Here is a 115343-nt window from a genome sequence, read left to right on the forward strand (position 1 = left end):
TTTAATAGCCAAACCATGCGGCTTGGCTATGCTATGAGGTATTAATCCAAATTTCTCTGGGCTATCCCTCTGTGAAAGGCAGATTGCATACGCGTTACGCACCCGTGCGCCGGTCTCAAGCACCGAAATGCCCTACCCCTCGACTTGCATGTGTTAAGCCTGCCGCTAGCGTTCATCCTGAGCCAGGATCAAACTCTTCATCGTATATTGTAATATCATATAGTCGATGCCTTTTCTATCGGTTCTTTTCGAATCTCTCGATTCCACTACTCTTATTCTATTTTGCTCTAGCATCTCTGCCAAAGCGGCTGTCAATTCAATATGTCTACGAACGTAATTTTTTGTCTTTCACTTGTGTTTCAAAGCGGGTGCAAAACTAAAACTTCTTTTTATTTCTCGCAAGAAAAACTTGAAAAATTTTTGAAGCTTTATTTTCGCCTCATCTCTCCAATTTTTTCTGCCAGTATCTCAAGGAACTTTCCGTGTTTTGCGGGGTGCAAATGTAAAAAGCTTTTTCTTCTCCCGCAAGCTTTTTCGAATCTTTTTTTTTCGGAAATCTCTTTCCTCAAATATGATAAAGCTGCCGGAATGTCTAAGAGCGTTTTTCGCTGTTGCGGGTGCAAAAGTAGAACCTTTTTCCGCTTTTCCAATGCTTTTGCCCAGCTTTTTTTGATCTTTTTTTTGATTATTTCCTAACTGTCTGGCAACGGACAGTTTACATTTCGGGATTTTTTCGTTTTGCGTGGGGTTTTTCTTAGTTTGGCTGCCGTTTCTGCCGTTCTGCCGCAAAGCCGCTAAGGCGCAAAGGCTCTTTTTCCCGATTTTTACGCTCTAAAGACGCCTGGTTTTCCCGGCCGTTCTTCTGAAAACCGATGCCATAGCCCCGATAGGAGCGGAAATCCTTCTGCTTTTTTCTTTAAAAAGCAGAAGATTGGAGCGGATAGCGGGATTTAGCTCCTAATTAATATTAAAATTCCAATCTTTCAAATTCCAAATTCCAAAACTCGGTGCGCTTCGCTCCGCTCAGACCCGCAGACTGACTCTATATATAGTGTATAATAAAAAACCCGACAGGTTTTAAAAACCTGTCGGGTTATAACCGAGACTTACTCTTATATATAATAGTATAATTTAAAAAACTATACATTATATGTATTACTCATTCAAAGCATCTATTACTTCTTTGGTAATTTTAATGCTTTTTAATTTTGCTTGGTGATCGAAGATTGGACTTGTCACCATTAGTTCATCGATTCGGGCGTAATCAATAAACTTTCTCAAATCGGTTACTAACTGCTCTTTGTTTCCTGTAAAAGTTCCCGCTGTCATTTGATTCACATGGAAACGTTCTGCTTCATTCATGATATCGTCTAGCGATGAAACTGGCGGTTGTAATCCTTTACGATCATTTCTAATTAGATTTAAAAACATTTGATACAAACTTGTCGATAGCAACTCTGCTTCTTCATTTGTATCGGCAGCAATAATATTAACACATGCCATTGTTTTCGGTTTATCTAAATACTCTGATGGCTGAAAATTTTCTCTATAAAACTCAAATGCCTGAATCATCAGTTTCGGAGCAAAGTGTCCAGCAAAAGCATAAGGCAGTCCATAAGCTGCTGCCAAAGCTGCACTATCCATACTTGAACCTAAAATCCAGATTGGCACATTCAGTCCTTCGGCTGGGAATGCGCGCACTTTTCCTGTGGCGTTTTCAGAAGAAAAATATTCTTGAAGCTTGCTTACGTTTTGCGGAAATCGCTGTGCTTGTTCGAAAAAGTCTTTTCGAATCGCTTCGGCAGTTGGCTGATCTGTTCCTGGTGCTCTTCCTAAACCTAAATCAATTCGGTTTGGATAAAGAGTTTCTAAAGTTCCGAATTGTTCTGCCACTATTAAAGGAGAATGATTTGGAAGCATGATTCCTCCAGAGCCTACACGGATATTTTCGGTCTGACTTGCCACATAACCAATTAAAACCACAGTTGCCGTACTTGCAACGTGCGCCATATTATGGTGTTCTGCCAACCAGATTCTCTTGTATCCTAGTTTGTCTGCTAATTGTGCTATATCTTTTGTTTTTTGGAATGTTTCTGTTGCGTTACTATCTTGGGTGATAATCGCAAGCTCTAATATTGAGACTGAAATCGGTTTTTTCATATAAATAAAGGCTAAAATGCAAAATTAACTCATTTATGCGAATGCCTTTTGTTTTCTAATGTTAATAGAATTATAATATTCTCAAGCTATTCAAAATATCTAATTTTTAATAATTAATTATTGTTTTACGATAATTAATTATACATTTGCAATATCAACTTAACTTTTCATTGTATGAAGACTACTCATATTGTTTCTAGAATATTATTTTATTTCACCCGATTCCTGTCTGTAGTTTATTTTTTCTTGGCTGCTTACTCGGTTTTCACTTTAGTGACAGGATTATTTCTAACATTTAAAGATAACGGAAAGTACTTTCAGGTTTGTTATCCCTTTACTTCTCATCCTTTAATGCTTGGTGATTATAACTTGCCGTATATTCTTTTTGATTTTTTGGCTCCGCTGAGTCTTTATGGACTTTTCTTTTTACTGAGCAGTAATGTCTTTAAAGTTTTCTTTCAGCCTAAATTATTTACTGCAAAGGGAATTTCTCATTTAAGGCGTTTCTATTTATCCAATTTATTTATTCCGAGTATTGTCATATTTGTGGCTTTCTTTTTTGTTCCTCTGGATAATGAAGTTTCGCTTTTTATTCTATTACACGGAATGCTGGGGGTTTTCGCTTACTTTCTAGCTGCCATTTTTAAACAAGGTTTAAACCTTCAAAACGAACAAGACTTATTTATATAGCTATGCCAATAATTGTAAATGTTGATGTAATGCTTGCCAAACGCAAGATGCAGAGTAAAGAATTGGCAGAGAAATTAGATATAACGCCTGCTAATTTATCGATTCTAAAAACTGGAAAAGCAAAAGGTATTCGATTTGATACTCTCGAAGCTATTTGCAAAATACTAGACTGCCAGCCTGGTGATATTTTAGAATATGTAAGCGAGTAGCTTTCTTTTAAATCAAATTTTCTGAACATAAAAATCGGCTCTTTGAGGCCGACTGGACTTTTATTGCCTAAAATTTTCAAATCATCACTTATATAATCATCAAAAATCAATCAAAAAATGAACAGTTTATCTATCAAAAATCTCAGCAAAACGTATGAGAACGGCACACAAGCGATTGACCATTTATCGCTTGAAATTTCAAACGGAATGTTTGGTTTATTGGGGCCAAACGGCGCGGGAAAATCGACATTAATGCGAACCATTGCTGCTTTGCAGGAACCCACTTCGGGAATTATCGAATTTAACGGAATTAATATTCTCGAAAACCCAATGTTTATTAGAGAGAATCTCGGATACCTTCCGCAGGAATTTGGCGTTTATCCAAAAATTTCTGCTTATCGTTTATTGGATCATTTGGCAATTTTGAAAGGAATTGTCAATAAGAAAGAACGTCACGATCAAATTTTATATCTGTTGCAGCAAACTAATTTATTACAGCACAAAGACAAAGCGGTTCATTCTTTTTCTGGCGGAATGCGCCAACGTTTTGGAATTGCTCAGGCTTTGTTAGGAAATCCGAAGATTATTATTGTCGATGAGCCTACTGCGGGACTTGATCCTGAGGAACGAAACCGATTTAATAATTTGCTGAGCGAAATTGGCGAAAGCATTATTGTGGTTCTATCAACACATATTGTAGAAGATGTTCGTGATTTGTGCACCAAAATGGCAATTATTTCTAACGGAAAATTGATTTTGGAAGGAAATCCAAATGAAGCCGTTGACTCTTTAAAAGAAAAAATCTGGACAAAAGCAATTCATAAAAATGAACTAAAGGAACATCAGGATCATTTTAATATTATTTCTTCTCATTTGAATTCGGGAAAAATCAATATTCATGTTTTCTCTGATCAACAGCCTGATTCTAGTTTTGAATTGACTTCTCCAGATTTGAGCGATGTTTACTTTAATATTTTATCTCAAAATCAACTTAAAAAATAACGTTATGCTTTCTAAATTAATTCAATTTGAATGGCATAACAACACCAGAAGCTGGACTTTTTATGCCACATTTATTATTTATTTGGTTTTAGGCTTTTTTGTGAGCGCTTTTGCGAACTTTTCGTTTTCGGGTGCTTATAAAAATAGTCCGTTTGTGCTTACGTATGCGATTGGTTTGATATCGTTAATGACAATTTTCTCCACCACACTTCAAGTTGCACAGCATTTTTTAAAAGAATACGAAACCAAATTTGATGCAATAATCTTCTATACCCCTATTTCTAAGTTTTATTATTTAGGAAGTAAATTTATCACGGCTTTTATAATATCGGTTTCTTCCTTTGGAATGTTTATTATCGGAATGATTATCGGACATCAAATGTCATGGATTCCTAAAAGTGAAATTGGTCCTTTTGAAATTATCAATTACATCTGGCCTTTTCTTGTTATCGTTGTTCCCAACATATTTTTATGTCTTTCGATTCTTGCAACGATGGCTTGGCTTACCCAAAGCAAACTTTTTGTTTATGTTGGCGGATTATTCATCTACATATTATATATAGCAGGTTCGATTTTTTCTAATTCGCCTTTATTTGCAAATGCTTCTCCGTCTTCCGCGAAAGCGATGTCTTTGGCAGCAAAAATAGATCCGTTTGGTTTGGCCGCTTTTTTGGAACAAACTAGATATTGGACGTCAATTGAAAAAAACACCCAACTGATTTCACTTTCAGGCAACTTTTTATTGAATCGAATCTTATGGATTTGTGTTTCTTTTCTTCTGATTTTTGTTTCTTATAAATTGTTTTCATTTCGAAAAACAAAAACCAAAAAGATAAAATCGGTTAAAGTCAATAAAAAAGAGACAAAAACGTATTCTGTTGCAATTCCAAAACATCTTGAATTTAAAACTTCAAAACACAATTGGGCTGTTTTTAAGAGCAATTTAAAAATGGATATTTATTTGGTTTTAAAAGGAATTCCATTTTTACTGATTGTTCTTCTGTTTTCGGGATTATTAATGATTGAGATTTCAGATGAAATTGATGGCGGAATTAGAATGGCAGAAAAAATTACCGACACAGCTTTGATGATTTCAACCATAATGGATCGTTTGCCTTTCATCTTAATTCTGATAATTCTTTTTTATAGCAGTGAATTATTGAATCGAAGCGAAAATTCGAGATTTGAAATGCTGGAAAATACAGCACCATATTCTCAACTCATCGTTTTACTTTCGAAATTGACAGCACTTTTTACGATTCCAACAATCTTAATTGGAATTAGTATTTTCATTGGAATTGCTTTTCAAATCATGCATGCAAATGCCCCGGTTGAAACTGGTCTTTATTTTTCGATGTTTTATTATATCGGATTTCCATTGTTTTTGATTTCTATTTTAGTTATCGCCATTCAGACTTTTATCAAAAATAAATATTTAGGATTGGGAATTTCTGCATTTATTGTTCTCTTATTTTGTACTGGAATTGGAGAACAGTTAGGAATTTCGCATCCGTTATTTCGATTTGGAGATTCTTTTAAAAGAGAATATTTTGATTTGAATGGTTTCGGAAGTTATACTTTTCCGTTTCATATCTCGATGCTTTACAATTTTGGCCTGGCTCTGATTCTGCTCACATTGACTGGAAGTTTATGGAAACGAAATTCTACTATTCTAAAAACCATTCGCAGAAACTCCTTTAATTCTGCTCAGAAAATAACTTTTGTTTTTGGAAGTATTCTTTTTATTGGTTTTGGAAGTTATCTTTTTTATAAAACCAATATTGAATATCCGTATTTGACCAAAGACGATCAGGACAATTGGAGCGAGCAATACGAAAAACAGTTTAAAAAATATACCAATCTTGCTCAACCAACCATTATTGCTGTAAAAAGTAAAGTCGATTTGTTTCCTGAGAAAAATCGTTATGAAGTAAGTGGTATTTACGAATTGGTGAATAATTCTGAAAAAACAATCGATAGTTTACTCCTATATATAGATCGAAATTCGAAACTGACTTCTGTTGAAATTGAGAATGCGAAAAATCTAGATGATGTTTCTGAATTTCAGCATTATTGGTATCGATTAGAAAAACCTTTAGAACCTCATCAGAAAATGAAAATGAGTTTTTCTTTTAAATCTTCGTGGTCACCGTTTAAAGGTCATACCGCATTTAATTCTATTATTGAAAATGGTTCTTTTATGCGAATAAGCCGTTACTTTCCAACTTTTGGTTATCAGGATTCTAACGAAATTAGCAGTGAAAAAGAGCGAACGAAAAGGCATTTGAAACCACAAACTCCATTAAAAAAGCTTGAAGAGAAATCAAATGTTGTAAATGATTTTATTGATTATGATGCTGTTGTTTCTACTTCTAAAAATCAAATAGCAATTGGCGTTGGGGATTTAATTGAAAATTGGAAAAAAGACGACCGAAATTATTTTCACTATAAATCAAATGGAAAGATTCCGTTTCGATTTGCTTTTTCTTCTGCCGAATATCAAATTCAAAAAATAAATTATAAAGATATTTCTATTGAAGTTTATTTTGACAAAAGACATTCGAGAAACGTTGCAAAACTGATTCAAGATGTAAAAAACACTTTAGATTATTGTCAAACTAATTTTGGCAAATATCCATACAAAACCATTCGTTATGCAGAAGTTTCTGCTTTTGCCGATGGATTTGCTGCGACTTCTTATCCGTCAACGGTTTTCATGAAAGAGAATTTTGGTTTTTACAGCAACTTGAATAATCGAGATAAAGAAGATATTATCAATCAATTGACTGCTCATGAATTGTCGCACGAATGGTGGGGAAATTCGCAAATCAGTCCCGAGCAAAAAGAAGGAAGTTGGATTTTGACTGAAACTTTGGCGCAATACACGGAACTGATGTTGTATGAAAAAGAACATGGTTTGGAAAAAGCGCTCGAAACTTTAAAAATTCATTTGGATTTGTATTTGAGCAGCCGAAGTTATGATCCTGAAACGTCTTTGTATAAAACAAATTACGAAACTCCACATTTACCTTATGATAAAGGAATGCTGGTCATGCATCAGCTTCGGGTTTTAATTGGTGAAGAAAAAGTAAATCTGGCTTTGCATAATTTCTTGAACCATTATAAATATCCTAATCCAATTCCAGATTCTGAAGATTTATTGAGAGAGATTTATTTGGTTACAGATTCTAAACTCTATCCAAAACTGGATGAAATGTTTAAAAAGATCATTACTTATTCTTCTAAAATTTCTAAAGTTGAAAACGTAAAAAAGAATAATCTTTATGAAGTTTCTTTTAACGCTAATTCTAAAAAATATATTGAAAATGCTACAGGAGTTACAAAGCAAATTGACAATGATAAAACAATCGATATTGGAATTTATGATGAAAACGGAAAGTTATTTCGCTACACATTTCCAATCAAAAACAATTTAATTGAAGGAAAAATTAAAATCAAAAACAAACCTCAACGAATTGTAATTGATCCTCTTTTAATGAATATTGACACTTTTATAAAGGACAACGAGAAAGAGATTGATTAGTTTTTTTGCCACGAATTCCACGAATTTTCACTAATTTTTAATTTAATTTTTCGCAAATGCTCAAAATATAGCTCGCTACGAATTGGGTGTTATTATAAATTGTGTACCCGTGGTTGAAACCACGGGCTATGTTTGAAATAAAAACTAGCCAAAAATAAGAATTAGAGAAATTCGTGAATTCGTGGCAAAAAACTTTTATTTTAATTGAATGAAAATCTGTTTGTGAGTTGTTTTACCGTCATCTTTTATTTTCAAGTCTTTATTAGATTCGATTTCAAACTTTGATGCCGTTTCTACATTTAATGAAATGTCATGGTTTCTGAAATTTTCTGAAATTTCTGGAAGCTGAATTGTAACCGTTACTTCTTTATTTTTCTGCTGAAAATCGACTTTAATTCTGTCTCTTAACCAAATGTATTCGTAAACTTCCTGCCATGGCGCCATCCAGATTGAGTCATTTCCTTTTAATCCGTATTTGTTAGCAAGCGTTGTCATATAGTATTTAAAATCAGGAAAACGCATACTTAGATTCCACAGATTTGTGTTTCCAGTTCCGTGTGTGAATTCGTTAAACCAAACAGGATCTTTTTGTTGTACAATAGAATCTATCGTTTTTAAATATCTATCCATCGTTTTAAAACTTATTGTGTCTTTTGAACTCTGAACAAAAGTTCGTGCAGAAATCATTTTATCTAAATCTACTTTTGAATCCACTTTAAAAACTGGTCCAACACCATAATAAGACGCTACCGAAAAATGTCCGTTATTAAGTGCCTCTTTTTCATATTCTAAATAATATTTCTCATCACCTTCTCCGCCTGGAACTACAAAATGCGACATCGCAAAATCAAGATTTTGCTTTATTGAAGTTGTATTTTCAGTCACTTCTGTCAAATAATTAGTTCCGTGTTTTGTGGCATGATGAAATCCATGATTCAAAATATCCCAACCAGCATTGTACATTTCTTTTACTTCTTTCCAAGAAAGATGCCCGCGATTTTCTGGCAAATCACGAATTGAACCTCCATTGATTGCTAATGCCAATTTAAACGGAATTTTATTTCCCATTCCGTCTGAATAAAAAAGTCCTTCAGAAGTTGTTCCGTCTCCGCCTTGATCGATTTTCCATTCGTTTATTGATGAATTGCTGATTTTTCCTCCATTCAATAACGGAAAAGCGGTTAAATAAGCCGATCTGTAACCATCGTCGAGCGTAAAACTATACGCCAAATGTTTGTTGTATTTTAAAGAAGAAGCAGCTATTTTGATTTTATCTGCCGATTTCAATTTTATTTTGAATGAAATAGTTTTTGCTTTTGAAGAATCTTTTTGAATAATTCCGTTTGAAAAACTAGTAAAGCTTCCGAAAATTAAGATAGCTATTATAAGTAGAATTCGTTTTGGCATAAATTTTAGTGGTTCGTTTGCGATCTAAAAGTACATTTCTTTTTGAAAAAATATTTTAAAACTGATTCTGCCTTTAAAAATAATTTGTTCTGAATTAAAAAAGAGAACTAATTTTAAACCTAAATTTGTACATCGAATACCAAATTCGGTTTTAGCTTATCTGCAAATGACACACAAAATTTTAATTATAGACGACGAAGAAAAACTTAGAAGTCTGCTTGCGCGAATTATAAAATCGGAAGGATTTGAAGTTTTTGAAGCCAAAGATTTAAAATCGGGTTTTAAAAAACTGGAACAAACCGAAATTGATGTCGTTTTGTGCGATGTGAAACTTCCTGACGGAAACGGCGTTGATTTTCTTCAAAACATAAAAGGAAGTTTTCCTTTAACAGAAGTAATTCTGCTGACTGCTTTTGGAAATATTCCTGACGGCGTTCAAGCGATGAAAAATGGCGCTTTTGATTATATTGTAAAAGGAGACGATAACGATAAGATTATTCCGCTTCTTTATAAAGCTGTAGAAAAAGTGCATTTGCAGAAAAAAGTCCAACAGCTTGAAAAACGAATCAACGATAAATATTCTTTCAGTACCATTGTAGGAAAATCAAAGGGGATTGAGCAAGTTATTGATTTGGCGCAAAAAGTAGCCAAAACCGATTCGACTGTTTTACTTATGGGTGAAACCGGAACCGGAAAAGAGGTTTTTGCGCAGGCAATTCATGAAAACAGCAATCGTGCAGGAAAATCTTTTGTGGCTTTGAACTGCAGTACTTTCACAAAAGAAATTTTAGAAAGCGAGCTTTTCGGTCATAAACAAGGCGCATTTACGGGAGCTGTAAAAGATAAAAAAGGTTTTATTGAAGAAGCAAACGGTGGAACATTATTCTTAGATGAAATTGGAGAAATGCCAATTGATCTTCAAGCGAAATTATTGCGTGTTTTAGAAACTTCCGAATATATTCCCGTTGGCGATACTACTCCAAAAAAATCAAATTTCAGATTAATTGCGGCTACGAATCGTGATTTAAAAACCGAAAGTGACGAACATCGTTTCCGTTCTGATTTGTATTTCCGTTTGAATATCTTCGAAATTAAATTGCCTTCTTTACGAGAAAGAATTAAAGATATTCCGCTATTGGCCAATTATTACGTGAAGCAATTTTCTGAAAAAACGAATAAAAAAGCGTTACACATTTCTGATGACTTTTTACAAAAACTAGAAAATTATTCTTGGCCGGGAAATATTCGTGAACTCAAAAATGTCATCGAAAGATCGGTTATTTTGAGCAATGGCGATATTTTAACTTCGGATGTTCTTCCTTATGAAATGCAGCACCAAGCTGAAAATAATTCTAAACCAATGTCTGCTTTCTCCATGCAAAGTGTTGAAAAACTTCATATTCAAAAGGTTTTAAATTATACGAAAGGAAATAAGGCTGAAACGGCCAGATTATTGGAAATTGGAATTGCGACTTTGTATAGAAAATTGGAAGAGTATCAAATTCAATAACAATAACAATATCAATTTTTAAAGCTTCGGAGAAGCACAATATTTATAGATTATTTATTGCCAATGAGAAAAAGCTCCAGAGGAGCGACACCTACGTAATCAAAAAAATATGCCACCCCGCTGGGGCTCTGATAAATGTGATTCTTCATTTCTATAAATATTTCGCTCCTCCGGAGCTTGGCAACAACATATCAAAACGAGAAAAGCTTATCAAAATGATAGGCTTTTTTTATGCCTGATTTTTGGCACAAAACTACATTTCTTTTATTTACAGCACTTTAACTGTAACTTGATTTTTTCGGAACATCTTTTGGCATAAAGAGGAAGAACATTAAAAATTCATTCCAAATGAAAAATCAAGTTACCTCAATCTACAAACAAGCAGAACGATTTGCTGAGATCACTAAAAAAAATATTATCTGTGGTAATATCGTTCGAGCAAAAAAATGCTTAGCGCTTGCTGAACGGTTATTTATAAACGGAAGTGTTGAAACTAAAAATGCTATTTCTAACGTGTACGTTTTTTCGGTTTCGTCTTTTATGGAAATGCGTCACTGCAATATTTCACATCTTTTCCCACAAACGCTTAAAGCCGAATATATCAAGCAGGTTAATGCTTCGGGAGTATAAAGTTTAATCGGTTAACTGTTTAATCGAAAAAATCTGAAATCTAAAGTTTACAATCTTAAATCTAAAATAATCTCCTATGATCACCTTTCTTTTACTCGCATTGGCCGTTGTGCTGTTTGCCATTTGTTTTCTGTCAGTTGAATTCTTTGAAAAAATCTAAATCATGACTGCACTATTTATTATTTCAATCGCCGTTTTCGTGTATTTGATTTATGTATTAATCAAACCTGAAAAATTTTAAATCATGTAAAAAGTGAAATGCTTTAAGTGAAATGTAAACATAAATTTTATTCATCAACCCATTTTACAAATCACCTCTCACCTTTCACTAAAAAATATAAAAAATTATGAATACAGAATTAATAGGCGTCATAGGTATTTTTATTCTTACCATTGTTTTAGCAATTCCTTTCGGAAAATATATTGCTAAAGTTTTCCTAGGAAATAAAACGCTTCTTGACCCGATTTTCAATCCAATTGAAAAACTTATTTTTAAAATCAGCGGTATCAATCCAGCTGAAGAAATGAACTGGAAACAACACTTAAAAGCACTTTTAAGCATCAATATGGTTTGGTTCTTTCTTTGCTTTTTTGTTTTGCTTTTTCAGGGTTCTTTGCCTTTAAATCCAGATAACAACCCCTCAATGACACCAGATCTAGCATTTAATACTGCTATTTCATTTTTAGTCAATTGTAACTTGCAGCATTATTCAGGCGAAAGCGGGGTTTCTTATCTTTCACAAATCGTCTTGATGTTTCTTCAATTTGTTTCTGCCGCTATCGGAATCGCTGCTGCCGCTATGATTTTTACAGCAATGAAAGAAAGAACAACAGAACAATTGGGTAATTTCTACAATTATTTCGTAAAAAGCTGTACTCGCATCTTATTGCCACTTTCAGCAATTGTAGCTATCGCATTAGTTTTCAGCGGCACTCCAATGACTTTTGAGGGTAAAGATGCCATTACAACGCTACAAGGAGATCATGTAGAAGTTTCTCGCGGACCTGCAGCAGCTTTTATTGCCATTAAACATATTGGTACAAACGGTGGTGGATTTTTTGGAGCCAACTCAGCGCATCCATTAGAAAACCCAACTTATTTTACTAACGGAGTTGAGCTTTGGGCACAAATGATTATTCCGTTTGCGATGATATTTGCTCTTGGATTTTACCTTAACAAAAGAAGGCTGTCGAATATTATTTTTGGTGTAATGACAGTTGGTTTTTTACTCTTGGTTGTTCCAACCGTTATGAGTGAAATCAACGGAAATCCTGCTATTGAAAAAATGGGTATCGCACAGACAACTGGCGCAATGGAAGGAAAAGAAGTTCGGTTTGGTCCCGCAATTTCAGGTTTTTGGAGTATTGCTACAACAGTAATTTCTACCGGTTCTGTAAACAGTATGCACGATAGTTCTATGCCTATTTCTGGTGCTATGCAATTGTTGTCTATGATGGTAAATGCCTTTTACGGCGGCTGCGGTGTTGGTATTTTAAACTACTACATTTTCATTATTCTGGCTGTATTTATCTCCGGATTAATGGTTGGTCGAACTCCAGAGTTTTTAGGCAAGAAAATCGAAGCGCGGGAGGTTAAAATTGCTGCTTTTATCGCTATTCTTCATCCTTTATTAATATTAGCAGGAACTGCTTTAGCATCTTATTTTGCTGCGCATGATACTGCAATGGGTTATTGGTTTAACGGCAACGCGACAGGCTGGTTAAACAATCCTGGCAACCATGGATTCTCAGAAATGTTATACGAATATACTTCAAGCGCTGCTAATAACGGTTCAGGTTTTGAAGGTTTGGGAGATAATAATCCGTTCTGGAATATCACTACGGGAATTGTATTACTGCTAAGCCGTTTTATTCCAATCATTGGTCCATTGGCAATTGCAGGTTTACTGGCAGGTAAAAAATACATTCCGGAGAGTGCAGGAACTTTAAAAACGGATACATCGATTTTCGGAATTATGACTTTTGCTGTAATTGCCATTATTGCGGCTTTATCTTTCTTTCCAGCGTTGGCTTTAGGTCCATTGGCAGAATTCTTTACACTAAAATAATAACTCATTTTTCAATGCTGAAAATATTCTAAACACATAGCTATGTGCATGTATGCAAGTGAAACGCCTTTACCACAAAGTAAAAATCTATGTCTCTATGTGTTTAAATAAATCAGTTAAACAAAATAATATAAAAAATGACAACTAATAAATCCACATCATTGTTTGAAAGCAAACAGGTAAAAGAAGCCTTAGTGCAATCTTTTGTCAAGCTGAACCCAAAAATGATGATCAAAAATCCGGTAATGTTTACCGTAGAAATTGGAACTGCAATTATGTTTGCTGTTTGCGTTTCGATCTTAATGGGCGCAAATGACCAAGGAAGTTTTACTTATAACTTAATTGTTTTCTTGATTTTACTGGCAACGCTTTTATTTGCCAATTTCGCCGAAGCCATTGCCGAAGCAAGAGGAAAAGCACAAGCTGATAGTTTACGAAAAACAAGAGAAGAAACTCCTGCAAGACAAATTCTGCCAAACGGAGAAATTAAAAACATCAGTTCCTCAGCATTAAAAAAAGATGATATTTTCATTTGCGAAGCCGGTGATTTAATTGCAGCCGACGGAGAAATTATCGAAGGTTTGGCCACGATAGATGAAAGTGCCATTACTGGAGAAAGTGCCCCTGTAATTAGAGAAGCTGGCGGAGATAAATCATCTGTAACTGGAGGAACAAAAGTATTATCTGATAAAATTAAAGTAAAAGTAACTTCTGAACCTGGCGAAAGCTTCTTAGATAAAATGATTGCTTTGGTTGAAGGTGCAAGCCGTCAGAAAACGCCAAACGAAATTGCCTTGACCATTTTATTAGCCGCATTTACTTTAATTTTCGTGATTGTGTGCGTTACGCTAAAACCGTTTGCCGACTATGCCAACGCGCCCATCACGATCGCGGCTTTCATTGCTTTGTTCGTTTGTTTGATTCCTACTACAATTGGTGGTTTGCTTTCTGCGATTGGTATTGCGGGAATGGACAGAGCTTTACGAGCTAACGTAATTACAAAATCTGGTAAAGCGGTTGAAACTGCCGGAGATATTGATGTACTGCTTTTGGATAAAACAGGAACCATCACCATTGGAAACAGAAAAGCAACCAATTTTTATCCAACAAAAGGAATTTCTTTTGATGATTTCGTGAAATCGGCTGTTTTGAGTTCGCTTGCAGATGATACTCCCGAAGGAAAAAGTATTCTCGAATTAAGTGAAATAATTGATGTGAAAAGCGAAACAAAAGCAAGTGCTTTAAAAAATACTTCTGAAATTTCACACACCATCAAATTTACAGCTGAAACTAGAACTTCTGGAGTTGTATTAAAAGACGGAACAAATATTCGAAAAGGTGCTCAAGATGCTGCAAAAAACATTGCGCAACAAGCTGGAAATTCTTTCCCAGAAGATACTGCACAACAAGTAATTTCAATTTCGTCTAACGGAGGAACACCTTTAGTAGTCATTAAAAATAATGAAATTCAAGGTGTAATCGAACTTCAGGACATCATTAAAACCGGAATGAAAGAACGTTTTGAGCGCTTACGCCGAATGGGAATTAAAACGGTTATGGTTACAGGTGATAACCCTTTGACAGCCAAATTTATTGCTGAAAAAGCTGGTGTAGATGATTTTATTGCCGAAGCTAAACCTGAGGATAAAATGAACTACATCCGAAAAGAACAAGCTGAAGGACGCCTAGTTGCCATGATGGGTGACGGAACAAATGATGCTCCTGCCCTTGCACAAGCCAATGTTGGAGTTGCTATGAACAGCGGAACTCAAGCGGCAAAAGAAGCTGGAAATATGGTTGACCTTGACAATGACCCAACGAAACTAATCGAGATTGTTGAAATTGGAAAACAGCTTTTAATGACTCGAGGTACTTTAACTACTTTTTCTATTGCAAATGACGTTGCGAAATATTTTGCTATTGTTCCTGCTCTTTTTATTACTGCAATTCCTGCGCTTCAAGGTTTGAATATTATGCATTTGCATAGTCCTGAAAGTGCTATTTTATCGGCTGTAATTTTCAATGCGATTATCATTCCGATTTTGATTCCGCTGGCATTGAAAGGTGTTGAATATCGACCAATTGGAGCTAGTGCGATCTTAAAAAGAAATCTTTTGATTTATGGACTTGGCGGATTGATTGTTCCTTTTATCGGAATTAAAGTTATTGATTTGATAGTTGCAATCTTTATGTAAAAATCAAACCCGACAGGTTTTAAAAACCTGTCGGGTTTACGAAAACTCAAATAAAAACATGACTTCGATTTGCTAAGCTTTCTAAAAAAACTTAGAACCTTAGCAACTTAGTCTCTTAGAATCTTCAAAAAAATGAAAAATCTATTTTCACTCATAAAACTTACTGTCGCTACATTAATCTTGTTCGCAGTTATTTATCCTTTAGCGATTTACGGAATTGCACAAATGGCTCCAAATCAAGGAAAAGGAGAAACTATTTCGGTTAACGGAAAAGTCGTTGGTTATCAAAAAATCGGACAAAAGTTCGATAAATCAAATTATTTCTGGGGAAGGCCTTCGGCTGTTGATTATAATGCGGCGGGAAGTGCCGGAAGCAATAAAGGCCCAAGCAATGCTGAATATCTAGCTTTGGTTCAAAAAAGAATTGATACGCTTTTATTGGTTCATCCGTACTTGAAAAAATCTGAAATTCCAGCTGATATGGTTACAGCTTCAGGAAGCGGTTTAGATCCGAATGTTTCTCCGCAAGGCGCTTTGATTCAGGTGAAACGAATTGCTAAAGAGCGAAATTTAGCTGAAGCGAAAGTAAAAGCTTTAGTAGAATCTAAAATTAATTCGGCTGTTGTTGGTCCTGAAACTGTTAATGTTTTGGAATTGAATGTGGCTTTGGATCAGCTTCGCTAGAAGAGGTTCTGAGGTTCTGAGTCGCTAAGGTTCTAAGGCTTTTATCCTGCAAGGTTTTCAAAACCTTGTAGGCATGAAAAATCTGCATCAAGTATTATCATGAAGTAACCGTGTAATTGTCATCCTGAGGAACGAAGAATCACACTCGAAACTCTGTCTGCATGATCGCCAATCTTTGTCGAGCTACTTGCGGAGATCCCTCGTTCTTAGGGATGACAAAAAATGCAAGAATTGGAATCTAAAAACTAAACTTACAATAAATACCTAACAGGTTTTGAAAACCTGTTAGGATATGAAAATATTATAATACAAAAACGCCTTTTTTACCCCAAATGCCCTAGCCCCGATAGTAGTGGAAATCCTTTTGTGCCGGGGTTCGGCACAAAAGATTGAAACGAATAGCGGGAAATAGCTCCTAAAAAATCTACTTAATAAATAATTGAATACCACAAAAATGAAAAAAATAATACTTACTGCTTTAATCGCTTTTGGTTATGGCAATTTACACGCACAAGAAGAATCAAAAAGTCCTCTTACGTTTTCAGGATATGTAGAAACCTATTATAGCTATGATTTTGGACAACCCGAAAATCATACTCGCCCAAGCTTTTTTTATAACTTTAATAAAAGTAATGAAGTAAACATCAATTTAGGTTTGGCAAAAGTAAATTATACGAAAGAAAATGTTCGTGGAAACTTTGCTTTAATGGCCGGAACGTATGCTGAATATAATATGTCGGCAGAACAGGGTTTGCTGAAAAATATATACGAGGCAAATGTAGGTGTGAAAATTTCGAAAAGCCATAATTTATGGATTGATGCAGGGATTATGCCAGCTCACATTGGTTTTGAAAGTGCTATTGGAAAAGATTGTCAAACGCTATCAAGAAGTATTCTGGCTGAGAATTCTCCTTATTATGAAGCAGGAGTTAAAATTGGTTACACATCTGAATCTGGAGAATGGTATATAGCTGGTATGTACTTAAACGGCTGGCAGAGAATTGAGAAAGTAGAAGGAAATCAGACACCAGCTTTTGGAACTCAGGTTACCTACAAACCATCTGATCGGGTTACGTTGAACTGGAGTACTTATGTTGGAAATGAGCAGCCGGATATCGACAAAAAATGGCGTTATTTTAATAACTTCTACGGACAGTTTAAAGTAACAGAGAAAACAAATGTAACGGCTGGTTTTGACATTGGATCACAGCAATCGGCTAAAGGAAGTGATAAATATGATACTTGGTTTTCGCCTGTTTTGATTTTACAATACAAACCGACTGATAAAATTCAGCTTGCAGCGCGTGGTGAATATTACAGCGACGAAAAAGGTGTAATCATTGCAACTGAAACTCCAAACGGATTTAAAACTTACGGCTTTTCAGCTAACTTTGATTACTTAGTTACTGATAATGTTATGTTTAGAATTGAAGCCAGAAATCTTTCAAGCAAAGATCAAATCTTCACAAATAAAGATAATCTTCCAACGGATACGAATACGTTTGTAACGACTTCGCTGGCGATTAGTTTTTAGGGGAATATTTCTTGCCACAGATTACACAGATTAAAGGGATTTTTAAATGTCTTTGTGTAGATTTATTTGCCACGAATTACACAAATTTTCACGAATTATATTAAATAAAAATTTGTGCAAATTTGTGTAATTCGCGGCTAAAAAAAAATCCTTCTAATCTGTGTAATCTGTGGCTTTAAAAAAAAACTTTGTGACTTAGCGCCTTCGTGGCAAAAATTATGGAAAACGAAAATAATAACGCACAGCACTTTCTCGATTTAATTCAGAAATCACGAAAGGGGAAGTTTAAAATCTACATTGGAATGAGTGCCGGTGTGGGCAAAACTTTTCGTATGCTTCAGGAAGCGCATTCGTTATTGAAAAACGGAATCGATGTAAAAATTGGTTACATCGAAACGCACATGCGAAAGGAAACGCATGAACTCTTAGCTGGTCTTCCGATTATTCCGAGGCGGACTATTTTTTATAAAGGAAAAGAACTCGAAGAACTCGATGTTCAAGCCATCATCAACCTTAGACCAGAAGTGGTTATTGTTGATGAATTGGCGCATACAAACATTGAAGGAAGCAAAAACGAAAAACGCTGGCAGGATGTTCTGGAGATTTTGGATGCTGGAATTAATGTAATTTCGGCTGTCAATATTCAACATATTGAGAGTTTAAATGAAGATGTAAAACGTATTACCAATATCGATGTTCAAGAAAGAATTCCCGACAATGTTTTGCGTCTGGCCGATGAGGTAGTGAATATCGATTTGACATCAGAAGATTTGATTGCCCGACTGAAAGAAGGAAAAATTTATACGGCAGATAAAATTCCGACTGCCTTAGCGAACTTTTTTAAATCGGAACAAATTCTGCAATTGCGTGAATTGGCTTTGAAAGAAGTAGCGAGTCAGGTGGTACGAAAAGTGGAAAGTGAAGTTCCAAATCTGCATGCTTTACGACATGAAAAATTATTGGCATGTATTAGCAGTAATGAAAAAACAGCCAAAATTATAATTAGAAAAGCTGCAAGATTAGCGAGCTATTACAACGGATCGTGGTATGTTTTGTATGTAGAAACACCTAAAGAAAGTAGTAACAGAATTGCACTTGACAAACAAAGGCATTTAATTAATAACTTTAAACTCGCAGTACAATTGGGTGCTGAAGTTATTAAATTAGAAAATTCAAATATTACAGATGCTATTTTAACAACAGTAGAGGAAAAACAAATTACAACTGTGTGCATTGGAAAACCACATTTTAATTTGTTTAAAGTAATTTTGTCTACAACAATTTTCAGACGTTTGCTCAACAAATTGTCTTTGTCGAACGTTGATCTTGTTATTTTGTCTTGAAAATTTTTAAACCATATAAGTTATATAAGTTCATTTAAATTCGAGGCGTTGAAGCTTAACCGCAAAGGTCGCAAGGTTTTTACGCAAAGTTCGCTAGAGTTTTTTGCTCGCAAAGACGCAAAGCTTTTAATCTAACCTTTGCGCGCTTTGCGAAACCTTAGCGCTCTTTGCGGTTAAATTTTAAGCACAGTTTTTAAATGAACTTATATAACTTATATGGTTCAAAAAAAATAAATGTTTTATAAAATGAGAATTAAAACCAAATTGAATCTGGGAGTTGGATTATTATTTTTAATGATCATCATTCTCTCGCTAGTGAGTGCTTATTCTGTTTTTCTGATTAAGCAGGACACTGAGAATATTCTGAAATCCAATTACAATACACTGGAATATTCCAGAAATATGATTCTTGCTTTGGATGGAATAAAAGCGGGTTCAAAGGAAACGATTCAGAGTTTTGAGGAAAATCTCGAAAAGCAGACTCAAAATATTACTGAACCAGGCGAAAAACAAGCGACTGAAAAACTGAAAGCCAGTTTTGCCCTTTTAGCCCAAAACAATCCAGATGAAGCTGTAAAAGTGCAGATTCGTCAAGACATTTTTGCGATTATGAAGCTGAATCTTGACGCCATAAAACAGAAAAGCGACATCGCCAAACATTCGGCCGAAACGGCTAATTTGTCAATCGCTATTGTAGGAAGTTTATGTTTTCTGATTGCTTTTAATTTGTTGGTTAATCTGCCTAATAATATTGCAAATCCGATTAGAGAGTTAACGCTGAGTATTAAAGAAATTGCCAATAAAAACTACTCAGAACGTGTTCATTTTACGAGTCATAGCGAATTTGGAGATCTTGCCAAATCATTCAATACGATGGCGCAAAAACTCGAAGAATATCATGACAGCAATGTTTATAAACTTCTTTTTGAGAAGAAACGACTGGAAACGCTAATTAATAATATGAACGATCCTATTATTGGTTTGGACAACGAAGGAATTGTTTTGTTTGTGAATGATGAAGCACTGAAAATTATCGGTCTAAAATCGGAAGACATCATTGGAAAACCTACTTCTGAATTAGCCATTTCGAATGATTTGATTCGCTCTTTGATTCTTAAAGAAGGGGAAATTCCGAAAAAACAGCCTCTCAAAATTTTTGCTCACGGAAAAGAAAGTTATTTCGAAAAAGAGATTCACAACATAACCATAACGCCAACTGGCGAAGAAAAAGAAATTAATATTGGTGATGTAATTATTTTGCGAAATATTACGCTTTTTAAAGAACTGGATTTTGCTAAAACCAATTTTATTGCCACCGTCTCACACGAATTAAAAACTCCAATTGCTTCTATAAAACTAAGTCTTCAATTGCTTGAAAATGGAAAAACGGGTAATATGAACGACGATCAGAAACAATTGGTTGAAAGTATAAAAGATGACAGTCAGCGATTGTTGAAAATCACGGGAGAATTGTTGAATTTATCACAATTGGAAACAGGAAATATTCAGCTGAATATTGGAAAAAGCAATCCGCACGAAATTGTAAAATATGCTGTTGAAGCTGTAAAAGTCCAAGCCGATCAAAAACAGATTCAATTAGTCGTTGATGCCGATGAAAACCTCAAAAACGTAAAAGCCGATGCCGAAAAAACTGGCTGGGTTTTAATAAATTATTTATCAAACGCCATTAGATATTCGTCTGAAAAAAGTACAATTCTCATCAAATTAAAAGAAGAAAATAATCAAATGGTTTTTCAGGTTATTGATACTGGAAAAGGAATTGATACAAGATACAAAGGCAAAGTTTTCGATAAATATTTTCAGGTTCCGGGCAGTCAAAAATCTGGAACAGGATTGGGATTAGCGATTAGCAAAGAATTTATCGAAGCTCAAAATGGAAGTGTTGGGGTTGAGAGTAATTTGGGATTAGGAAGTACGTTTTGGTTTTCGTTGAAGGTTTAGATTTTTTTTTGTTACAAAAGCGCTAAGCCACAAAGTTTTTTAAATAGCTTTGTGTCTTAGCGCCTTCGTGGCAAACTCTTGTTATGTATTCGAAGTATTATTCTTAATTTCTCGAACTTCACGTTTCAATTCTAAAAGCAAATCTTTCATTGCTCCAGTTTCCGATATTTCTTGTTTTTTATCCGAACGGCCGATGTTGCATTCGTATTCCCAAATCTCCAAAATATCAGAAGCTTTCACTTCATAATTTGGATAAAAACTATTATCAGATTCTAAAACCAAACTATTCTTTTTGTTTTTATTGAGACGTTTGTAAACCATTCCTTCACTTTTGGTAATCAGAATATAGGTTTTGCCGTCCATCACCTCTCCTAGTTTTTCTACATAACGGCCAATAATAATAGAACCATCTTCATGCGGAGGCATCGAATCTCCTTCAACAGGAAATCCGCGATGTTTTCCTGGTCCTAAAAACGGAAGTGTAATCTGCTGTAAACTTTCAATATATTCTGGATCAGCATATCCGTTAAGATAACCTGCTTTTGCTTTTTGAGATACAATTTCGATATAATTTTCTCCAAAACTATCCACTTGAATAGGCAGAATAAGTCGGTTCCCTTCTAGTTTTATCAAATTTTGCACATCAATTTTGCGTATATCAACAGATAATATTAAGTCGATACTCATATGGAAATATAATGCAATCTTCTTTAAAATGTCATACGGTGCTTCCGAAGTTCCGTCTTCGTATTTCACGTATCTTCCTCGGGTAATACTAAGGTTTTCAGCTAATTTCTCCTGTGATATTTTATGCTTAACCCTTAATGCTCTGATGTTGTCTGAAAATAAGGACATAATTAATTTGTTATAATTTGGAACAGCAAATATACAAAAAATGTTATTATCTGTACTAATTTTGTTTCATACAAAAACAAAAGGAAAATGGCACGGGCAATTGTACATATGGATCTGGATACCTTTTTTGTATCCTGCGAAAGACGCACCAACTCAGAACTCAACGGAATTCCGCTTATTATAGGTGGCGGAGACCGCGGTGTTGTGGCATCTTGTTCGTATGAAGCCCGAAAATATGGAGTGCGTTCTGCCATGCCAATTCGTATGGCATTAAAACTTTGTCCAGACGCAAAAGTGATGAAAGGCGACATGGAATTATATTCGCAACTTTCTCATGATGTTACCGAAATTCTTCAAGAAAAAGCGCCTGTTTTAGAAAAAGCGAGTATCGATGAATTTTATATGGACATTACCGGAATGGATAAATTTCATGGCAGTTATAAATGGACAAACGAACTGGCACAGAAAGTCATTAAAGAAACAGGACTTCCAATTAGTTTTTCATTATCCATCAATAAAACCGTTTCTAAAATTGCTACCGGCGAAGGCAAACCAGTTGGAAATCTTGAAATTCCGGAACAAAAAGTTCAAGACTTCTTAAATCCGCTTTCAATTCAGAAAATCCCGATGGTAGGCGCTGTGACTTTTCAGCTTTTATCTAGAATTGGCGTTCGCAAAATTCAAACTTTGGCAGAAATGCCTGCTGAGGTTTTACAGCAGATGATTGGTAAAAATGGTTTGGAACTTTGGAAAAAAGCACACGGAATCGATCACACACCTGTTGAACCTTATACAGAAAGAAAATCAATTTCGACTGAAACGACTTTTTCGCAAGACACTATCGATCTTGCTAAACTGAGAAGAATATTATTAGGAATGGTCGAAAAACTGGCTTTTCAGCTTCGTGCCGAACAATGGCTGACTTCAACTGTTACGGTCAAAATACGTTACGCCAATTTTGATACCGAAACCAAACAATGCCGAGTAGCTTATACCTCTGCTGATCATATTCTGACCAAAAATGTAATAGAACTTTTCGAGAAGGTCTATCAGCGTCGTATGCGTCTGCGTTTGATTGGTGTTCGCTTTAGCGGATTGGTGCGCGGAACCTATCAAATTGACCTTTTTGAAGACACTCAGGAAATGTTATCACTTTATGAAGCGATGGACAAAATGAAAAGCCGTTATGGTTTTGATGCCGTAATGCGCTGTGCCGGAGCTCATTTTAAACCGAATACGAAAGACGAAATTTTAAAACGCAAGAAATAATGTACCTCAATTGCCATTCTTATCATTCATTACGTTACGGCACAATTCCGCTTAAGGAATTGATTGCTGAAGCAGTTTTACATGGTATAAAAGCAATGGCATTGACGGATATTAATACTGTTACCGGAATTTATGATTTTATAAAAGTGTGTCAGAAAAAAGGAATCAAACCTTTGGTTGGAATGGAATTTCGATGCAATCACGAATTCCGATATATTGGTCTGGCACAAAATGCGGAAGGATTAGCCGAAATGAATGCTTTTTTGACTAAACATAATTTCAGCGGAGAAACTTTGCCTTTAATCGCGCCCGAGTTTAAATCGGTTTTTGTGATTTATACTTTAGAAAATGCTCCAGAAACACTTTTTGAAAATGAATTTATCGGAGTTCGTCCTGAAGAAGTTTCGAGTCTTCTGACTTCAAAACATAAAAATAAAATCTCCAAAATGGTGATTTTACAGCCTGTAACTTTTAGAAGTAAAAAAGAATACAATCTGCATAAAGTGCTTCGCGCTATTGATACGAATATTATTTTATCGAAGCTTACAGAAGCAGATTATTGTAAAGTTTCTGATGTGATGAAACCTATAGAATCGATTCTGCCATTCTATGAAAAATATCCTGAAATCATTTTAAATACAAAGCGTATCATTGAGAAGTGTAATTTTCAATATGACTTTTCGGCTAAAAGAAATAAAAAATTCTATACTGAAAACCGTCAGCAAGATTTAGAAAAACTGACAGAATTGGCTTGGGAAGGATTTGAAAAACGTTACGGAAATGAAAATATTGAAGCAAAAGCCCGCGTAGAAAAAGAATTAAAAGTTATTGATGAATTAGAATTCAGCGGTTATTTTTTAATTACTTGGGATATTATTCAATATAGCAATAGCCAAGGTTTTATGCACATTGGTCGCGGAAGCGGTGCCAACAGCATCATTGCCTATTGTCTCGGAATTACCGATATCTGTCCAATTGAACTGGATTTGTATTTTGAACGTTTTTTAAACCTCAACCGTAAAACTCCTCCAGATTTTGATATTGACTGGAGTTGGCAGGAACGCAATACCATTTTAGAATATATCTTCAAAAAATACGGCAAAGATCACGTTGCTTTTTGCGGTACGAACGTCGAATTTAAATATCGATCTATTTTTAGAGAAGTTGGAAAAGTTTTTGGACTTCCAAAAGAAGAACTCGATATGCTGGCTAAAAATCCAATGGCTTTGCATGAAACCAATAAAATCGTAAAACTGGTGCAGCAATATGGAATGTTATTGGAAAAATATCCTAATCAACGAAGTATGCATGCGTGTGGAATTCTAATTTCTGAAGAGCCCATTACCAACTATACGCCACTGGAAATGCCTCCAAAAGGTTTTCCTATTGTACTTTTTGATATGCATATTGCCGAAGAAATTGGTTTTGATAAATTTGATATTTTAAGTCAGCGTGGTATTGGCCATATTGATGACAGCGTAAAACTAATTGCCAAAAACCAAGGAATAAAAGTTAATATTCGCGATACTTCAATTTCTAAAGATGAAGCCGTTTGCAATTCTTATTTGGCAAAAGGACATACAATTGGCTGTTTTTATATCGAAAGTCCTGCTATGCGTGGTTTACTGCGTCGTTTAAATTGTGACAATTATAAAATTCTGGTTGCCGCGTCGTCTATTATTCGTCCTGGCGTTGCACAATCGGGAATGATGAAAGAGTATATTTTTCGCCATAATAACCCAACTCAGTTTGAATATTTTCACGATGTTTTCAGAGAACAGCTTGGCGAAACTTATGGTATTATGGTCTATCAAGAAGATGTGATTAAAATCGCTCAGCATTACGGCGGACTTCCTGCTGCAGATGGAGATATTCTGCGCCGTGCTATGTCGGGAAAAGGAAGATCACTTGAAGCGTTGCAAAAAGTAAAAGATAATTTCTTTGCTTGCTGTGCTCAAAAAGGACATCCAGAAGCTTTAAGTCAGGAAATTTATCGTCAGATTGAATCTTTCGCAGGATATTCTTTCTGCAAAGCACATTCGGCTTCTTATGCGGTTGAAAGTTATCAGAGTTTGTATCTGAAAGTTAATTATCCTGTTGAATTTATGACCGCAGTAATCAACAATCAAGGCGGATTTTACAGAACCGAAGTGTATGTGCACGAAGCGAGAATGTCTGGCGGAACGATTCATAATCCTTGCGTAAATAAAAGCGAATATCAGACTACTTTATACGGAACCGATATTTATCTCGGTTTTATGCACATTCAAAGTCTGGAATCTAAAATTGCTCATTTGATTGAAGAAAACCGAAATAAAAATGGCAATTATGTTTCTTTAGAAGATTTTATCACCCGAATTCCAATTGGGATCGAAGGCGTTAAAACCCTGATTTTTATTGATGCTTTTCGTTTTACCGGAAAAACTAAAAATCAGCTTTTGGTAATTGCTAGTTTATTGCTGAACAATTTTAAACCTGAAAACAGAGATTTAAAACTTTTGCAAGAACCTGTTAAAGAATACAAACTTCCAACATTGGAACGCTCTGTTTTTGAAGATGCTTTTGACGAAATCGAGCTGTTGAGTTTTCCTGTTTCCTGTACTGTTTTTGATCTTTTACAAACTAAACATCGCGGTGATGTAATGGCTAAAGATTTAGTTCAATATCATAAAAAACAAGTCAGAATGCTGGCTTATTTGATTTCCAGAAAACACGTCCCGACCAAAAAAGGAACCATGTATTTTGGAACTTGGATCGATCATGAAGGTACCTATTTTGACACCGCACATTTTCCTGACAGTTTAGAAAAATATCCATTTCAGGGCGGAGGCTGTTACTTATTGTTAGGAAATGTTGAGGTTGATTATCATTTTCCGACTATTACGATTCTCAAAATGGCCAAAATGCCTTTTATTCCAGATCCGCGTTATATGGATGCTAAAGATCAGTATAGAACACAAAGTCAGATAAAAGAAGATGTTAGTTTGACGCATCGAGCGCCTTATCCGCAAGGACATGAAATTAATTTGCCGAGACATAGAATGAAGTTTTAAAAATTATTTAAACACATAGAAACATAGTTTTTTTTACTTGATAAAAGAACAATAAAAAAAAGCTCGCTTTTAACACATAGTCACTATGTGTATTAATACAAGTGAAACGCCTTTAACCACAAAGAAAATCTATGTTTCTATGTGTTAAATTAAAAATAACCAAAGAAGAACTTACGTTATATAAAGATGAAAAATACGGAATATGCTATAGTAGATATTGAAACCACAGGCGGAAATGCCAGTGGCAGTCGCATTACAGAAATTGCGATCATTATTCATGATGGTAAAAATGTACTGGATCGTTATGAAACACTTGTAAATCCTCAACAGGAAATTCCTCCTTCTATTTTTGGATTAACAGGCATTAATAACGAAATGGTAGCTAATGCACCAATCTTTGATGATATTTCAGAGAAAGTATTAGAAATGCTTACTGATCGTATTTTCGTTGCACACAATGTCAATTTCGATTATTCATTCGTTCATCATCAGTTGGAACAGTCAGGTTTTAAATGGTCTGCTAAAAAACTTTGCACCGTTCGTGCTGCCAGAAAGATCAAACCGGGATTGGGTTCTTATAGTTTAGGAAATCTTTGCAATTCTTTAAATATCAATTTAGAAAACAGACATCGTGCGGGTGGAGATGCCGATGCTACTGCTCTCCTATTTTCGCTTTTATTAGAATGGGACGATGCCGGAGAAATCGAAAAAATGATCAAAAAAACAGCACAAGATCAGCGTCTTCCACCAAATCTGCCGCCAGATGACTTTAATAATTTACCCGATAAACCTGGAGTATATTATTTTTATAATCAGGCGAAAAAAGTGATTTATGTTGGAAAAGCGATTAATTTAAAGAAACGCGTTTCTTCTCATTTCAGCGGTAATAATATCAATCCGCAGAGACAGCACTTTTTAAGAGATATTCACGGAATTTCTTTTGAAGTCTGCGCTACCGAATTAATGGCGCTTCTTTTAGAATGTACAGAAATCAAAAAACTCTGGCCGACTTATAATAGGGCTTTAAAACGTTTTGAAGCTAAATTTGGCATTTATCAATATGAAGCGAGAAATGGTTATAAATATCTTGCTATTGGCAAAGTGAGCAAGTTTCAAGTCTGTATTCATGAATTCAGCAGTTTGCATGAAGGGATCAATTTACTTAGAAGCCTTGCCGAACGTTTTGAAATCGATCATCGTTTCTGCAAATATTCAAAATCTGAAGACGGAGAATTTTTCTATAATAATAATCCGCAAAGTTTGCCCGATGCTATAATGCATAACGCTCAAGTTGACAATGCGATTGACTATCTCTTAAACAACAGACCAACTTTTGCCATTATCGACAAAGGAAAATCAAAAGAAGAACGCAGCTGTATTTGGATTGAAAATGGGCATTTTTATGGCATGGGATATCTTCCTTCAGATGTTTCGATTCACGAGCCTTCGGATGTAAAAAATTATGTTACGCCTTATAAAAGCAATCAATATATTGAACAACTGGTTTTTTCTTATGCAGAAAAGCATCCAAGAAAAGTATTCTTCAAAAAACATTTCTTAGTCTAAAATCAAATTAGAGAAAAATAGAGCTGTAAAAAATCAAAATTATGACACTATTTACCGACACCGAATTATTTACCACCGGACACGGAGGTAAAAAAATATTTGATCTTCCAGATTGCGAACTAATTCTGATTGAAAATTTCTTCAGTAAAGAAGAATCAGATTCTTTTTATGAAAGAATACTGCGCAAAACCAAATGGAGAGAATATGAAATGGAAATTTATGATAAAACCTATACTGTTCCTAGAATGATTGCGTGGTACGAAGATAAAGACAACGAAGGAGCAGATCCAAAAGGACCAGACTGGACGTATGAATTGTTAAAAATCAGAAGCCGTGTCGAGAAAGAAACCCAGCTTGATTTTAACAGTCTTCTGTTAAATTTATACCGAAACGGAAAAGATGGCGTTGGCTGGCACAGCGATCGTGAAGACAATTCTGGCAAAGATCCGATAATAGCATCTGTCACTTTTGGAGAAACCCGAATGTTTAAACTTCGCCATAAATTTAGAAAGGATATTCCGCTGGTTGAAATACCGCTTCATCATGGATCTTTCTTACTAATGGCGGGGACTACAAATAGTTTTTGGCAGCATCATGTGCCCAAAACAGCACGTAAAGTTTTACCCAGAATAAATTTAACATTCAGACAAACGCAACGTAATACGTAATGCATTCAGAACTAAAAACAAGCTGATTTATTAGCTTAATCCGCATGAGGAAAATTCTGTCGAAAAAAGTTAAAATACTGATTGTATGAACGTTTTATTAGGCTGAACCTTCCTTTTTTACTATTTTTGCAACCTTTTAAAAAAATATAATACCGTAATGGCTTATTCAAACAACGATTTAGCGCGCTTCTTAGATGCGCAAAACAAACTTTATCTTACTGCTCTTTCTGAAATCGGAAAAGGGAAAAAAGAGACGCATTGGATGTGGTTTATTTTTCCTCAAATTAAAGGATTGGGTAAAAGTGATACTGCAAATCTTTATGCCATTAATGATTTAAAAGAAGCTACAGATTATTTGGAGCATCCTATTTTAGGAAAACATTTGATTGAAATTTCAGAGTTATTATTAACCTTTAAGATGAAATCGGCTGATGGAATTTTTGGTGACTTAGATGCACGAAAATTACGTTCTTGCATGACTTTATTTTCATTGGTAGAAAATGCAAATCCGATATTTCAGGAAATTTTGGAAGCTTTCTTCTCTGGAGAAACCGATCCGCTTACTTTGTCTATTATTAATTCAACTATAAAATCTGTTGATGAACCGGTTGAAATATAACTAGAGTTTACAACGATTATTTACATTTAAAAGACACTAATTATAGTGTCTTTTTTTTGTTTGCAAACTTCGCAGTTTGGTAAAACTCAGACATAAATCATTCATTTAAAAAGAATTAATCTTAAATTGCATAATCAACCTCAAATCTAAACCAAATTATGAATGAAAAAATCAAAACTTTACAAATCATCCATCTTGGCATTTGTGCTGGAACAATTGTCATATATTTCCTTGTAGGAGATATTTCGTTAGAAACACTAACCATTCCTGCTATCGATTCTAATTCGATACTATATCTTATTATTCCAGTTCTTGCCTTTGTATTAAGCAGTATATTATTTAAAGCACAATTAAAACAGATTGACCCAAAACTAAAACTTGAAGACAAACTTCCTGTTTACCAAACTGCTTCTATCATGCGATGGGCAGTTCTTGAAGGCGCCGCTTTTTTGATATTATTTATAAAACCCGAATTCATCCTATTCGGAATCCTACTCATTGTTTATCTTCTTTATCTAAGACCTACCGAAGAAAAAATAACCAATGATTTATCTAATTATTAGACTTAAAATAGAAAAGCATCTTGATTTCAAGATGCTTTTCTATTTAGTTTCAATTGAATCTAAAAATATTATTCACTTGGTTTTGTTAAATAGTATACTGGAATTCCAGTTAACATAATCAACACTCCCCAGCCGCAGGTTGAGAATTTTGTAATTAGTAACGCAATACAAATTGCCGACGCTACAACAATATATAGCATTGGCAAAAATGGATATCCGAATGCTTTATAAGGTCTTTCTGCATCTGGCATCTTTTTTCTTAGAATAAAAATTCCGTAGATGGTTAGAATATAAAAAATCAATACGATGATAATTACAAAATCAAGCAAATCTCCATATTTCCCTGTCAAGCACAAAGCCGAAGCCCAAATACACTGCGCCCAAAGTGCCCAAGCAGGAACGCTCGAACTATTTAAAACAGCTGCTTTTTTGAAAAACAAACCATCTTTTGCCATCGTATAATATACTCTCGCACCAGCCATAATTAATCCGTTGTTGCAAGCAAAAGTCGAAATCATAATCATAATGGCAATAATAAGTGCTCCAATATTCCCGAAAATATAATCTGAGGCCACAACTGCAACACGATCAAACTTTGCTGTTGCTATTTCATCAAACGGAACAACAGCCAAATACATAAGATTTGTCACAACATAAAGAGAGGTCACAATAAAAGTTCCTAGAAACAGACTAAGACCAACATTTCGTTTAGGATTTTTAATTTCGCCCGCGATGAAAGTCACACCATTCCAAGCATCACTAGAGAATAATGATCCTACCATTGCTGCTGAAATTCCAGAAATTAGAGCAGTTCCGCTAATAGGCAACCACAATCCGCTTTCTTTGTCAAATGTTTTTGTACTCCAGCCGTCTGCCCAGTTTGCATCCCAAACAGAAGCTTTCGCAGCAAGCGTTAATCCAAAAACAACTAAGCCTAGTAGCGATAAAATTTTAATTATGGTTAAAACGGTTTGCAGAATTTTCCCGTTTTTCACTCCACGGCTATTAATGAAAGTTAGGATGATAATTGTTAAAATTGAAACGAGCTGAGCGGCATTGAGTTTAAAAGCTCCCAGTTCGTAGAGAATATTTTCATCGCTTAATGGTTCATACAAATAAGCTGCAAATTTTGAAAAAGCCACTCCTACAGCCGCAATAGTTCCAGTCTGAATAACTGCGAAAAAACTCCATCCGTATAGAAAAGCAATCAGTTTGTTATATGCTTCTTTCAGATAAACATACTGCCCTCCTGCTTTTGGAAACATTGCACTCAATTCGCCGTAACTAACTGCTGCAACAACTGTAATAAATCCTGACAAAAGCCAGATTAAAGTAAGCCATCCCGCCGAACCTACTTGTCGAGCGATATCGGCACTTACAATAAATATCCCGGATCCGATCATAGAGCCAACCACAAGCATGGTTCCGTCTAAGAGTCCGAGTTCTCTTTTAAAATGTTCTTGGTCGTTTTCTTGCATTTTTATTGGTTTAGGTTGGCTAAAGATATACTTTTTTCTGAAATCTTAATCTTTAAATTATAAATTCTATAAATTCTTAAAAAAGGTCATATTTATCAAGATTTAACCTTAATCTTTATTAAAAATCTTTTTGGTGTATCTCTTCCGGTGGCCTTTTCACTCTAGCTTTCTATCATTTATACAATGGATTAAGGAAATTTTTCCTTATTTTTAAAATAAAAACAATATCATGACTTGGGATCCAAAAAAATATAACGAATTTAAAGAAGAGCGTTCTAAACCTTTTGATGACCTAACAAATCATATTATTGACCAGCCAAATCTAAAAGTTATAGACCTTGGATGCGGAACAGGAGAACTGACCAAAAAATTGTATCAAAAACTTACAAATCCATCTGTTCTTGGCATTGATAATTCTGCCGAAATGTTGGCTAAAACTCCAATACAAGAAAATCTTGAATTTAAAGAAAAGGCTATTTTAGAACAGATTAATGAAGAAACCAAATGGGATTTAATCTTCTCCAACGCCGCCTTACAATGGATTGACAATCATCATGAACTCTTTCCTAAAATTATTTCCCGTCTAAACCTTGGCGGACAACTGGCTGTTCAGATGCCTCAACAAAACGAAAATATTCTTAATAAAATACTTTATCAATTGGTTCAAGAAGAACCGTTTGCATCCTATCTCAAAAATTGGACACGCCCTTCACCAGTATTAACTTTAGATGAATACGCAAAAATCCTATTCGAAAATGGCAGCACAGGTTTGATTCTGTATGAGAAAGTTTATCCTATAATCTCTAATCAAAAAGATGATTTTTTCGACTTTATTTCTGGATCTGCATTAACGGTATATCAAGAAAGATTAAAAGAAGAAGAATTTGCAGAATTAACAACGGAATTCAAGAAGAGAATAGACGCTTATTTTCCTGTTGTGCCATCTATCTATGCCTTTAGAAGATTAATTATTTATGCTAAATTTTAATCAAACAATGTGACAAAGCCAGATAGCAATCCTTAAACAAAACAAGACCTAATTATTTATTCCTTACATCCCTTTTTTTCCTCTTTTTCTTTTCAAAACTCAATCAGAAAGTAAGTTCTAAAGTTTAAAAAATTGACACAAACATTCCCTTTTAAATCATAAATAATTAGCCAACAAATGATTAAACAAAAATATTTGGAATGAAAATATTTTTGGTTCTGCATTATATTTTTTGCAAAAATCATAAGATAAATTTTATTATATTTGAGAGAATCAATTTAAGAGCATTTACAAACAGCAAAATAAATTAACAAGTGTTTAACGATAACATGAAGTAATTCTCCCCATAATTATTCATTCATACTTGCAAAACACGCAAAAGGCACATTTTTATCAACCTACTAATTTTAAGATTATGTCTAAATTGCAAGCTTTAAAAAATTTTCGTTTCCCAAATGTTTTCATTCTTATTTTAATAGTCTTCATTTCGTGCGCATTATTAATCTGCATCAATTTTTTTACTATTAAAATCTTATCAGCAAATAGAGCTTATGTAAATGGGGAATCGCATTATTCTAAAGGACAAAAAGATGCATCTAGACATTTAATTACCTATTTATTCACCAAAAACCCCACACAATGGAAATTGTACCTCGAAGAGTTAAAAGTGCCTCAAGGAGATGGAATCGCGAGAGTTACACTCCTAAAAGCTGGAGATAATAAAATTGCTCGAAAGGGATTTTTAATTGGCCGAAATCACGAAGATGATTTAGACGATATTATCTGGCTGTTTGACAATTTTAAACATGTAAGCTTTTTATCTAAAGCTATAGATGAATGGGGACAAGGAGATAAACTAATTTTCGATTTATTTGTTATTGGCCAGCAGATTAACGCCAAAATTGAGCATAATATTCTGACTGCTGAAGATCAGAAGAAATATTTAAAACAAATAAGTTCAATAAGCGACCGATTAACGGTTAATGAACGTAATTTTTCAAACACATTAGGAGAAGGAACTCGAAAAATAAAGGATTTACTAATTATTACAAATATCTTTTTCATTCTAGTCATCGTCTGCAGTGTTTGCCTTTATTATTCAATAATGGTTAAAAGACTATTAGTTTCGAAAAAAGAAATAGAAATGAAAAATGAAAACCTTATTACCGTAAATCGCGAATTAGATCGATTTGTTTACAGTGCATCACACGATTTGAGATCTCCTATTACTTCATTAAAAGGCCTTATCGAAATAACAGCATTAGAAGATGATGTGGAGCAGGTTAGAAATTATTTACAAATGATGCATCAAAGTCTTGCTAGACAAGATCAATTTATTAGTGATATCATTGATTACTCTAAAAACAAGAGAAAACAGATAATAATAGAACCTGTAAGCCTAAAAGAATTGTGCAATGAAGCTATTCTGCAATTGATGCATATTGAAAATGCAAACAGAATTAAATTCACACAGGAACTTTTAGTGGATCATATTGAAAGCGATGGACTCCGTTTAAAAATCATTATCAACAATCTGCTTTCCAATGCTATAAAATATGCTGATTGCAATAAGCCAGAAATGTTAATTACGATAAAAACTTATTTTAGCGAAGGCCAAAATAAACTTGAAGTAACAGATAATGGAATCGGAATTCATGACGATTATAAAGCTAATATTTTTGACATGTATTTTGGAACAAATAAAAACAAAGGTTCGGGGTTAGGATTATATATCGTGAAGGAAGCTGTTGAAAATATTAGAGGAGATATTTCTGTTTTTTCAGAAAGCAGTGTTGGAAGCAAATTTATAGTAACAATACCAAATTCATATGCCGTATAGATCTCAATTTATAATTATAGAAGACAATCTGATTGATCAATTTGTCACTAAAAAGCTGTTGAAAAAAGGGCTTGATATTAATCCTGTTTATATAGCTAACAATGGAAAAGAAGGAATGAATTGGATTCTAAAAAATCAAATTCAAAATCCATTAATTATTCTTTTAGACATTCAAATGCCTGTTATGAATGGTTTTGAGTTTTTGGAAGAGTTTGACAGACTTCCCGAAGATGTAAAAGCGAAAATTGAAATTTTTGTGCTCTCTTCAACTTTGGATAGTGATGAAATTAAAAAAGTGAGAGAAAACAAATATGTATCTGACTTTTGGACAAAACCTTTCAGATTAGAAATATTGAAAAATACTTTTCTCCAAGTTTAATTCAAAACACGATTTACTTGAGAAAAAGCTCTTGTATAATATGGCTCTTTTGTTGAGGAAATCATCACACCTCCATGCGTAGATGAATGTACGAATTTAATCTCACCATCAACATTTTCGACAACCATACCCACATGATTTATATGACGTCTGCCATTGGTTCTAAAGAAAATTAAATCGCCTTTCTGAGCTTCTTCTGAAGCTACTTTTGTTCCTATTCGAGATTGTTCAATTGAACTTCTTGGCAGTTTAATATCAAAATTGCCAAAAGTACAAAACATTAAACCCGAACAGTCGAAACCTGCTTTTGTTGTTCCGCCCGATCTATATCTAATACCAATATTACCCGTTGCGCTTGCAATAAGCTGATCAATTAATAAAGAATAGTCCCCTGTCCTAACAACAGTTGAGTCCCTTTTTATTTCTGGAGCAGTTTCTGCTATTTGACTAGAAGAAACCTCTCCTTGTACATTAGCTTCTTGTAAAGTTTTTGCCGCCTGAATAGCATCTGCTTTTTCCTTCGGAACACGAATTTTCAACAAATATCCAACTGGCACTTTTCCTTTAATTGATGGATTCTGGCGTTCTAACTCTGCAACTGTAATACCATATTCTTTAGAAATACCATATTTAGTTTCTTTAGGTTTAACTTCTCTATAAAGTTCCACATCGGTTGAAACCACTTCCGAATTAGCTGCAGTTTCACTTGAAGAACTAATATCTGATGCCACGTTATTTGAAGGAATGTTTATTTGCTGTCCTATTTTTAAACCTTCACTTTCCAGCGATGGATTTGCTTTCTTTAGATCATCAACAGAAACATTATATTTTTTAGAAATTCCCCAAAGCGTTTCTTTGGAAGCTACTTCATGAGTCCCTGACGCATTTATAGAAGAGGTATTATTATCTGCAACTTCAACATTTTTAGATTTTGTCTTTGCAGTAGTTTTATTTTTATTCGGAATTAAAAGAACTGAATTTAGTTTTAATATTTTAGGAGCATTTGGATTTGCATCTGCAATGTCTTTTACTTTTACTCCATATTTCTTAGCAATAACAGAAAGGTTATCTCCTTGTGAAATTTTGTGCTTGATAAAATTATCCTGCGCAAAGACTCCAACACTGAAAAAAAACAATACTATTATTAACCGATAAACCATACTCACTTTCTTAAAGTTTTTACACTTTTTTGTATATTATACATTAATCACAACTCAAAAAAGACAAATATATTGCCTAAAAAGCGAATTTAACTTTTTAAAGTAAAAAAACCTGTATTTTTAACAATTATTTTACCTCAAATTAACAGCCTCGGCATAAAAATTGAGCCAACTTTTTGAAAGGCAGTTTTTTATAAAAAGCAGCATTTTAATTCAATATTTAAACAAAATTAATCCCTCCTATATGGTTAAAAAAATACTTTTTACTATTCTTCTATTTCCTTTATGCCTAAATGCTCAAACTATAAAAGGAATTGTTAAGTCTCAAGCCACAGATTCCTTACTTGATGACGCGAACATATATGCTATTCAAAATCAAACAGGAACTTTAACAAATAGCAAGGGAGAGTTTTCATTAAATCTAAAAGAAAAGACAAAGGACTCGCTTCAAGTTTCCCATATTGGTTTTATAACCGTAAAAATTGCTATTAAAGATTTAAAAAAGATTAATTATATTATTTCACTTAAAGAGGATATTGAAAATCTAAATAATGTAGAGGTAAAAATTAAGAAGAGAAAATTAAAATCTAAAATTCATTTTGAGAAACTTGCTCCATTAAAAAATGCCGTCTTTTCTTTTGCTTCTTTACTCAATAATGGAAAAATCTATGTTACTGGAGGCGATACTTCCTACAAATCTAATGCTTTCGAAATAGCAAAAACAAAAACAAATTCACATGACCCACAGGTATTTATGCCAATTTACTTTCAAGAGTTACGCCGTGAAGAAGGAAGCGCAAAACACAACGGAGATTTTTTGATTTACGACATTAAAACTAATACCTGGGAAAACTCAAATAAAAAACTCATTAAAAGAGCTTACCATAGTTTACATTTCTATGATAATTCATTTTATATATTTGGAGGCAAACGAATTTCTCCAAATGCAAAATTTGAATATTTAGAAAATCAAATTGAAATTTTTGATCTTTCCAAAAATGAAATTGCAATAGACAAAACCAATCCGCATCAAGCAATTAATTCCTCATCTTTTATTTACAAAGACAATATAATTGTAATGGGAGGCGCTATTAAAACAACTCCAAAAGGAAAAAAGACTTTTACAAATAAAACTCATTTTTACAATCTAACTTCTGGCTTATGGTACGAACTATCAGAAATGCCTATTGCTCAAGAAGCAAGCGGAATTTTAATTGACGAAAAAATTTACCTAATCGGAGGAAACAACGGAAAAGCAATGTCTGAAATTCAAAGTTTTGACTTGATAAATGATAAATGGCTAAATGAAGGAGAATTATTCTCTGAACTTGAAAAACCAGCAATTGCCTCACAAAACAATCTCATTTATATTTTTGATAGCAAAAAAATATACTTATATGACATTAAAACAAAAGTACTAAAAGAATTCCTTATTGATATAGATCTAAAATATTCAGCAATGCACATATTTGAAAATAATTTATACATAATTGGAGGACTGTCACAAGACGAACTTAGCAGCAAGCCTTCTAATAAAACATACTGCGTTGCTTTAAACGAATTTCAGAATACAAGTCCTAGCAGAATCAAAACTTTAATGCAAAAACAATAAAAGATTAGTAATTAAAAAGCCCCGTTTTCACAGGGCTTTCATATTATATAAAATTCAAATACTAAGCTTTACCAGCCGCAATTAAGTTTAATGCAGAACCTGCAACAAACCAGCCAATCTGTCCTTCATTATAAGTATGGTTTGCCAAGATAATATCCTTTGTACCATCTGCATGAACAAATTCTAATGTCAATGGTTTGCCTGGAGCGAATTCTGTTAAATCTAAGAAGTTAATTGTATCATCTTCTTGTATTTTATCGTAATCTGCTTCGTTCGCAAATGTCAATCCTAAAAGACCTTGTTTTTTAAGGTTTGTTTCATGGATACGAGCAAAAGATTTCACCAATACGGCTTTCACACCTAAGAAACGCGGTTCCATAGCTGCATGCTCGCGAGAAGATCCTTCTCCGTAATTGTGATCTCCAACTACAATTGATGGAACTCCAGCCGCTTTGTATGCACGTGCAACCGCAGGAACAGCATCATATTGACCTGTCAATTGATTCTTAACAGAGTTTGTTTTTTGATTGTAAGCATTCACAGCACCAATCAACATATTGTTTGAAATATTATCCAAGTGCCCACGGAAACGCAACCAAGGTCCAGCCATTGAAATGTGATCTGTAGTACATTTACCAAATGCTTTAATTAGCAATTTAGCGCCCGTAATGTTTTTACCATCCCAAGCATCAAACGGAGCTAATAATTGCAAACGCTCTGAAGCTGGATTAACCACTACTTGAACACTTGAGCCATCTTCAGCTGGAGCTTGAAATCCTGGATCTTCAGCATAGAAACCTTTTGCAGGAAGTTCATCTCCAGTTGGCTCATCAAGCATTACTTCTTCTCCATCTTCGTTAATTAATTTATCTGTTAATGGATTAAAACTTAAATCACCAGCAATCGCCATTGCAGTTACCAACTCTGGAGACCCCACAAAAGCAAGTGTATTTGGATTACCATCTGCACGTTTTGAAAAGTTACGGTTAAAAGAATGGACAATTGTATTTCTTTCTTCTTTTTCTGCTCCTTCTCGATCCCACATACCAATACATGGTCCGCAAGCATTCGCAAAAACGGTTGCTCCAATTTTATGAAATGTATCGATAAACCCATCTCTTTCAATAGTCGAACGAACTACTTCAGAACCTGGAGTAATAGTAAACTCAGCTTTTGTCTTTAAGTTTTTATCTGCAACTTGTCTTGCTAAAGAAGCTGCACGAGAAATATCTTCGTAAGAAGAATTTGTACAAGATCCTATTAAACCAACTTGAATTTGTAATGGCCAGTTATTTTTGATTGCTTCTTCTTTCATTTTAGAAATTGGAGTCGCTAAATCTGGAGTAAAAGGACCATTTAAATGTGGCTCTAATGTAGATAAATTAATTTCGATTACTTGATCAAAATATTTTTCAGGGTTTGCATAAACTTCTGGATCTCCTGTTAAGTAAGAAGCGATTTTATCTGCAGCATCAGCTACTTCTGCTCTATTTGTAGAACGAAGATAACGGCTCATTGAATCATCATATCCAAAAGTTGAAGTTGTAGCTCCAATTTCAGCTCCCATATTACAGATTGTTCCTTTACCTGTACATGACATAGCAGTAGCTCCTTCGCCAAAATATTCTACAATGGCGCCAGTACCACCTTTTACAGTAAGAATACCAGCTACTTTAAGAATAACGTCTTTAGGTGCTGTCCATCCAGATAACTTGCCAGTTAATTTAACTCCGATAAGTTTAGGAAATTTAAGCTCCCAAGCCATTCCAGACATAACGTCTACAGCATCTGCTCCACCAACACCAATTGCCACCATTCCTAAACCACCTGCATTTACAGTATGAGAATCGGTACCAATCATCATTCCTCCAGGAAATGCATAATTTTCAAGCACAACTTGATGAATAATTCCAGCTCCTGGCTTCCAGAAACCAATTCCGTATTTATTAGAAACAGAAGACAAGAAATCAAAAACTTCATTACTTTGTGTTTTTGCTCTAGCTAAATCGGTTGCAGCGTCAATTTTTGCCTGAATCAAGTGATCGCAGTGAACTGTTGTAGGAACTGCTACCTTAGATTTTCCTGCATGCATAAACTGTAATAATGCCATTTGCGCGGTTGCATCTTGACAAGCAACACGATCTGGTGCAAAATCAACATAATCAACTCCTCTTCCAAACGCCTTAGATGGATTTCCTTCCCAAAGGTGATTGTATAAAATTTTCTCTGTTAAAGTAAGCGGACGACCAACAATCTCGCGCGCTTTATCAACGCGTGCAGGCATATTTTCGTACACTTTTTTAATCATTTCGATATCAAAAGCCATAGATTTTTTGTTTTTATTATTCTTTTTTGAACATGACAAGTTACAAAAAATAGAACAATTATTACTAAAAAAGCCCGAGTTTTACGACTCGGGCTTTTAAAATATTCTTAAATAATCTATCGATTACATAACTAATTGTTTATTAGAAGGAGCGAACTTAGTTAAGTTGATTCCATCTACCGCTGCAGTATATTCTTCCATAGTTGGAGTTCTACCTAAAATTGTAGAAAGAACTACAACTGGAGTAGAAGAAAGTAATGATTCTCCTTTTTTACCTTCAGCATCTTCTACAACCCTACCTTGGAAAAGACGAGTTGATGTTGCCATCACCGTATCTCCTTTAGCCGCTTTTTCTTGGTTACCCATACAAAGGTTACATCCAGGACGCTCTAAATACAACATGTTTTCGTATTCTGTACGAGCTGCACCTTTAGGAGCATTATCATCAAATTCGAAACCTGAGTATTTTTGTAACACTTCCCAATCACCTTCTGCTTTCAATTCATCAACAATGTTGTAAGTTGGAGGAGCAACTACAAGAGGAGCATTAAATTCAACTTTTCCTGTTTGCGCTTCAACGTTTTTCAACATTTGAGCAAGGATTTTCATATCTCCTTTGTGAACCATACAAGAACCAATAAATCCAAGATCTACTTTTTTCTCTCCACCATAAAAAGACAATGGTCTGATGGTATCGTGAGTATAACGTTTAGAAACGTCTTTATTATTAACATCTGGGTCAGCGATCATTGGCTCAGCAATTTGATCCAAATCAACTACAACTTCAGCATAATATTTAGCATTTGCGTCTGGAGTTAAAGCTGGTTTCTCACCAGATTTAATTTCTGCAATTCTCTTATCTGCTTTGTTGATCAATCCTTGAAGAACTTGTCTGTCGTTATCCATTCCTTTGTCGATCATGATTTGGATTCTGCCTTTAGCGATTTCCAATGATTCAATCAAAGTATCGTCTTCTGAAATACAGATAGAAGCTTTTGCTTTCATCTCTGCAGTCCAGTCTGTAAATGTAAACGCTTGGTCAGCAGTAAGAGTTCCGATGTGAACCTCAATGATTCTTCCTTGGAATACATTCTCACCATTGAATTGCTTAAGCATTTGAGCTTGTGTAGCGTGAACCACATCACGGAAATCCATATAACCTTTCATGTCTCCTTTGAAAGTTACTTTTACAGATTCAGGAATTGGCATAGAAGCTTCTCCCGTAGCCAATGCAAGAGCAACAGTTCCTGAGTCAGCACCGAAAGCAACACCTTTAGACATTCTCGTGTGAGAGTCACCACCAATAATGATTGCCCATTCGTCGATAGTAATATCGTTAAGCACTTTATGGATAACGTCAGTCATTGAATGGTAAACACCTTTTGGGTCACGAGCTGTGATCAAACCGAAATTGTTCATGAATTTCATCAATTTAGGAATGTTAGCCTGAGCTTTTTTATCCCAAACAGAAGCAGTATGACAACCAGATTGGTAAGCACCGTCAACAATTGGAGAAATCACTGTAGCTGCCATAGACTCTAATTCCTGAGCAGTCATAAGACCTGTAGTATCTTGAGAACCTACAATGTTTACTTCTACACGAACGTCAGAACCAGCATGCAACACTTTTCCTGGAGCAATACCTACAGCATTTTTGTTGAAGATTTTTTCAACTGCAGTTAAACCTTGTCCTTCGTTAGAAATTTCTTTAGATGGAGCAAATACAGCAGGAGCTTCAATATCTAATACTTTAGCTGCAAAAGTCTGAAGTTTTTTACCGAATACAATTGCATACGATCCTCCAGCTCTAATGAACTCTTTTTTCTGAGGAGTAAATGATCTAGAAATATCAATTAATTCTTGATCACCGTTGTATAATTTTTTAGTTTGAGTATTAATAGTCAAAACCGTTCCTGTAGCAACAGAATAGGCTTGCTCAAGAATTGGCTCATTATTTTCGTTCAATACTGGTTTTCCATCAGCACCAACTTTTTTAACCCAGTTTTTAAGATCAATTCCGATACCTCCAGTTACGTCAACTGTAGTAAGAAAAATTGGAGAAATACCATTTGTACCTCCAACAATTGGAGCGATATTTACGAATGGAACATACTCACTTGCTTGTTTTCCTGTCCAAAGCGCCACGTTGTTTACACCTGACATTCTAGAAGAACCAACACCCATTGTTCCTTTTTCAGCAATTAACATTACGCTTGCATCTGGATGCTTTGCTTGCAATGCCTGAATTTCTTTTTGCGCTTCAGGAGTAATCATACATTTACCGTGAAGTTCACGGTCAGAACGAGAGTGTGCTTGGTTTCCTGGAGAAAGTAAATCTGTAGAGATATCTCCTTCACCAGCGATATAAGTAACAACTTTAATTTCTTCTGCTATTTCCGGAAGTTTAGTAAAGAATTCCGCTTTTGCATAACTTTCGATGATTTCTTTAGCGAATGAGTTACCAGCTTTGAATGCTTCTTTCAAACGGTCAGTATCTGCATCGTAAAGAAAAACTTGTGTCTTAAGAACATCTGCCGCTTGCTGAGCAATCGCAGCATCATTTCCTAAAGCCAAATCTAACAATACCTCAATAGAAGGTCCACCCTTCATGTGTGATAATAATTCAAAAGCAAAAGCTGGAGTGATTTCTTTTACTACAGATTGGCCTAAAATAATTTCTTTTAAGAACTTAGCTTTTTCACCTGCGGCACTTGTAGTACCAGGTAAAGTATTGTAAATAAAAAACTTAAGAGAGTCTTCGCGATTTGCGTTATCAACATCTTTAATTTGAGCAATGATTTCGCTTAATAATTCAGCTCCATCAATTGGTTTAGGGTGTAACCCTTGATTTTTTCTTTCTTCAATTTCTTGAAGGTAATCCTGATAAATATTCATAATAAAGCGGATTTATTTTTTTGAGGCAAATTTAAGCATTAAACCCGATAATTAAAAAAAATATAATAGAACAAGCCTTTTCAAAAATTATTATTGCTAAAAAACGATTTTCACTGCTTGTTTTTGCTAAAAAATCAATTTTGAATTAAAATAATGAATTATTAATATTTAAAAATCTTTTCTTTAACAAAGTCGAAATTCGATGTTATAAAGTAAGTAAGTTTTTACTCCTATTTTCACGAAGAATCTTTCTAAATAAGCAATTATAACGTTATAGTTGATCTTTTTGACGTCGTTTAAACGTCGCCGATCGATTTTAAAATTCCAAACAAAAACAAAAAATCCCGATAATAGTTTATCGGGATTTAGTATATCTGCTTTGTAAGAATTACATCAATTTTTTAATGATTGCTTCCTCTGTAATTCCTTCAGCATCTGCTTTATAATTTTTAATGATTCTGTGTCTCAAGATACCTGTTGCCACCGCCTGAACATCTTCAATATCTGGCGAAAACTTTCCATTGAAAGCGGCATGTGCTTTTGCTGCTAGAATTAAATTTTGCGAAGCTCTTGGCCCTGCTCCCCAGTCTAAATAATTCTTTACAAAATCATTAGTCAAAGGATTGTCTGGACGTGTTTTACTTACCAAAGTTACAGCATACTCTATAACATTATCAGCAACTGGAATTCTACGAATTAAATGCTGAAAATCGATAATTTCCTGCGCACTAAATAACGAATTAATTTCTGTTTTAACATCAGAAGTTGTTCTTTTAACCACTTGAACTTCTTCCTCAAAAGTTGGATATTCCAATTTAATCGCAAACATAAAACGGTCTAACTGAGCTTCTGGCAAAGGATAAGTTCCTTCTTGCTCAATTGGGTTTTGAGTTGCTAAAACAAAATAAGGCAAATCTAATTTATGATGTTGTCCAGCAATAGTTACCGATCTCTCTTGCATAGCCTCTAACAATGCCGCTTGCGTTTTTGGCGGCGTTCTGTTGATCTCGTCAGCTAGAATAATATTAGAGAAAATTGGCCCTTTAATGAATTTGAAGTTTCTATTTTCATCCAAGATTTCACTTCCCAAAATATCAGAAGGCATCAAATCTGGTGTAAACTGAATTCTTTTAAAATCCAGACCTAAAGCCTGAGACAAAGTATTTATCATTAAGGTTTTTGCTAAACCTGGAACTCCTATTAAAAGTGCGTGTCCTCCAGAAAATATACAAAGTAAAATTTGATCTACAACGGCGTCCTGCCCTACAATGATTTTCGCTATTTCTTTTTTTAATTCATTTCTTTTTTGAACTAAATTGTGAATTGCTGTTACGTCAGACATTTATGAGTGTATTTAAAATTAAAAAGAGTTAATTCTATGAAATCATAAAACTAACTCTTTTTATTTATTTATTAAAACTTATTTTTTCAACCAATTGTTCGCAAAAGTACAGTCTTTATACTCTCCAATGATTTTGATATAGGTATCTTTAATTTTAGTATCAAACCATTTTGCAATTGCGTTGATCTGCTTTTCTTTAAGTGCTAATTCTTTAATCTTAGTATAATCTTTAGCATAATCAGCAGTGTGCTCGTCAATTCTGTTTGTAACTGTAATTAACTTATACGTTTTTTTACCTTTATCGTCTGTGTTTAAAAGCGGTTGAGAAACTTCATCTCCTTTTAAGTTTGAAACTTGGCTGTACAAAGTCGGATCCATTTTTGTCAACTCAAATCGAGTATCTTGTGTTGTAGGATTTACCAATGTTCCTCCGTTTGCTCTAGTTTCTTTTTCATCAGATTCCGTTCTTGCCGCTTCAGCAAAAGTCACTTCTTTATTGACAATTTTATTTCTAATCGTAGTAATTCTTTCTTTTGCCTCTTTTAAAGCAGCTTCTGAAACCGTTGGAGCGATCAAGATATGACGAAGCTCAACTTCCTGCCCTTTAATTTTATCTACCATAATAATATGGAAACCAAAAGTTGTCTCAAATGGTTGAGAGATTTCTCCTGCTTGCAAACTAAAAGCTACATCTTTAAATTCTTTAACAAAAGCAGTTTTTCTTGTCATCTTGTAATAACCTCCATTTGGCGAAGATCCAGGATCTTGAGAGTATAAAACAGCCTTTGTAGCAAAACTAGATCCTTCTAGAACATCTTGTCTTATGGCATTTAATCTATCGATTACTTTTTGTTTGTCTTCTTTAGAAATTTTAGGTTCTACAACAATTTGCGCCACTTCCATTTCAGCTCCAAAAGTTGGCAATTCATCTTTTGGGATTTTCTTAAAGAAATTACGAACCTCTTCTGGAGTAATTTCAACATCCTTAATAATCTTATCTCTCATCTCCGAAGCTAATTTTTGCTCCTTCAGGATATCTGCAAAATAAGTTTTAAATTCTTCTACTGAACTTTTTTTATAATACTCAACTACTTTGTTGATATCACCTACCTGCTGCGTCATATAGTTAAGGCGGTCTTCCATCATACCTCTTACCTCGGCATCACTTACAATAATACTATCCTGAATGGCTTGGTGAGCATATAATTTGTCTTCCAAAAGTTTACCAAGCATTTGGCATCTTGTAATATCTTTTACAGATCCGCCTTGCGCAGTAATTTCCAAAAATCCTTTATCAATATCAGAATCTAAAACAATATAATCCCCTACTGTCGCAATAATTCCATCGATTTTCAATTTTCCGCCAGAAGGAGTTTCAACTGGTTTCTGAGCAACAACATCAGGAATAATTTCTTGCGCTGTGATAATTGGAGTTAAAAAAAGAAAAAAACAAATTGTTAGTGCAAACTTGAAATCAATTGTTTTTAGCTGTAATTTTTTTAATAACATTATTTTAATTTTTATTTGAATGTAAAGCCTGTTTTAGATAATCCTTCTGAAATTATGTATGTTCAACTTAAACATAAATAATTAAAGTATAGTTCTTTCGTAACTTATAACGAACAAAAATAACAATTCAATTACATAATCCAACTATCCGATATACTATTAACAAAAAATTATAGGATAGTTCTATAACAGCATACCAAATCGATTATTTCAATTTTTCAAATACAACAAAAGGTCGCTTTATAAATCTTTCCAAAATTTGAATTTTAACAGCAAATAAATACCTAATTATAAGCGGTCTAAAAAAAGTTCTCAACACTACAACGTTTTCGTGAAGTCTTGTTTTCTTACAAATTAAAATTAAATCAAAAAAAAATTACTTTAGATGCGTAATTATCATTTTACAGTATTAAAAAATGACAATATCTGCTTTTTTGAAGTCTGAATTTGACAATTACAAAACTTACTATTTAACTTAACCACATCTATTATGAAAAAACCTATTTTAAAATTATGCCTTATTACGGCATTTACTGGACTGCTGTATTCGTGTTCACAAAACGAAATCAACGAATCTGATGCAAAAGCTGAAAGCCGAAATTTTAAAGTTATTGATGTTACGCATCATGACGGAAAACCATTTAGCACAGGAACTTCCAATTCTGCTTCAACTGGAAAATATGTTGATAATCCGGGTGGAGGCGTTATGATGCAAGCTTTCTACTGGGATGTCCCTTCTGGAGGAACTTGGTGGAATACTGTTAGCAGTAAAGTTACTGCATGGGGCAATGCGGGAATTGGCTCAATCTGGCTTCCTCCTGCTTCTAAAGCACAAAATGGAGCATTTTCAATGGGCTATGACCCTACTGATTATTTTGATTTTGGCGATTATAATCAAAATGGAACTACCGAAACTCGATTTGGTTCAAAAACAGAATTGGTAAATTTAATTACTGCTGCTCACAACGAAAACATCAAAGTTTATGCAGATATCGTAATCAACCATAACAGTGGCGGACAATCTGAAGCAAATCCGTTTACAGGAACAAATACGTGGACTAATTTTACAGGAGTTGCCTCAGGCAAATTTCCTCGTAACTATAATGATTTTTATAAAAACAGCTACGGAAATAATGACGAAGGATCTTTTGGAGGTTTTCCTGATTTATGCCATGCAGCGCCAAATGTACAAAACTGGTTGTGGTTGCGTACTGACGGAGTTGGCAAATATTATAAAAACACGATGAAATTTGACGGATGGAGATTTGACTACGTAAAAGGCTTTGGTGCATGGGTTGTAAATTCATGGAATGCCAACGTAGGCGGATTTTCTGTTGGAGAATTATGGGATTCGAATGTAAATGTGTTAAATGACTGGGCAAATGCAGCCAATAGTTCTGTATTTGACTTTGCTTGTTACTACAAAATGAATGATGCTTTTGATGGAAACAACCTTGCTCTTTTGAATGATGATATGATGTGGAAACGTAATCCATACAAAGCAGTAACGTTTGTAACCAATCATGATACAGATGAAATTTGGAGCAAAATGTTAGCTTACTCCTATATATTAACTCATGAGGGCTATCCAACAATTTTCTACAGAGATTATGAAGAATGGCTGGACAAAAACAAACTGAATAATTTAATCTGGATTCACAATAATAAAGCAACTGGAACAACTTCTATTTTATATTCTGATAATGACGAATATGTGGCGAGAAGAAACGGTTACAACGGAAATCCTGGATTGGTAGTTTACATCAACAACTCAGATGTTTGGCAAGAAAGATGGATTCAAACGAATTGGGCTAATACTCAAATTAAAGATTTCACAGGAAACTCATCTTGGTATCCGACAACTCAAGCCGATAAATGGGTAAAAATACAATGTCCTCCAAAAGGATATTCAATTTGGTCAATTAATCAGTAATTTTAAAAATGACTATCTAAGGCTGTTGCAAAACAGCCTTATTTTTTTATTTAAAATCCTTCGAGAAATAAAGAGTTCCAAATTTACGAACTGAATATTTTTATAAAGCCGTATTTAATAGTACTTTTGCAACCTATTTATACGAAATATGAGCTTTTTAAAAGAAATACAACGAAGAAGAACATTTGGAATTATCTCGCACCCCGATGCCGGTAAAACAACTTTAACTGAAAAATTACTGTTGTTTGGAGGGGCTATTCAGGAAGCTGGAGCGGTAAAAAATAACAAAATTAAAAAAGGAGCAACGAGTGACTTTATGGAAATCGAGCGTCAGAGAGGTATCTCGGTTTCGACTTCTGTACTTGCTTTTAATTATAAAGATAAGAAAATCAACATCCTTGATACTCCTGGACACAAGGATTTTGCTGAAGATACCTTTAGAACTTTAACCGCTGTTGACAGTGTAATTGTTGTAATTGACGTTGCAAAAGGGGTTGAGGAACAAACAGAAAAACTGGTTGCGGTTTGTAGAATGCGTAACATTCCGATGATTGTTTTCATCAATAAATTAGACCGTGAAGGTAAAGATGCTTTTGATCTAATGGATGAAGTAGAACAAAAATTAGGTTTGAAAGTTACGCCATTAAGTTTCCCTATCGGAATGGGTTATGATTTCCAAGGAATTTACAATTTATGGGAAGAAAACATTAATCTTTTCAGTGGAGACAGCCGTAAAAATATTGAAGAAACAATTGCTTTTTCTGATGTGCAAAACAATCCAGAATTAGATAAAATTGTTGGTGAAAAAGCAGCGAACAAACTTCGTGAAGAATTAGAATTAATTGATGAGGTTTATCCAAAATTTGAGCGTCAGGACTATTTGGATGGAAAAATCCAACCAGTATTCTTTGGTTCTGCTTTGAATAACTTTGGAGTTCGTGAACTATTAGATTGTTTTATTACAATCGCTCCGTCTCCTAGAGCAAAAGATTCTGAAACTCGTACAGTTGAGCCTACAGAAGAAAAGATGTCTGGATTTGTTTTCAAAATCCACGCAAATATGGATCCTAAACACCGTGACCGTTTAGCGTTCATCAAAATCGTTTCTGGAACTTTCGAAAGAAATAAACCTTACTACCACGTTCGACAAAAGAAAAATTTAAAATTCTCAAGTCCGAATGCCTTTTTTGCTGAGAAAAAAGAAATCGTAGATATTTCTTATCCTGGTGATATTGTTGGTTTACACGATACTGGAAACTTTAAAATTGGAGATACTTTAACGGAAGGCGAAATCATGAGCTTTAAAGGAATTCCGAGCTTCTCTCCAGAGCACTTTAGATATATCAACAACGCCGACCCAATGAAAGCTAAGCAATTGGAAAAAGGAGTAGATCAGTTAATGGATGAAGGTGTTGCTCAGTTGTTTACTTTAGAAATGAACAATCGTAAAGTTATCGGAACAGTTGGAGCGCTTCAGTACGAGGTTATTCAATACCGTTTAGAGCACGAATATGGCGCTAAGTGTACATACGAAAACTTTCCTGTACATAAAGCTTGCTGGGTAAAACCTGATGATGCTAAAAATGAAGAGTTCAAAGAATTTAAACGTATCAAGCAAAAATTCTTAGCTCATGATAAATATGGTCAATTGGTATTCTTAGCTGATTCTGATTTCACCATTCAAATGACACAGAGTAAATACCCAACTGTTAAGTTGTACTTTACATCTGAGTTTGATTAATAATTCCCTTTAGATTAAAAATATAAAAAGGCTGTCAGTTTTATTCTGGACAGCCTTTTTCATTTACATTCCTCAATATGTAAATTTGATTGTTATCGTGTATAGTTAATTCCTAGTCCACCTGCAATATAAATTCTGTTAAGCTCATCAGAACCAATAATTACATTTTTTATCAAAACATTATTTTTAGCAGACTTCGCATCAAAGGCTATTTCTTTTGACAAATAATAATCATTTGCTGTAATTGTTACCATCAGCGTTTTACTATTCTTTAGAACCTTAGTCTCTATAGAAAACTCCCCTGTTTTAGGGTTTACTTTTACAGGATTTTGTGAACCATCAACAGCAAGCATCAAATTAGTATAGATTTCTCTATCAAAAGGTTTATTTGTTTTTGCTTCCAATAGTTTTCCTTTTATACTTATAGAAATTTCCTCGTTTGAAGTATGATTATAAGCCACTTTCCCTACTTTATAAACATCAGGTTTAGGATAGCTTATTTCTGTTTTAATAGGCTCTTTTTCTTGTGCCGAAAGATTTGATGCCAATAAAAGTGATGCCGCAACTGCCGCGTATTTTAAAGTACTGATTTTAGAAGTTTCATTATAATCAAACTGTTCATCGAGTTGAGTAGTTTTTAATCTTGCACAGATAGATTGATTTTTATTTTCAGCAATGAATTTAGCAACTTCTGAATTCGATTTCTTACTTAAATCGATAACATTTTTCATGCAGGAATTACAAAATGAACCATTTTCATTTGGGATCATTTTATCAAAATTTTCAGAACAAGGACTAGCTATTTCTAGGGTAAATTTCTTTTTCATGGATGTATCTTTAAGTTAAAATCTGCAACAAACTATTTACTTATATAGAGTACATTTTGCTTGGAAAGGTTGGGAAGGATCACAAAAAAAATGAGCATAAAAAAAAGCACTAATATAAAATTAGCGCTTTTTTATAATTTGAATTAAATCAACCTTACTAAGTCATTAATATTTCAAAATTCAATCTTTTTTAGGCTACACCAAGTTAAAACAATACTTCCCCGAAAAGAAAATTACTCGACCAAAGTAAATTAAATCCGACAAACTACATTTCCAGTCTTTTCTCCATAAAAAAAGCCCCTTAAGAAAGGGGCTTTAAAATTTATGCTTGTCCAGTTGGACCAAAATTAAGCGGAATTGGCGCTTGTTCCGTTTCTTTGATTTCGCCATGAGCTGCCTCAAATCTGTGGATATTTTCACCTATTGCTTTCAATAATCTTTTAGCATGTTGTGGTGTCAAAACAATTCTTGACTTTACCTTGGCTTTAGGAATACCTGGCATAATGCTCACAAAATCTAAAACAAACTCTGATGATGAGTGATTAATTATTGCAAGATTGGAATAAATTCCTTCTGCAATGCTTTCATCTAACTCGATGTTAATTTGCTCTTGTTGTTGTTTCGGATTACTCATAGTTTCCTAATTAATAAATGTATTCTTCTTTATTAGCCATCATTTCGTTGTAATCGTCTTTAGATCCTACGATAGTATTATCGTACTCTCTCATACCAGTTCCTGCAGGAATTCTATGTCCAACAATTACATTTTCTTTTAATCCTTCTAGATCATCTACTTTACCAGCTACAGCAGCTTCGTTAAGTACTTTCGTTGTCTCCTGGAATGAAGCCGCAGAAATGAATGATTTAGTTTGTAACGAAGCTCTTGTAATACCTTGTAGAACTGGCGTTGCAGTTGCAGTAATTACATCTCTTGCTACAACAAGATTTTTATCTGTACGTTTCAATAATGAATTTTCGTCACGCAACTCACGAGGTGTAATGATCTGACCAGGTTTCAATACTGAAGAATCTCCAGCATCTTCAACCACCTTCATACCATATAATTTATCATTCTGAACAATAAAGTCTTTAGTATGGATCAATTGATCTTCTAAGAATAGAGTATCTCCTGGATCTTCAACTCTTACTTTACGCATCATCTGACGAATAACCACCTCAAAGTGCTTGTCATTAATTTTTACCCCTTGTAAACGGTAAACCTCTTGAATTTCATTTACCAAGTACTGTTGTACAGCAGCTGGACCTTGAATTCTTAAGATATCATCTGGTGTAATAGCACCATCAGACAATGGAACTCCCGCTCTTACGAAGTCATTTTCTTGTACTAAGATTTGGCTAGAAAGTTTCACTAGATACTTTTTAATCTCACCAAATTTAGACTCGATAACGATCTCACGGTTACCTCTCTTAATTTTACCGAACGATACAACACCATCAATTTCAGATACAACTGCTGGGTTTGAAGGGTTACGAGCCTCAAGCAACTCAGTAATTCTTGGTAAACCTCCCGTGATATCGCCTGCTTTAGAAGAACGACGTGGGATTTTCACTAATACTTTACCTGCTTTAATTTTCTCACCGTTTTCAACCATTAAGTGTGCACCTACTGGTAAGTTGTAAGAACGAATTAATTCTCCTTCTTTACCGTAAACTAATAAAGTTGGGATTAATTTTTTGTTTCTAGCCTCAGAAATTACTTTTTCTTGGAAACCAGTCTGCTCATCTATCTCAACCATGAACGATTGTCCTTGCTCTAAATCCTCGTAAGCAATCTTACCAGTAAACTCAGAAACAATTACACCGTTATATGGATCCCATTTACAGATTACAGTTCCTTTAGCTACAGTTTCACCATCTCCAACGAAGATACTAGAACCGTAAGGAATGTTATGCGTGTTTAAAACAATTCCAGTTTTCTCGTCAACTAATTTTAATTCAGTTGAACGTGAAACTACGATATCAACAGAGTTACCTTCTCCATCTTCTCCTTTAACTGTTTTTAAATCTTCAATTTCAAGTCTACCTGCGAATCTTGTAACGATACTAGACTCTTCAGAGATACCTCCAGCAACCCCTCCAACGTGGAACGTACGAAGTGTCAACTGTGTACCTGGCTCTCCAATAGACTGAGCTGCAATAACTCCGACAGCTTCACCTCTTTGTGTCATCTTACCAGTAGCTAAGTTTCTACCGTAACATTTAGCACAAATACCTTTTAAAGCTTCACAAGTTAATGGAGATCTAACTTCTACTTTTTCAATTGGAGAAGCTTCGATAGTTCTCATAATTGCTTCAGTAATTTGCTCTCCAGATTTAACCATTACTTCATTAGTAAGAGGATTAATAACGTCTTGTAATGCAACACGTCCAAGAATTCTCTCTCCTAAAGATTCAACGATTTCCTCATTTTTCTTCAATGCTGCAACTTCAACACCTCTTAAAGTTCCACAATCTTCGATGTTAACAATAACATCTTGAGAAACGTCATGAAGCCTTCTTGTTAAGTAACCAGCATCGGCCGTTTTAAGAGCCGTATCCGCAAGACCTTTACGAGCACCGTGAGTAGAAATGAAGTACTCAAGGATCGAAAGACCTTCCTTAAAGTTAGAAAGAATCGGGTTTTCAATAATCTCACCACCACCAGCAGTAGATTTTTTTGGCTTAGCCATCAAACCACGCATACCAGTTAACTGACGAATCTGTTCCTTAGAACCCCTCGCCCCAGAGTCAAGCATCATATATACAGAGTTGAAACCTTGTTGGTCTTCTCTAATATTTTTCATTGCTAACTCTGTTAACTGAGCATTTGCTGAAGTCCATACGTCAATAACTTGGTTGTAACGCTCGTTATTTGTGATAAGACCCATGTTATAGTTAGTTGAGATACCTTCAACTTGCTCTCTAGCATCTGCAATTAACTTCGTTTTTTGTTCTGGAATTCTAATATCACCTAAAGAGAATGATAAACCTCCTCTAAATGCGAATTTATACCCCATATCTTTCATATTATCCAAGAAAGCTGCCGTTGTAGGTACATCAGTCACACTTAAAATGTGTCCGATAATATCTCTAAGGTTTTTCTTAGTCAATACGTCGTTGATATATCCAGCTGCTTCAGGTACTACTTCGTTAAATAATACACGTCCTGCAGTTGTTTGAATAATTTTGTACACTAATTCTCCAGCATCATTAAAATCTTTTGCTCTAATTTTTACACGAGCATTCAATTCTAATCTTCCTTCGTTTAATGCAATATTTACTTCTTCAGCAGAATAGAAAGTCAAATCCTGACCAATAATTTTGTGATCTTCTGTTGAGATACGCTCTTTGGTCATATAGTATAGACCCAAGACCATGTCCTGAGAAGGTACAGTAATTGGAGCACCATTTGCAGGGTTCAAGATATTGTGAGAAGCCAACATTAATAATTGAGCCTCTAAAATAGCCTCTGGTCCTAATGGTAAGTGAACCGCCATCTGGTCACCATCGAAATCGGCGTTGAAAGCCGTACATACTAATGGGTGTAACTGGATTGCTTTTCCTTCAATTAATTTTGGCTGGAAAGCTTGAATACCAAGTCTGTGCAAAGTAGGAGCACGGTTAAGTAATACTGGGTGTCCTTTAATTACGTTTTCAAGGATATCCCAAACTACAGGCTCTTTCTTATCAATGATTTTCTTAGCAGATTTTACTGTTTTTACAATACCTCTTTCGATCAATTTACGGATAACGAAAGGTTTGTATAATTCAGAAGCCATATCTTTTGGCAATCCGCACTCATATAATTTCAACTCTGGACCAACGACAATTACCGAACGAGCAGAATAATCCACACGTTTACCAAGTAAGTTTTGACGGAAACGTCCTTGCTTACCTTTTAATGAGTCAGATAATGATTTTAATGGTCTGTTAGATTCTGTTTTAACAGCAGAAGCTTTACGTGTGTTATCGAATAATGAATCTACAGATTCTTGCAACATACGTTTCTCGTTTCTTAAGATAACTTCTGGAGCTTTAATTTCCATTAATCTTTTTAAACGGTTGTTACGGATAATTACACGACGATATAAATCGTTCAAATCTGAAGTTGCAAAACGACCTCCATCAAGTGGCACAAGCGGACGTAATTCTGGCGGGATAACTGGAACCACTTTCATAATCATCCATTCTGGACGGTTTTCGCGGTTTTCGTTAGACTCACGGAAAGATTCAACAACTTGTAATCTTTTTAAAGCTTCAGTTTTTCTTTGTTTAGAAGTCTCGTTGTTAGCGCTGTGTCTTAATTCGTAAGATAAAGCATCTAAGTCAATACGAGCTAATAAATCCATAATACACTCTGCTCCCATTTTGGCAACAAATTTATTAGGATCTAAATCATCTAAATATTGGTTTTCTTGCGGAAGAGTATCTAAAATGTTTAAGTATTCTTCTTCAGTTAAGAAATCTAATCTTTGTAATGATTCTCCATCTGCATTTTTAGCAATACCTGGTTGAATTACTACGTATCTTTCGTAGTAAATGATCATATCTAATTTCTTAGATGGAAGACCAAGGATATAACCAATTTTGTTTGGAAGAGAACGGAAGTACCAGATGTGAGCAATTGGCACAACAAGGTTGATGTGTCCTACTCTATCACGACGTACTTTTTTCTCAGTAACTTCAACACCACAACGGTCACAGATGATACCTTTGTAACGAATTCTTTTATACTTACCACAAGCACATTCGAAATCTTTTACTGGTCCGAAGATTCTTTCGCAGAAAAGTCCGTCACGCTCTGGTTTGTGAGTTCTATAGTTGATTGTTTCTGGCTTTAAAACCTCTCCTCTTGATTCTTTCAAGATAGATTCTGGTGAAGCCAATCCAATAGAGATTTTGTTAAATCTTTTTACTGGATTCTTATCTTTATTGTTTCTGTTATTCATCATAGTTTTTACTATTGATTTATTTGCAATTAAAAAATTGATTTTAGATTTATAATCTACTCTTTAAAAATTAAAGAGTTAATCATTCAGCTACTACCTCGGGTTACTTCTCTAAACCTCAAATTCTTATTTGAAGTGCTAGTTATAAAATGCCTCGCATTATTATAAAAAATCGGAACGGGTTACGGGTATAAATCTTTAAAAACTTGTAACATTTAGTAAACAGTGGCAGTCCCAGTTTTCAGTGTTAAACTGAATACTGAGACTGTAACTGAAAACTTTTATTATTCTTCCAAACGAAGATCTAAACCTAGACCTTTCAATTCGTGCATTAATACATTGAATGATTCTGGTAAACCTGGTTCTGGCATAGTTTCCCCCTTAACGATAGCCTCGTAAGTTTTAGCTCTACCAATAACGTCATCAGACTTAACAGTTAAGATTTCACGTAGTGTACTAGAAGCTCCATAAGCCTCAAGTGCCCAAACCTCCATCTCTCCAAAACGCTGACCTCCAAATTGAGCCTTACCTCCAAGTGGCTGTTGCGTAATCAATGAGTATGGTCCGATAGAACGTGCGTGCATCTTATCATCAACCATGTGTCCTAATTTAAGCATGTAAATTACACCCACAGTCGCTTTTTGTGCAAAACGCTCTCCAGTTCCACCATCAAATAGGTAAGTATGCCCGAAACGTGGTACGTTAGCCTCATCAGTCAAAGCATTGATTTCGTCTAGAGAAGCACCGTCGAAGATTGGAGTAGCAAATTTTCTACCCAAGTTCATACCAGCCCATCCAAGAACAGTCTCATAAATCTGACCAATGTTCATACGAGAAGGTACCCCAAGTGGATTCAATACGATATCTACTGGTGTTCCATCTTCTAAGAAAGGCATATCTTCATGACGAACAATTCTAGCAACAATACCTTTGTTACCGTGACGTCCCGCCATTTTATCACCCACTTTTAACTTACGTTTTTTAGCGATGTAGATTTTAGCCAATTTCAAGATTCCAGATGGCAATTCATCTCCAACTGTAATAGTAAATTTCTCTCTTCTTAAAGCTCCTTGTAAGTCGTTCAGCTTAATTTTATAGTTATGAATCAAATCATTAACCATTTTATTTGTAGCGTCATCAGCAACCCACTGACCTTTGCTTAAGTGAGCAAAATCCTCTACTGCGTAAAGCATTTTTTGAGTATATTTTTTACCTTTTGGTAAAACCTCTTCACCCAAATCATTCATTACACCTTGAGATGTTTTTCCGTTAACGATCAAGAATAATTTCTCAACCAATCTGTCTTTTAATTCAACAAATTTAGTTTCGAATTCCATTTCTAAAGCGCCTAAAGCATCTTTATCCTGAGTACGTTTACGTTTATCTTTTACGGCTCTTGCAAATAATTTTTTGTCAAGAACTACACCATGTAAAGATGGAGAAGCTTTTAATGAAGCATCTTTTACATCACCCGCTTTATCCCCGAAGATTGCACGAAGCAATTTCTCCTCTGGAGTAGGATCTGATTCTCCTTTTGGCGTAATTTTTCCGATCAAAATGTCGCCAGGTTTAACCTCTGCACCAATTCTGATCATACCGTTTTCATCTAAATCTTTAGTAGCTTCTTCAGAAACGTTAGGAATATCGTTTGTTAACTCTTCGTTTCCTAACTTAGTATCTCTAACCTCTAATGAATAATCATCAACGTGGATAGACGTAAAAATATCATCACGAACTACTTTTTCAGAAATTACAATCGCATCCTCGAAGTTATACCCTTTCCATGGCATGAACGCAACTTTTAAGTTTCTACCTAAAGCTAATTCTCCATTTTGAGTAGCATATCCTTCAGACAATACTTGTCCAGGAACAACTCTATCACCTCTTCTTACGATAGGTTTCAAGTTGATACTTGTACCTTGATTGGTTTTTCTAAATTTAATTAAGTTGTACGTTTTCTCATCAGCATCAAAACTTACCATTCTCTCGTCTTCTGTACGATCGTATTTAATAGTAATGATGTTAGCATCTACATATTCAACAGTACCATGCCCTTCAGCATTGATTAATACTCTCGAATCTGAAGCTACCTGACGCTCTAAACCTGTACCAACAATCGGTGCTTCAGGACGGATCAAAGGAACTGCCTGACGCATCATGTTTGATCCCATCAACGCACGGTTCGCATCATCATGCTCCAAGAAAGGAATCAATGACGCAGAAATCGAAGCAATCTGGTTAGGAGCAACGTCTGTATAATGTACTGAACTTGGTTCAACAACTGGGAAGTCACCCTCTTCACGAGCAATAACGTTACTAGCTGTAATTTTACCTGAAGCATCCATATCAATGTTTGCTTGAGCAATCATTTTTCCTTCTTCTTCTTCAGCACTTAAATAGATTGGCGCACTTTCTAAATCAACAACACCATCTGTTACTTTACGGTATGGAGTCTCGATGAATCCCATTCCGTTAACTTTTGCATAAACACCAAGAGATGAAATCAAACCAATGTTTGGTCCCTCAGGAGTCTCAATCGGACATAAACGACCATAGTGAGTATAGTGAACGTCACGAACCTCGAAACCAGCTCTCTCTCTCGAAAGTCCACCTGGTCCAAGTGCAGAAAGTCTTCTTTTGTGTGTAATCTCAGCTAATGGATTCGTTTGATCCATAAATTGAGATAACTGGTTAGTACCAAAGAAAGAGTTGATAACTGATGATAATGTTTTAGCATTGATCAAATCAATTGGTGTAAACACCTCGTTATCTCTAACGTTCATTCTCTCACGAATAGTTCTAGCCATACGTGCTAAACCAACACCGAATTGTTGAGACAATTGTTCACCAACTGTTCTAACACGACGGTTTGATAAGTGGTCGATATCATCAATCTCTGCTTTAGAGTTGATCAATTCGATCAAATATTTTACGATTGTAATGATATCCTCTTTAGTAAGCACTTGCTTATCCATAGGGATATCCAAATCTAATTTTTTGTTCATTCTGTAACGACCAACTTCACCTAAGTTATAACGTTGATCAGAGAAGAACAATTTATCTATAATACCACGAGCAGTTTCCTCATCAGGCGGTTCAGCGTTACGCAACTGACGGTAGATGTGCTCTACAGCTTCTTTTTCAGAGTTAGTTGGATCTTTTTGTAACGTGTTGTGGATAATAGCATAATCTGCCTGATTGTTATCCTCTTTGTGTAACAAAATAGATTTTACGTTAGAATCGATGATCTCTTCAACATTATCTTTGTCGATAATTGTATCACGATCAAGGATGATTTCGTTACGTTCGATAGAAACTACCTCTCCAGTATCCTCATCTACGAAATCCTCGTGCCAAGTGTTCAATACACGTGCAGCAAGTCTTCTTCCAATATATTTCTTAATACCAGTTTTAGAAACTTTAATTTCTTCTGCTAAGTCGAAAATTTCAAGGATATCCTTATCTCTTTCGAAACCGATAGCACGGAATAAAGTAGTTACAGGTAATTTTTTCTTTCTATCGATATACGCGTACATTACGCTGTTAATATCAGTAGAGAATTCTATCCAAGATCCTTTAAAAGGAATTACTCTGGCAGAATAAAGTTTAGTTCCATTTGCGTGGAATGACTGTCCAAAGAAAACCCCTGGAGAACGGTGTAATTGAGATACTACAACACGCTCGGCACCATTAATAACAAAAGTACCACTAGGAGTCATGTAAGGAATTGTTCCAAGATAAACATCTTGTACAATTGTTTCAAAATCTTCGTGTTCTGGATCTGTACAGTATAGTTTTAACCTAGCTTTTAAAGGCACACTATAAGTAAGACCTCTCTCTATACATTCTTGAATTGTATAACGTGGTGGATCAACAAAATAATCTAGGAATTCCAATACAAAGTTATTTCTTGTATCTGTAATTGGGAAGTTTTCCATGAAGGTATTGTATAACCCTTCGTTGCCTCTTTCGTCAGATTTCGTTTCTAATTGAAAGAAATCTTTAAAAGATTTAACCTGAACATCCAAGAAGTCCGGATAGTCAGGGATATTTTTTGTAGAGGCAAAATTCAATCTTTCAGTCTGATTTGTTATCATCAATGGACAAAATTTTGATTAAAAAAAAGTAATTTATTTTTGTGTAAATACACACTGTTTAATCTATACTTTCTTATTATAATCAATACATCTTTAAAAATTAGTTCTATAAATTAAGTCTAATTTTCTTTCTTCGTATTGATCAAAAACTTTTTCGTATTTTAAACTATGGGATAATAAAATTGATATATTTTATTATACGAAAAATGGTTTAGGCCTTTGAGTGTTAACTCAAGACCTAAACCTAGTTCTTAAACTGAGTTTAATTATTTAAGCTCAACAGTAGCTCCAGCCTCTTCTAAAGATTTTTTAAGACCTTCAGCCTCTTCTTTAGAAACACCTTCTTTAACGTTGCTTGGTGCACCGTCAACTACATCTTTAGCTTCTTTAAGACCTAAACCAGTTAATTCTTTAACTAATTTTACAACAGCTAATTTAGAAGCTCCTGCATCTTTCAATACAACTGTAAATTCAGTTTGTGCTTCTTCAGCAGCACCGTCTCCACCACCAGCAGCAACTACTACAGCAGCAGCAGCAGGCTCGATTCCGTACTCATCTTTTAATATTGTTGCTAATTCGTTAACTTCTTTAACTGTTAAGTTAACTAATTGTTCTGCGAATTGTTTCAAATCTGCCATTTTTTCTATCGTTTAAAATGATTTGTGTAAAAATATAATTTAATTATTGTGCGCTAATTAAGCAGCAAGGAAGTAAACTTCCTCACGTTTATTACTCTGCTCCTTCTTCGCTTCCAGCGAATTTGTTTTGTAAAGCAGAAATAATTCTTTGAGCAGGAGATTGTAATAATCCAATGATTTCTCCGATAAGCTCTTCTTTAGATTTAATTGTAGCTAATGCATCTAATTGATTATCTCCAATATATACTTCAGAATTGATGTAAGCTCCTTTTAAAACTGGTTTATCAGATTTCTTACGGAAATCTTTAATAATTTTTCCAGGTGCATTTGCAACATCAGAAATGAAGATAGCACTGTTACCTGATAAAACAGTTGGTAAATCACCATAATCATTAGCAGAAGCTTCCATTGCTTTTGCAAGCAAAGTGTTCTTTACAACCTCTAATTTGATACCTGCTTTAAAACAAGCTCTACGCAAGTTTGAAGTTGTCTCTGCGTTTAAACCAGAAATATCAGAAATATAAATGATATTTGTACCAGCTAACTGCGCAGTTAAATTTTCAATCGCGATTGATTTTTCTTCTCTAGTCATACTAAAAATTTTTAACTACCAATTATACTGCTTTTGGGTCTAATGCAATAGCAGGACTCATTGTGCTTGTAAGGTGGATACCTTTAATGTATGTACCTTTAGCAGCAGTTGGTTTAAGTTTTATTAATGTTTGAATAATTTCGTGTGCGTTGTCAACAATCTGCTCAGCTCCAAAAGAAACTTTACCGATTCCTGCGTGTACGATACCAGTTTTATCAACTTTAAAGTCAATTTTACCAGCTTTAACTTCTTGAACAGCTTTAGCAACATCCATAGTTACAGTACCTGTTTTAGGGTTTGGCATTAAACCTCTAGGTCCTAAAATACGACCTAATGGACCTAATTTACCCATAACAGCAGGCATAGTAATGATCACATCAACATCTGTCCAACCGTCTTTAATTTTTTGTAAGTAATCGTCAAGACCAACGTGATCTGCTCCAGCTTCTCTTGCTTCAGCTTCTTTATCTGGAGTAACCAATGCTAATACTTTAACATCTTTTCCTGTTCCGTGAGGTAAAGTAACTACACCTCTAACCATTTGATTCGCTTTTCTTGGATCAACACCCAAACGAACTGCGATATCAACAGACTCATCAAATTTTGCAGAAGCAACAACTTTAATTAATGCAGCAGCATCTTTTAAAGAGTATAATTTGTTCTTTTCAATTTTTGAAGCAGCCTCTTTTTGCTTTTTTGTTAATTTTGCCATTTCTTTTTCTTAATTAAAAAGGAGCATCTCCTGATACAGTTATACCCATAGATCTAGCTGTTCCAGCAACCATACTCATAGCTTTCTCAATTGTGAAAGCGTTTAAGTCCGGCATTTTGTCTTCAGCAATAGTTCTAATTTGTTCCCAAGTAACGCTAGCTACTTTTTTACGATTAGGCTCACCAGAACCAGATTTTAGCTTTGCAGCTTCCATTAACTGAACTGCTGCTGGAGGAGTCTTAACAACAAAATCAAATGATTTGTCTTTGTACACAGTGATTTGCACTGGACAAATTTTGCCAGGTTTATCTTGAGTTCTAGCATTAAATTGCTTGCAAAACTCCATGATGTTAACCCCAGCAGCTCCTAAAGCAGGTCCAACCGGTGGCGACGGGTTCGCAGCACCTCCCTTAACTTGTAGTTTAACTACCTTACTAATTTCTTTAGCCATTTTTAAAAAATTTAACACTGTAATCAATGGAAGCGATTACAATGGTTTATTATAGTGTAACAAAAAATTATACTTTTTCTACTTGCATAAAGCTTAATTCTAATGGCGTTTTTCTTCCGAAAATCTTAACCATTACCTCAAGCTTACGCTTCTCTTCATTGATTTTCTCAACAGATCCATTAAATCCGTTGAAAGGTCCATCAATAACCTTAACCGTTTCTCCAACACTAAATGGAATAGAACGAGTATCTGTATTTACAGCTAGTTCATCCACTTTACCTAACATACGGTTTACTTCAGAAAGTCTCAAAGGAACAGGTTCTCCGCCTTTAGTCTCTCCTAAAAATCCAATAACACTAGTAATTGACTTAATAATATGAGGAATCTCACCAACCAAGTTAGCTTCGATCATAACATATCCAGGAAAGTAAACTTTATCCTTAGATGATTTTTTCCCATCTTTTACAGTAACTACTTTTTCAGTAGGAACCAAAACTTGAGAAACATAATCCTCCATACCTAATCTCGCAATCTCAGTCTCGATATAAGCTTTCACTTTATTCTCTTGACCACTAACCGCTCTAACTACGTACCATTTTTTCACATTATTATCTGCCATCACAAAAAAATTATCCTTTTAACCAGTTAAAAAATCCAGCCAAAGCTTTTGCAAAAAATTCGTCTACTCCCCAAGTTGCCAAAGCGAATAAAATCGAAAATACAGCCACAACAATTGTCAATTTTTGTACTTCAGCCCAAGCTGGCCAAGTAACATTTGACTTTAACTCTTCGAAAGCCTCTGATAAATAATTAGTAACTTTTGTCATTTGATATATTTTTTATTGCACGGGCGGAGGGATTCGAACCCCCATCAACGGTTTTGGAGACCGCTATTCTACCCTTGAACTACGCCCGTAATTAAAGCCAGTGATTAAAAAATAATCACTGGCTTCTTATTTATTTTAATAGAATTACTCTACAATTTCAGTAACCTGACCAGCACCAACTGTTCTACCACCTTCACGGATAGCGAAACGTAAACCTACGTTCATAGCGATTGGGCTTAATAAAGCAACCTCGATAGTTAAGTTATCACCTGGCATTACCATCTCTACACCTGCTGGTAAAGAAATAACTCCTGTTACGTCAGTTGTACGTACGTAGAACTGTGGACGGTAGTTATTGTGGAATGGAGTGTGACGTCCACCTTCTTCTTTTTTCAAGATATAAACCTCAGCTTTGAATTTAGCGTGTGGTTTTACTGAACCTGGCTTAATAATAACCATACCTCTTTTGATATCAGCTTTATCAATACCTCTTAACAATAAACCTACGTTATCTCCAGCTTCACCTCTGTCAAGGATTTTACGGAACATCTCAACTCCTGTAATAGTAGAAGTTAATTTTTCAGCTCCCATACCAATGATTTCAACAGGATCTCCAGTGTTAGCAACTCCAGTTTCGATACGACCTGTAGCAACAGTTCCACGACCTGTAATTGTAAATACGTCCTCAACTGGCATCAAGAATGGCTTAGCTACGTCACGTACTGGCTCTTCGATCCAGTTATCAACAGCTTCCATTAATTCGATAATTTTAGGTACCCAGTTTGGATCATTGTTTAATCCTCCTAAAGCAGAACCTTGAACTACAGGACCATTATCTCCATCATATTCGTAGAAAGATAATAAATCTCTAATTTCCATTTCAACAAGCTCTAACAACTCAGCATCATCAACCATATCCACTTTGTTCATGAAAACAACGATTCTTGGAATACCAACCTGACGTCCTAAAAGGATGTGCTCACGAGTTTGTGGCATTGGACCATCTGTAGCAGCAACTACTAAGATAGCACCGTCCATTTGAGCAGCACCAGTAACCATGTTCTTTACGTAATCCGCGTGACCTGGACAGTCAACGTGAGCGTAGTGACGGTTAGCTGTTTCGTACTCTACGTGTGATGTATTAATAGTAATACCTCTTTCTTTCTCCTCTGGAGCGTTATCGATTTGATCAAACGATTTTGCTTGACAGTAACCAGCATCTGACAATACTTTTGTAATTGCAGCAGTTAATGTAGTTTTTCCGTGATCTACGTGTCCAATTGTACCTATGTTTAAGTGCGGTTTGGAACGATTAAAATTCTCCTTTGCCATTTTACTTAATTTTTAATCTTAGTTATATATTAATTTTCAATTTCCTACTTACTTGAGCCAATGTCGGGATTTGAACCCGAGACCTCTTCCTTACCAAGGAAGCACTCTACCCCTGAGCTACACCGGCAGAGTTCCGATTTTAGATTATTGAATTTAGATTTTAGATTGTTAAAAACCTAAAACCCAAAACCTTATCCTCTTTGTTTTGTGGGGAGAGCAGGATTCGAACCTGCGAAGTTCACACAGCAGATTTACAGTCTGCCCTCGTTGGCCGCTTGAGTATCTCCCCTAATTTTAAAATTCCATCATTTTAAAGAACCAAATTTCAAATCGCATTTGAAATTTTCTGAGCCGATAGAGGGACTCGAACCCACGACCTGCTGATTACAAATCAGCTGCTCTAGCCAGCTGAGCTACATCGGCGAATACATTAAAAAAGTCCGCTATTTCTAACGGACTGCAAATGTAGCTATTTTATCTTTTAATCAAAACATTTTTTAAAAAAAATTTCAATTAAATGTGTGCTCTAATTTTTTCCTTCCTTTTTACAAGCAAACGCTCTAACGATTCCGCCGAAAGCTCAACCGCCTCTTCAAATGTTTTACACTGTTTTTTTACCAGAAAATCATCACCAGGAACATTAATCTTTATTTCCACCACTTTATTCTCTTTATCACTCGTTCTTTCAACTTTCAAAAAAACATCTGATGAAACCACTCGATCGTAGTATTTCTCTAGCTTACCCATTCTTTCCTGGATAAAATCGACCAATTTTCTGTCGACAGTAAAATTAACTGCATGAACATCTACCTTCATAATAAAAATTTTAGGGTTAACATTTAGAACCACTATTTATTCCTAGGATGCGCATCTTTATACACTTTTTTAAGTTCCGCCAAACTATTATGAGTATAAACTTGCGTAGATGCTAAACTAGAATGCCCTAGCAATTCTTTAACTGAATTCAAATCTGCCCCATTATTTAAAAGGTGTGTTGCAAAAGTATGACGAAGCACATGCGGACTTTTTTTCACCTTTTCTGAGACCCTACTAAAGTATGAATTTATTAAACGATAAACAAAAGATTCGCTCAATTTTAACCCTTTTTTCGAAACAAAAAAATAGCGACAATCCGTTAGACTTTCCAAACCTTCTCTTTCCTCTATATACAAATCAATTTGATCTGCAATAATTGGCAAAATCGGAATAATACGCTCTTTATTTCTCTTCCCTAACACCTTAATCGTACAATTTGAACGATCAACATTCTCAAGTGTTAAATGAATCAATTCCGCGCGACGCATTCCCGTTACATAAAACATTTCGACAATAAGCCTATCCCTAACCCCTTCAAAACCAACAGGTGCATCTATCACAGCAAGTAAATCCTTCAACTCTCTTTCGGAAAAAGGAATCTGAACCACTTTCGGAGTTTTTAAAGACTTATGTTTCAGCATCGGATTAATCTCTATCTGCTTTATCTTTAAAAGAAACCTATAAAAAGCTTTCAAAGAAGCCATCTTTCTATTAATAGATACATTTGAAATATTCTGATCAACCAAAAAAACAATCCAACTTCTTATCTGACTATAATTCACCAAATCACCCCCCTCCTGATCAAAAGATTCCTTCACAAAAGCTTCAAAAGAAGCCACATCATTTAAGTAAGCCCCAACCGTATGCGGAGAATATTTTTTCTCCAACAAAAGATAATCCAAAAAAGCTTCTTTATTCGTTTTCATAAAATCTAAAAATTAGGCATAAAAAAAACCGTTAGCATCAAAATTAAAACATTTTGACCACTAACGGTAATTATTTTCTAAAAGCTGATATTAACTTTCTAAACTATCTTTCAAGCCTTGAATGTAAGCCGCTTTTTGGATTTGAGCTCTTTTGATAACAGAAGGCTTAATAAAAGCAGTACGTGCTCTTAATTGACGAACAGTTCCTGTTTTATCAAATTTTCTTTTATAGCGCTTTAATGCTCTATCGATATTTTCTCCGTCTTTAATTGGTATAATTAACATAATATAGACACCTCCTCTCGTTAAGGCTGCAAATGTATATATTAATTATGAATTATGAGTTATAAATTGTGAATTATTTTTAAAAAAGAGAAAAGAGTATAGAGAAAAGAGTATAGAGAAGAGATATATAGATATTATTCTTTATTCTTTATTCTTTATTCTTTATTCTTTATTCTTTATTCTTTATTCTTTATTCTTTATTCTTTATTCTTTAAGCAAATTTCTAGAGATAACCAGCTTTTGAATTTCAGTTGTTCCTTCTCCTATAGTACATAATTTAGAATCTCTGTAGAACTTTTCCACCGGAAAATCTTTAGTATAACCGTAACCGCCATGAATTTGAACAGCATCATTTGCAATTTTCACACATGCTTCTGAAGCATACATCTTAGCCATAGCGCCAGATGTAGTTACAGGCTTATGCTGTTGTTTTAAGAATGCTGCTTTATGAAGTAACAATTCTGAAGCTTCAATTTCTGTTGCCATATCAGCCAACTTAAAAGAGATCCCTTGGAAATTACTAATAGGCTGACCAAACTGATGTCTTTCTTTTGAATACTTCAATGCCGCTTCATAAGCTCCTTTTGCAATTCCTAAAGATAGAGCTCCGATGGAGATCCTCCCTCCGTCAAGAATTTTCATAGCCTGAACAAAACCTTGTCCCACTTCTCCTAATCTATTTGCATCAGGAACTCGGCAGCTGTCAAAAACCAATTCCGCAGTTTCACTTGCTCTCATTCCTAATTTATTTTCTTTCTTACCAGACGAAAAACCTTTCATACCTTTTTCAAATACAAAAGCTGTCATTCCTTTAGAATCGCCTTTTTCTCCAGTACGAACAATCACCACAGCAACATCTCCAGATATCCCATGCGTAATAAAGTTTTTCGCACCATTTACAATCCAATGATCACCATCTTTCACTGCAGTTGTGTTCATTCCGCCAGCATCAGAACCCGTATTATGCTCTGTAAGCCCCCATGCACCAATATGTTCGGCAGTAGCCAATTTTGGAAGCCACTTTTTCTTTTGTTCTTCGTTTCCAAAAGTTAAGATATGATTTGTACATAAAGAATTATGTGCCGCAACAGACAACCCAATTGAAGGATCTACTTTTGAAATTTCTTCAATTACTGTAACATACTCATGATAACCTAAACCTGAACCTCCATATTCTTCTGGAACCAAAACTCCCATGAAGCCCATTTCGCCAAGTTGCTTAAATAATTGAATTGGGAAAATTTGTGCCTCATCCCATTCCATTATATAAGGTCTAATATTTTTTTCTGCAAAGTCCTTTATAGACTGTACAATCATTAATTGTGTTTCGTTGTAATCAAAGTTCATGAGTTAGTTTCTTTTAGAACTCCAAATATAAACTAATTATTTTTGCTTTTTCAACAGGAAAATCTTTAATTTTTGCTAAATCCTCAATATTATTAAAATTTCCATTCATACTTCGGTAAGTCACTATTTGTTTTGCAAGCCCATATTTAAAGTATGAAAACTGAGACAACTCCTTTAATGACGCCTCATTTACGTTTATTTTCTTCAAAGTCGCAGGAATCACAACTTTAAAATGACTATTCAACTCATTTATAACTTCTGGCGAAAGTCCCCAAATCTCTTTCATCTGCTCCATTGACACAAACGAACCTAGGATTTCTTTCTGATTTAATATTCTAGATGAAAGCCCTTCCCCTATTCCATAGATTTTCATTAAATCTTCCTTGGTTGCCTGATTAATATCCAATATTACAAGCTTTTCTTTTTTCGGAAAACTTTTTATACTGAAGTCCTTTTTCTCAATGCTATAATTATTTTTACTCTGCTTCCAATCTGGAAACTTAAATAAAGGAGAAATTATTTTTAATAGAGAATCTGAAATCCCAGTAACTTTTTGAAATTCTTCTGCTGAGTTTACATATTTATTTTCTTTACGAAATGCCATTAGACGATCAATCTCTTCTATTGACATTCCGAGCTTATATCCTTTATAGTCAGAAATAAAATTAGGATTAAAAAGATAATTAGTTGGTTTTGCATTTTTGTCAGCCAACTTCTCCTGATCGATTTCAGATTGCAAAGCAAGCCATTGTTCTTCTTCCGCATTTTTAGTTTCTGTAATATTAAAATCGGATAAAAAATAAAACAACTGCAATGCGATCATTACAATAAAAAGCATTAGAACACCTATATATTGCTGTTTTGTAAAATGAAAATACTTTTTTAAAAGCTGAAAACTCATAATATAAAGACTTTTTAGGATAAAGAGAGAAAAATCCTTCAAATTTATCAAGAAAATTAATAAGAAAAGTAGTTTTTAAAAAATTATCGAATCTCTTATAAAAGACCAATTAATTTAATGAATATCAATACTTACAGAATCTTTCTTACGACTACTGTAAAAAAAACAAAGATTTTATAACTTAAAACAGACTAATTGTTTTTATTTTTTATAAAAAACAATACATTTGGCACTTAATAACAAATAAACCAATAAAATAATATGTCAATTTGGAGAGTTAAACCTATATCAGCCTTTGAGGCCGATATGAAAAAAAGTGATTTAAAGAGAGTCCTAGGAAAATGGAGTCTTACTGCCATTGGTGTCGGCGCCATTATCGGTGGAGGAATTTTTGTACTTACGGGTACTGGGGCTTATTATCATGCAGGACCAGCATTAGCAATTTCGTTTATCATCGCAGGTATTGCTTGTGTTTTTGCGGCACTTTGCTATTCCGAATTCGCTTCCATTTTACCTGTTGAGGGATCTGCTTACGCCTATGCTTATGGTACGATTGGAGAAGTTTTTGCTTGGATTATTGGATGGGGTCTAATTCTCGAGTACGCAATGGGATCGATGACTGTAGCGGTTTCCTGGTCCGGATATTTTAACAAATTGCTCAAAATATTTCACATTCACCTTCCGGATTGGCTAACTACAGATCCTGCAAGCTACACAGGAGAAGGTTTTTCTATGAATCTTCCAGCTTTCTTGATCGTTCTTTTAGTTATTTCATTGCTTATTAAAGGAACAAAAAGTGCAGCTAAAGCAAATAACGCAATTGTTATTCTTAAAGTATCTGCTGTAATCTTTGTAATTATTGCTGGTCTTTTCTTTATTAATACAGCAAACTGGAGCCCATTTATTCCTGAAGCAACCCAAATTATTGAAAAAGAAACTACGCACAATGCTTACGGAATTGGAGGTATTATCTCTGGAGCTGCAGCTATTTTCTTTGCTTATGTTGGTTTCGATGCCGTTTCTACACAAGCTGGAGAAGCCATTAATCCTAAAAAAGATGTTCCTTTTGCAATTATTGCTTCTTTATTAATTTGTACTACTTTATATATTCTTGTTTCTTTAGTGTTAACAGGAATGATGAATTACCAAGACTTTAACCCACTAGGAAAATATCCTGAAGCTATAAAAGCTCCTGTTGCTTATGCATTTGATATTGCGGGACAAGGTTGGGCTGGTTCTATTATTACTGTTGCTGCAACTATTGGTTTGGTTTCAGTATTAATGGTAATGATCATGGGACAATCTAGAATTTTCCTTGGAATGTCTAAAGATGGTTTAATTCCAGAAGTTTTCTCTAAAGTAAACCCTATTTCTGGAACTCCAAAAACAAACTTAATGATTCTTGGAGCTATTATTGCAACTGTTGCTGCTTTCACACCAATCAACAAATTGGCTGACATGACAAGTTTTGGTACTTTATTTGCCTTTACAATGGTTTGTATTGCTGTTTGGATTTTAAGGGTAAAACAACCAGGATTAACCAGAACATTTAAAGTTCCTGCTTTACCAATTATTGCGGTATTAGGAATTGCAATCAATTCTTATTTAATTTTTAATTTAAGTAAAGATGCACAGTTACTATCTTTTGGATGGCTTATTCTTGGTATACTTGTATACTTTGGATATAGCAAGAAAAGATCTAAACTTAACAATCCTACTGAAGAATAATAAATACAACTTCATAAAAAAGCTCCAAATTAAAATTTGGAGCTTTTTTTATAAATCAAATACTGATGTTCTTTTTGAGCGAATTAAATCCTTTAATCTAATCCAAAAAGCGAGTGTTAAATAAACTCCGAATCCTAAACCTGCCGTAACAAAGGAGATGTAAATAAAAAACAATCTCACGCTTGTAACACGCATTCCTAATTTATCTGCTAATCTTGAAGAAACATGGAAACCATATTTTTCAAAGAAGAATTTAAGTTTTAAAATTGCTGACATCTTTATATTTTAGATTTAAGACTTGAGAGTTTTTGACTGCTCAGAATTACAAAAGTACGAATTATCTAATTATTTTTAAGCAATTCCAAACCAAGAGCGCATTTTAAACATGCTTTACGCTCGCAATATTCATTTTTAAGCTCTAATAATGCCTGACTTTCAAATGCAGATTGAGACTTTATTCCAAACGAGTCAAACTTATCTATGATGGCATTTTTCTCTGAAGCAACTTCATTTATAAAATCAATTAAATCTTCGGCAATTGATTCTCCTCTTATACTAGAATAAGCAAACTGAAGCGGGATTATTGTATTAATAATCACTAAATCTATAAATGACTTAGAAAGCACTTTAGATTTCTTCGAACTTTCTTTATCAAACTGATAATGGTTTTGCCAATACAAACTTGCAGAAATATCCAGCAAACGGTATACTTCGCTAACAGATTTTAAATCAATTATTTTTGAAAATAGGTTTTGATGTTTGTGATACAAAGATGCTAATTGAGAAAGCCTGATTGTAGGAAAATTATCTGGACGGAGTTTAAAAAATTGAAGAGGATCTACATAAGTCTTTTCTATTTGATATTTATGCAATAAATAGAAATAGCGAAACTTTAAATCTTTATAAAAAACATCTTCTTTATCTGGCTCTAACAATCCTGAAGTTCCCAAAAGCAATGCTTCTAGATTTTCAACTTCAAAACTTTCTTTTCTGATAACTGAAAATGGAATTGCTTTTGAGATTTGCAAAAAAGAATTTCCGTTGGTGTTTAAACCAAAGTTTTTCGCCAGAAGACAAAATAAGACTGCTTCCCAATCTTGACCGCCTTCTTCCAGTAATTGATAAATAAACTTTGATTTTCGCTCTAAACGCTCAAAAAATAATCTTTCCTGCCAGTTTTTAAATACAAACCCATCTATTTCTTTTAATTGTTTTTCGCAGAAAATCCATGTTTTGGGTGTAAATAATGCATTATAATTTTCAACTACTTCTTTTGACACATAGTCTTTGAGAACCAAAACAGGTATTTCTGTATTATTTTCCCTAAAAATAGCAGTATCATTCTCCCAAACTACATGAAGGATGACATTTTTATAAGCGGGATCTTTTTCATGATTGTGTAAATACCAATCTGAAGATTTTAAATGAATTTCTACATTTCCCGCCCATTTTTGATTTCCAATTTCAATATGTGCATTAAAAAAATCAGGGCCAGAAAGCTCTAAATAATCACCAGTTTTAAGAATGGTTATTGGCTCACCTTGAGCAGATTTTAAATTCAAGCTCTCAAACTTCTTGAATTTCCAAATATAATGAAGGAAGTCTTCTTTCATTTTAGATTTTATAGTGAATTACAAAATCTAAAAGTAATTAAATTTTAATACTATTCTTACAAATAATTATAATTATTTAACGAAGCATATATAATTTAGCACAGGCTCTTGCATCTGACAAAGCTTCGTGATGATTGAGCTGAATTTTCATTTCGCGGCAGCAATCACTTAATTTAGTTGGTTTTATACCTTTTGCTTTATAGATTTTAACCGTACACTCCCATTTTGTAGCAATGTTCAAATCATCATAGTTTAAGCCGTGTAACAGCATTGTTTTCATTAAAACATTTCGGTCAAAACTTTCATTGTGTGCTACGACAACTCTATTTTTTAGTCTCTTTTCAATCTCAGGATATATTTGAAAGAAAGATTTTGAATTGACGGTATCTTTAGGATAAATTCCATGAACACGAATCGTAAAAGGATTGTATTCGTTATTTGGCGGTTTAATTAAAGTCACATATTCGTCCACAATAATTCCGTTTTCAACCGTAACAATTCCTACCGAGCACGGGTGATATCCTGTTGCTGTTTCAAAATCAATTGCTGTAAAATTCATATTCTATTTTTAAAAGACAAATCCATAAACCCTATCGTAAAACAATTAGGTTTATGGATTATTATTGTTTATGAAGGCTTATTTTATTGAGCCAATAATATCATATTTAGTAATAATATGGTGGTGTCCATTTCCTAGATCAACCAAAACAGCATCATTTTCTTTGCTGAAAAGTTTTGAAACTTCTTCAATTGGCGTTCCTAATTTCACAATTGGGAAAGGTTTACTCATTACTTCTTTAATTGGCTTTTCGGCTACATTTTTATCAGCAACATAGCTTCTAAATAAATCTGTTTCATCTACAGAACCAACAAAGCCATTGATATCAACAACTGGAATCTGCGAAATTTTATATTTACGCATACGCTCAATTGCATGAGAAACCAATTCTTCTGTTCGAACAACGATTAATTCTTTGTCGATATGATCTTTGATTACATCTTCAGCTTTTGTTACGTTTTCTTCCAAAAATCCGCGCTCACGCATCCAATCATCATTGAACATTTTACCTACATAACGGCTTCCAGAATCGTGAAATAATACCACAACAACATCTTCTGGCTTAAAGTGCTCTTTTAATTGCAATAAGCCTTTAATACAAGCTCCTGCTGAATTTCCAACAAAAATACCTTCTTCAAGAGCAATCTTTCTAGTGTAGACCGCTGCATCTTTATCGGCAACTTTTGTAAAACCATCAATTAGAGAGAAATCTACGTTTTTAGGTAAAATATCTTCTCCGATACCTTCTGTTATGTACGAGTAGATTTCGTTTTCGTCGAAGATTCCTGTTTCATGGTATTTTTTGAAAACCGAACCATACGTATCGATTCCCCAGATTTTAATATTTGGGTTTTGTTCTTTCAAGTATTTTCCAACACCAGAAATAGTTCCTCCTGTTCCAACCCCTACAACAAAGTGTGTGATTTTTCCGTCTGTCTGTTTCCAAATTTCTGGTCCTGTCTGTTCATAATGCGCCAAAGAATTTGACATGTTATCATACTGATTTACATACCAAGAATTTGGTGTTTCTTCTGCCAAACGCTTTGAAACCGAATAATAAGAACGTGGATCTGTAGGTTCGACATCTGTAGGACAAACAACAACTTTTGCGCCAACAGCACGAAGAATATCCATTTTTTCTTTAGACTGTTTGTCTGAGATTACACAAATTAATTTGTAACCTTTTACGATTGCCACAAGTGCAAGTCCCATTCCTGTATTTCCAGAAGTTCCTTCAATTATAGTTCCTCCAGGTTTTAGTCGGCCATCTGCCTCTGCATCTTCAATCATTTTTACAGCCATTCTGTCTTTTACAGAATTACCTGGATTAAAGGTTTCGACTTTTGCCAATACTAATGCATCAATTTCAGCAACAATTTTGTTGAGTTTTACCAATGGTGTATTACCAATTGTTTCTAAAATATTATTTGAAAAGTCCATTTTTATTTAAGTTTTATTAGTGGTTCTAAATAAAAAATAAGCCAGTTTTTATTGGAAGAAATTCCAAACCAGACCAAAGCGCAGTACAAAATCGCGATACGGATTATGCGGTGCTACATAATAATTGCTTTGTGAAAATAAAGCATTAAAATGCTCTGCTTTTAAATAAAAACGAGTCTGGCGTATTCTGGCATTTACAAAGAAATCGAATGTTGCAAAACCTCCAATTTTCTTATCCTGCTGTACAAAAAATTCTGCAATTACAGGGTTATAATCATCTCCGTAGTATTTCGTCATATAATTAAATACAAGTCCGGTCTGCATAAACAATGCTTTTTTAAAGAAATGATTAGAATAATAGAATGTATTTCTAGTTACAAAATCAGGTACATTTAAAATTAAATCTGACTGATCTACTTTTTGATACAAAAGCGTATTATCTAGTGCAAAAGGCCCAAATTTAAACTCTCGACTTGCTTTTATTTCTAGATAGTTAATCGCATTTCCGTATTGCATTGGCTTAACAATCTGCTCACTTGCTGCTTTTTCTGCATCTGTAGCCATATCGGTGAAATACAAATGATCTTTTAGCACTGTATACTGAACTTGTCCTGTCAACCACGGAGTTGTAATTTCTGCACTTAACGAATTAATTTTTTCGTTTTTAAAATTATTCGACCAATTGTACGAAATCCAGCTGCTTTGATACAAGTTATAATTGTTATTTGGCAATTTATTAATATTGCGATATCTGAAATCAAATTTAATTTTTTCGCTCATATCGTATCGCAGTTTTGCATCTAAATCTGAAAGCGATTCCTTAGTAATTGATCTTGAATACAAAAATCTACCATTCCATTTGTTTTTCTGATATTCATATTGAGCACCGAAATTATTAAACTGCAAATACAAATTGTCTGGAACAGCATTTCCGTCTGCGTCAACAATAATTCGACCGTACTGGTAATTTGACCTGTAATCGTCTATAAAAAATATAAATTTTCCTAACAGCGAATTCTCATACGCTGCTCCTACCTTATTATATAACCTTTCATATTTAGTCTGATCGTTAATATTGCTTGCTGAATAAGACTCCCCAAATCGCTGTATACGCGTAGTCGATCCATCATTAGCCGTTATGGTAGAAATTACAGTTGGCTGTTTGTACTCATAATCTTTGTACTCATAATTAAACTGATGCGTAATGTATAGGTTATTGCTTCCGTCATTTGGATTTACTCTAAAGGCATGATCAAAAAACAATCTTCTTCCTTTTAAAAATGACTCTGCATCAGTCAAATAAACCTGCAATCTTTGGCGGTTTTTATAATCCTTATTATCGCTTTCAAAATCAGCATCATTCGTTATACCGCCATTTTCTTCATTTAAAATATCCTGATTTGTAAAATGTGCATTTATCGCATATCGCTTGTTAGTTGTAGCATAACTAGTTGTAATTCTTAAATTTCCGGCGCTTACCAATTGATTATTATAATCTCCTTCAGATCTTAATCCTTTATAAGCAATTGAAAAATTAAGGTTTTTAGATGCGTTCAATGTGATAAAAGAATCTACATTTTGTCCTTTTTTTATAGTCGTATTAAAAAACAACTCTGTAAAAGGAGTTGCAACAGAATAATATCTAATTTGATCTGCTTGCATATAAAGAGAATGCTTCCCACTAAAACCAATTTCAGGATACGGAGAAAAACTGGTCAAGCTATATTGCAACGTATTTAAAGGCTGTCCTATATTAGAAAACTCCTGAAGCCCAAAAAGATCTTTTCTAAGATGATTTTGTTTGTAAGCACTTTTAATCGTTAGCGATGTATCGGCATAAATTGTATCGTGTTCTAAAGTGACAATTTTATACTGGTCTATAGTAGCTATTTTTTGTTTTTTCTTTTTTACGGTATCCGTTATACTTGAATATTCCGTATTCATATCTAAATTATTTTTAGAAGTAGTTTTCTTTTCTTGCGAAAACAATAATGTTGGAACAACTAATAGATATAGAAAAATGAATATTCTCATTTGATGGCTTGATATAAAATTATTTCGAAAAATTTAGTGAAGCAAAGGTAAAAGATAAAAACGTATAAATAAAAAAACATAATATATAATATGAACCTAGAATTGTTTCAACCTTTAGGAAACGAAAACCCCGTATACAAAAGTATACGGGGCTCTCAAAAAAAATCAAAATATTTATTATTCTTATTCCCAAACTGGGTATAATTTACTTTTAACTATCAACTTAATTGATATAGAATATTCTAAAGATTAGAATTTATCCCAGAACAATTTAGTATTTAATAAATCTCCACCAATATCTGAAGCAGCTTTAGTATAATTTGCTTTATTGATACTTGCTTCAACACCTGGATAAGTATATCTAACAGGCACAGTGAAAATAAGTTTGTTTATAGCTGCTTGAGGCGCTTTTAAAACTGGGAAATCCAATCTTCTGTAAGATGTCCATGCTTCGTATCCTCTGTTGTAAAGAGCAAACCATGCTTGATTACCAATTTTTTCTTTATACGTTGCTCCACTTAACGGATTATTATAATCTACTTTTGGGCTCGCAATATAAGCATCAATAGCAGCAGTATTAGTTACTCCCCAGTCTGCCATAGAAGCTCTAATACCTGCATCATAGTACACTTTTGCCTGAGCAGAACCACCTGGAATTAAGCTTTTCTCAGCAGCTTCTGCCAATAAGAAATTCAACTCAGCGAAATCAAAGATAGTTCCTGGGAAAACTGGATTGTTTAATGTCGAAGTTATTTGTGAGTAAGATGTATAAACATTTCCTGCACCATAAGTTCCACCAACAAATGTTCTTCCTGCAGGAATAACAGGAGCTGGAGAAGTTAGATTAGTAAAGTATTTAGGCATCCTTGGGTCACCGCCAGGAACAACCGCATCCATAGCAGAAACAAAAGGCTCAGCAGGAATAAAATCAAATCTCTGGCTTGTTACCAAATCAGCGTACAATGGATTTTGGTTTCCTGATGTAGTTAAATAAGTCAATTTTGTATTATCACCATTACTAGTCAAAGCACCAGAAGCAAGAGCTGCCTGAACTTGAGTTGTTGCGTAAGCTGGATCAATATCAGACATATTAACCGCCATTCTAATGATCAATGAGTTAGCAAATTTTACCCATTTTGCATTACTAGCTGCGTTACCAGAGTAGATAATATCTGCAGCACCAAAGTTAGCTACAGCACTATTCGCTTTTAAAACTGCAGCAGATGCACTTAACCTTTTAATAAGGTCTTGGTAAATTGTTTTTGCATCATCATAAGCTGGTAAAGGATATTTTTCAATATCAATTGCTTGTGTATAAGGAACGTTTCCAAAAGTATCTACCAATATACTATAAGCGTAAGCTTCTAAAATATCTATAAGCGCTAATTTATTTTGCTTAATTGCTTCATCTGCTGGAGTTGCAGTAGCTGTTGCAGCAATCATAACTCTTGAATCATGAAAATCAGCTAGAACATCTCTGTACAAAACCAAAAAGTGTGTATCAGGGATTTTTCTGTTTGTAATGTTATACTGGCTTTCATCAGGATAAGTAGTTTCTGTCCATTGTTGTGCAAATAATCTAAAAACGTTATTATTCACACTAGTACTAACCATTTGATCGACTAATTTTTTCTCAGCATTTGTAAACAAATATTCCGCTTTGGTAGTTGTTGGTCTTTTCGGATCAACATTCATATCTGTAATGTCTTGGCTGCACGAAACCATCATACCCACCACAGACATTAATAAAAGTACTTTTTTCATGATTTAAAATTTTAATGTTAGGTTACAACCAATGTTTCTTGTTGTCGGAAGTGAACCTCCTGAATAACCTGATGATAAGTTACCTGAACTTATACCACTTTCTGGATCTGCATCTGGAAGATTTTTACTGATGATCCATAAGTTAGAACCTACTAAAGAAAGACGTAAATCATTTAAACCTGCTTTAGCTATAAATTGTTTAGGGAAACTATAAGTAATGCTTACCTCTCTTAATTTCACATAACTTGCATCGTAAACAAATGCTTTTTGTGGATTATTGTTGTAACCATAGATACTTCCAGCTACTTCAGGACTTGGTGTTCTTGTAGTATTAGGAGTTCCATCTTCATTTACTCCTGGTAAAATAACACCTCCACCATTAGCCAATGTATTTCTTACAGGATTTCCAAGCTCGTTGTTTCCTGCTGTAGAAGTATATAAACCAGAGCTTTGTCCATAATATTGGTCAAGAGAGAAAATATCTCCTCCTTTTTGAACATCAATTAAGAAACCTAGAGACACTTGCTTGTAAGTAAATTTGTTGCGGAAGCCACCAATCCAATCTGGAGTAATATTACCAATTACATTATTAGTAGTTGCAGTTTGTAAATACACTCCATTTTTAGTTACTTTTTGTCCGTCTTTGTAGATATAATCTTTTCCAAGAATATCTCCATACGCATGTCCTTTTGTACCAACGATACTAACACCTCCTTGGAATGTTCCAATTGTTAAAACATCAACACCTGGTGCTAAAGCTACAACTGTATTCTCATTTTTAGACCAGTTTACACCTAAATCCCACTGAAAATCTTTTGTTTTAAAAGGAACCGCATTGAATATCACCTCAATACCTTTATTTTCTACTGATCCTGCGTTTATATACCTAGCAGAGTTACCAGTTGCAGTAGAATAATCTACCGGAAAAATCTGATCTTCACTTAAACTTTTGTAAACACTTACTTCAAAGCCTACTCTTCTGTCAAGGAATTGCATCTCTAAACCAAGTTCTTTAGATGTAGTTTTTACAGGGTGCAAATCTGGGTTATTAGCCGTGTTTGGTCGTGAATAAAGTTGGTTTGAACCAAATGGATTAAATTTAGTAAATACATCTTGTAATGCATAAAGATCAATACTTCCTTGTGGATTCTCAGCATAACTCGCTCTTAACTTACCAAAAGTTAACCATGGGGCATTAATATGTTTTGTAAAAACATAACTTGCAGAAGCAGAGTATGTATTAACATCATTATCATCATATGGCAACATCGAGAATGCATCATTACGCACAGTTCCTTCTACATAAAGAAAATCTCTGAATCCTACTGAAGCAGATGCATAAACACTGTTTACTGCTGAATTATCTTCAACCTCCACCGGGAATGGAGAAGCATTTACTGAATTTGATAATGCATAGATTCCAGGAATAATAAGCCCTCCATCTGTAGAAGCTAATGTAGATGTACGTCTGGTTCTTAAAGCATTATAACCAACCAAACCTGTCAATGAAAAATCTTCAGTAAGTTTTTTATTGAAGTTTAAGGTAACCTGATAGTTTTGCTCAGAAAACATACCTGTATATTTTTGGTATCCTGAGCCAACAGCTAAACGGTTAATTCCAAATGTTCCTGCCAAAGACCCTACTGCTTTTCTCTCTTCACGTAATTCTGAATAAGAATCAGTACTTACTTTTCCTGTAGCATTCAACCAATCGGCAATTTTATAATCTAACTGACCATAACCGATAAAACGATTTCTTTCGTCAGTTTGGTAGTTTCTATATCTTGTAAAATACGGGTTATCCCAATATTTAGGATTTGTATTTCCATTAGCAGGATCTGCCATGTTCCATGAAATATTTTGCCCTCCTGAGTTTTGGAAAACTTCTTTCTGAGATTGGATATCTACGTTAGTTCCCCACCATTGACGGAATAAACCTGCAACGTTATCACCACCGTAACCAGTAGTATTTCTACCCATTGTAGTTTGCGCTAAATAATTTGCAAAAATACTTACAGATAATTTATCCGTTAATTTGTGGTTAAATTTAATACTTGCATTATTTTTCTTCAATTCACTATTTGGCAAAATACCAGTCTCTTTATAATTATTGTAATTGACAACAAAGTTGTTTTTATCTGTACTACCCTCAAAAGAGATCGAGTTATTTAATGTTTGAGCTGTTTGAAAAAATGTAATTGGACCATTTTTAGCTGCTACCCATGGAGATTTTTGTCCAAATTTTGAAGAATATGGAGAATATGATTCCCAAGTATAAACAGAAAGATTTGGATCAAACGCAACACCGTAAGAAGCATCATCTGTAGTACTTACCACTTGGTTACCATTTTTATCTATAACAAAAAATGCACCCGTTGGCCCAACTGGAGTTCCTTTTGGATTACCATTGGCGTCATAAGTAGGTCCATAGCCTTGCCCGTATTTGTTTTGGTAAACAGGAAAAGTCTTTTTATCAACTGATCCAACACCAAACTCACTAGATATAGTAACCCCCATACCTTTTTGAGCTTTTCCTTTTTTTGTGGTAATCATAATGACACCATTACCAGCTTGAAACCCGTATAAAGCAGATGCAGCAGCACCTTTCAATATATTTAATGATTCGATATCATCAGAATTAATATCCATACCAGCATTACCGTAATCATAGGTATTACGAGCTCCTGTTGTCTGTGAACCTTGGCTCGAATTTACGTTACTATTATTAATAGGCATACCATCAATAACAATAAGCATTTGGTTATTTCCAGTAAGATTTTTAACACCTCTTGAAACTACATTTGTAGATCCTCCAAAGTTTGTATTTTTTCTAATATACACCCCTGCAGATTTACCAGAAAGATCGTTAAGGAAGTTTGCACTTGCAGTCCCTCCAGCTAAATCTTCTCCTTTTATTTCCTGAGTAGCATATCCAAGAGCTTTTTTCTCTCTCTTAATACCTAATGCAGTTACTACTATACCTTCCAGTTCCACTGATGAACTTGCTAATTTTGCATTTACCGAAGTTGAGCTTGCTGCAATTTCTTGGGTTTTCATCCCAATGTAAGTAAATACCAAGATTTGATTTGGGGATGCTTTGATTGAATATTTTCCATCAAAATCTGTTTGTGTTCCAACTTTTGTCCCTTTAACCAAAACACTCACGCCTGGTAAAGGCAGTCCTGCGTTATCGGAAACAATTCCTGAAACAGCTCTTTCTTGCGCAAAGGTAAGTTGCGCCATAAGCACTAATAATAGCACTAAGAATCCATTAAACTTTAGTTTCATTTTATAATTTTTGAATTAGTAAGTCGCAAACATCTTAATATTTTCTTAAAACAACAATGCGATTTACTAACACTGCTTAACTATTTTTTAATATTTCTTTAACATATGTTTATTTTTAAATATTTAATTGGCAGAAAATTAGCACTATATATAATTTTATACATAAAATACTGCAATTTTGTTAATACAAATATTAACATTTAATTAACGTTTAAAGGAAGAATTACCTCAAAAAAAAGAAGAAAATTCAAAAAAAAAGACAAGTAATATCTTATAAAAAAACATAAGAAATAAAACATTTTCAACTGAGAATGTTTTATTCTGTCTTTTTTTCAATTTATACTTCTCTACTTTAACATAAGAAATTGTAAATCAATTCTTCCAAGTTTAAAAAACGTTAAATTCTTGCCTCAAATGTTCCGCTTTTTCAAAATTCATAATTAAATATTTTTCAAAAAAAATCATAAAAAACAGATGTTTCATATCGTTTTTACTGGGATTGCAGATTTAAACTCATTTTGAAAAATGACTAAATTTATATCCATTTGGAATTTTAAATATGACAATTCTAAAAGCGCAAATTCCTCTTTGCTTTCATTTAAATTCTGTTAATGTTTTTTAGAAAAAAAGCACCATATTTGCTTTTTAAAAATCTAAAAAATGCTCGAAAAAAATTTCTCAGGATTTGTTTTAGAAACTGGAACTGATGAAGCCGGCAGAGGATGTCTTGCTGGACCAGTTACCGCCGCAGCTATAATATTACCCGAACATTTTGAGAATAAAATTCTGAATGACAGTAAACAATTATCTGAAAAAACAAGAGCGCTTTTAAGACCTATTATAGAAAAAGAAGCTTTATGTTTTGCCGTTACGCATTTGTTCCCAGAAGAAATTGACGAAATAAACATTCTAAATGCTTCGATGAAAGGAATGCAGGAATGTATTTTAAAACTAAAACATGTTCCAGAATTTGTTATTGTTGACGGAAACCGTTCTTTGAATGCTAAACTTGGACTTAAAAATACTTTCGGAAAACAGTTTACTAAAGATGAAATTGCGCTTTTAAAATCGATTCCGAACCAGAGCATTATAAAAGGTGATGGGAAATACCTAAGCATCGCTGCCGCATCTGTTCTTGCAAAAACATACCGTGACGACTATATGGACCAAATTCACGAAGAATTTCCAATGTACAACTGGAAACAAAACAAAGGATATCCAACTAAAGAGCATCGAGAAGCCATAAAAGAATTCGGAACTACAAAATATCATAGAATGAGTTTTAGGCTTTTGCCTGAGCAATTAGAACTCGATTTATTTTAATAAAAAAAACGACCTAACAATAGGTCGTTTTTTTTTTACTGCTTTTTACTTTTTACTTTTTAAAAACTCAGCAAATGTTTTTGTGTCATAATAAAAAGGTCGAACAGAGGTAATTTTCCCATCTTTCAAATCGAAATGTTCTGAAATTGGAACGGACATCGTTTTACCAGATTTTTTAGATTTACAACTTATTGTAAAATAAATGATTACTTCACTTTTAGAAGCATCACTAAAATAAGTCGGTTCTTTTTCTATTTGAAGATCAAAAAATTCAGTTGATTTTGTAAACATTTTTGTCCATTCGCTAAAACCTGTATAAGTTCCTCCGTAAGGTAAACCAATAGCCTGATTGTAAACGGCTCCATCTGCAACTACAGTAGCCAACGTATCAAAATCTCTTGTTTTAAAAAGGCTTTCGTAGTATTTTGCCACAACTTTTAAATTGTCAGCTTCTACATTTTTCAAAATATCAGCTTCAGACAAAGTCGCTCCTTTATCCCAGAAACTAATAATTTTACTAACCTGACCTTTACCGTTTAAACGGGCAAAATCACGTCCTGCCATTATAAGATTATTTTTAGAATCAAGAATTTTCCATTCCCACGTTACGTAATTGTCTTTTACAATTTTAGGCCCCGATGTTAATATTGCATCTGGATTTTTCTTGTAAAATTCGTTAATAACAGTATTGAATGCCGCAATTCCTTTTATTGAAGCCGAAGGATCTTCAAAAGTACTATCTTCCAACCAAATAGATTTAATCATCTTTAATCTGGTATCGCTATTTTTTTCCTGCCACACCTTTTCATAAACTGCAACTGGATATAATTTATCTTTCTTTTGTGCAAAAAGACCATTAAGCGCAAAAAGAAAACAGAATAAGTAGATTTTTCTCATAAGCAATCAAGAATAAAATGAAATTTAAATTTAATAGTATAAAACCAAATTTAGCATAAATAGCTAAGAGAATTACAAGAAGTCTAGAATTTGCCATCCCTTCAAAATCTTAACTTTTGCAGAATGGCTTTTCAGTTTTTCATCCATAAATTTAAGAAAAAAACGCTTTCTATTAAAAAAATTACATTGCTATTTTACACTCTAAAAATAGTGCAACTATGCATTTACTCCTAAAAAAAAACAGAATCTGCATTAAACCAGCGATGCTATATCTAGAGACTATTTATTTTCTGAAACGCAAATCGAGGTGCTACTCTAAAAAGAAAATAAAGCATTTTTACTTTTGCTATTCTTATTTCTACTTGATTTTGGGATATTCTTTCAAGCATTTCTGAAACTGCTTTTTGAGGAGAAATTGCAATCTTAGGAGGATTACCTTTGTGCCAAGGAGTATCTACTACGGGAAACAATACTTCAATAATTCTAACTTTTTTTTCCTGTTTTAACTGCTCCCTTAAAACTTGAGTAAAAGAGTGCAGACCTACTTTTGCAGCATTATAAAAAGGGTAAATTACTCTTGGAACATAAACCAATCCTGTTGTAATGTTTATAATTTTAGGATTTTGATTTTGGATTAAAATCGGATACAAAAGCTTGATTAAACGAATTGGCGCATTTAGATTGACCGAGAACTCATCATTCATTTTTTCTAACGAAAATTGGTCTTCTACAAAGTAAGTTTTATTTACAATTGCAGCATTGTTAATTAAAACATTCATCTTAGGATAATTAATTCGAAGCCATTCTGCAAAATCCTCGCATTCCAATTCCCGAGCAATATCACACTTGTAAATGACTAAACCGGGCAATCGCTTTTTGGCATCTTCAAGCTTTTCCAAAGAACGCGAACAAGTTATCACGTTGTTGCCCCTTTCTATAAACTGTTGGCACATTTCAAATCCTAAACCTGAGCTTCCTCCAGTAATAACAATAGTACTATTTGAGATTTCCATAATTACATTTTTAAAATTAGAAATCAAAAATAGTTCTCCTATTACACACTTACATTGACCTATGTTAAGTCTTAATTTTTCTTTTGAGTCTACTGAAAGATTCTGGTTGAATACCCAAATAAGAAGCTATAATTTGTTGTGAAACCCTATTTTCTATATCGGGAAATTCTGCAGCAAAAATTTCATATCGTTTTTCAGCATCTAAAAGGAGTAGTTCTCTCTCTCGTTTTTCTTTTATCGCAAATGCTTTTTCAAGGATCTCAATAAGAAAAACACTCCAAAAAAGATTTTTTTCTTTTATCTCGATCCAGCTTGAATAATCAATCTCCAAGATTTCAGAATCTTCTAAAGCTTCTATCGAAAAAGAGGAAGGAGTATTATAAATCATAGCCGAATAAGAACTTATAAAATTCCCTTCGGCTATAATATTTTTAGTGAATTCGTTTCCGTTTTCATGGGTATAAACATATCGAAACAAACCTTTTAGTACAAAAGCCATTTTACGAGGCACTTGACCTTCACTAATAAAGCAGTCTGCCCTAACTATCTTGCCATATTGTGCAATATTCAATAACTCTTGTAATTCTTTTTCTGGAAGAGCTAAATGCTTCAAAAATGATTTTCTGTCTTCATTTTCCATACTTGAATTATTTTGGTACTTTTAAGCAAATTCAGCTTCGAAGAGCTCAGTTAAATGTTTGATGATTTTAGATTTTACTTCTTCTTCATCTACTTTCTCCACGCCAAGTTCTACATTTAAAGATGTAACACCTTTTCCGCGAATACCGCACGGAATTATATTGTCAAAATATCCTAAATCGACATTTGCGTTTAAAGCAAATCCATGCATGGTCACCCATCTTGAAGCGCGAACGCCCATTGCACATATCTTACGAGCAAAAGGAGTTCCAGCACCAAGCCAAACGCCAGTTTCTCCTTCACTTCTGCCCGATTCTAAACCATATTCTGCCAAAGTCAAAATAATTGACTCTTCTAGCAAGCGAAGATATTTATGAATATCAGTAAAGAAATTTTCTAAATCTAAAATCGGATAGCCTACAATCTGTCCTGGTCCATGATACGTAATATCACCACCACGGTTGATTTTATAAAAAGTCGCTCCCTTAGATTCAAGTTGCTTTTCGTTTAATAATAAGTTCTTCAGATCGCCACTTTTCCCTAAAGTATAAACATGCGGATGCTCTACAAACAATAAATAATTTGGTGTTGGCAGATCAAGTTCTTCTCTTCTGTTCTTGATTTTTAAATCGACTATATCTTTAAAAAGCTCTTCCTGATATTCCCAAGTCGATTTATAGTCTTTCTTACCTAGATCCTGAAGTTGGATTTTTTTGTTCATTTTAATTATTTTTCAAACTCAACATCAAAGTTAAGCTTGTCGGGATTCTCCATATAATCCGTAAAAGAGTATTGAATTGTAATTGATTTTCGGTCGTCGCTAAACAACGCGCTTGGATTAGAGACTTTCTTAATTTTTTTTGGAAAATGATAATTTACAACATAACTAGACGAAGCAAACATCATTTTAGTCATATCCGCAGATGTATCTTTTGCCTTGGCCGCCAATTTTTGCTGGTCGATTACTGCTTTTCTTGTAAATTTCTTTCCGTCATAAGTATAACTTAGCTTACTGCCATTATCTCCAAAACCGCTTCCCATAGGATTTGCGCCTCCTTCTAATTTTTGAAGTGTGCCTAATGTTTGTAAAATATCTTGAAGTTCATTTACATTTTTAAAATCAGTTGCCATTATCATCTGAAATTGTTTTTTCTCCGAACTCATTTTTGTTGACACAACGAAGTTCTCCAACTTTTTAAGCTCTTGCTGTGTTTCTGGTGATAGTTTCGCGATACTGTCTTTTTTTTCTTCAAATAGCTGTTTGAAAGTAAAAGTAGTATCAATATCTTTTTTAGCATCTCCCATTTGACCTGCAATCTGATCGCCTGCCATTTCCATTAAAGAAGAACCGTCCATATCTACAGAGAATTTCCCGGTTCCGTTATCGTTTATATAAATATTTTCAGTGAAAGTACAGCTCGTTAATGTCGCTATTAAAAAGGAAAAACTCAGTAATTTATATAATTTCATTGCAGTATATTTTTATCAAAGATACAAAGACTATTTTTAAAAATGCATTTTATTGAAAACCTTCAATTATTGCTCAAACTCTACTTTGAAACCAAAATCTACATTACTTTCCTGCATGTTATCTAAAGGAACTTCTAAAGTAAAACCTTTTCTATCTTCTGTTATTACTGCTTTTTTAAGTGAAATGGTTTTGATTTTTTTAGGAAAATGATATTCGGCTATATACTTACATTCCTTTAGCATTTCTTCCATTTTTTTAGAGAATGGATCATCGCTCTTTTCCTTCTTAGCTTCTTTTTTCTTTTTAGCTTTTTTATCGTCCTTAGAAGGTGTTACCGACTTAATAAAAACCTTGCCATCATAAAAAATAGTCGTCGTTGACTTTTCTTCTGGTTTTGGTGCAGCACTCAATGCTCCTAATCTTTTTTTGTCTGTAGCAGCCAGTGCTTCCAAACTTTCGGCAGGTGTCGCAATGGTTTTAAAATCTGTTCCGCTAGGAAAATCAATTGCCATACTATATTCAAATTGCTTTTTTTCGTCATTTACCTTTATGCTCACTTTAAAATTCTCAAGAATTTCAAGTTTTTCTTTTTCTTTCTCAAGCATCTCTAGTTTTTCTTTATCCCCATTTGGCAGTTTAGAAATACTGTCTTTTATTTTTGCTAGAACATCTTTGAAAGTAAAAGTAGTATCCACGACTTTATTGACTTTAGTCGAATCTGATTTTTTCATCCCCATTTTATACATCGGTGACATGTCAAAGCCGTAAGAGAAAGTTCCAGATCCATCTTCGTTCATGACCATTTTTTCCTTAAGCGTGCAGCTTGTAATACAAAATACAATAAAAAAGCAAAGTAAAATTCTTTTCATAATTGAGGTTTAAGTTATTCAAGCGAAGATACTTTCTTTTAAGAATTATTTGAGGTTTTTATTCTAAAACTACTTCTAGATTTGTCACTTCAGGATCTCGTAAAAAATCTGAAATAAGAAACTCTAAGATTAAAGATTTTTTATCAGAATTGATTATTGCTTTTAGATTTGAAACGTATTTTATATTTTTTGGAAAATGATACTTTAAAGTATAAGTTTGAACCAAATTTGAAGCGCCATATTTAGCAACAAACTGTTCTGATTCTCTTTTTGCTTTTTCTAATTCAGCTTTATTTATAATTGAAACGGAACGCTTAAAAATTTTGCCATCAAAAGCATATTCAATTCTGAAATAGTGATTTTCTGCCTCCAATGCATAATTATGCTGAATATCTGATGCATAATCTTCGGTTTTAAATAAATCTGGAATTTCTGAAACTTTATTAAACTGAAGCGAAAAAATACTTCGAAATTCTTTTTCGTAAGAACTTCTTTTTATATGAGCTTTTACATTGGCATATTTTTGAAATAACTGTTGTTCTTCAGGTTTATATTTTACAAAGTTCGCCTTGTATTTAGTTATATAATCTTGAAAAATATAAGTAGTATCTTGAAAGATATTCTCTTTAGAATATTCTTCTCCTGCCAATTGCATATAACTGTTTTCTTCTCTAAGTTGTTCGACTATTACATCGCCGCTTCCGTCTGGATTGATTGTAATCGTTTCGGTAATTTGACAGCTTGCAAATAAAAATAGAATTAATAAACTTGATAAATATTTCATTTTTTTGAGAAGATTCTGAAGTTAAGAGTTGCTAATATAGCGCGTTTTTTATTTAATTTCTTACAATATAAAGGTCTAATAAAAACAAAACAGCCTAATCTAGCCCCGATAGAAGCGGTATCCTTTTTCTTCCGCCATGGCGGAAGGAAAAGATACAAGCGGATAGCGGGACTAAAGTTGATTGAAACCCAATAAATTGCTGCTTCAAAAAATCTAAAAACTGCATTAAAAAATCTACATTCTTTTCTTTATCTTTGCACACTTAAAAAACAGAGCACAAAATGGCATTATCAGAACAAGAAATCATCAGAAGAGAAAAACTTCAAAACTTACGCAATCTGGGAATCAATCCTTATCCAGCTAATCTTTTTCCTGTAAATCATACTTCGAAGCAGATAAAGGAAACTTTTGAGGAAGGTAAGAAGGTTATCGTTGCAGGACGTTTGATGAGTGTTCGTGATCAGGGTAAAGCTTGTTTTGCTGAGTTACAAGATAGCGAAGGGCGTATTCAATTGTACGTAAACCGCGATGTTTTATGCGAGGGTGACGACAAAACTTTATACAACCAAGTTTTCAAAAAATTAACCGATTTAGGTGATTTTATTGGTATCGAAGGTGAATTATTTACAACGCAAGTTGGTGCAAAATGTATTCGTGTAAGCGGTTTTAATTTCTTGAGTAAAACGTTGCGTCCGTTACCTTTACCAAAAGTGGACGAAGAAGGAAATGTACACGATGCTTTCAACGATGCTGAATTGCGTTACAGAATGCGTTATGTAGATTTGACTGTAAATCCGCAGGTTAAAGAAACTTTTATTAAACGTACAAAGTTATTTACTGCAATGCGTGGTTATTTTAACGACGCTGGATATCTTGAAGTCGATACTCCTGTTTTACAGTCTATTCCTGGTGGAGCTTCGGCAAGACCATTTATTACACACCACAACTCGCTTGATATTCCGCTTTACATGCGTATCGCGAATGAGTTATACTTAAAAAGATTAATTGTTGGTGGATTTGAAGGTGTTTATGAGTTTTCTAGAAACTTCCGTAACGAAGGTATGGACAGAACGCATAATCCTGAGTTTACTGCAATGGAAATATATGTAGCCTACAAAGACTACAACTGGATGATGGAGTTTGCTGAAGGTTTATTAGAGCATTGTGCGATTGCTGTAAATGGTACAAGCGAAGTTACTTTTGGTGAGCATAAAATCAACTTTAAAGCACCTTATGCACGTGTTACGATGACAGATTCTATCAAACACTTTACTGGTTTTGACATTTCTGGTAAAACAGAACAAGAATTGTTTGAAGCTGCAAGAGGAATGGGAATCGAGGTTGACGAAACAATGGGTAAAGGAAAATTGATTGATGAAATTTTTGGAGCAAAATGTGAAGGAAATTATATTCAGCCAACTTTCATTACAGATTATCCAAAAGAAATGTCACCGCTTTGTAAAGAGCACCGCGATAATCCAGATTTGACTGAACGTTTTGAATTAATGGTTTGCGGTAAAGAAATCGCTAATGCATATTCTGAATTAAATGACCCAATTGACCAAAGAGAACGTTTTGAAGATCAAATGCGTTTGGCTGCAAAAGGTGATGATGAAGCAAATGGAATTATCGACGAAGATTTCTTAAGAGCTCTTGAGTACGGTATGCCTCCTACTTCTGGAATGGGAATTGGAATGGATCGTTTGATTATGTATTTGACTAATAATGCTTCTATCCAAGAAGTTTTATTGTTCCCGCAAATGCGTCCTGAGAAAAGACAAGCTCAGATCGAATTGACGGAAGAAGAAAAAGTAATCATTACTTTATTGAAAGGAAATGAAAACAAAATGGATTTATCTCAGCTAAAAGTTGCTGCTAACTTAAGCGGTAAAAAATGGGATGCTTCTATGAAAAACTTGTCTAAACACGGTTTGACTAAAGTTGCCGTTGACGGAGAGTTTAAATTTGTGGAATTGGTGGGGTAAATTTTGTCTTATTTTATTATAAATACAGCCCGATAGGTTTATAACTTATCGGGTTTTTCGTTTTATTTACATAACTTTGATTAATTAAAATGCATTATTATGAGCACTTTAGAAATAAAACTAGAAATTTTTGATAAACTAAAAAATGTTGAAGATGTTAGTCTGTTGGAGAAAATCAGAAATCTTCTAAAAAATACAGATACATCAGATGTCTATCAATTTGAACAATATGAATTGGATATGCTGAGAGAAAGTGAAGAAGATATAAAATATGGAAGAGTTATTTCTCAAGAAGATTTGGACAAGGAAGATCTTGAATGGCTGTCAAAATAATTTGGACTAATGCTGCAGTTAATCAAAGAAGAAAAATACTGAATTATTGGAACAAAAGAAACAAATCAAAAACGTATTCAAGAAAATTAGTTTCGGAAGTAACGCAAAGAACTAAGTTCCTAGTCGAAAATCCTGAGATTTATGTTAAAACCAGCTTTCTAGATATCAGAAGCTCAACATTAGGGCATTATAATATCTTTTATAAAATAACCCCAAAAGAATTGATTGTTATAGCATTTTGGGATAATAGACGAAATCCAAAAATCCTTTCTAAAATTCTAAAGAAGTAAGCATCGAAAACCCAATAGGTTTTAAAAGCCTGTTGGGTTTTATTTTTAAAACAACTATTTCTCGCCATTTTCTTCCCATCAATATTTAAACACAAACTAAAAACTAATTTTTAAAAAACTGAAAAACAACACTTTAATTCCACCAAATTGTTTTACAAGAAAATACTTTCATAAGCCTTGCTATAACATTAAAAAACAAAACAAATTACGGTTCTAAGTTAATATACAATTGATACAGTTTTTACTTTTTTTTGCAAACAAATTACTACATTTGAAAACAAAAATAGACTTTCAATAAAGTCTATTTTTTATTAAACCCAAACCCATTCAATTAACATTTTTCAACCAATAATCTAAATGAAAATTAGAAAAATCGCTCCAAACGAAGACTTAGAAACAACAATCAAGAAAAAAAGAAACCGTTACAAATTTGTTCTCATAGCTATATTAGTTCTGTCGACCGCTGGCTTTTTAGGATTTAAATATTTTACTCCTAAAAAAGAAGCTGTTTGTTTAGGCACTGATACCAAAATCTATGATGCTTACAAAGATGCCGTTGTACTTGTAAAGCATCAATATGGCTATTTTGCTAAAATTAACGGAAAAGAAATTCCACTTAATGTTGAAGACGCTAAAGAAGAAACCATTTATGGAACTGGCTTTTTTGTAGATACAGAAGGAGACATGATAACCAATAGACATGTTTTACAGCCATGGGATTCAACTGAAGAAGAGAGCGAAAAAGTAAATACTACTATTCGAAATCTGCGAATGAAGATTGCTTCTATCCTTACTACTGATGTTTCTGAAGATGACTATGAAAGTTTTATTAGCAACAACTGGTCGCATGCTTCTGTCTCGTATGATGAAGGTGAAGGAGAGGGAGAATATGAAGAATCGAGCGAAGAAACTAGCGAGTCAGCGGGTGAAGAATTTGTTAGCTCTAATGAAACAGATACGGAAACAGAAACAGATACAACTCAAGCATCAACAGATATTGCCGCATCTATTCCAGTAAAAGAATATGTTTCGGCAGAAAATATTGAAGTATATGTAAAAACGGTAGACATTCAAGTTGCCCTTCATAATTCTGATAGCGAATGGATTAATTGTGAGATTAAAAAAGTTTCAGATGACAGTAATATTGATTTAGGCATTTTGCAAGTAGCCGATCATAAAACTCCGCAAACTGTTACCAATATCATTAGTCTTGATAATATTGTTGACAATGACACTTCTCTAGCTCCAGGGCAAAAAGCAATAATGGTAGGCTATCCAATGGGAATAGATTTGGCACAAACAAATTCTGGTATAAAAGTACAGCTTTACAATGGTCAGATAAGTAAAGAATCTGATGGCAATAAAATCCAATACAGTATAACTTCTACACATGGCGCTAGTGGTTCACCAGTTTTTAATGAATGTGGCCAACTGATTGCAGTTAATTTCAGTGGATTCGATCAGGTTCAAGGCTTCAATTTTGGAATTGTAGCCAAGCATATTCAGTCACTTTAGTAAAAAACAAAGACTCTTAAATCTAAACGGATTTTGACATTTCAAATCAAATAAAAAATCACGCTTATTAATTATGAATAAATTTTTTAGCATCTGTGCACTACTGTTCTTTAGTGCCGCTTTTTCACAGATTCCAACTCTGGATGTCGAAAATCAGAAAAAAAATTCGGTCATCTTACAGGAAGTACAAATTGAAACCAAAATTTTAGGAAATCTTGCCTCAACTACAGCTACTTATACATTTTACAATCCTGGCGACAGAATTTTAGAAGGAAATTTTACACTTCCATTGCCAGAAGGAGTAAGTGTAAGCGGCTATGCTCTAGATATTAACGGAAGCTTAAGAGACGCTGTTCCCGTTCCAAAAGAACGAGCTAAAGAAGTATTTGAAAGTATTGAAAAAAGAAATGTAGACCCAGGTATTATTGAAAAAGTAGCTGGAAACAATTTCAGAACCAGAATTTATCCCATTACGGCGAGAGGCACTAGATTCATAAGAATTACATACAATCAGGAATTAAAAAATTCGGCTACTGACTATCTGTATTTTTTAAGTTTTGCCAATGCAGTTAGCATTCCAAAATTTAATCTGAAAGTGTTAGTTAATGAAAGTCTGAGCACTCCAAAAATTACGGAAAATCCAGATGGAAGTTTTACTTTTCAAAAACAAGGAAGCCAATGGATTGCCGAAATTAAAAAAGCAAATTTCACACCAAATGCAAGCCTAAAAATAAGTATTCCGAAAGTAAATGAGTCTTCAAATGTAATGCTACAAAAAGCTTCTGACGATAAATCTTATTTCGCCGCAAGCGTTTCGATGAATTTCCCTGTAAAGGAAAAAGCAAAATCTCAAAAAATTGCTATTATTTGGGACAATTCTTTCAGCGGATCAAAGAGAGATCATCAAAAAGAACTGGATTTTCTTAATGCTTATTTTTCAGACAATAAAGATGTTGCGGTTTCTTTTGTTCTCTTAAATAATACTCTAGAAAAAACAGAAGAATTTACGGTTTCTGGAGGAAACTGGAATACATTAAAAGACAGAGTTCTTAATCTGAAATATGATGGTGGAACCGACTTTAGTGCTTTAAAAGAAATTTCTTCAATAGACGAATATCTTTTATTCTCTGACGGAATTTCAAATTTTGGCGATTTAACTTTAAAATTCAAAAAACCGGTCAATAGTATAGCAAGCACGCCAACTTCCGATTTTAATCTACTAAAACTTTTAGCATCACAATCAGGAGGGAATTTTATCAATCTTAACGAACTAGATACTCAAGCTGCTCTAAAAACGTATAAAAGACTTCCTATTATATTTTTAGGTTTTAAAGAAACAAATACGCTTCAGGAATTGTTTCCTAATGTTGGAACTGCCATAAACGAACCAGTCAATGTATTTGGAATTTCATCTGCAAATCCAGGTAAACTTACTGCTGTTTTTTCAGTAGGAAATAAAAAATTTGAAGTGCTTGTAGATTTTAGTAACGCTGTACAAGTAAACAATTGGCCTATTGCACAATTTTGGGCACAACGAAAAATTAATGATCTTGAACTTAATTCAACTCAAAACAGCGATGAAATCAGGAATCTTAGCGAGCAGTTTGGGGTTGTAAGCAAAAACACAAGTCTTATCGTATTGGAAGATGTTAATGATTATGTACGTTTTGGCATCACTCCTCCTGAGGAATTATTGCCAGAATACAACAAAATCGTTTCGCAAAACAAAAAACAAATTTTTGAACAAAGAAAAAATCTTCTATCCAAAGCTTTTGATAAAACGCGAGAACTGACAACTTGGTGGAATAGCGAATTTAAACCTACTGAAAAAAAACAGTATCCTAAAATTTCTAAGCAGTCACAAAAATTGTCATCAGCAGAAGAAAGCGTTGTTAGCGATAATGCTGTATATTCTGCAGAAAGCAGAGCAGCCGATAAAAAAACATCTACAGGTAAAATAACTTTGGTAGAAGTTGAAAGCAATCAAGAATACATGAAAGATTTTCAGTCTTTACAATCACCAGAATTAATTTACCAGAAATATCTTGAAAATCGTCCGAAATACGAGAAGCAAGTGACGTATTATTTTGATGTTTCTAAATTGCTTTTCAAAAAAGGAGATAAAGCACTTTCGCTAAAGGTTTTAAGCACATTAGCCGAACTTGATTTGGAAAATGAAGAATTATATAAGACGATATCGTATCTGTTGAAGCAAAGAGGCAATTATGAAAAAGAATTGTGGATTACTCAAAAAATTCTAGAATGGAGACCGTTTGACCCTCAAAGCCACAGAGATTATGCATTGGCTTTGGTAGACAATAAAAAACCTCAAGAAGCTCTTAATATCTATAAATCGATGCTTTATCAGGAATATACCGACGAGATTTCTGTAAGAGATAATGGTATTGAAGAAATCTTGATTATGGAAATCAATAATATTTTGAGCCAAAACAAAAATGTTGATGCAAGCAAAATTGATAATCGTTTAAAAGCCAATCTCCCAGTAGATATTCGTATTGTTATTAATTGGAATAAAGACAATACAGATATAGACCTTTGGGTAACAGACCCAAGAGGAGAAGATTGTTCTTACTCGCATAGATCTACAGAAATTGGAGGAAGATTAAGCAACGATTTTACTCAAGGTTTTGGTCCTGAACAATTTTTATTAAAAAAAGCGATTAAAGGGAAATATAAAATCAAGACTAATTTCTTCGGTGAGAGACAGAATATTCTTTCTGGACCAACAACTGTAATGGCAGAAGTTTACCTTTACTATTCTGATGGCAGACAGGAAAGAAAAATTGCTGTTTTCCAAAGTCAAAAAGAAAACAAGCGTGAAAGTGATAGTAAAATTCTAATTGGAGAATTTGAGTTTTAGAAAATATATAAAATACAAGATTTAAAAATTCCAAACTCCAAAATTAGAATTTATAATATTTCAAACCCGACAGATTTTAAAATCTGTCGGGTTTTGTTTTTTAAAACGAATACTTCTCCAATTTTTTCCCTTGAATATCCAAAACCTTTGTGCTTTCTTTTGGAACATCTCCTTTTACAGCTTCCTGAACTGACGGATTAGATGGATATTTTCCTCCTTTCATTTTTAAAAGATGAAATTTTCCTCCGCTTTCAAATATCAAATCATAAAATTTTTCTGTTGATGAAGTGGTAACATAAATTGGAAAATCGGTTACAGTGAAACGATTGATTACACTTCCGTTATTCTTCAAGATATAACCTGAACAACCTCCGCTTCCACAGAAATAAGGATTTGAGAAACCAACTAAGTATTCGTTTTTCTTATCATTATTTAAATCAAAAGCTTCGTAATAAAAATAACGATCATCTTTTGTTAGTGCAGGAATATCATTCTTTAACAAAACCAGTAACTGTTTACGAATTAATTCTACTGCTTTGTCTTCTTTTGAAGTAACTTCACTCAAATCTGCTGTCCCTCCAAGTGTTTTAGACAATGTATCTTGAACAACCGTTTTTACAATATTTTTCGAATTATCTTTATTCTGACAAGAACTCAATGCCAAAATTGCGATTAGAATTAAAATCTTATTTTTCATAATCTGATATTTTAAATTCGTTATAATTTACACCAGCAATGCAGCCTTATTTTCAATATCATTTTGAGTCAGCAATGATTTTATATTGTTAAAAGTCACCAAAGCAATCTGCGTTAAAGCTTCATTGGTAAAAAACGCCTGATGCGCCGTTACCAAAACATTCGGAAAACTCATTAAACGCTGAATCGCATCATCCTGAATAATATCTGCAGAAAGATCTCTAAAGAATAATTTTTCTTCTTGTTCGTAAACGTCAATTCCTAAATAACCTATTTTGCCTTCTTTTAAACCTTCAATAACCGACGATGTTTCTATTAACCCGCCACGGCTTGTATTGATAATCATCACGCTGTCTTTCATAAAAGAAATGGAAGTGGTATTGATAACATGCTTTGTTTGTTCATTCAGCGGACAATGAAGCGAAATAATGTCACCCGATTTAAAGATTTCTTCCAACCCAACAAAAGAAACGCCGTCTTTTTTCATTTCTTCGTTTTCAACAATATCATAAGCCAAAACTTTACAGCCAAAACCTAATGCAATTTTAGAAAATGCTTTTCCGATATTTCCAGTTCCAATAATTCCGATTGTTTTTCCGAATAAATCAAAACCTAATAATCCGTTTAAAGAAAAGTTCTGTTCACGAACTCTATTATAAGCTTTATGTGTTTTTCTATTTAAAGTCAAAATCATCGCCATGGCATGTTCGGCAACGGCCTGAGGAGAATAAGCAGGAACACGGCAAACTTTTATGTTGTGCTTTTTAGCCGCTTCCAAATCGACATTGTTAAATCCAGCGCAACGCAAAGCAATTATTTTTACTTTTTTTTCTGCTAATTGTTTTATGACTGTTTCGTTTACAATGTCGTTTACAAACACACAAACAATCTCGCACTCTTCAATTAAAGCTACAGTCTGAGGATTTAACTGTGTTTCAAAAAAGTTCAATTGAAAACCAAAATCTTCGTTGTACTTATTGAAAAACGTTTTATCGTAAGGCTGGGTCGAGAAAAAAGCGATTTTGCTGTTACTAGGTTCCATATATTTGATTTTGAATAGTTCCTTAAAATTACGCATTTTTATTTTAAAGTAAATTTAAGACATAAAAAAAGAGCTTATTAAGCTCCTTATTCATCTTATGTCTCGGCTATTCCGCCAACTGCTACTATTTTATTATTTCTTAATTTAATTTCAATACCATGTTCTGTATCTAAATCATAACGAATTGGTATTATTATCTCATTGCTTTTTAAAACTCGCATGTATAATATTTCTCTAGTACATTCAAAATGTTTTTCCTTGGTATCAATATTTAAAGGATCCTCTCCCGATTGTTTTGGGTCTTCATAATATTTCGCATAAATCTTTTTGTAGCGAAGAAAAGTTTCTTCTTTTATTTGAAGTATAACATCTTCAATGTTTTCTAAAAAACTATTATATGTTTTCTCAAAATCATCTAATTCTTCCTCTGTTGGAAATTCTTCGATTTCTTCCCCATCTTCATCAAATTCTTCTCCTAAAAAAACTTGAATTTCATCATCTTTAAAATGAGAATTTTTAAAAAGTTTATCTCCTGAAATTCCTGCCCAGTCTTCTTGAATTTCTCCCCAAAATTTATGATTCATAATCTATACTTTTTTACAAACTTAAAGCTTAATCAAGTTACTGTAACAAGTTATAAATATAATATTAAAAGCCTATATATTATTTTTTAAAATTTCCTTTTGGCAGATAATATAGCCATCCAAAACCAATTAAAAATAAAATAAGCGAACCTATAAATGCCGGAATTAAAATTTCTTTATTGTTATCTAATGCATTGTTTAAAGCAGCATATAATAACCAAATCTGAATACTTACATTTAAGATTAAAACAAATATTAAAGTAGACAGAATAACATTCAACTTATTAGGATTTGCCTGATTTTGACTTTTTCTAAAAGTACTCATAATCTCTATTTTAAACGATTAACTTTCTTTATTTTCGAATGCCTTCACAAAAATCTTTCCCCCTTTTAAAAGCACTTCTAACTGAGGCAATGCTCTCGGTGGAGGCCCTGCAATAACGTCTCCCGTCAAAGCATCAAAAGATCCTTCATGGCATGGACAATGGATTATTCCTGTTCCTGGCTTGTAATAAACAGCACAAGAAAGATGCGTGCACTTTTGTTCGTAAGCTCTAAACATGCCGCTTTCTAAATGCACCAAAATATACGGAATGGTGCTTCCTTCAATTACAAAGCCTCTTGTCCCGCCTAATGGAATATCTTTTATTTCACATACAAAATGTTCTCCAACAACTTCTTCCCCAGGCAATAAATAAGCTTTTGCTGCAACCAATCCGCTACCGACCATTAAACCTCCTGAAACCAGCGTAAGGAATTTGGCAAAATCACGTCGGCTGACTTGCGTTGATTCTTGCTTTTTATATGGAAAATCTTTCTTCCAGTTTTCTTTTAAATTATCTTCTTTAGACATGGATTTTAGATTTAGAATATTCGTAATTCGCTGCTTCCTTTTGGCATCATGATATTCACTTTTGTATTTACTCTTTCTTTTCCAAAAACAAATGAATTTACCGGAGTGCTGTTTGGACGCATTTCTTCAATCTGAGCGCGAGTTCCATAAAACAGTGCCCCACTCGGGCAAACTGTAGCGCACATTGGTTTTTTGCCAACACTAGTTCTATCGTAACACATATTGCATTTCATCATCAAATCGTATTCTTCCATTTTCTTCGGAACTCCAAACGGACAAGCCATTACACAATTGGAACAACCTATGCAACGTTCTGTATTTGCGGTATGAACCACTCCAAATTCGTCCTGAGAAATCGCATCGGCAGGACACACGTTTGCACAAACTGGATCTTCACAATGCATGCAAACCTGAACAGTGGTTTGAATCGTTACGGCACGTTCTACATAATTGACATGAATCATCGATTCCTGACCGTTGGTTTCACATTCAGAACAGGCCATTTCACAGGCTTTACAGCCTATGCATCTTTGTAAGTCTACAAAAAACTCTTCGTTTTTATTATAATTGGTTACATTCATAATTGTTGCTTTTTATAGATTAAACACTTGCATAAGCATTTGATTTGTCTGATGAATTTTCTATTTCACCCAAAGGTTCCAGCTTACAGGCACAAACTTTAAACTCTGGAATTTTTGAAATAGGATCTAATGTTCCAGGTGTTAACTGATTGGCTGATTTTTTCCCGGGCCAGTGATACGGAATAAAAACAGTATCTTTTCGAATGGTTTCTACAATATTGGCTGGAAAAATTCCGTCTCCTCTTCGGGTTGAAACTTTTACTAATTCTCTTTGCTGAATATTATATTTCTGAGCCATTTCGGGATGAATTTCCAACAAAGGTTCAGGAAACTGATCTACTAGTTTTCCAATTCGTCTGGTTTGCGTGCCACTTAAATATTGAGAAACGACACGGCCAGTTGTTAATGTTATTGGATATTCTTCATCTGTAACCTCACCAGGCAGTTTATAAGGAGCTGGATTAAAATGTGCTTTTCCGTCTGGTGTGGCAAATTTTTTATCTTCCCATAATCTTGGTGTTCCAGGATGATCTTCCGTTGGACACGGCCAGAAAACGCCCATATTGTCTTCTACTTTTTTATAGGTTATTCCATTATAATCGGCAGTTCCTCCTTTTGATGCAACACGCAATTCATTAAAAATGGCTTCGCTGTTAGCGTATGTAAATCGTTCTTCTTCACCTAATCTTTTAGCCAATTCTAATAATATTGAAGTATCTGTTCTTGCATCGCCCGGTGGTGTCACGGCTTGTCTTATTCTAATAACACGGCCTTCTGCTGAGGTTGTTGTTCCCTCCTCTTCTTCCTGCAATGAACCCGCTAAAACAATATCGGCATGACGGGCAGTTTCATTCAAAAAGAAATCTATAGCTACATAAAATTCTAATTTTTCAAGAGCAGAACGCACATAATTATTGTTTGGAAGCGATACTAACGGATTGAAACAAATCGAAATCAATCCTTTAATTTCACCACTATGAATCGCTTCTATAATTTCATAAGCTGTAATGCCTTTATGCGGCATATCTTCTTCCTTAATTTTCCAGACATCGGCAATGTATTTTCTGTGTTCCATATTTTCGATATCACGATTTCCAGGCAATTGATCACATTTATGACCATGCTCTCTTCCGCCCTGGCCATTTCCTTGCCCCGTAATAGTTCCGTAACCGCAATACGGTCTTCCAATTCTTCCCGTTGCCAAAACAAGATTGATACATCCTAAAACATTATCAACTCCTTTTGAGTGATGTTCGATTCCTCTTGCATGCAATAAAAAGCTTGTTTTTGCTTTTCCCCATAACTCGGCTGCTTCTTTAATTTTTTCTTTCGAAATTCCCGTAATTTCTTCGGCCCATTCTAACGTATACTCTTTTACAGCATCAATTGTTTCTTGAAATCCTGATGTATGATTATCAATAAAATCATGATCCAGCATATCATGATCTACGAGATATTTCAACATTGCGCCGTACAAAGCCGAGTCGGTTCCTGGCCTTACATCTAGATGAACATCTGCTGTTCTTGCCAATGGAATAACTCGAGGATCGACAACAATCAGTTTTGCCCCGCGGTCTCTGGCTTTCCAAATCCAATGGGTTAAGGTTGGAAACGTCTCGCTAATATTCGCTCCAGCAACTATAATTACCTCAGCATACTCTAAATCAGAATAATTGTTTGAAGCGCGGTCTAAACCAAATGCTTTCTTATTTCCTGCACCCGCACTTACCATGCAAAGACGTCCGTTATAATCTAAATTTCTTGTTTTTAAAGCCACTCTGGCAAATTTTCCGACCAAATAACTTTTTTCATTCGTAAGTGAAACACCGGATAACATCGAAAAAGCATGTTTGCCATATTTTTCCTGAATTCTTTTTATTTCAGAAACGGTTTTATCCATCGCTTCATCCCAAGTCGTTTGTTCAAAACCTTTACCTTCTACCCTTTTTATTGGATGCAATAATCGGTCGGGATGATTATTTTGCATGTATCGCTGAACACCTTTTGGACAAAGACGACCTTCATTGAACGGAAATTCCATCCAAGGTTCAAAACCAACCACTTTATTGTCTTTTACAGATAATTGAATTCCGCATTGCATGCCGCAGAAACAGCAATGTGTTTTTACCGTTTTATCTGGTTCATCACGTCCTGAATATCCTTCCTTCGGCGTATAATTCAGATGCGGACCAAATGCTTCAATTATTTTTTCAGTTGATACAGGTAGTTTTGCCATTTTTTATAGTTTTCAGTTTTCGGTCGCGGTTTTCAGTTTCAAACTAAAAACTGTGACTATTTACTTTTTTAATATTTTTATTTTATCACACAGTTTGGTTCTACAAACTGAAAACTGCGACTGAGACTTTAAAATTTATCCAAATAAATTTCCGCCTTCAATTCTTGCTTTTAGATGTGCTTTTGCCAAACGATCTCGTTTTCCTTCGGGACTTAAATCCAAGTGAGAATTCCCTTGATCGTCGCTAAAGTCAAAACCCAATTGTTTGGTTACAATTTTTAAATCATCAATATGAAGCTGAGTCGTAAATGGTTTTCCGGTTTCTTTACAGATTGCCATTCCTTTTTTCATTCCTTCCTTTTTATAAATATGCGCTCCAATCTGCGCAGGCCGTTGAATAATATGAAAGAACTTTCCAAACGGAATCCATATTAAAAACATTATAACCGTTACGGCATGAACTACAGCCAGAAAATCATACGCAAATCCTTTCATAAACTGATAAGAATAAGTAAGACACAAACCTGTAACCGAGATTGCAATTAATAAAAGAAGTGGCAGTAAATCACCTTCAAAAGTCTGTGTGGCAATTAACCCTGGATTTGTCAAACGTCTTCTTAAATAATAAAGTGAACCGAAAATAACCAGATAAGAAGACCAGTTTAAGGCATGAAAAGTCAAAAATGCCATAATGGAATCCAATCTGAAATCCATTACTTTAAAACCAAAAAAATGCGCTTCGTAAACTGAAATAGAATTTGGCGCCAAAGTAAAATGAATCCATCCAAATGTCAGCGGGAAAGTAATAGCAAAAGCCGAAAAACAGCCAATTGCAATACAGAAATGAGCCAGCCATCTGTATTTCCCTCTTGGATAAATGAATTTCTGAAAAGCGATATTTTGAACCGATTCTTTTCCTAAAAACCACAAATGCGAAAACACTTTTCCTGTAAAGAGAAAATGAATTCCGCGTTTGAAATACATCCAAGTTGGCGGTCGCTGCAGCCAAACCGTATAGCGATACACCACTCCGAAAAATGCAAACAGAGTTCCGAACAGATAGGTAACCAAAGCTGCATCAAAATTTTGCAGCTTTCTTGATCCGTAGAAAACCAATACAACCATAAAAACCGAAGCGGCCGTTGCAATTAATAAAGCTTTTGTATTAAATGTTTTTTCTTTCATGACAGCTTATTTTCGATCAATATCTTTAGCCATTTCAGGCAGTTTTTCTTTTGTCATTTTCACAATTACACGATGCATCCAAATCAGACAGGTTAAGGATAATGCCAGAATAAAAAGCCAAGAGCTCGTCCAGAATCCTGTAAATGATAATAAATACCCGAAAATAATTGGGCCGAAGAATCCGCCTAAACCGCCTAAGAGTCCGACCATTCCTCCAATTACACCTACTTCATTTGGAAAATAATCTGGTATGTGTTTATAAACAGCTGCAGAACCAATTCCCCACGAAATTCCGATTAGAATAACCAAGACTAAATACACCCACATATTGGCTTCAAAATGAATTTGTGTAATTCCTTCTGCCAATAAATCTTTTTTCTGTATTTTTTGATTTTCTGCTACAACCACTTCCTGCCATGTTTTTTTGGATGGAAAAAATTTAGAATGCGGCTGACTTTCATTTTTCTGACTAATAGCATATTCTTTATCATCGACCACTATTTTATCTGGTGAAACCGCTGTAACAGTTCCAGCTTTACTGGCCAAGAGACCGCTTCCTGAAGTAGTAATATCCATTTTTGGAAACAATAATAAAAAGCTTAATACGACCGAAGAGCTCAACACCCAGTACATCACTTTTCTGGCTCCAAATTTATCAGACAAAAAACCTCCGAAAGCGCGTACGACACCAGCGGGCAAACTAAAACAAGAAGTGAAAATTCCGCCTAAAACTAAAGTAGTGTGATAAACATTCATAAAATTTGGCAGAAGCCATTGTGAGAAAGTGACAAACGATCCGAATACTAAGAAATAATAAGTTCCAAAACGCCAAACACGCACTCTCTTTAAGGGCTGCAATAATTGTTTTATCGTTTTAGATTGCGCTTCGCTTTTTTTAGTTTTAGCGAAAATCAGAAATACAATTCCCATCAATAATAAAGCAGAACCGTAAAGAATAGGAAGCCACTTCCACCCATTTTCAGGATCATTTTCTGAGAACGCACTCAAAAGTGAAGGCGCCAAAAAAGGCGTTATAGAAGCACCAGCAGTTCCCATTCCGAAAATTCCCAAGGCTCTTCCCTGCCATTCTTTAGGATACCATACAGAGGTTGAAGCTACTCCTACAGCAAAACTGGTTCCAACCATTCCGAATAGAAAACTCAAAATGGCAAAAACAGTAAAAGAAGTCGCAAATGGCAAAAGAAATAACGGAATTGAAGCCAGAATTAATAGAGCAGAATGCACAATTTTGCCTCCAAATTTATCGGTTAAAATTCCCATTGGCAATCTCATAATTGATCCCGTAAGAACAGGAATTCCCAAAAGCCAGCCTATTTGTACAACGCTCCAATTAAAAATCTCTTTATCAACTAAAAATGTAACTAATACTCCGTTGAGTGTCCAGCATGCAAAACAGATTGCAAATGCCAAAGTGTTTAAAAAAAGGATGCGATGGGCTTGGGAAAGATCTGCCATAGAATAAAGTATTAAATTATGTTTTTGAAAATCTATTACTGCAATATGGGAATCATGGGGAATTGCTTTTCATAAACAATAGAAAAGCAATAGTTTACTAAAGTTAAAAAAAATATTTAAAGCAAGACACTTACCATCAAACATTTAGCGTTATAATAATCTTATTTAAATTCATTCTTCAAAAAAACCGGAAATCGATCTGTTAAATAAAACACAATTTTAAAAGACTGATTAAACCTGTTTTAATTAATAAAGTCTAATCTGAAAACAATAAAAAAACTTGAATATGAAAAAACTATTTATCGCAGCTATGCTATTTGTTGGAATAGCAAGTTTTGCACAAGACATGGATCAAAAACCGGCACATGAGCAAAGAGAAAGAATGACGCCAGAACAGCGTAATGAGAAACAGCTTCAAAAACTGACTACAGAATTAAGTTTAGATGCTAGTCAGCAAGCGCAGGTAAAACAACTTTTAGCAGATAGAAGTGCAAAAGCCGAAAAATTTAGAGAAGCTAGAAAAGAAAAAAAAGACAGTAACACAAAACCAACAGCTGAAGAAAAAGCGGCTTTCAAAAAACAAATGGAAGACGAAGTCGCAGCAAATGATGCTAAAATGAAATCTATCTTAAAAGCTGATCAATACACAAAATGGAAAGCGCTTCAAGAAGAGAAAAAAGACAAAATGAGAGATAAAATGAAAGAGCGCCAAAAAGATAAAATCTAATTTGATGCATAAAAAAAGAGGCTTTTGAAGCCTCTTTTTTGTTATTTAAAATGTTTTCGAAACTTTATCGATCGCATTGATTGTAAAATCTAAATCTTCATAAGTCAACGCATCTGTAATAAACCACGTTTCGTATGCAGATGGTGCAATGTAAACGCCTTCCTGCAATAATCCGTGGAAGAATTTCTTGAACGTTTCGTTATCACCTTTTGCAGCAGTTTGAAAATCGGTTACAGGATTTGCATCAAAGTGAACCGAAATCATAGAACCTACTCTATTGATTGTAAAAACAACATTATTTGCTTTTAAAACTCTGTCGATTCCTGCTTCTAAATAAGCTGTTTTTTCTTCTAAACGAGTAAAAATTTCTCTATCGCTATCTAAAGCTTTTAACATTGCATATCCCGCGGCCATTGCCAAAGGATTCCCAGATAATGTTCCTGCTTGATAAACTGGTCCAAGAGGTGCTAAATAATTCATGATTTCTTCGCGTGCAGCAAAAGCTCCAACAGGAAGTCCTCCACCAATTACTTTTCCGAAAGTCACGATATCAGCATCAATTCCGTATAATTCCTGAACTCCTCCACGTGCTAAACGGAAACCTGTCATTACCTCATCAAAAATCAATAAGATTCCGTTTGCTGTACACAAGTCTCTTAAACCTTGCAAGAAACCTTCTTTAGGCACAATACAACCCATATTTCCTGCAACTGCTTCAATAATAATTGCAGCAATTTCTCCTTTATTAGCTTCAATTAAAGTTTTTACATTCTCTAAATCATTATATTTTGCTAATAAAGTATCTTTTGCAGTTCCTTCTGTAACACCAGGACTGTTTGGAGATCCAAAAGTTACAGCACCGCTTCCAGCCTGAATTAAGAATGAATCAGAATGTCCGTGGTAACAGCCTGCAAATTTGATGATTTTATCTCTTTTTGTAAATCCGCGAGCCAGACGAATTGCACTCATACAAGCTTCTGTACCTGAATTTACAAAACGTATTTTGTCAATATTTGGAACCATAGAAACAGCCAAAGCTGCAATTTCTGTTTCCAATTCTGTTGGCATTCCAAATGAAGTTCCTAGTTTTGCTTTTTCAATTACCGCATCAACAACTGGCTGATAAGCGTGGCCTAAAACCATTGGTCCCCAAGAGTTGATATAATCTATTAATTTGTTTCCGTCTTCATCATATAAATATGCACCTTTAGCACTTTTTACAAAAATCGGAGTTCCGCCAACCGCTTTAAACGCTCTTACTGGTGAATTTACTCCTCCTGGAATTACTTTTTCTGCTTCAGCAAAAAGCTGACTACTTCTTTTATATAACATTCTTATTTTAGATTTTAGAGTTCAGATTTTAGATTGTAAACTGAAAACTTATTTTGGATTTTAAAATTAAATCAAAACGCGACTGAAAACTGCCACTGCGACTGAAAACTTATTTCACTCTCAACCTCTGCCCGATTGAAATCGCATTATCAGTTAGATTATTTTTTCTTTTTAAATCTTCAACCAATAAATTGAATTTCTTCGAAATCGAATATAGCGTATCTCCTTTTTGAACTTCATATAAATTCGGATCATATTGATTCATATTGATCTTTGGATCAGAAGCGACATCATAAGATGATTTTTTTGGTGGAGCCGAAGTATTTATTGGCACATAATTTCTTCCTGTAACCTGACAATCATATTGATGCAGATTGTATCTTTCAATATAACTGATCAATTTATCTGGATATTTTGGATCTGTTGCATAACCTGCTGCTCTCAAACCTTTTGCCCAAGATTTATAATCGTCTTTTTCGTAAGTGAATAAGGTTGCATATCGCTTTTTCCCAACCAAAAATAAAGCATGATCTCTATACGATTCTGATGCCTGAGGATATTTTCTAAAACATTCCTGAGCCGAGTCATCATCGTGGCGAACACTTTCTCCCATCCAATCATTATGACATTTTATTCCAAAATGATTATTAGCATCTACAGCCAAATCTCCTCTTCCTGCACCAGATTCTAAAATTCCCTGCGCTAGAATAATACTAGCTGGAATTCCGTAAGTTTTCATATTTCCCATTGCAATTTCTTTGTATTGCAACACATAATTATTAATCAAATCGCTGGTGACAACTGTTTTAGATGTAGATTGAATAACTTCAGTTGTATTATTTGTAGAAGGGTAATTTTTACCGATTGGTTTAGCAGGAGTACCTCTTTTTGTCGCAGCTGTTCTAGACTGAACCGCTGCCGCTTTTTTAGTCGTCGCGATGGCAGGCTTACTAGAAGAGCAGCTTGCAAAAGCTAATATTACGAGAAGTAATACAATTTTTTTAATCATTGGTTTTGAGTATTGGTAATTTCTTCTGCTTCAATTTTATATTCATTCCGTCAATTCCCTGTAATCCGCCTGTGTGAATGAGTAAAATTTTTGAATGGGCAGGAAAATAATTTTTGCTGATTAAATCTATAACGCCAAAAACCATCTTTCCTGTATAAATTGGATCTAAGGGCACTTTTGTCTTTTCGAAAAAAGAATTAACAAATTCAATTAATTCTAAATTTATCTTGCCATAACCTCCAAAATGATAGTCAGAAATTAAATTCCAGTTATCCTTTTTTGCAAAAATACGAATTTCATCGTTTAAAAAGTCACCTTTTAACGCTGGAAAGCCCAAAATTTTCTGATTTTGCAGCGAACTATTAATTAATCCCGAAATCGTGCCACCTGTTCCAACTGCGCAGCAAACGTAATTAAAAACCGAATCTTCATCTGTCAAAATCTCTTCACAGCCTTTTACAGCGAGTTCGTTTGTTCCGCCTTCTGGAACTAAATAAAAATCACCAAACTTATCTTTCAGCTTTTCTACAAAAGATTCTTCGTTTTTTAAACGATACTCTTCTCTCGAAACAAACTCAAACTGCATTCCATTTTCCTGAGCAAATTTCAAAGTTGGATTTTCTTGAATTTTATCTAAAAGCTCATCTCCCCGAATAATACCGATAGTTTTAAAACCTTGTTCTTTTCCGGCATAAGCTACAGCCGCTATATGGTTTGAAAAAGCTCCGCCAAAAGTCAATAAAATGTCTTTTTTTTCGGCTTCTGCCTGAAGCAAATTGTATTTCAGCTTTCTGAATTTATTTCCCGACACAAACGGATGAATTAAATCCTCACGCTTTATTGTCAAAGAAATATGATTCGGAAAATCGATATTTATATGTTGATTGAAAACCTTCATTTTAATTTGATGTAATTCAAAAACTGAAAAAATGATCTGTTTTTAAGATAATTTAAATTGGTTTCGTTTGTATAGGCTTCTCTTTCAAAACTGATATTTCGGTACGCTAAATCTTTGTTTTTGTATTGGATGAAACGAATTAAAAACTCAAAAACATACCAAATAAAGAATGGAAGAATTAACATTTCTAATTGCTGACGTAAATGTATCTTTTCGTGATTAACAAAAACTTCATTTGCTTTATCAAAATCGTATTTTACCAAAACAAACGGAAACACAGCCATTCCTCGATATCCTTTCGGAATTAAATATTTGGCAACAATCAGAAACATTGGCTGTAAAATTTATAAATTTGTAGCTATAAAATTGTTCGATTTCAATAAAATCATAATCAAATATTTTTATTTTTGATTTTAATTATTCGAAAAGGAACGCGAAGCAGATTTATGAAAGAGCAAAGTAATGAAAATAAATTAATCGAAGGCGAAGATTTTTACTATACGCCCGAAGGTTATAAATGCTTTACCGAAAAACATCATTTAAAAAGAGGCTATTGCTGTAAAAGCGGTTGTCGCCATTGTCCGTACGGATTTGATAAACGAACAGGAGAAATAAGAAGAAAAACGAACTAGATAATTTAAATAAATTCCAATTTTTAAATTCCAAATTCCAATCTAAAATCAACAATCTAAAATATTAATATGGATATCCATTCACGAAAATTCAGGATTAAAATCCACAAGTCCTATCATAGGTCGGATATCCGTTATCCTTAGTTTTTTTTAATTAGAAAATGTGGCAATTTGCCAATGAGCCAATTTGAAAATGGGATAATTAAAATAAATTCCAATTTCGTCGGCTGATATTTTGCTCCGTTGGAGCTTTTATATTGGGGTTACTGTTTTTCTATAAATATTTTGCCTTTCCAAGGCTTTATTTTATCAGCTCCACAGGAGCTAAATATTTATAGAACCAATTAATCGTCAGTCACATTTAAGCCCCAGCGGGGCGACATAATTTAAAAAACAAAAAATTAATCTGTTGTTAATCTAACTAAAATACCTTAGCATCTTAGAACCTTAGCAACTTAGCAGCTTAAAAAAAAATGACTTTCAAAGAACAAATACAACAAGGAATACCATCTATATTACCTCCAAAGCAAGCATACGATCCAGCAATTAATCATGCTCCGAAACGAAAAGAAATTCTTTCGGCAGAAGAGAAAAAACTGGCTTTGAAAAATGCATTGCGTTATTTTGATCCAAAACATCATGCTGAACTAATCCCTGAGTTTTCAGAAGAATTAGAAACATACGGTCGTATTTATATGTATCGTCTTCGTCCAGATTATCGAATGTACGCAAGACCAATTGATGAATATCCAGGAAAATCATTGCAGGCAAAAGCTATTATGCACATGATTCAGAACAATCTGGATTATGCTGTAGCGCAACATCCGCATGAATTGATTACGTATGGCGGAAACGGTGCTGTTTTCCAAAACTGGGCGCAATATTTATTGACGATGCAATATTTGTCTGAAATGACAGATGAGCAGACTTTAACTATGTATTCTGGACATCCGATGGGATTATTCCCTTCTCATAAAGAAGCGCCAAGAGTTGTGGTTACCAACGGAATGGTAATCCCGAATTACTCAAAACCTGACGATTGGGAAAAAATGAATGCTTTGGGAGTTTCACAATACGGACAAATGACAGCGGGAAGTTATATGTACATTGGCCCACAGGGAATTGTACACGGAACAACAATTACAGTTTTAAACGGTTTTAGAAAAATAAAACAAGATCCTGAAGGAAGTTTATTTGTAACTTCTGGTCTTGGCGGAATGTCAGGCGCTCAACCAAAAGCAGGAAATATAGCAGGTTGTATTACAGTTTGTGCTGAGGTAAATCCGAAGATTACTAAAATTCGTCACGAGCAAGGTTGGATCAATGAAGTCGTTACTTCTACAGACGAATTGGTTGCCAGAGTAGCTTTGGCGAAAGCCAATAAAGAAACGGTTTCGATCGCATATTTAGGAAATGTTGTCGATGTTTGGGAACGTTTTGATCAGGAAAACATCAAGATTGATTTAGGTTCAGATCAGACTTCGCTTCATAATCCTTGGGCTGGAGGTTATTATCCGGTTGGGATTTCATTTGAAGAAGCAAATGATTTGATGGCAAATAATCCAGAATTATTCAAAGAAAAAGTTCAGGAAACTTTGCGTCGTCACGCAGATGCTATTAACAAACACACCGCAAAAGGAACTTACTTTTTTGATTATGGAAATGCCTTTTTATTAGAAGCTTCTCGCGCAGGTGCAGATGTAATGGCAGCAAATAATATCGATTTTAAATATCCTAGTTATGTTCAGGATATTATGGGACCAATGTGTTTTGATTACGGATTTGGCCCTTTCAGATGGGTTTGTACTTCTGGAAAACCTGAAGACTTATTAAAAACAGATGCCATTGCTTGTGAAGTTTTAGAGAAAATGGCAGAAACTGCTCCAAATGAAATTCAGCAGCAAATGCAGGATAACATCAAATGGATTAAAGGTGCTCAAGAAAATAAACTGGTGGTAGGCTCGCAAGCCCGAATTCTTTATGCTGATGCCGAAGGAAGAATTAAAATTGCAGAAGCATTCAATCAAGCAATTGCAAAAGGCGAAATTGGCGCTGTTGTTTTAGGACGCGATCATCATGATGTTTCAGGAACTGATTCTCCTTACAGAGAGACTTCAAACATCTATGACGGTTCTCGTTTTACAGCCGATATGGCGATTCATAATGTGATTGGAGACAGTTTTAGAGGAGCAACTTGGGTTTCTATCCATAATGGCGGTGGCGTTGGCTGGGGAGAGGTTATAAATGGCGGATTTGGTATGGTTCTTGATGGTTCTACTGAGGCTTCAAAGCGTTTAGCCTCAATGCTTTTCTGGGATGTTAACAACGGAATTTCGAGAAGAAGCTGGGCTAGAAATGAAGGTGCTGTTTTTGCTATAAAAAGAGCCATGGAAGTTGAGCCATTATTAAAAGTAACTTTACCTAATCTAGTCGATGAAAGTTTGCTTTAAAATAACGTAATGTCATCCTGAGCGAAGTCGAAGGCTTATAGAAACGAAAGGGCTTCGACTACGCTCAGCCTTGTAGATTAAAAAAAAGAACATTAATTTTTAGATATATGAAAACACTTAAGTTAATTCCGTTTTTGCTACTGCTGATACTTACTTCTTGCAGTACCGTGACCGTTTATTCTGATTATGACAAAACTGTCGATTTTACGCCTTATAAAACGTATGCCTATTTTAAGCCCGGAATTGACAAGGTTGAAATATCAGATTTAGATAAAAGAAGAATCTTACGCGCTATCGATGATCAAATGCAAGCTAAAGGCTTTACAAAAAGTGAAAATCCTGACTTGCTGGTAAACATTTTTACCAAGTCAAGAGAGCAAGTAGATGTAAACCAATTTACCGCTGGCTGGGGTTATGGTTGGGGTTGGGGTTGGAATCCTTATATGATGTACGGAGGACAAACTACAGTTTCTACTTCTACGGAAGGCACTTTGTATATTGATTTAATCGATGCTAAAAAGAAAGAAATGATCTGGCAAGGTGAAGGAGTTGGAACTCTGACAAGAAACATTGATAAAAAAGATGAAAAAATTGCTGAATTCGTTGCTAAAATTTTAGCGCAATATCCGCCAGTTAAAAAATAGTTTTCAGTCGCCGTTGGCAGTTTTCAGTTTTTGTAAAACTTTAAATAGTTGCGAACTTTTCAGAAATAATTAATACATTTGCGCTTCAATCAGTAAAGAAAATGACAAACTTTAACAACATTATTATCGCTATTATTAGCATTATTGCAATTCAGCAATAATGGCGAGGTGCTATATAAGTTTGTAAAATATAATTTATAGAAACCTCCCAATTGGGAGGTTTTTTATTTTAAAAACGATTTTAAATCGCCACGAATTACACAAATTAACAAGAATTGTTTTTTTTCTAAAACAATAAAATTAGTGTCAATTCGTGTAATTCGTGGCAAAACAAAAAACATCATGAGTTTATTTAACGAAGTACTTAATGCTCAAAAGCATCTCGAAAATGTAGTTGCTGCAACGCCTTTAACGCAAAATTTGAATCTTTCAGACGAATTTGAATCGACTATTTTACTAAAAAGAGAAGACTTGCAAATTGTCCGTTCCTATAAAATTAGAGGCGCTTATAATAAGATTTCTTCGTTAAGCGAAAAAGAAAAAGCAAACGGAACTGTATGTGCCAGTGCAGGAAATCATGCTCAAGGAGTTGCCTATTCTTGCAATCTTTTAAAGATTCATGGTAAAATTTACATGCCAAAAACCACTCCAAAACAAAAAGTAAAACAAGTTCAATTATTTGGAAAATCGTTTGTTGAAATTGTTTTAACGGGAGATACTTTTGATGATGCTTATGCATCGGCAACTGCTGATGCCATCAAAAATCATAAAACTTTTATTCATCCTTTTGATGATGAAAAAGTAATCGCTGGTCAAGGAACCGTAGGATTAGAAATCTTAGAAAGTTTTAAAGAACCAATCGATTATGTTTTTGTTCCTATTGGCGGCGGCGGACTAGCTTCAGGATTGTCTGAAGTTTTCAAACATTTAAGTCCGCATACAAAAATAATTGGTGTTGAACCCAAAGGTGCTCCTTCGATGAAAACTTCAATTGAAGAAAATAAAAATACACCATTAAAAACTATAGACAAATTTGTAGATGGAGCTGCGGTTAAACAAGTTGGCGACAAGACTTTTGAAATCTGCCGATATAATTTAGAAGATATAGTTCTGGTACCCGAAGGAAAAGTCTGCACCACAATTTTAAGGCTGTATAATGAAGAAGCAATGGTGGTTGAACCTGCTGGCGCTTTGACAATTGCTGCTTTGGATTTTTATAAAGATAAAATTAAAGGCAAAAATGTAGTTTGTATTGTAAGCGGCAGCAATAATGATATCGAAAGAACAGCCGAAATAAAAGAACGTTCTTTACTCTATGAAGGCTTGATGCACTATTTTATGATTCAGTTTCCGCAGCGTCCGGGAGCTTTAAAAGAATTTGTCAATAATATTTTAGGTCCAGATGATGATATTACATACTTTCAGTTTGCGAAGAAAAACAGCCGTGAAGTAGGTTCTGTTGTGGTTGGTTTAGAATTGAAAAACAAAAATGATATTATGCCAATTAAATTGAAAATGACCGAAAATGGTTTTGAGTTTCAATATCTGAATGACAATCAGGATTTGTTTACGCAATTGATCGGATAAAATAAAAAACAAAGGCTGTCAGATGGGATGACAGCCTTTTCACATTCAATACAAATTACTAATTGAATTGTGTGGATTGTAATTATTGCTTCAAGATTTTTTTCGAATAAGAACCTTTACTATCATTAACTTTTACAATGTACACGCCTTTTGGCAATCGAGAAATTTCTACTTCAGCTTGATTTCCTTTTACAAATTTTACGTTTTTCTTTAAAACTGGCTGTCCAGTAATATTGAAAATCTGTACTTCTGCATCTCCTTCATGATTAGTATCAATTTTTAAAGAATCATCTGCTTCATTTACAAAAATGGTCATTTCATTTGAACTTGTATTTTCAGCTACAGACGTTTGCGTAGCTAAAGCACTTTTTGCAGCAGAAGATTCTACTTGCACCAATTGCCACTGCTGATTTAAACCTCCTGTATAAGCCCAAACCTGAATATTGGCACCATTGGCTGTAGAAACATTTTCAACATCAAGCGATTTGCCACTATTTACGTTTATAATTTTGTAATATCCTGTGCCAAGACTTGTTACCGTCCACTTAAATTCATTAGAAGATGAGAACGTTTTTTGTTGTACTTTCAGTCCATCAGCTGTTCCGTTATTTTCAACAGCCAAATACATTCCTGTCGATTTTACAATAATGTAATAATTCCCGCTTCCGTCAGAAACAAACTTCCATCTTTGGTTGCTTCCTCCTCCATTTGTAATATCATATTGCTGAATTCTGCTTCCGCTTGTTGTTGCATTATCGGCAACATCCAAACCTTTATTACTGTTTCTTGAAATAATGTTATAATATCCCGGAAATCCTGTTGAACCAGCTGTTACAGTAATTGCGCTAGTTGCTGTTTTTGCACCATCCACTGTAGTTGCTGTAATAGTGGCATTTCCTGCAGCAATTGCCGAAACCAATCCGTTTGAGTTTACTGTAGCCACAGAAGTATTGCTTGAACTCCAGTTTACCGCTGTATTTGTAGCATTATTAGGAGAAACCGTCGCTGTCAATTGCTGTGACTGACCAGCTGTTATTGTTGCCGAAGTCGGGCTTACGCTAACTCCCGTAACCGCAACCGGATTTGATGTTCCCCAAGTAAAAGTAACTGCAGAGGATGCCGGAACTGCATAATTAAATGCAGATGATCCAGAAACTACTTTTATGGTGTTTGATGATCCTCCCGAATTATAAATTACAAGTGCTGTTGAGCCATCAGGATTTTTAAATCCAACTGAAGAAATAGTACCGCTAGAACTTGAAGCACTAATTCTTACTGCGCCCGGTTTCACATATTTAGAAATCTGACCAATAATGTAATAGGCTACATTTTTAGTATAACTTGTACTATTATTAACTGTAATAGCGCCTAAACAAGTAGTGCAACCTCCAGGAGTGCGAGGACCAAAACTAGGGTTGTTAGCAGCATTCCATTCTAAAACCGTTTTAGACCAGTTATTTGTACTTCCAATGACAACATTTTGCATGTGCCAACCAAAATCTCCGCTAAAGCTTCCACCAGAACCCGTGTATTGTTCTGTAAAATAAACGTTTTTATTGGTTTGAGTTTTTACCGTTGACATCGCTGAAATATTCCCTAAATACAAGTGAAATGCCGCACCGTCAACATAAGAGCTATTATTTAAAACATCAATCGGATAAGCTGTATTGTCGCAATTGTGGTCAAAAGCAATAATTTTGATGTTTCCGTAACCCGCAGCAGCCATTTGAGGTCCAAGCTGCTGGTTGATAAAATTCTTTTGCTCTGTAGAATTCATCAGCATACTTGGTTCATTGTGTGGATTTTCTGGTTCATTTTGCGGCGTAATTCCCCAAATATTAATACCTTGTGCTTTCATAGCATCAAAATATTTTACGAAATATTTCGCATACGCTGCATAATATTGCGTTTGCAGCGAACCTCCAATCCAAGAACCATTGGTTTTCATCCATCTTGGAGCGGACCAAGGTGTTGCCAAGATTTTGATGTTGGGATTAATCAGTAAGATTTTCTTAATGATTGGAACTAAATAAGTTAAATCAGGTCCGTTCAAGCTGAAATTGTTCATGTTGGTGTCGCCCGAAGTTTCATTATAACTGTAAGACGAGCTGCTTAAATCTGAAGCTGCAATACTAATACGAACAACGCTTGCATTTAATCCTGTTGTCGGATTGTATAAATCATTCAACAATTGGTTTTGCTGTGTCGCTGCCATTCCAGAAATAACTTCACAGCTTCCTTCTGTAAGAGTATAACCGAATCCGTCCATAGTTTGATAGGTCGTTCCTGCATTTACTGTTACAGTAGAAGGGTTTGTACCTGAGTTGGTTCCGAAACTTACAGTTGCCTGCTGCTGTAATAATTTAGTTTGATCTCCTGTGGTCATCCAAGGAGTTACCGTCTGAGCATTTAAGCTGTTCATGAATAGAAGCGTACTGCAACATAATAGTTTCAACGCTTTACTTACCCGAATTGTAGGTGTTTGAGTAGTTTTGTGCATTCTTTTGTGGTTTTGGTTTGATAATTAGTTTTTTCTTATTTATTCAGTTTTATTTTACTAAAACAGCACAATATTATGAGTATTTTTACAATATTCTTATTTTTTTTACTTTACAAATACACATCAAATTAAAAAAAACGATATAACAAAAACCAATCTTATTGTTTTTTAAAACACTGAAAAACAATATTTTAAAAAATTAAAAATCATAAAAAACTTACCTATTAAAATCGAAATAACTTATCATAAAATAAAAAATCTATACAATTCCTTACAAAATGCGATTTTACCTAGCAATTAAAGGGCTTATGACAATTATCAGGAAGGTAAAAGAAAGATATATTGTATTTTTGCATTTTACTTAAAATACTACAAAATGACAGCTTTAAAAGATATTTCGACAATAGAAGACATTCAGCAAATGGTTAACAGCTTTTATGCAAATGTTAGAAAGGACGATTTAATTGGGCCGATATTTAATGATAAATTACAAGATCGCTGGGAACCGCATCTGCAAAAAATGTACAATTTCTGGCAAACCATTTTATTTGATGTTCGCGCTTATTCTGGAACACCTTTCCCTCCGCATAAACAATTACCGGTTGATAAAACTCACTTTGACCGCTGGATTGCCATTTTTAATTCGACAATCGATTCGCAATTTGCTGGTCCAATAACAGAAGAAGCCAAAATGCGTGCTACCAATATGGCTTTTATGTTCAGCCATAAAATTGAATATTTTAGGAATGCTGAGAATGAGATGAAAAATGGCATCAAAAAATCTTAAAAAATTTCTTTCAATTAAAAAGTAGAATTTTATATTTGATTAAATGAATTAAACCCAAATCTATATTCTTTTATTTATGAAAAAAGTAATTTTCTTTATTGCAATCTGTTTCTCATTTTTAAATCAATCAGCAGCACAATCTCAAACTTCAGCTTCTAATCTATATAAAGGAACTGTTGATGGTAAAACTCCTATAACAGTTTACATTAAAACAGAAGAAAATCCTTGTACAGCCGATTTAATGTATACTTCTATGTATCGCT

The 115343-nt window shown here is 34.3% G+C and carries 93 protein-coding genes, 4 tRNA genes and 1 rRNA gene (1 of these 98 running past the window's edge); 39 read left to right on the forward strand and 59 right to left on the reverse strand.

Going from position 1 to position 115343, the window contains the following annotated elements; translation table 11 throughout:
• The 3 genes from RB618_RS00005 to RB618_RS00015 form a co-directional block, all read right to left on the reverse strand.
• Nucleotides 1-204, reverse strand: a 16S ribosomal RNA gene (locus RB618_RS00005); the annotation flags it as partial.
• A 264-nt stretch (nucleotides 205-468) separates the two neighbouring features.
• Complete coding sequence (locus tag RB618_RS00010; protein ID WP_308066928.1) at nucleotides 469-789, reverse strand: hypothetical protein; 321 nt, start codon at nucleotides 787-789, stop codon at nucleotides 469-471.
• A 366-nt stretch (nucleotides 790-1155) separates the two neighbouring features.
• Complete coding sequence (locus RB618_RS00015) at nucleotides 1156-2160, reverse strand: LLM class flavin-dependent oxidoreductase (RefSeq protein WP_308066929.1); 1005 nt, start codon at nucleotides 2158-2160, stop codon at nucleotides 1156-1158.
• Between the two features lie 174 nt (nucleotides 2161-2334).
• Between RB618_RS00015 and RB618_RS00020 the strand changes: the two genes are divergently transcribed.
• From RB618_RS00020 to RB618_RS00035, 4 genes are all read left to right on the forward strand, one after another.
• The gene (locus RB618_RS00020) at nucleotides 2335-2850 is read left to right on the forward strand and encodes a DUF2975 domain-containing protein (RefSeq protein WP_308066930.1); all 516 of its coding nucleotides are present in this window, start codon (nucleotides 2335-2337) and stop codon (nucleotides 2848-2850) included.
• Between the two features lie 2 nt (nucleotides 2851-2852).
• Nucleotides 2853-3059 (forward strand): helix-turn-helix transcriptional regulator, encoded by a 207-nt coding sequence (locus RB618_RS00025; protein ID WP_008466864.1) that lies wholly within the window; start codon nucleotides 2853-2855, stop codon nucleotides 3057-3059.
• A 117-nt stretch (nucleotides 3060-3176) separates the two neighbouring features.
• Nucleotides 3177-4061, forward strand: coding sequence for an ABC transporter ATP-binding protein (locus RB618_RS00030; RefSeq protein WP_308066931.1), 885 nt, complete (start codon nucleotides 3177-3179; stop codon nucleotides 4059-4061).
• 4 nt (nucleotides 4062-4065) lie between these two features.
• Complete coding sequence (locus tag RB618_RS00035) at nucleotides 4066-7605, forward strand: M1 family aminopeptidase (protein ID WP_308066932.1); 3540 nt, start codon at nucleotides 4066-4068, stop codon at nucleotides 7603-7605.
• 195 nt (nucleotides 7606-7800) lie between these two features.
• Here the strand turns inward: RB618_RS00035 and RB618_RS00040 are convergent, their stop codons facing one another.
• On the reverse strand, nucleotides 7801-9012 hold the full coding sequence (locus RB618_RS00040; protein ID WP_308066933.1) for a polysaccharide deacetylase family protein: 1212 nt from the start codon (nucleotides 9010-9012) through the stop codon (nucleotides 7801-7803).
• Between the two features lie 166 nt (nucleotides 9013-9178).
• Between RB618_RS00040 and RB618_RS00045 the strand changes: the two genes are divergently transcribed.
• From RB618_RS00045 to RB618_RS00085, 9 genes are all read left to right on the forward strand, one after another.
• On the forward strand, nucleotides 9179-10522 hold the full coding sequence (locus tag RB618_RS00045; protein WP_308066934.1) for a sigma-54 dependent transcriptional regulator: 1344 nt from the start codon (nucleotides 9179-9181) through the stop codon (nucleotides 10520-10522).
• Nucleotides 10523-10870: 348 nt separating this feature from the next.
• Complete coding sequence (locus tag RB618_RS00050) at nucleotides 10871-11152, forward strand: hypothetical protein (protein ID WP_308066935.1); 282 nt, start codon at nucleotides 10871-10873, stop codon at nucleotides 11150-11152.
• Nucleotides 11153-11315: 163 nt separating this feature from the next.
• Nucleotides 11316-11393 (forward strand): K(+)-transporting ATPase subunit F, encoded by a 78-nt coding sequence (kdpF, locus tag RB618_RS00055; protein WP_073099479.1) that lies wholly within the window; start codon nucleotides 11316-11318, stop codon nucleotides 11391-11393.
• 106 nt (nucleotides 11394-11499) lie between these two features.
• Nucleotides 11500-13221 carry a potassium-transporting ATPase subunit KdpA gene (kdpA, locus tag RB618_RS00060; protein WP_308066936.1) on the forward strand — a complete coding sequence of 574 codons (1722 nt, stop codon included), beginning with the start codon at nucleotides 11500-11502 and terminating at the stop codon, nucleotides 13219-13221.
• Nucleotides 13222-13358: 137 nt separating this feature from the next.
• Nucleotides 13359-15416 carry a potassium-transporting ATPase subunit KdpB gene (kdpB, locus tag RB618_RS00065; protein ID WP_308066937.1) on the forward strand — a complete coding sequence of 686 codons (2058 nt, stop codon included), beginning with the start codon at nucleotides 13359-13361 and terminating at the stop codon, nucleotides 15414-15416.
• A gap of 132 nt (nucleotides 15417-15548) precedes the next feature.
• The gene (locus tag RB618_RS00070; RefSeq protein WP_308066938.1) at nucleotides 15549-16100 is read left to right on the forward strand and encodes a K(+)-transporting ATPase subunit C; all 552 of its coding nucleotides are present in this window, start codon (nucleotides 15549-15551) and stop codon (nucleotides 16098-16100) included.
• Nucleotides 16101-16554: 454 nt separating this feature from the next.
• Nucleotides 16555-17634 (forward strand): porin, encoded by a 1080-nt coding sequence (locus tag RB618_RS00075; protein WP_308066939.1) that lies wholly within the window; start codon nucleotides 16555-16557, stop codon nucleotides 17632-17634.
• Nucleotides 17635-17852: 218 nt separating this feature from the next.
• Entirely contained in the window at nucleotides 17853-18977 is a 1125-nt protein-coding gene (locus tag RB618_RS00080) for a sensor protein KdpD (RefSeq protein WP_308066940.1), read from the forward strand.
• A 246-nt stretch (nucleotides 18978-19223) separates the two neighbouring features.
• Entirely contained in the window at nucleotides 19224-20939 is a 1716-nt protein-coding gene (locus RB618_RS00085; RefSeq protein WP_308066941.1) for an ATP-binding protein, read from the forward strand.
• An 81-nt stretch (nucleotides 20940-21020) separates the two neighbouring features.
• On the opposite strand, the gene RB618_RS00090 is transcribed toward RB618_RS00085, so the two are convergent.
• Nucleotides 21021-21794, reverse strand: coding sequence for a LexA family transcriptional regulator (locus RB618_RS00090; protein WP_308066942.1), 774 nt, complete (start codon nucleotides 21792-21794; stop codon nucleotides 21021-21023).
• Nucleotides 21795-21881: 87 nt separating this feature from the next.
• Here RB618_RS00090 and dinB point away from each other — a divergent pair, with 87 nt between their 5' ends.
• The 6 genes from dinB to RB618_RS00120 all read left to right on the forward strand — a co-directional run bounded on the left by dinB (nucleotide 21882) and on the right by RB618_RS00120 (nucleotide 29532).
• Nucleotides 21882-23063 carry a DNA polymerase IV gene (gene dinB, locus RB618_RS00095; RefSeq protein WP_111376108.1) on the forward strand — a complete coding sequence of 394 codons (1182 nt, stop codon included), beginning with the start codon at nucleotides 21882-21884 and terminating at the stop codon, nucleotides 23061-23063.
• Nucleotides 23063-26116 carry a DNA polymerase III subunit alpha gene (locus tag RB618_RS00100; RefSeq protein ID WP_308066943.1) on the forward strand — a complete coding sequence of 1018 codons (3054 nt, stop codon included), beginning with the start codon at nucleotides 23063-23065 and terminating at the stop codon, nucleotides 26114-26116. Before dinB ends, RB618_RS00100 begins: the two co-directional genes overlap by 1 nt.
• 186 nt (nucleotides 26117-26302) lie before the next feature.
• Complete coding sequence (locus RB618_RS00105; protein WP_308066944.1) at nucleotides 26303-27682, forward strand: exonuclease domain-containing protein; 1380 nt, start codon at nucleotides 26303-26305, stop codon at nucleotides 27680-27682.
• 41 nt (nucleotides 27683-27723) lie between these two features.
• Nucleotides 27724-28350: an alpha-ketoglutarate-dependent dioxygenase AlkB gene (locus RB618_RS00110; protein WP_308066945.1), complete on the forward strand. Its 627-nt coding sequence runs from the start codon at nucleotides 27724-27726 to the stop codon at nucleotides 28348-28350.
• 157 nt (nucleotides 28351-28507) lie between these two features.
• Nucleotides 28508-28969 carry a DUF1810 domain-containing protein gene (locus tag RB618_RS00115; RefSeq protein WP_177210625.1) on the forward strand — a complete coding sequence of 154 codons (462 nt, stop codon included), beginning with the start codon at nucleotides 28508-28510 and terminating at the stop codon, nucleotides 28967-28969.
• Nucleotides 28970-29127: 158 nt separating this feature from the next.
• Nucleotides 29128-29532 carry an MFS transporter gene (locus RB618_RS00120; RefSeq protein ID WP_308066946.1) on the forward strand — a complete coding sequence of 135 codons (405 nt, stop codon included), beginning with the start codon at nucleotides 29128-29130 and terminating at the stop codon, nucleotides 29530-29532.
• Between the two features lie 68 nt (nucleotides 29533-29600).
• Here RB618_RS00120 and RB618_RS00125 read toward each other — a convergent pair whose 3' ends face one another.
• Nucleotides 29601-31010, reverse strand: a complete 1410-nt coding sequence (locus RB618_RS00125; protein ID WP_308066947.1) for an amino acid permease — start codon at nucleotides 31008-31010, stop codon at nucleotides 29601-29603.
• A gap of 229 nt (nucleotides 31011-31239) precedes the next feature.
• Here RB618_RS00125 and RB618_RS00130 point away from each other — a divergent pair, with 229 nt between their 5' ends.
• The 3 genes from RB618_RS00130 to RB618_RS00140 all read left to right on the forward strand — a co-directional run bounded on the left by RB618_RS00130 (nucleotide 31240) and on the right by RB618_RS00140 (nucleotide 34217).
• Nucleotides 31240-31998 (forward strand): methyltransferase domain-containing protein, encoded by a 759-nt coding sequence (locus RB618_RS00130; protein WP_308066948.1) that lies wholly within the window; start codon nucleotides 31240-31242, stop codon nucleotides 31996-31998.
• 415 nt (nucleotides 31999-32413) lie between these two features.
• Nucleotides 32414-33838 (forward strand): HAMP domain-containing sensor histidine kinase, encoded by a 1425-nt coding sequence (locus tag RB618_RS00135; RefSeq protein WP_308066949.1) that lies wholly within the window; start codon nucleotides 32414-32416, stop codon nucleotides 33836-33838.
• A complete protein-coding gene (locus tag RB618_RS00140; protein ID WP_308066950.1) occupies nucleotides 33828-34217 on the forward strand; it encodes a response regulator in 390 nt (129 codons plus the stop codon). Before RB618_RS00135 ends, RB618_RS00140 begins: the two co-directional genes overlap by 11 nt.
• On the opposite strand, the gene RB618_RS00145 is transcribed toward RB618_RS00140, so the two are convergent.
• Nucleotides 34214-35377, reverse strand: coding sequence for a LysM peptidoglycan-binding domain-containing protein (locus RB618_RS00145; protein WP_308066951.1), 1164 nt, complete (start codon nucleotides 35375-35377; stop codon nucleotides 34214-34216). The genes RB618_RS00140 and RB618_RS00145 overlap by 4 nt on opposite strands.
• A 244-nt stretch (nucleotides 35378-35621) precedes the next feature.
• Between RB618_RS00145 and RB618_RS00150 the strand changes: the two genes are divergently transcribed.
• Nucleotides 35622-36989: a carboxypeptidase-like regulatory domain-containing protein gene (locus tag RB618_RS00150; protein WP_308066952.1), complete on the forward strand. Its 1368-nt coding sequence runs from the start codon at nucleotides 35622-35624 to the stop codon at nucleotides 36987-36989.
• 61 nt (nucleotides 36990-37050) lie between these two features.
• Here the strand turns inward: RB618_RS00150 and RB618_RS00155 are convergent, their stop codons facing one another.
• From RB618_RS00155 to RB618_RS00170, 4 genes are all read right to left on the reverse strand, one after another.
• Nucleotides 37051-39315, reverse strand: a complete 2265-nt coding sequence (locus RB618_RS00155) for an aconitate hydratase (RefSeq protein ID WP_308066953.1) — start codon at nucleotides 39313-39315, stop codon at nucleotides 37051-37053.
• Nucleotides 39316-39438: 123 nt separating this feature from the next.
• Nucleotides 39439-42210 carry a bifunctional aconitate hydratase 2/2-methylisocitrate dehydratase gene (locus tag RB618_RS00160; RefSeq protein ID WP_308066954.1) on the reverse strand — a complete coding sequence of 924 codons (2772 nt, stop codon included), beginning with the start codon at nucleotides 42208-42210 and terminating at the stop codon, nucleotides 39439-39441.
• A 388-nt stretch (nucleotides 42211-42598) separates the two neighbouring features.
• Nucleotides 42599-43552, reverse strand: coding sequence for a MoxR family ATPase (locus RB618_RS00165; RefSeq protein WP_308066955.1), 954 nt, complete (start codon nucleotides 43550-43552; stop codon nucleotides 42599-42601).
• A gap of 78 nt (nucleotides 43553-43630) precedes the next feature.
• Entirely contained in the window at nucleotides 43631-45061 is a 1431-nt protein-coding gene (locus RB618_RS00170) for a peptidylprolyl isomerase (protein ID WP_308066956.1), read from the reverse strand.
• Nucleotides 45062-45551: 490 nt separating this feature from the next.
• On the opposite strand from RB618_RS00170, the gene RB618_RS00175 reads away from it, so the two are divergent.
• Both RB618_RS00175 and RB618_RS00180 read left to right on the forward strand, forming a co-directional pair.
• Nucleotides 45552-46994, forward strand: coding sequence for an alpha-amylase (locus RB618_RS00175; RefSeq protein WP_308066957.1), 1443 nt, complete (start codon nucleotides 45552-45554; stop codon nucleotides 46992-46994).
• Nucleotides 46995-47142: 148 nt separating this feature from the next.
• A complete protein-coding gene (locus tag RB618_RS00180) occupies nucleotides 47143-48735 on the forward strand; it encodes a peptide chain release factor 3 (RefSeq protein WP_091492772.1) in 1593 nt (530 codons plus the stop codon).
• A 92-nt stretch (nucleotides 48736-48827) separates the two neighbouring features.
• On the opposite strand, the gene RB618_RS00185 is transcribed toward RB618_RS00180, so the two are convergent.
• The 20 genes from RB618_RS00185 to RB618_RS00280 form a co-directional block, all read right to left on the reverse strand.
• Entirely contained in the window at nucleotides 48828-49562 is a 735-nt protein-coding gene (locus RB618_RS00185; RefSeq protein WP_308066958.1) for a hypothetical protein, read from the reverse strand.
• A gap of 322 nt (nucleotides 49563-49884) precedes the next feature.
• Nucleotides 49885-50196 (reverse strand): DUF3467 domain-containing protein, encoded by a 312-nt coding sequence (locus RB618_RS00190; protein WP_308066959.1) that lies wholly within the window; start codon nucleotides 50194-50196, stop codon nucleotides 49885-49887.
• A gap of 10 nt (nucleotides 50197-50206) precedes the next feature.
• Nucleotides 50207-54514 carry a DNA-directed RNA polymerase subunit beta' gene (gene rpoC, locus RB618_RS00195; RefSeq protein ID WP_308066960.1) on the reverse strand — a complete coding sequence of 1436 codons (4308 nt, stop codon included), beginning with the start codon at nucleotides 54512-54514 and terminating at the stop codon, nucleotides 50207-50209.
• A 281-nt stretch (nucleotides 54515-54795) separates the two neighbouring features.
• Entirely contained in the window at nucleotides 54796-58608 is a 3813-nt protein-coding gene (gene rpoB, locus RB618_RS00200; protein WP_111376088.1) for a DNA-directed RNA polymerase subunit beta, read from the reverse strand.
• 266 nt (nucleotides 58609-58874) lie between these two features.
• Nucleotides 58875-59246, reverse strand: coding sequence for a 50S ribosomal protein L7/L12 (gene rplL, locus RB618_RS00205; protein ID WP_008466917.1), 372 nt, complete (start codon nucleotides 59244-59246; stop codon nucleotides 58875-58877).
• A gap of 91 nt (nucleotides 59247-59337) precedes the next feature.
• The gene (rplJ, locus tag RB618_RS00210; RefSeq protein WP_308066961.1) at nucleotides 59338-59838 is read right to left on the reverse strand and encodes a 50S ribosomal protein L10; all 501 of its coding nucleotides are present in this window, start codon (nucleotides 59836-59838) and stop codon (nucleotides 59338-59340) included.
• Between the two features lie 22 nt (nucleotides 59839-59860).
• Nucleotides 59861-60550: a 50S ribosomal protein L1 gene (gene rplA / locus RB618_RS00215; RefSeq protein ID WP_025572415.1), complete on the reverse strand. Its 690-nt coding sequence runs from the start codon at nucleotides 60548-60550 to the stop codon at nucleotides 59861-59863.
• Nucleotides 60551-60563: 13 nt separating this feature from the next.
• Entirely contained in the window at nucleotides 60564-61001 is a 438-nt protein-coding gene (gene rplK / locus RB618_RS00220) for a 50S ribosomal protein L11 (protein ID WP_008466923.1), read from the reverse strand.
• 67 nt (nucleotides 61002-61068) lie between these two features.
• On the reverse strand, nucleotides 61069-61620 hold the full coding sequence (gene nusG, locus RB618_RS00225; protein ID WP_008466925.1) for a transcription termination/antitermination protein NusG: 552 nt from the start codon (nucleotides 61618-61620) through the stop codon (nucleotides 61069-61071).
• A gap of 10 nt (nucleotides 61621-61630) precedes the next feature.
• A complete protein-coding gene (secE, locus tag RB618_RS00230) occupies nucleotides 61631-61828 on the reverse strand; it encodes a preprotein translocase subunit SecE (RefSeq protein ID WP_008466927.1) in 198 nt (65 codons plus the stop codon).
• 18 nt (nucleotides 61829-61846) lie between these two features.
• A tRNA-Trp gene (locus tag RB618_RS00235) sits at nucleotides 61847-61917 on the reverse strand.
• Between the two features lie 55 nt (nucleotides 61918-61972).
• The gene (tuf, locus tag RB618_RS00240) at nucleotides 61973-63160 is read right to left on the reverse strand and encodes an elongation factor Tu (protein ID WP_012024011.1); all 1188 of its coding nucleotides are present in this window, start codon (nucleotides 63158-63160) and stop codon (nucleotides 61973-61975) included.
• 55 nt (nucleotides 63161-63215) lie between these two features.
• A tRNA-Thr gene (locus tag RB618_RS00245) sits at nucleotides 63216-63287 on the reverse strand.
• 81 nt (nucleotides 63288-63368) lie between these two features.
• Nucleotides 63369-63449 (reverse strand) — tRNA-Tyr (locus RB618_RS00250).
• 60 nt (nucleotides 63450-63509) lie between these two features.
• Nucleotides 63510-63583, reverse strand: a tRNA-Thr gene (locus tag RB618_RS00255).
• Nucleotides 63584-63673: 90 nt separating this feature from the next.
• On the reverse strand, nucleotides 63674-63976 hold the full coding sequence (gene hpf / locus RB618_RS00260) for a ribosome hibernation-promoting factor, HPF/YfiA family (protein ID WP_008466930.1): 303 nt from the start codon (nucleotides 63974-63976) through the stop codon (nucleotides 63674-63676).
• Between the two features lie 32 nt (nucleotides 63977-64008).
• Complete coding sequence (locus RB618_RS00265; protein ID WP_308066962.1) at nucleotides 64009-64902, reverse strand: tyrosine-type recombinase/integrase; 894 nt, start codon at nucleotides 64900-64902, stop codon at nucleotides 64009-64011.
• Between the two features lie 90 nt (nucleotides 64903-64992).
• Nucleotides 64993-65187 (reverse strand): 30S ribosomal protein S21, encoded by a 195-nt coding sequence (gene rpsU, locus RB618_RS00270; RefSeq protein ID WP_026730435.1) that lies wholly within the window; start codon nucleotides 65185-65187, stop codon nucleotides 64993-64995.
• A gap of 204 nt (nucleotides 65188-65391) precedes the next feature.
• Complete coding sequence (locus RB618_RS00275) at nucleotides 65392-66534, reverse strand: acyl-CoA dehydrogenase family protein (RefSeq protein WP_308066963.1); 1143 nt, start codon at nucleotides 66532-66534, stop codon at nucleotides 65392-65394.
• Nucleotides 66535-66547: 13 nt separating this feature from the next.
• Nucleotides 66548-67435: a helix-hairpin-helix domain-containing protein gene (locus RB618_RS00280; protein ID WP_308066964.1), complete on the reverse strand. Its 888-nt coding sequence runs from the start codon at nucleotides 67433-67435 to the stop codon at nucleotides 66548-66550.
• A gap of 261 nt (nucleotides 67436-67696) precedes the next feature.
• Between RB618_RS00280 and RB618_RS00285 the strand changes: the two genes are divergently transcribed.
• On the forward strand, nucleotides 67697-69163 hold the full coding sequence (locus RB618_RS00285; protein ID WP_308066965.1) for an amino acid permease: 1467 nt from the start codon (nucleotides 67697-67699) through the stop codon (nucleotides 69161-69163).
• 48 nt (nucleotides 69164-69211) lie between these two features.
• On the opposite strand, the gene RB618_RS00290 is transcribed toward RB618_RS00285, so the two are convergent.
• From RB618_RS00290 to RB618_RS00320, 7 genes are all read right to left on the reverse strand, one after another.
• On the reverse strand, nucleotides 69212-69439 hold the full coding sequence (locus RB618_RS00290) for a PspC family transcriptional regulator (protein WP_008466940.1): 228 nt from the start codon (nucleotides 69437-69439) through the stop codon (nucleotides 69212-69214).
• Between the two features lie 65 nt (nucleotides 69440-69504).
• Nucleotides 69505-70776: a DUF2851 family protein gene (locus tag RB618_RS00295; RefSeq protein ID WP_308066966.1), complete on the reverse strand. Its 1272-nt coding sequence runs from the start codon at nucleotides 70774-70776 to the stop codon at nucleotides 69505-69507.
• A gap of 76 nt (nucleotides 70777-70852) precedes the next feature.
• Nucleotides 70853-71335 carry a 3'-5' exonuclease gene (locus RB618_RS00300; protein WP_308066967.1) on the reverse strand — a complete coding sequence of 161 codons (483 nt, stop codon included), beginning with the start codon at nucleotides 71333-71335 and terminating at the stop codon, nucleotides 70853-70855.
• Between the two features lie 78 nt (nucleotides 71336-71413).
• Nucleotides 71414-72775: a pyridoxal-phosphate dependent enzyme gene (locus RB618_RS00305; RefSeq protein WP_308066968.1), complete on the reverse strand. Its 1362-nt coding sequence runs from the start codon at nucleotides 72773-72775 to the stop codon at nucleotides 71414-71416.
• Nucleotides 72776-72823: 48 nt separating this feature from the next.
• A complete protein-coding gene (locus tag RB618_RS00310) occupies nucleotides 72824-74809 on the reverse strand; it encodes a putative porin (RefSeq protein WP_308066969.1) in 1986 nt (661 codons plus the stop codon).
• A 249-nt stretch (nucleotides 74810-75058) separates the two neighbouring features.
• Nucleotides 75059-76573, reverse strand: coding sequence for a SusD/RagB family nutrient-binding outer membrane lipoprotein (locus RB618_RS00315; protein WP_308066970.1), 1515 nt, complete (start codon nucleotides 76571-76573; stop codon nucleotides 75059-75061).
• 3 nt (nucleotides 76574-76576) lie between these two features.
• Nucleotides 76577-79861, reverse strand: a complete 3285-nt coding sequence (locus RB618_RS00320; RefSeq protein WP_308066971.1) for a SusC/RagA family TonB-linked outer membrane protein — start codon at nucleotides 79859-79861, stop codon at nucleotides 76577-76579.
• A gap of 660 nt (nucleotides 79862-80521) precedes the next feature.
• On the opposite strand from RB618_RS00320, the gene RB618_RS00325 reads away from it, so the two are divergent.
• A complete protein-coding gene (locus RB618_RS00325; protein WP_308066972.1) occupies nucleotides 80522-81184 on the forward strand; it encodes a ribonuclease HII in 663 nt (220 codons plus the stop codon).
• Between the two features lie 45 nt (nucleotides 81185-81229).
• On the opposite strand, the gene RB618_RS00330 is transcribed toward RB618_RS00325, so the two are convergent.
• The 7 genes from RB618_RS00330 to RB618_RS00360 all read right to left on the reverse strand — a co-directional run bounded on the left by RB618_RS00330 (nucleotide 81230) and on the right by RB618_RS00360 (nucleotide 86857).
• Nucleotides 81230-82081, reverse strand: a complete 852-nt coding sequence (locus RB618_RS00330) for a nuclear transport factor 2 family protein (RefSeq protein ID WP_308066973.1) — start codon at nucleotides 82079-82081, stop codon at nucleotides 81230-81232.
• 272 nt (nucleotides 82082-82353) lie between these two features.
• Nucleotides 82354-83094 carry an SDR family NAD(P)-dependent oxidoreductase gene (locus RB618_RS00335; protein ID WP_308066974.1) on the reverse strand — a complete coding sequence of 247 codons (741 nt, stop codon included), beginning with the start codon at nucleotides 83092-83094 and terminating at the stop codon, nucleotides 82354-82356.
• A gap of 64 nt (nucleotides 83095-83158) precedes the next feature.
• Nucleotides 83159-83734: a Crp/Fnr family transcriptional regulator gene (locus tag RB618_RS00340; protein ID WP_308066975.1), complete on the reverse strand. Its 576-nt coding sequence runs from the start codon at nucleotides 83732-83734 to the stop codon at nucleotides 83159-83161.
• A 21-nt stretch (nucleotides 83735-83755) separates the two neighbouring features.
• A complete protein-coding gene (lipB, locus tag RB618_RS00345; protein ID WP_308066976.1) occupies nucleotides 83756-84454 on the reverse strand; it encodes a lipoyl(octanoyl) transferase LipB in 699 nt (232 codons plus the stop codon).
• Nucleotides 84455-84459: 5 nt separating this feature from the next.
• The gene (locus tag RB618_RS00350; protein ID WP_308066977.1) at nucleotides 84460-85203 is read right to left on the reverse strand and encodes a hypothetical protein; all 744 of its coding nucleotides are present in this window, start codon (nucleotides 85201-85203) and stop codon (nucleotides 84460-84462) included.
• Nucleotides 85204-85269: 66 nt separating this feature from the next.
• A complete protein-coding gene (locus tag RB618_RS00355; RefSeq protein WP_308066978.1) occupies nucleotides 85270-86073 on the reverse strand; it encodes a hypothetical protein in 804 nt (267 codons plus the stop codon).
• A 58-nt stretch (nucleotides 86074-86131) separates the two neighbouring features.
• Complete coding sequence (locus RB618_RS00360) at nucleotides 86132-86857, reverse strand: hypothetical protein (RefSeq protein ID WP_308066979.1); 726 nt, start codon at nucleotides 86855-86857, stop codon at nucleotides 86132-86134.
• Nucleotides 86858-87138: 281 nt separating this feature from the next.
• On the opposite strand from RB618_RS00360, the gene lysS reads away from it, so the two are divergent.
• From lysS to RB618_RS00385, 5 genes are all read left to right on the forward strand, one after another.
• Nucleotides 87139-88842 (forward strand): lysine--tRNA ligase, encoded by a 1704-nt coding sequence (gene lysS, locus RB618_RS00365; protein WP_308066980.1) that lies wholly within the window; start codon nucleotides 87139-87141, stop codon nucleotides 88840-88842.
• A gap of 99 nt (nucleotides 88843-88941) precedes the next feature.
• A complete protein-coding gene (locus RB618_RS00370) occupies nucleotides 88942-89175 on the forward strand; it encodes a hypothetical protein (RefSeq protein ID WP_308066981.1) in 234 nt (77 codons plus the stop codon).
• Nucleotides 89160-89465, forward strand: a complete 306-nt coding sequence (locus RB618_RS00375; protein WP_308066982.1) for a type II toxin-antitoxin system RelE/ParE family toxin — start codon at nucleotides 89160-89162, stop codon at nucleotides 89463-89465. The genes RB618_RS00370 and RB618_RS00375 overlap by 16 nt, the downstream gene beginning before the upstream one ends.
• 357 nt (nucleotides 89466-89822) lie before the next feature.
• Entirely contained in the window at nucleotides 89823-90980 is a 1158-nt protein-coding gene (locus RB618_RS00380) for a serine protease (protein WP_308066983.1), read from the forward strand.
• A 73-nt stretch (nucleotides 90981-91053) separates the two neighbouring features.
• Complete coding sequence (locus RB618_RS00385) at nucleotides 91054-93861, forward strand: VIT domain-containing protein (RefSeq protein ID WP_308066984.1); 2808 nt, start codon at nucleotides 91054-91056, stop codon at nucleotides 93859-93861.
• A 100-nt stretch (nucleotides 93862-93961) separates the two neighbouring features.
• On the opposite strand, the gene RB618_RS00390 is transcribed toward RB618_RS00385, so the two are convergent.
• The 9 genes from RB618_RS00390 to RB618_RS00430 form a co-directional block, all read right to left on the reverse strand.
• Nucleotides 93962-94558 carry a hypothetical protein gene (locus RB618_RS00390; RefSeq protein WP_308066985.1) on the reverse strand — a complete coding sequence of 199 codons (597 nt, stop codon included), beginning with the start codon at nucleotides 94556-94558 and terminating at the stop codon, nucleotides 93962-93964.
• Between the two features lie 27 nt (nucleotides 94559-94585).
• Nucleotides 94586-95599 (reverse strand): 2-hydroxyacid dehydrogenase, encoded by a 1014-nt coding sequence (locus RB618_RS00395; protein ID WP_308066986.1) that lies wholly within the window; start codon nucleotides 95597-95599, stop codon nucleotides 94586-94588.
• Between the two features lie 95 nt (nucleotides 95600-95694).
• Nucleotides 95695-96183 (reverse strand): hypothetical protein, encoded by a 489-nt coding sequence (locus RB618_RS00400; RefSeq protein ID WP_308066987.1) that lies wholly within the window; start codon nucleotides 96181-96183, stop codon nucleotides 95695-95697.
• Nucleotides 96184-96262: 79 nt separating this feature from the next.
• Nucleotides 96263-96508, reverse strand: a complete 246-nt coding sequence (locus tag RB618_RS00405) for a DUF6755 family protein (protein ID WP_201998189.1) — start codon at nucleotides 96506-96508, stop codon at nucleotides 96263-96265.
• Between the two features lie 18 nt (nucleotides 96509-96526).
• Nucleotides 96527-97036 carry a Rieske (2Fe-2S) protein gene (locus tag RB618_RS00410; RefSeq protein WP_308066988.1) on the reverse strand — a complete coding sequence of 170 codons (510 nt, stop codon included), beginning with the start codon at nucleotides 97034-97036 and terminating at the stop codon, nucleotides 96527-96529.
• An 11-nt stretch (nucleotides 97037-97047) separates the two neighbouring features.
• Nucleotides 97048-97617, reverse strand: a complete 570-nt coding sequence (locus RB618_RS00415) for a 4Fe-4S dicluster domain-containing protein (protein ID WP_308066989.1) — start codon at nucleotides 97615-97617, stop codon at nucleotides 97048-97050.
• Nucleotides 97618-97636: 19 nt separating this feature from the next.
• Entirely contained in the window at nucleotides 97637-99853 is a 2217-nt protein-coding gene (locus tag RB618_RS00420) for a molybdopterin oxidoreductase family protein (RefSeq protein ID WP_308066990.1), read from the reverse strand.
• A 135-nt stretch (nucleotides 99854-99988) separates the two neighbouring features.
• Nucleotides 99989-101038, reverse strand: coding sequence for an MFS transporter (locus tag RB618_RS00425; RefSeq protein ID WP_281631366.1), 1050 nt, complete (start codon nucleotides 101036-101038; stop codon nucleotides 99989-99991).
• A 6-nt stretch (nucleotides 101039-101044) separates the two neighbouring features.
• Nucleotides 101045-102514 (reverse strand): MFS transporter, encoded by a 1470-nt coding sequence (locus tag RB618_RS00430; protein ID WP_308066991.1) that lies wholly within the window; start codon nucleotides 102512-102514, stop codon nucleotides 101045-101047.
• A 286-nt stretch (nucleotides 102515-102800) separates the two neighbouring features.
• Between RB618_RS00430 and RB618_RS00435 the strand changes: the two genes are divergently transcribed.
• Nucleotides 102801-103241 carry a hypothetical protein gene (locus RB618_RS00435; RefSeq protein ID WP_308066992.1) on the forward strand — a complete coding sequence of 147 codons (441 nt, stop codon included), beginning with the start codon at nucleotides 102801-102803 and terminating at the stop codon, nucleotides 103239-103241.
• A 45-nt stretch (nucleotides 103242-103286) separates the two neighbouring features.
• Here the strand turns inward: RB618_RS00435 and hemL are convergent, their stop codons facing one another.
• The 4 genes from hemL to RB618_RS00455 form a co-directional block, all read right to left on the reverse strand.
• A complete protein-coding gene (hemL, locus tag RB618_RS00440; protein WP_308066993.1) occupies nucleotides 103287-104573 on the reverse strand; it encodes a glutamate-1-semialdehyde 2,1-aminomutase in 1287 nt (428 codons plus the stop codon).
• Nucleotides 104574-104682: 109 nt separating this feature from the next.
• Nucleotides 104683-105582, reverse strand: a complete 900-nt coding sequence (locus RB618_RS00445) for a glucosaminidase domain-containing protein (protein WP_308066994.1) — start codon at nucleotides 105580-105582, stop codon at nucleotides 104683-104685.
• Nucleotides 105575-106480 carry a pyridoxal-phosphate dependent enzyme gene (locus tag RB618_RS00450; RefSeq protein ID WP_308066995.1) on the reverse strand — a complete coding sequence of 302 codons (906 nt, stop codon included), beginning with the start codon at nucleotides 106478-106480 and terminating at the stop codon, nucleotides 105575-105577. Before RB618_RS00450 ends, RB618_RS00445 begins: the two co-directional genes overlap by 8 nt.
• On the reverse strand, nucleotides 106477-106812 hold the full coding sequence (locus RB618_RS00455) for a hypothetical protein (RefSeq protein WP_308066996.1): 336 nt from the start codon (nucleotides 106810-106812) through the stop codon (nucleotides 106477-106479). Before RB618_RS00455 ends, RB618_RS00450 begins: the two co-directional genes overlap by 4 nt.
• Before the next feature lie 114 nt (nucleotides 106813-106926).
• Here RB618_RS00455 and RB618_RS00460 point away from each other — a divergent pair, with 114 nt between their 5' ends.
• The 4 genes from RB618_RS00460 to ilvA all read left to right on the forward strand — a co-directional run bounded on the left by RB618_RS00460 (nucleotide 106927) and on the right by ilvA (nucleotide 111793).
• Nucleotides 106927-107112 carry a DUF5522 domain-containing protein gene (locus RB618_RS00460; protein WP_111377387.1) on the forward strand — a complete coding sequence of 62 codons (186 nt, stop codon included), beginning with the start codon at nucleotides 106927-106929 and terminating at the stop codon, nucleotides 107110-107112.
• 473 nt (nucleotides 107113-107585) lie between these two features.
• Entirely contained in the window at nucleotides 107586-109562 is a 1977-nt protein-coding gene (locus RB618_RS00465; protein WP_308066997.1) for a urocanate hydratase, read from the forward strand.
• 107 nt (nucleotides 109563-109669) lie between these two features.
• Nucleotides 109670-110206: a DUF4136 domain-containing protein gene (locus tag RB618_RS00470; protein WP_201998209.1), complete on the forward strand. Its 537-nt coding sequence runs from the start codon at nucleotides 109670-109672 to the stop codon at nucleotides 110204-110206.
• Between the two features lie 342 nt (nucleotides 110207-110548).
• Nucleotides 110549-111793, forward strand: a complete 1245-nt coding sequence (ilvA, locus tag RB618_RS00475) for a threonine ammonia-lyase IlvA (protein WP_308066998.1) — start codon at nucleotides 110549-110551, stop codon at nucleotides 111791-111793.
• 82 nt (nucleotides 111794-111875) lie between these two features.
• Here ilvA and RB618_RS00480 read toward each other — a convergent pair whose 3' ends face one another.
• On the reverse strand, nucleotides 111876-114293 hold the full coding sequence (locus RB618_RS00480; protein ID WP_308066999.1) for an RICIN domain-containing protein: 2418 nt from the start codon (nucleotides 114291-114293) through the stop codon (nucleotides 111876-111878).
• Between the two features lie 376 nt (nucleotides 114294-114669).
• Between RB618_RS00480 and RB618_RS00485 the strand changes: the two genes are divergently transcribed.
• Complete coding sequence (locus RB618_RS00485; RefSeq protein ID WP_308067000.1) at nucleotides 114670-115080, forward strand: group III truncated hemoglobin; 411 nt, start codon at nucleotides 114670-114672, stop codon at nucleotides 115078-115080.
• 76 nt (nucleotides 115081-115156) lie between these two features.
• On the forward strand, nucleotides 115157-115343 hold the start of the coding sequence (locus RB618_RS00490) for a hypothetical protein (RefSeq protein ID WP_308067001.1). It continues 260 nt past the right edge of the window; 187 of the gene's 447 nt are visible here — the first part of the coding sequence; its start codon is at nucleotides 115157-115159; its stop codon lies beyond the right edge, outside the window.

Source organism: Flavobacterium sp. LHD-85, assembly GCF_030929595.1.
Classification (GTDB): Bacteria; Bacteroidota; Bacteroidia; order Flavobacteriales; family Flavobacteriaceae; genus Flavobacterium.

Coding starts and splice junctions, on each gene's coding strand:
- hpf (WP_008466930.1), bottom strand. CDS start 63,976: ATGAAGGTAGATGTTCATGCAGTTAATTTTACTGTCGACAGAAAATTG.
- RB618_RS00265 (WP_308066962.1), bottom strand. CDS start 64,902: ATGAAAACGAATAAAGAAGCTTTTTTGGATTATCTTTTGTTGGAGAAA.
- lysS (WP_308066980.1), top strand. CDS start 87,139: ATGGCATTATCAGAACAAGAAATCATCAGAAGAGAAAAACTTCAAAAC.
- rpoC (WP_308066960.1), bottom strand. CDS start 54,514: ATGATGAATAACAGAAACAATAAAGATAAGAATCCAGTAAAAAGATTT.
- RB618_RS00115 (WP_177210625.1), top strand. CDS start 28,508: ATGGCTTATTCAAACAACGATTTAGCGCGCTTCTTAGATGCGCAAAAC.
- RB618_RS00310 (WP_308066969.1), bottom strand. CDS start 74,809: ATGAGAATATTCATTTTTCTATATCTATTAGTTGTTCCAACATTATTG.
- RB618_RS00035 (WP_308066932.1), top strand. CDS start 4,066: ATGCTTTCTAAATTAATTCAATTTGAATGGCATAACAACACCAGAAGC.
- rplL (WP_008466917.1), bottom strand. CDS start 59,246: ATGGCAGATTTGAAACAATTCGCAGAACAATTAGTTAACTTAACAGTT.
- RB618_RS00445 (WP_308066994.1), bottom strand. CDS start 105,582: ATGATTAAAAAAATTGTATTACTTCTCGTAATATTAGCTTTTGCAAGC.
- RB618_RS00460 (WP_111377387.1), top strand. CDS start 106,927: ATGAAAGAGCAAAGTAATGAAAATAAATTAATCGAAGGCGAAGATTTT.
- RB618_RS00040 (WP_308066933.1), bottom strand. CDS start 9,012: ATGCCAAAACGAATTCTACTTATAATAGCTATCTTAATTTTCGGAAGC.
- RB618_RS00125 (WP_308066947.1), bottom strand. CDS start 31,010: ATGCAAGAAAACGACCAAGAACATTTTAAAAGAGAACTCGGACTCTTA.
- RB618_RS00480 (WP_308066999.1), bottom strand. CDS start 114,293: ATGCACAAAACTACTCAAACACCTACAATTCGGGTAAGTAAAGCGTTG.
- RB618_RS00170 (WP_308066956.1), bottom strand. CDS start 45,061: ATGTTATTAAAAAAATTACAGCTAAAAACAATTGATTTCAAGTTTGCA.
- RB618_RS00025 (WP_008466864.1), top strand. CDS start 2,853: ATGCCAATAATTGTAAATGTTGATGTAATGCTTGCCAAACGCAAGATG.
- dinB (WP_111376108.1), top strand. CDS start 21,882: ATGGCACGGGCAATTGTACATATGGATCTGGATACCTTTTTTGTATCC.
- RB618_RS00120 (WP_308066946.1), top strand. CDS start 29,128: ATGAATGAAAAAATCAAAACTTTACAAATCATCCATCTTGGCATTTGT.
- RB618_RS00295 (WP_308066966.1), bottom strand. CDS start 70,776: ATGAAAGAAGACTTCCTTCATTATATTTGGAAATTCAAGAAGTTTGAG.
- RB618_RS00335 (WP_308066974.1), bottom strand. CDS start 83,094: ATGGAAATCTCAAATAGTACTATTGTTATTACTGGAGGAAGCTCAGGT.
- RB618_RS00280 (WP_308066964.1), bottom strand. CDS start 67,435: ATGAGTTTTCAGCTTTTAAAAAAGTATTTTCATTTTACAAAACAGCAA.
- RB618_RS00350 (WP_308066977.1), bottom strand. CDS start 85,203: ATGAAATTATATAAATTACTGAGTTTTTCCTTTTTAATAGCGACATTA.
- RB618_RS00385 (WP_308066984.1), top strand. CDS start 91,054: ATGAATAAATTTTTTAGCATCTGTGCACTACTGTTCTTTAGTGCCGCT.
- lipB (WP_308066976.1), bottom strand. CDS start 84,454: ATGAACAAAAAAATCCAACTTCAGGATCTAGGTAAGAAAGACTATAAA.
- RB618_RS00375 (WP_308066982.1), top strand. CDS start 89,160: ATGGCTGTCAAAATAATTTGGACTAATGCTGCAGTTAATCAAAGAAGA.
- rplJ (WP_308066961.1), bottom strand. CDS start 59,838: ATGACTAGAGAAGAAAAATCAATCGCGATTGAAAATTTAACTGCGCAG.
- RB618_RS00030 (WP_308066931.1), top strand. CDS start 3,177: ATGAACAGTTTATCTATCAAAAATCTCAGCAAAACGTATGAGAACGGC.
- RB618_RS00050 (WP_308066935.1), top strand. CDS start 10,871: ATGAAAAATCAAGTTACCTCAATCTACAAACAAGCAGAACGATTTGCT.
- RB618_RS00360 (WP_308066979.1), bottom strand. CDS start 86,857: ATGAAATATTTATCAAGTTTATTAATTCTATTTTTATTTGCAAGCTGT.
- RB618_RS00290 (WP_008466940.1), bottom strand. CDS start 69,439: ATGTCAGCAATTTTAAAACTTAAATTCTTCTTTGAAAAATATGGTTTC.
- RB618_RS00370 (WP_308066981.1), top strand. CDS start 88,942: ATGAGCACTTTAGAAATAAAACTAGAAATTTTTGATAAACTAAAAAAT.
- RB618_RS00190 (WP_308066959.1), bottom strand. CDS start 50,196: ATGAGTAATCCGAAACAACAACAAGAGCAAATTAACATCGAGTTAGAT.
- nusG (WP_008466925.1), bottom strand. CDS start 61,620: ATGGCAGATAATAATGTGAAAAAATGGTACGTAGTTAGAGCGGTTAGT.
- RB618_RS00275 (WP_308066963.1), bottom strand. CDS start 66,534: ATGAACTTTGATTACAACGAAACACAATTAATGATTGTACAGTCTATA.
- RB618_RS00110 (WP_308066945.1), top strand. CDS start 27,724: ATGACACTATTTACCGACACCGAATTATTTACCACCGGACACGGAGGT.
- RB618_RS00455 (WP_308066996.1), bottom strand. CDS start 106,812: ATGTTTCTGATTGTTGCCAAATATTTAATTCCGAAAGGATATCGAGGA.
- RB618_RS00415 (WP_308066989.1), bottom strand. CDS start 97,617: ATGAATGTAACCAATTATAATAAAAACGAAGAGTTTTTTGTAGACTTA.
- RB618_RS00160 (WP_308066954.1), bottom strand. CDS start 42,210: ATGAATATTTATCAGGATTACCTTCAAGAAATTGAAGAAAGAAAAAAT.
- RB618_RS00180 (WP_091492772.1), top strand. CDS start 47,143: ATGAGCTTTTTAAAAGAAATACAACGAAGAAGAACATTTGGAATTATC.
- tuf (WP_012024011.1), bottom strand. CDS start 63,160: ATGGCAAAGGAGAATTTTAATCGTTCCAAACCGCACTTAAACATAGGT.
- RB618_RS00140 (WP_308066950.1), top strand. CDS start 33,828: ATGCCGTATAGATCTCAATTTATAATTATAGAAGACAATCTGATTGAT.
- RB618_RS00285 (WP_308066965.1), top strand. CDS start 67,697: ATGTCAATTTGGAGAGTTAAACCTATATCAGCCTTTGAGGCCGATATG.
- RB618_RS00165 (WP_308066955.1), bottom strand. CDS start 43,552: ATGTCTGACGTAACAGCAATTCACAATTTAGTTCAAAAAAGAAATGAA.
- rpsU (WP_026730435.1), bottom strand. CDS start 65,187: ATGTTAATTATACCAATTAAAGACGGAGAAAATATCGATAGAGCATTA.
- RB618_RS00485 (WP_308067000.1), top strand. CDS start 114,670: ATGACAGCTTTAAAAGATATTTCGACAATAGAAGACATTCAGCAAATG.
- rplK (WP_008466923.1), bottom strand. CDS start 61,001: ATGGCTAAAGAAATTAGTAAGGTAGTTAAACTACAAGTTAAGGGAGGT.
- RB618_RS00305 (WP_308066968.1), bottom strand. CDS start 72,775: ATGGACTTTTCAAATAATATTTTAGAAACAATTGGTAATACACCATTG.
- RB618_RS00080 (WP_308066940.1), top strand. CDS start 17,853: ATGGAAAACGAAAATAATAACGCACAGCACTTTCTCGATTTAATTCAG.
- RB618_RS00150 (WP_308066952.1), top strand. CDS start 35,622: ATGGTTAAAAAAATACTTTTTACTATTCTTCTATTTCCTTTATGCCTA.
- RB618_RS00155 (WP_308066953.1), bottom strand. CDS start 39,315: ATGGCTTTTGATATCGAAATGATTAAAAAAGTGTACGAAAATATGCCT.
- RB618_RS00405 (WP_201998189.1), bottom strand. CDS start 96,508: ATGAGTACTTTTAGAAAAAGTCAAAATCAGGCAAATCCTAATAAGTTG.
- RB618_RS00090 (WP_308066942.1), bottom strand. CDS start 21,794: ATGTCCTTATTTTCAGACAACATCAGAGCATTAAGGGTTAAGCATAAA.
- RB618_RS00320 (WP_308066971.1), bottom strand. CDS start 79,861: ATGAAACTAAAGTTTAATGGATTCTTAGTGCTATTATTAGTGCTTATG.
- rpoB (WP_111376088.1), bottom strand. CDS start 58,608: ATGATAACAAATCAGACTGAAAGATTGAATTTTGCCTCTACAAAAAAT.
- hemL (WP_308066993.1), bottom strand. CDS start 104,573: ATGTTATATAAAAGAAGTAGTCAGCTTTTTGCTGAAGCAGAAAAAGTA.
- RB618_RS00070 (WP_308066938.1), top strand. CDS start 15,549: ATGAAAAATCTATTTTCACTCATAAAACTTACTGTCGCTACATTAATC.
- RB618_RS00395 (WP_308066986.1), bottom strand. CDS start 95,599: ATGGAACCTAGTAACAGCAAAATCGCTTTTTTCTCGACCCAGCCTTAC.
- RB618_RS00410 (WP_308066988.1), bottom strand. CDS start 97,036: ATGTCTAAAGAAGATAATTTAAAAGAAAACTGGAAGAAAGATTTTCCA.
- RB618_RS00400 (WP_308066987.1), bottom strand. CDS start 96,183: ATGAATCATAAATTTTGGGGAGAAATTCAAGAAGACTGGGCAGGAATT.
- RB618_RS00435 (WP_308066992.1), top strand. CDS start 102,801: ATGAAAAAACTATTTATCGCAGCTATGCTATTTGTTGGAATAGCAAGT.
- RB618_RS00470 (WP_201998209.1), top strand. CDS start 109,670: ATGAAAACACTTAAGTTAATTCCGTTTTTGCTACTGCTGATACTTACT.
- RB618_RS00175 (WP_308066957.1), top strand. CDS start 45,552: ATGAAAAAACCTATTTTAAAATTATGCCTTATTACGGCATTTACTGGA.
- secE (WP_008466927.1), bottom strand. CDS start 61,828: ATGACAAAAGTTACTAATTATTTATCAGAGGCTTTCGAAGAGTTAAAG.
- RB618_RS00020 (WP_308066930.1), top strand. CDS start 2,335: ATGAAGACTACTCATATTGTTTCTAGAATATTATTTTATTTCACCCGA.
- RB618_RS00100 (WP_308066943.1), top strand. CDS start 23,063: ATGTACCTCAATTGCCATTCTTATCATTCATTACGTTACGGCACAATT.
- RB618_RS00315 (WP_308066970.1), bottom strand. CDS start 76,573: ATGAAAAAAGTACTTTTATTAATGTCTGTGGTGGGTATGATGGTTTCG.
- RB618_RS00430 (WP_308066991.1), bottom strand. CDS start 102,514: ATGGCAGATCTTTCCCAAGCCCATCGCATCCTTTTTTTAAACACTTTG.
- RB618_RS00325 (WP_308066972.1), top strand. CDS start 80,522: ATGCTCGAAAAAAATTTCTCAGGATTTGTTTTAGAAACTGGAACTGAT.
- RB618_RS00015 (WP_308066929.1), bottom strand. CDS start 2,160: ATGAAAAAACCGATTTCAGTCTCAATATTAGAGCTTGCGATTATCACC.
- rplA (WP_025572415.1), bottom strand. CDS start 60,550: ATGGCAAAATTAACAAAAAAGCAAAAAGAGGCTGCTTCAAAAATTGAA.
- RB618_RS00340 (WP_308066975.1), bottom strand. CDS start 83,734: ATGGAAAATGAAGACAGAAAATCATTTTTGAAGCATTTAGCTCTTCCA.
- RB618_RS00145 (WP_308066951.1), bottom strand. CDS start 35,377: ATGGTTTATCGGTTAATAATAGTATTGTTTTTTTTCAGTGTTGGAGTC.
- kdpF (WP_073099479.1), top strand. CDS start 11,316: ATGACTGCACTATTTATTATTTCAATCGCCGTTTTCGTGTATTTGATT.
- RB618_RS00450 (WP_308066995.1), bottom strand. CDS start 106,480: ATGAAGGTTTTCAATCAACATATAAATATCGATTTTCCGAATCATATT.
- RB618_RS00300 (WP_308066967.1), bottom strand. CDS start 71,335: ATGAATTTTACAGCAATTGATTTTGAAACAGCAACAGGATATCACCCG.
- RB618_RS00105 (WP_308066944.1), top strand. CDS start 26,303: ATGAAAAATACGGAATATGCTATAGTAGATATTGAAACCACAGGCGGA.
- kdpA (WP_308066936.1), top strand. CDS start 11,500: ATGAATACAGAATTAATAGGCGTCATAGGTATTTTTATTCTTACCATT.
- ilvA (WP_308066998.1), top strand. CDS start 110,549: ATGAGTTTATTTAACGAAGTACTTAATGCTCAAAAGCATCTCGAAAAT.
- RB618_RS00130 (WP_308066948.1), top strand. CDS start 31,240: ATGACTTGGGATCCAAAAAAATATAACGAATTTAAAGAAGAGCGTTCT.
- kdpB (WP_308066937.1), top strand. CDS start 13,359: ATGACAACTAATAAATCCACATCATTGTTTGAAAGCAAACAGGTAAAA.
- RB618_RS00330 (WP_308066973.1), bottom strand. CDS start 82,081: ATGAGAAAAATCTACTTATTCTGTTTTCTTTTTGCGCTTAATGGTCTT.
- RB618_RS00185 (WP_308066958.1), bottom strand. CDS start 49,562: ATGAAAAAGAAATTTACCCTAGAAATAGCTAGTCCTTGTTCTGAAAAT.
- RB618_RS00045 (WP_308066934.1), top strand. CDS start 9,179: ATGACACACAAAATTTTAATTATAGACGACGAAGAAAAACTTAGAAGT.
- RB618_RS00075 (WP_308066939.1), top strand. CDS start 16,555: ATGAAAAAAATAATACTTACTGCTTTAATCGCTTTTGGTTATGGCAAT.
- RB618_RS00425 (WP_281631366.1), bottom strand. CDS start 101,038: ATGAAAGAAAAAACATTTAATACAAAAGCTTTATTAATTGCAACGGCC.
- RB618_RS00085 (WP_308066941.1), top strand. CDS start 19,224: ATGAGAATTAAAACCAAATTGAATCTGGGAGTTGGATTATTATTTTTA.
- RB618_RS00390 (WP_308066985.1), bottom strand. CDS start 94,558: ATGAAAAATAAGATTTTAATTCTAATCGCAATTTTGGCATTGAGTTCT.
- RB618_RS00420 (WP_308066990.1), bottom strand. CDS start 99,853: ATGGCAAAACTACCTGTATCAACTGAAAAAATAATTGAAGCATTTGGT.
- RB618_RS00135 (WP_308066949.1), top strand. CDS start 32,414: ATGTCTAAATTGCAAGCTTTAAAAAATTTTCGTTTCCCAAATGTTTTC.
- RB618_RS00355 (WP_308066978.1), bottom strand. CDS start 86,073: ATGAAAAGAATTTTACTTTGCTTTTTTATTGTATTTTGTATTACAAGC.
- RB618_RS00380 (WP_308066983.1), top strand. CDS start 89,823: ATGAAAATTAGAAAAATCGCTCCAAACGAAGACTTAGAAACAACAATC.
- RB618_RS00465 (WP_308066997.1), top strand. CDS start 107,586: ATGACTTTCAAAGAACAAATACAACAAGGAATACCATCTATATTACCT.